This window comes from Nocardiopsis sp. TRM 82005 (genome assembly GCF_056312425.1).
In genome coordinates, this window is sequence record NZ_JBWDTQ010000005.1 from 1 (window position 1) to 115343 (window position 115343).

Consider the following 115343-nt stretch of genomic DNA (forward strand, 5'->3'; position numbering starts at 1 on the left):
GGCGCCGCCACGGCTCTCGCCGGCGTAGGCGACCACGTCCAGGGTGGACATGACCAGGCCCGCACCGTTGCCGATGACGCCGACCTCGCCGTCGAGCCTGACGTAGTTCAGGCCCTTCTCCCTGGCACGCAGCTCACGCTCGTCGGCGCCCGCGCCGTTGGCGAAGGGGATGCGCTCGGGGTGCCGGAAGGCCGCGTTGTCGTCCAGGGTGACCTTGCCGTCCAGGGCGACCACGCGGTCGTCCCGGGTACGCACCAGCGGGTTGACCTCGACCAGGGTGGCGTCCTCGCCGACGGCGACCCGCCACAGGCCCGTGACGACCGTCGCCGCGCGGTCCCGGATCCCCTCCGGAAGGCGGGCGGCGCGGCAGATCTCCAGCGCCGCCTCACGGTCCACTCCCCGGGGCCCGACGGGGACGCGCACGACCGCGTCGGGGCTGGTGGCGGCGACCTCCTCGATCTCCACACCGCCCTCGGCGGAGCAGATCGACAGGAAGGTGCGGTTCGCACGGTCCAGAAGGAAGGAGAAGTAGTACTCCTCCGCGATCTCGGAGGCCTCCTCGACCAGGACACGGTGCACCGTGTGGCCCTTGATGTCCATACCGAGGATCTGCTCGGCCTTGGCCTGGGCGTCCTCAGGACCATCGGCGACCTTCACACCACCGGCCTTGCCACGACCACCGGTCTTGACCTGCGCCTTGACGACGACTTTCCGTCCGACCCGGCCCGCGGCCAGCCGAACCTGCTCCGGGGTGTCCGCGATCTCGCCCTCGGCGAGGGGGACGCCGTGCTCACCGAAGATCTGTTTGGCCTCGTACTCGTAGAGATCCACCGCTCCTCCTCAGCCTGCTTCTCAGCCCCCTTTCAGTAATACGCCATACTGTATGCAGTATGCAATACCCATCCTCGATGACACTCGTGCCCCCACTTCTCTTCACAAGGCGCGACGTCCTTTGCATACTGCATACAAGGAGGTATCGCCATGCCCCAGGAGCCACCACGACACCGCGCCTCCACGGACGTCCGCGACTGGCGGGGCAGGCGGTACACCGTCGGGCCCACCGCCCGGGAACTGACCGGGCTGCCCCGGTCCGCCCTCCTCGTCCGCGCCCTCGTCGCCGTCGCGGCGGTCGGCGTGCTCCAGTTCGGCTACGGGGCCGCGGTACCCGCCCTGATCGAGGCGCACGGCTGGTCCCCCGCCCAGGCCCTCGCACCGTTCCTCGTCTGGGCCCTGGTCCAGGGCTCCCTCGCACCCGCACCGCAGTGGCTCAGGGCCAGGGGGCTGCTGGGGCCGGGCCCGGCGGTCTGCGCGGGGGCCCTGCTGTGCGGTGCCGCCCTGTTCTCGCTCGGCCACTCCGCGGACCCGGTCGCCGCCGTGCTGGGCTACGGCCTCCTCGGCGGCGCGGGGGCCGGGCTGGTCTACCACTCCTGCACGGATCTGGTCAGCGGGTGGTTCCCGGACCGGCACACCTTACGCCTCGGGGGCGTGGGCGGTGCCTTCGCCCTGGGCGCCGTGCCCCTGCTGCCCGCCATCGCGCTGGGGCCCTCCCCCGCCGCGCTGCCGTCGGCCTCCACCGCCCTCGCCCTGGCCGTGGTCGCTCTGGGCCTGGCGGGCGGCGCCGGCCAGCGCGGCGCCCCGGACCGGTGGTGGCCGCCGGAAAACGACCCGCGGACAACCGCGCTGCGCAGGCGCGCCGACCCTCCCGCGGCGGGGAACTACAGTGCGGGCCAGGCGTGGGCGAGCGGGCGCTCGCTACCCGCCTTGCACGCGGTGGTGGCACTGTCCGGCACGAGCGGCCTGTTCATGCTCTCCGCCCTTCCCGCGGTCCTGCTGGGCCTCGGCCGCGACCCCTCGGACGTCGCCGCCACGGTCACGGCCCTCGCCCTGGCCAGCGGACTGGGCAGACTCGCCGCGAGCGCCGCCGCGGAGCGGACGGGGAGGCGGAGGACCCTCACCCTGCTGATGGCCGCGACCGCCCTCGCGCAGGTCGCGCTGGCCGCCGCGGTCCCCGCGGGCCCGATCCAGCTGCTCGTCCTCCTGGCACTCGTGGTCGGCGCGGGCACCGGATCCTGCTATCCGCTCACCCTGGCGATCACCGAAGGGCACTTCGGGTCGGAGCGCGCTCCCGGGCTCCAGAGCCTCGTCCACGGGTCCAAGGCGGTCGGCGGGCTGCTGGGGGTGGGCGGGGCCGTCGCGGTCCTGTCCCTGGCTCCCACCGGAACCCATGCGGCGTTCCTGGCCGCGGCCGGCGCCCTGCCCGCGGTGGCGGCCGTCATCACGGCCCGGCTGCGCCGCCCCCTACCGGTCCGGACCGTTCCCCAGCAGGCCAGGGTCTGGACAGCGGCACCACGCCGTGCTCCAATGTGACGTACACGGTATACAGTATCCCACCAACAAAGACAGCACCGTATCCCGGAACCCGCACGAAAGGGGTCGTCGCACCGATGGCCGACAAGGCAAGCACCGAACCCAGCAGCGACGCGACCACGATCTCCGGCGGCCACCTGGTGGCCAAGGCGCTCAAGGCCGAAGGGGTCGACACCGTCTTCACGCTCTGCGGCGGACACATCATCGACATCTACGACGGCTGCGCGGACGAGGGCATCGACGTGATCGACGTCCGCCACGAGCAGGTCGCCGCGCACGCAGCGGACGGCTACGCCCGGCTCACCGGCAAACCCGGATGCGCGGTGGTGACCGCGGGCCCCGGGACCACGGACTCGGTCACCGGCATCGCCAACGCCTACCGTGCGGAGAGCCCGATGCTGGTCATCGGAGGGCAGGGCGCCCTCAGCCAGCACAAGATGGGCTCCCTCCAGGACCTGCCGCACGTCGACATGATCAACCCGATCTCCAAGTTCGCGGCCACCGTGCCGCACACAGAGCGGGTGGCCGACCTGGTCTCGATGGCCTTCCGCGAGGCCAACAGCGGCGCGCCCGGCCCGTCCTTCCTGGAGATCCCGCGCGACGTACTGGACGCCTCGGTACCGGTGGAGAAGGCGCGCGTCCCGGCCCCGGGCCGCTACCGCGCCAGCACCCGCCAGGCCGGCGACCCCGCCGACATCGAGCGGCTGGCCGAGCTGATCGTGCGCTCGGAGCGGCCCAGCATCCTGCTCGGCAACCAGGTGTGGACGACCCGGGCCACCGAGTCGGCCACCGACCTGGTCCGCGCCCTCAACATCCCCGCCTACATGAACGGCGCGGGCCGGGGCACCCTGCCGCCGGGCGACCCGCACCACTTCCAGCTCTCCCGGCGCTACGCCTTCACCAACTCCGACCTGATCATCATCGTCGGCACCCCCTTCGACTTCCGGATGGGCTACGGCAAACGCCTCTCACCAACGGCCACGGTGGTGCAGATCGACCTGTCCTACGCCACCGTCGGCAAGAACCGGGACATCGACCTCGGGATCGTCGGCGACGCCGACGTGATCCTGTCCTCGGCCCTCCAGGCCGTGTCGGGCTACGGCGACACCGGAGCACAGGGCCGCAAGGGCTGGCTGGAGGAGCTGCGCACCCAGGAGCAGGCGGCGCTCGACAAGCGCGCCCACCTGCTCACCTCCGACTCCACGCCCATCCACCCCTACCGCCTGGTCAGCGAGATCAACCAGTTCCTTACCGAGGACTCCATCTACGTCGGCGACGGCGGCGACATCGTCACCTTCTCCGGCCAGGTGGTCCAGCCCAGGTCGCCGGGCCACTGGATGGACCCCGGACCGCTCGGCACCCTCGGCGTCGGCGTCCCGTTCGTGATGGCCGCCAAGCACGCCCTGCCCGACAAGGAGGTCGTCGCCCTGTTCGGTGACGGCGCGTTCAGCCTGACCGGCTGGGACTTCGAGACTCTGGTCCGCTTCGACCTGCCCTTCATCGGGATCATCGGCAACAACTCCTCGATGAACCAGATCCGCTACGGCCAGATCGCCAAGTACGGCGCCGACCGCGGGGAGATCGGCAACACCCTGGGGGACGTGCGCTACTCGGAGTTCGCCAAGATGCTCGGCGGCTACGGGGAGGAGGTCCGGGAGCCGGACGGGATCGCCCCGGCCCTGCGCCGCGCCCGCGAGTCCGGCAAGCCCTCGCTGATCAACGTCTGGATCGACCCCGAGGTGTACGCCCCGGGGACCATGAACCAGACGATGTACAAGTAGCCCGGAAGGAGAGCCATGGGCAAGGCACTCGACGGAATCCGCGTCCTGGACATGACCCACGTCCAGTCGGGACCGTCCGCGACCCAGATCCTCGCTTGGATGGGCGCTGACGTCGTCAAGCTGGAGGCGCCCTCGGGGGACGTCACCCGGCGCCAGCTCCGGGACAGGCCGGACGTGGACAGCCTGTACTTCACGATGCTCAACTCCAACAAGCGCAGCGTCACCCTGAACACCAAGAGCACCGAGGGCAAGCGGATCTTCCTGGACCTGGTGCGCCGCAGCGACGTGCTGGTGGAGAACTTCGCACCCGGGGCGCTGGACCGGATGGGGTTCACCTGGGAGGTGCTGTCCGAGGTCAACCCCCGCCTCGTCTACGCCTCGATCAAGGGCTTCGGCCCGGGCGCCTACGCCGACTTCAAGGCCTACGAGGTGATCGCCCAGGCCATGGGCGGGTCGATGAGCACCACCGGGTTCGAGGACGGTCCCCCGGTGGCCACGGGCGCGCAGATCGGCGACTCGGGCACCGGGATACACACGGTGGCCGGCATCCTCGCCGCCCTGTACCAGCGCGTCAGCACCGGCCACGGCCAGCGCGTCCAGGTCGCCATGCAGGACTCGGTGCTCAACCTGTGCCGCGTCAAGCTGCGAGACCAGCAGCGGTTGACGCACGGACCCCTCTCGGAGTACCCGAACGAGGACTTCGGCGACGAGGTCCCCCGCTCGGGCAACGCCTCCGGCGGCGGTCAGCCCGGCTGGGCCGTGCGCACGGCCCCCGGCGGCCCGAACGACTACGTCTACGTCATCATCCAGCCCACCGGCTGGGCCCCCATCGCCCGGCTGATCGGCCGCCCCGAGCTGGTCGACGACCCCGGGTGGGCGACCCCCGAAGCACGGCTGGACAAGCTCGACAAGGCGTTCTCCCTGATCGAGGAGTGGTCCCGGGAACTGCCCAAGTGGGACGTCCTGGCCGCGCTGAACGAGCACAACATCCCCTGCGGGCCGATCATGTCCACCCGGGAGATCATCGAGGACTCCACCCTGCGCGAGAACGGGGTCGTCACCTCGGTCGAGCACCCCGAGCGCGGCACCTACCACACCGTGGCCTCCCCCATCCGCCTGTCGGACTCGGCGGTGGACGTCGTCCGCTCCCCCCTGCTCGGTGAGCACAACACCGATGTCTACGGCTCCGAGCTGGGCCTGTCCCCCGAGGAACTGGCCGAACTCGCATCGAACGGAGTGATCTGAAGGCATGGCCGTCTACACCCCCGAACGTTCCGACCGCGACCGGGCCTCGGTCCGCGAGGTACTCGACCGGGCCCGGTCCGAGGGCCGGACCGCGCTCACCGCCCCCGAGGGCCGTGTCCTCGCCGAGGCCTACGGCATTCCCGTCCCCGGTGAGGCGCTGACCCGCACCGCCGAGGAGGCCGCCGCCCTCGCGGGCGAGTTGGGCCTGCCCGTGGCCGCCAAGATCGTCTCCCCCGACATCCTGCACAAGACCGACGCCGGAGGCGTCGAGATCGGGCTGGACAGCGCGGACAAGGTCGCCGAAGCCTTCGAGCGCATCACCGCCAACGCCCGTGCCCACGACCCCGGCGCCCGGATCGACGGCGTCCAGATCCAGCAGATGGTCGGCGGCGGGGTGGAGGTGCTCGTCGGTGCCACGACCGATCCCACGTTCGGCAAGGTGGTGGTGTTCGGTCTCGGCGGGATCCTGGTGGAGGTCCTCGAGGACGTCGCCTTCCGGCTCGCGCCGGTCACCCGCGAGGACGCGTTCGCCCAGATCAGCGACATCAAGGCGGCCGAGGTGCTGTCCGGGGTGCGCGGAGGCGAGGCCGTGGACAGGGACGCCCTGGCCGACCTCCTCGTCAGCCTGTCCGAGCTGGTCTCGGACTTCCCCGAGATCGCCGAGGCGGACCTGAACCCCGTGTTCGCCTCCGCCTCCGGGGCGATCGCCGCCGACCTGCGCTTCGTCCTGGACTTCGAGCCCGCAGAGGGACCCCGCAAGTTCTCCAAGGAGGAGATCCTGGCCTCCATGGAGCGCATCTTCAAGCCGCGCTCCATCGCGATCGTGGGCGCCTCCAACGAGGCGGGCAAGATCGGCAACTCCGTCATCAAGAACATCGTGGACGGCGGGTACGGGGGTGAGGTCCACCCGGTCAACCCCAAGGCCGACGAGGTCTACGGGCGCGCCTCCCACGCGTCGATCGCCGACGTGCCCGGCGACGTGGACGTCGCGGTCTTCGCCATTCCCGCCAAGTTCGTGGCTGGCGCGCTGGAGGAAGCCGGGCGCAAGGGCGTGGCGGGCGCGATCCTCATCCCCTCCGGCTTCGCCGAGACCGGCGAGCAGGAGTTGCAGGACGAGGTGCTCGCCGTGGCCCGAAGGCACGGCGTCCGCCTGCTCGGACCCAACATCTACGGCTACTACTACACGCCGCAGAAGCTGTCGGCGACCTTCTGCACGCCCTACGACGTGGCGGGCGGGACCGCGCTCACGTCCCAGTCGGGCGGGATCGGCATGGCGATCCTGGGTTACAGCCGCAGTACCCGCACGGGCGTGTCCGCGATCGTGGGGGTGGGCAACAAGGCCGACATCGACGAGGACGACCTGCTCACCTTCTTCGGGCAGGACGAGAACACCAACGCGGTCGCGATGCACCTGGAGGACCTCAAGGACGGCCGCGCGTTCGTCGCCGCCGCCCGTGAGGTCGTGCCCAAGAAACCCGTGGTGGTGCTCAAGGCCGGGCGGACCTCCGCCGGGGCACGTGCGGCCGGATCGCACACCGGCGCGCTCGCGGGCGACGACAAGGTCTACGACGACATCCTGCGCCAGGCGGGCGTGGTCCGCGCGCCCGGACTGACCGAGCTGCTGGAGTACGGCCGCGCCCTGCCGGTCATGCCCGCACCGACCGGTGAGAACGTCGTCATCATCACCGGCGCGGGCGGCTCGGGCGTGCTGCTGTCGGACGCGGTGGTGGACAACGGCATGTCGCTGTACGGGATCCCGCCGGACCTCGACGAGGCCTTCCGCGCCTTCATCCCGCCCTTCGGCGCCGCCGGGAACCCGGTGGACATCACTGGTGGCGAGCCGCCCTCCACCTACGAGAAGACCATCCGGCTGGGCCTGGAGGACCCCCGGGTGCACTCCCTGGTCCTGGGCTACTGGCACACGATCGTCACCCCGCCGCTGGTCTTCGCCGACGTGGTGATCGACGTGGTGAGCAAGGCCCGGACCGCCGGGATCGACAAGCCCGTCGTCGCCTCGCTCTCGGGCGACACCGAGGTCGAGGCCGCCAGCCAGAAGCTCTTCGACCACGGGATCGTCGCCTACCCCTACACCACCGAGATGCCGGTGAAGGTCCTGGGCGCCAAGTACCGCTGGGCCCGCTCCGCCGGAATCCTCTGACCGGCCCCGTATCCTCTACGTCCTGGTGCGCGCGATGCCGCCGCCGCGCACCGGGACGTCCGACACCCGTGCCGGGAGCCGCCCCGGCACCGAAAGAGAGGAGGCCCGCGTCCCTGGGGGCTGATGGGGGCAGTGAAACACACATGCGACGAAGAACAAGGGAGTCCAACCCATGGCCCCGACCCCCGACCCCGCGGCCGAGGAACCCCGTCCCACCGCCTACGAGCCCCTCGACATCCCCGCTCAACGCTCCACCGAACCGGACCTGACCGGCGGATCGGACACCCCTCCCCCAGCCACCCCTCCAGCCACCGGCTCCGCCAAGACCATCCGCCTCGAAGCCCCGGGAACGGGCGTGCGCGACACCTGGCGCGCCATGGGCCCCGGTATCGCCGCGGCGATGACCGGCATCGGGGCCAGCCACATCATGCACGGGCCCACGGCCGGCGCGGAGTACGGCTACGCGCTCCTGTGGGTCATCCCCTTCGCCTACCTGCTCAAGTACTGCGCCTTCGAGTTCGCGCACCGCTACACCCTGGTGCGCGGCGAGAGCATCATGGAGGCCTACGAGCGGACCGGCCGCGGACGCGGCAACTGGCCGCTGTGGTACCTGGGCTTCCAGTCCCTCGCCAACACCTTCGGGATCGCGGGGCGCGCCCTGGGGTGCGCGGCCATGCTGTGGGCCGCCTTCCCCTTCCTGCCGTTGCAGGCGTGGGCGGTCCTGGTCCTGCTGTCCAGCGTCGCCGTCCTGTGGGCGGGCAAGTACAAGGCGCTGGAACTCGCCGTGAAGCTGGCCATCATCGTGTTCGCCGTATGCGTGATGCTGGCCTTCTTCCTCCAGAGCCCACCGCCCGGTGAGTACATGGCCCGGCTGGTGCCCACCCTGCCCCCGGTCGGCGCGCTCCTGCTCTTCGGCGCCATGTGGGGCTACTTCCCGACCACCGTCGAGGTCGCGCCCATGCAGTCCAACTGGGCCGTGGACAAGAAGAGCGGCATGGTCCGCGTCCGCGAGCTCCAGCGCGAGGGCTACACGGTCGACCTGGCCCCGAACTACCTGCGCAACCACCTGAAGCTGTTCAAGCGCGACATGAACATCTCCTACGTGGTCGCTCTGATCACGGGGATGGCTTTCCTCATCGTCGGCGCCGTCGTCCTCAACCCGATCGGCCTGGTCCCCGAGTCGAGCGAGATGGGCGCGACGATCGCCCACATCTACACCGAGACGTTCGGCGCGTGGATCTTCCCGATCATCATCTCCGGTGGCGTGGCGGCACTGTGGTCGACGGTCTTCACCTACTTCGACGGCCAGGCGCGCGTCTTCGAGGAGTGCTGCGTCCGGCTGCGCCGGGTCTGGGACACCCCGAGGATCCGCAAGCTCATCTACCGGGGGTTCCAGGTCCTGTGGGTAGTGGCGGGCACCGCGATCGTCTTCGGCCTGCCGGAGCCGATCCTCGTGGTGCAGATCGCCTCGTTCCTCGCCCTGCTGTTCTCCCCCATCATCTACTGGCTGAACATCAAGGCGATCAAGGACAACTTCACCGCCGAGGACAAGCCGTTCCTGCCCCCGAGGATCATGTTCGCGTGGGCGTGGACCGGCGTGGCGGGACTGACCCTGGTCAGCGGATACATCCTCTACCTACAGTTCCTCCAGCCGATGTTCACCTGACGGACGTGGCCAGGGCGGACCCGGCGGGCCCTCTCCGCCGGGTCCGCCCTGGCCACGGGCTCAGTGAAGGAGCTTGAGCCCGACGACACCGGCGATGATGAGCAGCAGGCACAGCGCCTTGGGCACGCTGAAGCCCTCGCCCAGGAAGAACATGCCCACCAGGGCGGTGCCGACCGCGCCGATCGATACCCAGATCGCGTAACCGGTCCCGACCGGGATGGTGCGCAACGCGTAGGCCAGACCGGCCATACTCAGCGCCAGGGTGACCCCGAAGGTCACCGACGGCCACAGGCGGGTGAACCCCTGGGAGGCGCTGAGCGCGGTCGCCCACGCGGTCTCCAGGAACCCCGAGATCACCAGAACAATCCAGGCCACGACCCGTACCTCCATGACGTGCGTATGAAAACGCGCCGTCTTGTCGTCACCGGGTACGGCGCACCTCGTCCGGGCCCCACGGACCACCGCCTCCCGCGACAGCGTCACGCGGACGGTGTGTGCGCAAGGTACAACGCCCCGCGCCGGGGGTACCTTCCGTGTGTGCCGGAGGCCTTCCCCACCGGCTCCGGCGGTACGGCTCCCCGCGCCGGGAGCGGCCCCGCCCACCAGCGCGGGAACCGCTCGGCGGCCGCTCATCGTACGAAACGACCGCTCGCCGCGCGCTGAGCGACCGTTCGACGCTGCTCCCCCGCGTTCGGCGCGCACAGGCACGCAGCCCCTCCCTGCTCTGGAGTGCCCCTCCTTACAGTGCCTGGTAACGCACGTCACATAGGCGAAACATCGTTTCACCGGCTGTCCGCCGATCCCCCCGGAGGTTTTCCCACCATGTCCACAGACAGGCCAACGAAGGATCCGTCACCGCCTCCCGGCGGCGACGGAGGCGGTGACGAACCCATCGCGACCGAGGCCTACGTCGCGATGCACGGCGACCCGCGCTTCATCGAGCTCAAGAAGCGCCTCTACACCTTCGTCTTCCCGATGAGCATCGCCTTCATGGCGTGGTACCTGCTCTACGTGCTCATGTCCGCGTTCGGACGCGACATCATGGGCGTCGAGCTCTTCGGCAGCGTCAACGTCGCGCTGGTCTTCGGTGTCCTACAGTTCCTCTCCACCTTCGGGATCGCCGTCCTGTACACGAACTACGCCCGCCGCAGGCTCGACGCGCAGGCGGTCGAGCTGCGCGACGAGCTCCACAACGGCGCGGCGGACAAGGAGGGCGGCCGATGATTCTCGCGCAGGAAGCGTCCGAGGCGGTCAGCGAAAGCAGCCGTATCGTCACCATCGTCCTCTTCGTCCTCATGATCGCGGCCACGCTCGGTGTCACCGTCTGGGCCAACCGCAACACCCGCTCCGCGACCGACTTCCACTCGGGCGGGCGCGGCTTCTCCCCGTTGCAGAACGGCCTGGCCATCGGCAGCGACTACATGTCGGCCGCGTCCTTCCTGGGCATCGCCGGCATGATCGCCCTGTTCGGCTACGACGGCTTCCTCTACTCCATCGGGTTCCTCGTCGCCTGGCTGGTCGCCCTCCTGCTCGTCGCCGAGCTGCTGCGCAACTCCGGCCGCTACACGATGGGCGACGTGCTGTCCTACCGGATGCAGCAGCGCCCGGTCCGGACCGCCGCCTCGGTCTCCACGATCGTGGTGTCGATCTTCTACCTGCTGGCGCAGATGGTCGGCGCGGGCGCGCTCATCGCCCTGCTGCTGGGCATCCAGCCCGGCGAGACCTTCCTCGGCATGGACGCCGCCACCGCCAAGATCGTCGGCATCGTGGTCGTCGGCCTGCTGATGACGATCTACGTGACCTTCGGCGGCATGAAGGGCACCACCTGGGTGCAGATCATCAAGGCCGTCATCCTCATGGCCGGTGCCGCCCTGCTCACCGTGCTGACCCTGTCCCTGTACGGGTTCAACCTCGGCGCCCTGATGACCGACGCGGCCAGTGCCAGCGGCCAGGAGGGCTTCCTGGAGCCCGGCCTGCGCTACGGCGTGGAGGTCGCGGGCGATCCGCTCCAGACCATGTGGAACAAGCTGGACCTGATCAGCCTGGGCCTGGCCCTGGTGCTGGGCACGGCCGGCCTGCCGCACATCCTCATCCGCTTCTACACCGTCCCCGACTCCCAGAGTGCCCGTAAGTCGGTCAACTGGGGCATCGGCCTCATCGGCGTCTTCTACCTGATGACCCTGGTGCTGGGCTTCGGCGCGGCGGCCATTGTCGGCCACGAGGCCATCAGCGCCCAGAACGCGGCGGGCAACACGGCGGCGCCACAGCTGGCCCAGGCGGTCGGTGAGTCCATCGGCGGCGGCATGGCCGGCGCGGTCCTGCTGGCGGTCATCTCCTCCGCGGCCTTCGCGGCCATCCTGTCCACCGTGGCGGGTCTGGTCATCGCCTCCTCGTCCTCCATCGCGCACGACTTCTACAACTCGGTCCTGCGCAAGGGCAAGGCCACGGGCAGCGAAGAGGTCAAGGTCGCCCGGATCGCCGCCCTGGGCGTCGGTACGGTCGCGGTCATCCTGGCCGTGTTCGCGCAGGACCTCAACGTGGCCTTCCTGGTCGCGCTGGCGTTCGCGATCGCGGCCTCGGCCAACCTGCCGACCCTGCTGCTCAGCCTGTTCTGGAAGCGGTTCAACACCTCCGGCGCGCTCTGGGGTATCTACGGCGGCCTGATCAGCGCCGTGGGCCTGGTGTTCTTCTCGCCGGTGGTCTCCGGGTCCGAGACCGCGCTCATCCCGAACGCGGACTTCGCCTGGTTCCCGCTGCCCAACCCGGCCCTGGTGTCGGTGCCGATCAGCCTCCTGTGCGCGGTCATCGGCACCCTGATGTCCAAGGAGCGCGACTTCGACAAGTTCGCGATGCTCCAGGTCCGCGCACTGACCGGCGCCGGTGCCGAGAAGGCGGCCAAGCACTGATCCGTGTGCTCGGGGCGGCCATCGGTGGCTCGCTCCGCTCGGGAAACCCACCCTGTTCCCGAAGCAGCCACCGCCCCGAGCCCCTTCCCGGGCCCGTCACCCCTCCCGGTGACGGGCCCGGCTTCTTGTCCGCCCGTTGCGCCCGCACCGGAAGGCGGACACTCCCACGTCACGATCCGAAAGGTGACCCCTAGCACGTGAGCGTCGACACAGCCTGCTGGGATAAGGTCGTTCCGTGTCATATCGGTGGCTGTCGCGGCTGTCCCCCTCCCGACGGCGCCCAACATCGTCGGAGCAACGGGCGAGCGTCGAGCTGATGCGCCAGGTCCACTCCCTGGGCGTCGACCTCCAGGACGGGTTGCACGGCAGGAAGGTGCCCTCGGCCGCCCGACGGCTGCACCAGATCCTGGCCGTGGACGGCGTCGTGCTCGCCGACCTGGACGGGCCGGTCGCCGCGCACGGCAGAAGCCCCGAACCACAGGAGGTCGAGGGGCTGCTCGCCCAGGTCTTCGAGTACGGGAGCAACGCGCGCAGCCGCCTGGCCGACGGAACCACGGTGTGCGCGGTCCCCCTGACCGTGGACGAGGAGCTGTTCGGCGCGCTGGTGGCGTCGGGCCACCCCGCCGAGGCCGACGTGGAGGCCGCCGCCGCACTGGTGTCGGACTGCCTGGACCACGCGGCGCTGCGCCGGGCCCGCGCGCGCATCGCCGCCGCCGACCTGCGCACACTCCGGGCCCAGATCTCCCCGCACTTCGTGCACAACGCCCTGGCGGTGATCGCCGCACTGGTGCGCACCGATCCGGACCGTGCCCGCCACCTGCTGTCGGACTTCGCCGACTACCTGCGTTACGGCTTCTCGGAGAAGGGCGACTACGCGACGCTCTCGGAGGAGCTGGAGGCCACGCAGACCTATCTCGAACTACAGAGGGCCCGTTTCCACGACCGGTTGGACATCACCGTGCGGATGGCGCCGGAGGTACTGCCGGTGGCCGTCCCCTTCCTGGTGGTGCAGCCGATCGTGGAGAACGCGATCCGGCACGGTCTGGAACGCAAGGAGGGCCGCGGCCACATCAGCGTCTCGGGCTTCGGCGAGGGGCCGCTGTGCGTCATCGAGATCGAGGACGACGGAGTCGGCATGCACCCCGATCTCGCCCGCTCCCTTCTGGCGGGCACCGGGCCGGAGTCGCGCAGCGTCGGGCTGGCCAACGTGGACCAGCGTCTGCGTGCGGTCTACGGTCCCGAGTACGGTCTGGTGATCGAGACCGCGCTCGGAGAGGGAACGAAGGTGACCGTGCGCGTACCCAGATTCACCAGGGGGGTGGTGGCGCAGTGAAGCCCGAGCTACGGGTACTGGTGGTCGAGGACGAGGCGTCCACCCGCCACGAGATGGCATCGCTGCTCAGCGACATGCCCGAGGTGGCGGAAGTCCTCGTGGCCGACAACGGCGCCACGGCCGTGCGGCTGCTGGGAACCACCACGATCGACGCCGCGTTCCTGGACATCCTCATGCCCGGTCTGAACGGCATGGACGTGGCGAGGGTGCTGAGCGTGCTGTCGGAGCCGCCGTCCATCGTGTTCGTGACCGCCTCCGAGACCCACGCCGTGGAGGCGTTCGGCATCGGTGCCGTGGACTACCTGCTCAAACCGATCCGCCCGGAGCGCCTGGCCGAGGCGGTGGGCCGCATCGCCCAGCTGCGCCGCCCCAGCGGCGAGGCCCCGCCCGCGGAGGACCTGCACGTGGTGCAGATCGACACGGGCAGGCGCACGGTGTTCGTCAAGCGCGACGACGTGCAGTTCGTGGAGGCCCAGGGCGACTACGTGCGCCTGTACACCGCGGACGGCAGCCATCTGATCCGTCTGTCGCTGTCCTACCTGGAGGAGGTGTGGGCCTCGGCCGGGTTCGTCCGGGTCCACCGGGGGTACCTCATCGCGATCCCCTGGGTGCGGGACCTGCGGGTGACCTCCTCCTCCGGCCTGGTGGCGGGCACCCCGGCCGGGGACGTGCCGGTGAGCCGCCGCCACGGCCGCCACCTGCGCACACAGCTGCTGGAGGCGGCCCGCCACGACCAGCTCGGCCGGTCCGCGAACGCTCAGGGCCCACCCGTCTCCCGGCCCCGGAACGGCGAGGACGAGCAGTCCCCGCGGCAGGCCCCATGAGCCCGCGCCGGGAGAAACTGACCAGCCCGCAGACCCGGATCGCGCTGGCCCGGGGCAACCGGCCCGTGCAGCACCTGCTACCGATACCGGAACCGGTGGACACCGAGGCGGCGCGCACGGTCTTTCACGCCCAGCGGCGGACGGCGGTGCGCACCGTGGCGCTGCTGTCGGTACTGCTGTTCGGGATGAGCGGCGCGTTCGCGGCCTTCCCCGTGCTCGGGGAGATCCGGCTGATCGGCGTCCCGCTGTCGTGGCTGCTGCTGATGGTGGCGATCTACCCGCTGCTGTTCGTGCTGGCGCTGTGGCACGTGCGCTCGGCCGAACGCATCGAGGAGCGGGCCGGGTCGGAGCGCCCACAGCCCGGGAGCGAGGAGCGGAGACGGTGACCTCGGTCCTGGCGATCGGGCTGGTCCTGGTCACCAGCCTGGTCATCGGCATCTACGGGGTACGGGCGGCCCGTTCGACCTCGGACTTCCTGGTGGCCTCGCGCCGGGTCTCCCCCAGCTGGAACGCGATGGCGATCGCCGGGGAGTACCTGTCGGCCGCCTCCGTGCTGGGGCTGGCCGGGCTCGTGCTCAAGAACGGCCTGGGCACCATGTGGTACGCGGTGGGGTTCGCCGCGGGCTACGTGGCGGTGGTGGCACTGGTGGCCGGGCCGATGCGCCGGTCGGGTGCGTTCACCGTGCCCGACTTCGCCGAGTACCGGCTGGGCGCACCGCGCCTGCGCAAGCTGTGCGGCTGCGTGGTGCTGGTGATCATGCTGCTGTACCTGGTGCCCCAGTTCAAGGGCGCCGGGGTGGTGCTGGCCCTGGTCAGCGGCACGCCGTACTGGGTGGGGGTCCTGCTCGCCGGACTGGTGGTGAGCGGGTCGATCGCCGCCGGGGGCATGCGGTCGGCGACCTACGTTCAGGCCTTCCACTACGTCGTCAAACTGGCCTTCCTCGCCATCCCCGCGATCTATCTGGTGGTGCACTCCACCGCGGACACCCGCGCTGAGGCGCTGAACCCGGAGTGGGGCACGCAATTTCCCGAGGAGACCCCGGTGGAGTTCACCGTGGGGACCCGGTTCAGCCTGGACGAGCCGGTGACGGTGACCACCCCGAGCGGCGGGGAGGTGGAGCTCTCCTCCGGTGAGCACACCGTGTCCGAGGGCACCGAGTACGTGTTCCCCGAGGGCGCGACCATCCCGCGCCCGGAAGGGCTGCCGGGGCTGGGCAGCGAGCGGTGGAACACGCCGCTGCTGGACGTGGGCGGCTATCCGCTGTTCGAGACGTGGTCCGCCCTGCTGGCGATCACGCTCGGCTGCATGGGCCTGCCTCACGTCATCATGCGCTTCCACACGAGTCCCACGGCGCGGACCGCGCGCAGGGTCGCGGTGGGGGTGATCGCCCTCTTGGGGCTGTTCTACCTGTTCCCGGTGGTGTACGGGCTGCTGGGCCGGGTGCTCACGCCCCACCTTGTACTGCTTCAGGGCACCGACACTGTGGCGGTGGTGCTGCCCGCGCAGGCGGTGTCGGGATCGGTGGGCACGGTGCTGACGGCGCTGGTGGCGGCTGGTGCGTTCGGCGCGTTCCTGTCCACCTCCTCCGGGCTGCTGCTGGCCCTGGCGGGCGGACTCTCGCACGACCTGTTCCAGGGGAGCGTGCCACGGCTGCGCCTGGCGGTGGTCGTGGGGGCGTGCGTGGCCGTGCTGCTGGCACTGCCCGCGCAGATGATCGACATCAACGTACTGGTGGTGTGGGCGTTCACGGTGGCGGCCTCCACGTTCTGTCCGCTGCTGGTGCTGGGGATCTGGTGGCGGCGGCTGACGCTGCCCGGCGCGGCCTCGGGGCTGATCGTGGGCGCGGTGACGGCGACCGGCGCGGTGGGGTGGTCGATACTGCTCCCCACCCCGCCCGGGTGGATATCGGTGCTGCTGGCCCAACCCGCCGCGTGGACCATCCCGCTGGCCTTCACGACGATGATGCTGGTCTCCCGGCTGACCCGCCCACCGGACTGGGCGGAGCACGCGGTGCTACGGCTCCACTCACCCTGAACCGGGGTTCGCCGACGCCGGCCTCCCCGCCCGGCCGGGGTGACGGTGGAGCGGCCCTCCACCACCGGCTCCGGATGTGGCGAAGACCGCGACCACGTAAGATCACCGTGCGATCCTGCCACATCACGAGGAGTAATATGCCCCCCTCCCGCCGAGCCCTTGCCGCCTTGCTGGCCGCGAGCACGCTCCTGGTCGCCCACGGATCCGCTCCCGCGTTGGCCCAGGAGACCGGTCCGGCGGTGGACACGGGTCCGTCGGTGGACACCGGTCCTGTCGTGGAGACCGGGCCGTCGGGATCGCGGGTCGATGACGGAGACACCCGGGTGGACGTGAACCCCGGCGGGGTCCGCGTGGACACCCAGGACACGCACGTCGACGTCCAACCCGAGTCACACGTCCTGGTATGCACCGACGGCACACGCGTACTCGTCCACACGGGCCGGGCCCCCGCCTGCCCGCCCGCCCCGGAGGCCCCGCCGCCCGTGCCCGAGGAACCGGACGCACCCCCGCCGCCCTCCGCCCGGCCGAGTGACACTCCCGGCACCCCCGCGCCGGAGCCCGGCCCCGAGGTGCCCTACGAGCCCGCCCCCGGGCCCGGGGCGCCGAACGAACCCGCTCCCGAGCCCGAGCCGCGGCCGGAGGCCGTGGCTCCCTCCCCGGCCCCGTCCGTGTCCCCGCCACCGCTACCGTCCCCGGAGCCATCGGCGTCCGCGCACGAGGCACTCCTGGTGGACACCTCCGTACCTTCGGAGACCCGGGCCGCCGGGGCGTTCACCCCCATGCGCACGATGGTGGTCGTCGTGATCGCCGCCGTCGGAGCGGCCGGTGGCGCGGGCCGTGCCGCGGCCGTCCGCGCCGCCGGCTGACCCGGCTCCCGCTCCCGTCCCGCCGGGGCCCGCCCCCCGCTGGCCCCGGCGGGACGGGAGCGGGAGGGGCCTACTGGACCCGCAACACCTGGTCGGTCCGGTCGAAGCCCGCCAGGGCGTCCTCCAGCCCACCCGCGTCGTTGGCCAGGACTCCGCTGTACGGGCTCCCGAGGGTGAACAACAGCACGATGGTGGCGAACACGAACGCCAGGTTCACCGACGCCCAGAAGTAGGCCACGGACGACCCGTTCTTGATCATCGCGAACGGCAGGACCGCGACGACCACGGCGGAGACCACCGCGATGGCGAGCAGGACCTCCGGGATCCGGTCCTCCGCCGCGTCGGCGCGCTGGGTGCGCGCGTCGCTGAGCTCGGTGATCTCCTGCCGGGCGGTCAGCTGGTCCAACCCGTCACCGGTGTCGGAGGCCGACACCACCCGCACGGACGCGGCCAGGTCGGCGAGTCCGGCGTCGCCCTCCGGGCTGAGCCCGTGCCCGCGCTCCATCAGCGGCCAGTCCTCCTCCACGACCGTGTCCAGGTAGGCGCGCAGCTGGTCACGCACGGCCTCACCCTCCTCCTGGGGGAAGGCCGTGCTGCTCCAGTACAGCGCCTGCGCCGCGCCCGCCTCGGCGATCATGTCGTCCTCGGCCGCCTTGTAGTCCTCCCAGCCGATCACCACGCCCATCGCCGCCGCCACGAGGTACAAGGAGAGCGCACAGGGCGCGATGACGACGCCGACCGCTCCCCCGGAGAAGTCGTCGGCGACCCGGAACCTCCAGGCGGCGAGTACGGCGCCGCCGACCATGGCGGCCAGGACGGCGAGGACGAAGAGCAGCGTCAACATGCGGTTCCCAAGCGAGGTCTCGACGGAGGTCGGTATATCCGTAACACGGAATCGACCGCCGTTTCCCGGGAAAGGGAAAACACCACCGGGAATCGCCCGAGCACAATTGCGGGCAAACCCTCCAGTGTCATGACCTGCTAGGACAGAGGCTCGGGACGACCGTTCCAGAGGAGCGGGGCGCGAAGGAAAACCGGCCGACGAACTCGGGACGGCGACTCCCGGATCCGTCGGCCGATCAGGTCGGCGCAGGCCGGCGTCAGCCCTCCACGAACACCGCGACCGTACGCGGCGGCACGGTCAGGGCACCCGTGCCCGAGTCGAAGGACGACCCGTGCACGACCTCGTCGGCGGACTCGGACTGCACCGGATGCAGGTCCACGTCACCGCCCGCCAGCGCGTCCACCCCCTGTTCAACGGTCTCCGGGGTCGCGTTGAACACCACCGTCACCGACGACCACTCGCCCTCCAGGCCGGTGGTGTCCACCCGCATCGTGATGACGCCGGGCAGCTCGTCGGCGCCGCTGGTCGGGAAGGACACCCGGTCCTGGACCTCCTCCGCGGTGCCCAGCGAGAACGCCGGGGTGGACTCGCGGATACGCATCATCTCGCCGAAGCGCTCCCGGCCGTCGTCGATGGCCGCGCAGTCCGCCACGAGTGCGTGGTCGGCCAGGAGGGGGCGGGCGTACTCCCACTTGTCCCCGTTGTCCCAGGCCGGGGGCAGTCCCACGCCGAAGTTGTTGCCGTCGGCACAGTCCCAGTTGAGCCGGTTGAACCAGTCCCCCGAGTCGTAGGAGTTGCGGTCCAGCGACTTCGAGCGCAGCCGCTCACTGCCCGCGTGCACGAACACCGTGCCCTGCCCGAACACGGCCGTGCCCAGGGACAGCGCCTGCATCCGCACCCGCTCGTCCATCGGGGTGCCCTGCGGCAGCTTGTAGGCGAGTGCGTCGTACAGGGTCTCGTTGTCGTGCGCTTCCACGTAGGTGACCGCCTCGCCCGGGGCGAGGTTGTACCCGGCCGGGGCCCCGTTGTAGTCCACGTCCCGACCCGTGGTCTCCTCGCCGGAGGAGGCCGTGAACCGGTAGTCGCGCAGGTTGCCCGCCAGCCCCACCTTGATCAGGTCCTGGTAGCTGAGCAGCCGCGCCCGCTGCTCCTCCTCGGTGCCGTTGGCGGGTGAGCCGTTCGGATCGGTGTACAGCCCGGAGCCGAAGCCCTGGACGCGGGGGTCCTCGTCGAAGGGCCCGCCGCCGCGCACGCCGTCACGGAGCCGGTCGTTGAACGTGCCGATGCCCGTTCCGGCCATGTTGGTCTGGGTGGCCTGCTCGAACCGGGCGTCGTCGGCGACCTCGCCGAAGTTCCAGCCCTCGCCGTAGAGCAGGATCGACGAGCCGTCGACCCCGTCCTCACCCGGCGTGAGCTCGTCCAGGGCGGCCCGCAGGTCGAGCATGTTCTGCTTGGGGTGGTGCCCCATCAGGTCGAAGCGGAAGCCGTCGACCTTGTAGTCGCGGGCCCAGGTGGTCACCGAGTCCACGACGAGCTTGCCCATCATGAGGTGCTCGGGGGCCGTGTTCGGGCAGCAGGTGGACGTGGCCACGCCACCGTCGGCCTCCAGGCGGTGGTAGTAGCCGGGGACGACGCGGTCGAGTACCGACTGCTCGTCCTGTCCGGCCTGGTGGGTGTGGTTGTACACCACGTCCATGACCACGCGCAGGCCGGCGTCGTTGAGGCCGCCGACCATCTGGCGGAACTCGTTGACGCGCGCCGCGCCGTCCGGGTCGGTGGAGTAGGAGCCCTCGGGCACCGTGTAGTGGTACGGGTCGTAGCCCCAGTTGAAGGCGTCCTCGCCGCGGGTCTGCGCGACACAGTCCTGCTGCTCCTCGGAGTCGGCGCCGAAGGCGTCCAGGTCGCAGGCGGGTTCGGCCCGGTCGTCGGGGTCCTCGGGCACCGATCCGATGTCGAAGGCGGGCAGCAGGTGGACGTAGTCCATGCCGTCCTCGGCCAGGGCCGCGAGTTCACGCATACCGGCGGAGTCGGAACGGGCGAAGGCCGCGAAGGTGCCGCGCAGCTCGGCGGGAACGGTGTCGTCGGAGACCGAGTGGTCGCGCACGTGCAACTCGTAGACCGAGGCGGCCTCCGAGGGGACGGCGGCGGGCTTGCCCTGGTCGGACCAGCCCTCGGGGGCCAGGTCCGGGTCGTTTAGGTCCACCAGGTGGGAGCGGGCGGAACCGGTGGACAGCGAGACGCTGTAGGGGTCGGTGACCCGGTTGTCCACGACGGCGCCCCGGCCCCCGTCCGCGTAGGGGGAGAACACCCTTACGTCGAAGGTGTAGAAGCTCCCGGACCAGTCCGCCCGGCCCCGGACCGACCACACGCCGGTTCGGTGGTCGCGGCGCATGGTCACGGTGCGCGGGGTGTCGGAGGAGGAGTCGTCGTACAGCTCCAGGCTCACGGACCGGGCGGTGGGCGCCCACAGGGAGATCGTGGGGCGCCCCTTGGCGTCCCATACGGCCCCCAGGTCGGCGTCGGCCGCGTCGGCGTACACGTCGTCGAGGACACCCGGGATCTGGACGCCCGTCGCGGCGGTGACCGTGCCGTCGCCGTCCCGCTCGACGACGGCGAGCTGGCCGGTGAGCGCCGTGCGCAGGCGCGGCCCGTTGACCCGGCCCACGTCCAGGACGGACAGGTCGGCGAGGTGGGGCCAGGCGGCGCGCTGGTCCTCGGAGAGGCCGTCGGGATCGACGGACAGGCCCATGGACTCGTAGGTGCCGCCGAGGTCGGCGTCGAGGTCGGCTTCGAGGTCGGCTTCGCCGGAGGCCACGAGGGTGTAGGTGTGCTCGGGATCGGGGTCGCCGGGCCAGAGCACGGTGGTCCGGTCGATCCAGTGGGCACGCTGCTCGGTGAGGTCCACTCCCACGGCTTGCCCCGTGGGCTCGGCGGGTACCGGGAGCGCGGCGGCGCTCGCGCCGAACAGGGGGAACGCGAGGGCCGTGGCGGCCAGTCCGGCGGTGACGGCACGGACGGCGCCGGGTCTGCGCCCGGGTGAGGGATGCTCAGGCCGGGTGTGCGGGGGCCTCATAGGGGATGCCGGTCCTCTCGGGGTCAGGAGGTGTTGACCGGCACGCTAATGAGGCCGCCGTCACTTCTGCAAGAGTTTCCATGCTTTTTCTGCAAGTTTGCGCTCATACGTCGACACGAATACGTCGAGAGCTAGGAGACCGGGAGCGGCCAGAGGCCGTGGCAAGCCACGGCCGGATATTCGCGGAGCTGAGGAGCGCCGCCCGCCGAAGGGGGTTGGTGGACGGCCTCTCCCGCACGTGGGCCAGCTTCGCCTTCGACGCCGAACCGCCCCAGGATCTGCGCGTACGCGGGCTCTGACCACCACACACGACGAGGGGGCGCGGGCACCGTCGTGCCCGCGCCCCTCGGCTGGTCCGTTGTGCGGCCGGATCGAAGACTCCTACTGGCCGAGGCGGTCCAGAAGGGCGTGGTACTCGTCCCAGAGCTCGCCGGGCAGGTGGTCGCCGAAGGTCTTGAAGAACTCGGGGACCAGTTCGGCCTCCTGCTTCCAGACGTCGGTGTCCACGTCCAGGACGAACTCCATGTCCTCGTCGGAGATGTCCAGGCCCTCGGTGTCGATGGCGTCGGCGGTCGGCACGTGGCCGATCGGGGTCTCGACCGCGGGGGCGCCCCCCTCCAGGCGCTCGACGATCCACTTGATGACGCGGCTGTTCTCGCCGAAACCGGGCCACACGATACGGCCGTCGGCGTCCTTCTTGAACCAGTTGACGTAGAAGACCCGGGGCAGCTTGGACCTGTCGGCCCCCTGGCCCAGCTTCACCCAGTGAGCGAAGTAGTCGCCCATGTTGTAACCGCAGAACGGCAGCATGGCGAAGGGGTCGCGGCGCAGCTCGCCGACGGATCCCTCGGCGGCGGCGGTCTTCTCCGAGGAGACGTTGGCGCCCAGGTAGACGCCGTGCTGCCAGCTGAAGGACTCGGTGACCAGCGGCACGGCGGAGGCGCGACGGCCGCCGAACAGGATGGCCGAGATGGGCACGCCCGCCGGGTCCTCCCACTCGTCGGCGATGGTCGGCGCCTGGCCCGCCGGGGTGGTGAAGCGGGAGTTCGGGTGGGCCGCGGGCTCACCGGACTCCGGGGTCCAGGGACGGCCCTTCCAGTCGGTGAGGTTGGCGGGCGGCTCCTCGGTCAGGCCCTCCCACCACACGTCACCGTCGTCGGTCAGGGCGACGTTGGTGAAGATGCTGTTGCCCCACAGGGTCTTCACGGCGTTGGCGTTGGTCTTCTCGCCGGTGCCGGGCGCGACGCCGAAGAACCCGGCCTCGGGGTTGATGGCGCGCAGCTGGCCCTGGTCGTCGAAACGCATCCAGGCGATGTCGTCGCCGACGGTCTCGACCTTCCAGCCGGGGACGGTCGGCTGGAGCATGGCGAGGTTGGTCTTGCCGCAGGCGCTCGGGAAGGCGGCGGCGACGTAGTGCGGCCGCCCCTTGGGCGGGGTGACCTTGAGGATGAGCATGTGCTCGGCCAGCCAGCCCTCGTCGCGGGCCATCACCGAGGCGATGCGCAGCGCGTAGCACTTCTTGCCGAGCAGGGCGTTGCCGCCGTAACCGGAGCCGTAGGACCAGATTTCGCGGGTCTCGGGGAAGTGCGAGATGTACTTGGTGGGATTGCACGGCCAGGGGACGTCCTGCTGGCCGGGCTCCAGCGGGGCGCCCACGGAGTGGACGGCCTTGACGAAGTCGCCGCGCTCCTCGATCAGACGCAGGGCGGCGGTCCCCATACGGGCCATGATGCGCATGGACACCACGACGTACGGGGAGTCGGTGATCTCGACGCCGAGCTGCGAGATGTCGCCGCCCAGCGGGCCCATGCAGAAGGGCACGATGTACATGGTGCGGCCGCGCATGGCGCCCCGGAAGACCTCGCCGAAGGTGGCGCGCATCTCGTCCGGCGCGATCCAGTTGTTGGTCGGCCCCGCGTCCTGCTCGCGCTCAGAGCAGATGAAGGTGCGGTCCTCGACGCGGGCGACGTCGCCCGGGTCGGATTTGCAGTAGAAGCTGTTGGGGCGTTTGTCCGAATTCAGACGGATGAAGGTCCCTTGCTCGACCAGCTGGTCGGTCAGGCGTGTCCACTCCTCGTCCGAACCGTCACACCACACGATCTCGTCCGGCTGGGTGAGCTCCGCGACCTCGCGCACCCAGGAGATGAGTTCTTCGTGCTCGGTCGGTGCGGCGCCCACTTCGATACCCACGGCAGTCACAGCGGCTCCTTCTCAAGATCGAGATCTCTCGCATCATGAACGACGAGACCCCACAGTGACCAATTGGTATAGGCCAGTGGTCTACAGGTGTCACGCGCGACGAGCGGTTTCGACTGCACAGCAAGGGAATCGAGTGGTCTACCGCCGGGTACGGGAGTGCACTTCCGAGGGGTGCTCCAGCACTGTTCGGGACCGCTTTCCCTGGCCACCGGGGTGATCCTCCGGCAGCAAGCGACACACCGTGCTGTTTGTCACACCATGGGCGTCAGCTGCGGGAAGGCGAGCTAGACCTGTGCGGAGACCACGGGCGGATCCGCCCACGTGGGCGGGCACGGGGCCGGTCCGGAAGGGCGCGACCGGTGCCGGTCCGGTCAGCGCAGTATCGCGACGGGGCCCTTGGCTCCGTGCAGGACGGAGTGGCTCACCGAGCCGAGCAGCAGCCCGCGAAAGCCCCCGCGGCCGCGCGAGCCGACCACGATGAGGTCGGCGGGGGTGGCCTCCTCCAGCAGGGCGACCACCGGGTGGGCGCGCACCACCCGGGTGCGTACGGCGACCTCGGGATGGCTCAGGCGCGGATCGGCCAGCTCGTCCTCCATCGCCTGCCGGGCGGCCTCGGCGGCGGTCTCGTCGTCGAACAGCTCAGGCGGGATGGGGCCCGTCGCGGCGGCGAAGGCCACCAGGGGCTGCCATGCGCTCACGGCGACCAGTTCGGTGTCGGCGAAGTCGGCCTGCGCGAAGGCGAAGTCCACGGCCCGCCTGCTGGGGTCGGATCCGTCGATGCCCACGATCACGCGGCCCCGAACGCCGTGCGCCGACGCGTGTTCGCGGGGCAGCACGATCACGGGAACGGGTGCGCGGGCGGCCAGTTCGATACCGACGGAGCCGACGAACGCGGCCACGACCCCGCTCAGCCCGCGTGATCCGATCACCACGGCGACGGCGCCCTCCGCGGCGGCTTCGGCGAGCAGCGCCTCCACCGGGCGGGCGTAGGACAGGCGTGTCTCCACCCGCAGTTCGGGGAAGAGCCGGGACACCCAGTCGCTCGCGTACTCCAGCAGGCGCTCGGCCCCCTGGGTGTCGGCCTCGTCCGGGGGCACGACCGTGTCGGCCTGAGTGAGTCCCGCGAACACACCGACGGAGGCCAGTGGCCCGGCAGCCGCGACGATCCGCACCCCGAGCCCGCGCACCATCGCCTGGTGCGCCGACCACTCCAGCGCGTGACGGCTGGAGTCGGTTCCGTCGACCCCCACGATCACCCATCGCGTCGTGGATGCGCCGTCCATGCGTGCGCCCTTCCCGTCCGTCGTCCCCTTAACCGCGTCTTCGCCGGTTTCCCCCGATGATGCCGTGTGAACACGCACCGGTGGGTAACGGTGCCGCCGCGAGTTGGGTGACGCGGGGACACGGAAAGCGTAAGGTCCCAGAACAACGGTGGATTCGACAACGCCACCGCTGGGACCGTCCCGGGTCTGGGGACATCCGTGGAACAGGGGGCACGATGCCACACTCCGCACAGCTGCACTGGGACTACCGGGACGGGAAGGTCGCGGCGGTGGCGGCCGCGATCGTGTACAGCCTGTGGGTCGTGGACGTCATCCTGCCGGGAGGCGGTGCCATCCACGGCGCCCTGGCCGACCAGGACTCGGGCTTCAGCAGGTTCCTGGAGAGCGCGCACCGTATCGGGGCCGTCCTGGTGGTGCTCGCCGCCGGCCTGGGGCTCTCCCTGGGCGAGAAGGAGACCAGCCACTGGCTGGCGGTGTCGTGGTGGTCCATGGTCGTGTTCGGCGCGGCGTCCCTGGTCGCCACGCTGTTCCCCGGGCCGTGCGTGGTGGCCACGGACGTCGTCTGCACCGCGGAGACGCTGGAGGAGGGGCTCCCCGGAGCCACCACCGCCCAGGCGCTGGTCGCGGTGGTCGCGATCCTGGCCGCGCTGGTGGCCGTGCTCGCTCTGACGGTGAACCGGTATCGGCACAACGACCGCGCGTGGCTGCTGTTGGCGGTTCTGTCCGTGATCCAGCTGGCGGCGGCCGCCGCCATGCTGATCATGGCGGTGCGGGCCTACACGGCCGCGGGCAGCGGCGGACCGGGGATCGGGTTCGGTGCGCTGCAACGCGCCCACCTGGTGACGGTGGCCCTGTGGCTACTCGCGGCGGGCCTGCTGCCCGGACCCTGGAGGCGGGCCCGGACCACGCACCGCACAGGGGTCAACCACTGAGGCGGAGGGCCTCTGGCAGGGGACGCTCGTGGACGACGTGCAGCGTGCTGACCGAGCGGGTGAGCACCACGTAGAGCCGGTTGGCGCCACGGTCCTCGGCCTCGGCGATGGCGACCGGCTCAGCCACCACGACCGCGTCGAACTCCAGCCCCTTGGCGAGGCTGGCGGGCACCGCGACCAGGCGGCCCGCGTCCAGCCCGGTGCCCGCCTCGCCGAGCAGCGGCGTGGGCAGTCCTCCGGCTTCGAGCGCCCCGCGCAGAGCGGGCAGGTCGGTGTCGGCGGCGATGAGCCCGACGGACCCCTCCCCCCTGAGCGCGGTGCGGCAGGCGTCCACCACGGACGCGGCGAGGCCGTCGGCGGCCGGGGTGACACGGAGCGCCCCTGGCGCGCGCCGCACGGCGACCGGCGCGCCGAGCCCCGGGGCGATGGAGGGCAGGAGACGTGCGGCGAAGTCGATGATCTGGGCGGGGACCCGGTACCCGCGGTTCAGGACGCTCAGGTGACCGGTGGGCTTGCCGAGGTGTTCCAGGAGCGTGGACCAGTCGGCGGCCGCCGACGGGCTGGTGCCCTGGGCGATGTCACCGAGCACGGTGAGCGAACCGGACACGCAGCGGCGGCCGATGGCCCGGCACTGCATGGGGCTCAGGTCCTGGGCCTCGTCCACCACGATGTGGCCGAATCCGGCGGAGCGCTCGATCAGCGCGACGGCCTCGTCGACGAGTGCGAGGTCCTCCTCCGACCAGCGGGCCGACTTCGGACCGCGGGGCCTGCCGGGCAGCAGGACGGCGGCCTGTTCCTCGGGGGCCAGCAGCCCCTCGGCGGCACGGGCGAGGCGGTCCGGATCGGTGAGCAGGCCGAGGACCAGCTTGAGCGGGTCGACCTTGGGCCACATGGCGGTGACCGCCGACCGCACGGCCGGATCGCGGCGCACCTGCTCGTGGGTGCGGTCGTCGCACGCCTCCCCCTGGCTCTCCATGAGGGACAGGACGGCGTGGGCGATGCGGTGGGAGAGGAGTTCGCGCCCGGAGCCGTAGGCGACGCCGCGCCCGGCCAGCTCGTCGAGGAGGGGACGCAGGTCCTCGGGGTACAGGCGCCAGCGGCGCGACCCCCGACGGACCATGACCGCCTCCTCGGGGGTGCGCAGGTGCGACCACAGGTCGCGTCGCAGCACCTCGGCCATACGGACCTGGCCCTTGATCCGGGCGGCGGCGGGCTCCTCCACCCGGCGCACCCACCCGGCGGCGGGGCGTGCGCGCTCGGGCAGCCCGGCGGTGAGCGTCTCGGTGACGGTGGCCTGGCGGACGTCGACCTCGCCGAGGGCGGGCAGGACGTCGCGGATGTAGGAGAGGAAGGAGCGGTTGGGCCCCACGATCACGACGCCGGAGCGGGAGAGGCGTTCGCGCTCGGTGTAGAGGAGGAAGGCGATGCGGTGCAGGCCGACTGCGGTCTTGCCGGTACCGGGCGCGCCCTGCACGCACAGGGTGGTGCTGAGCGGGGCGCGGACGAGGTCGTCCTGTTCGGGCTGGATGGTGGCGACGATGTCGCGCATGGGCCCGGTACGGGGGCGCTCGATCTCGGCGCTGAGGAGTTCGTCGGCGCGCTGGTCGGCCTCGTCCCGGGTGACGGTGAGCGGTTCGTCCTCGAAGGCGGTGAGCACCACCTCGGGATCGGCGTTCGGGCCGTGGTCGAAGGTGGTGAAACCGTAGCGGCGGCGCGTGCGCACACCCATCCGGTCGCTGGGCGAGGCCCGGTAGTAGGCGACGCAGACGGGTGCGCGCCAGTCCAGGACCATGGGAAGTCCGGCGGAGTCGTGGACGTGGCGGCGGCCGATGTGTACCCGGTCCGGTTCGGACCCGGGCCCGGTGGGTCCTGACACGGCGGCTCCGGGAGCGGAGCCGACGGCGTCGGGCGCGGGGCCGTCGTCCAGGAAGACGGTCCCGGGTTCGAAGTCGAGGCGGCCGAAGAAGAGCGGGGCGCCCGGAACGTCGGCCAGGGCGGCGAGGCGGCGCTCGCGTCCGCGGCGCAGTGCGGCGTTGGTGACCTTGTCGTTGACGACGTCGCCCAGCACGAGTTCGCTGGACTCGACCTCCTCCCGCATACGGCGCAGGGCTTCGCCCGCGGCGGCGAGGTGGTCGCGTTCGGCCTGGAGTTCCGGACTCACGGGCACGGAGGAGGAATCGGTCGTGGACATGGCGGCCTCGGAGGGATCGGCGGGACGGTGGCGCGGCTGCGCGCGTGCGCTGGTCCCGCCCCGGTCGCCGCGGGGGTCCGGTTCGTTCCGATTCCTGAGAGCGCACGACACCCGTGAGGGGCGCGGCCGAAAAGAGAGATCACTCTATCCCGCGGCGCGGCCTCCGCCAAACCGCCCGCCCCGGCCGCGGGACCACTCAGGTCTTGCGCAGCCGGACCCTGCTGACCCGGTGGTCGTCGCCCTTGTGCAGCACCAGCGTGGCGCGGCCCCGGGTGGGGCGAATGTTCTCCACGAGGTTGACCTCGTTGATGGTGCGCCAGGTGTTGGCGGCGAACTCCAGCGCCTCCTCCTCACCGATGCTGGTGGCCATGTGGTGGAAGTAGGAGCGCGGGTCGGAGAAGGCGGTGCGTCGCAGCTCGCGGAAGCGGTCGAGGTACCAGCCGCGGATGTTCTCGACCTTGGCGTCCACGTAGATGGAGAAGTCGAAGAAGTCGGCCACCGCCAGGCGCCCGGCCGTGGCGGGCTGGAGGACGTTGATGCCCTCCACGATGAGGATGTCGGGGCGGCGCACGGTCTGCCGTTCGCCCGGCACGATGTCGTAGTCCAGGTGGGAGTAGACGGGGATGTCGATGCGGTCGGCACCGGCCTTCATCTCCGACACGAAGCGCACCAGGGCCCTGCGGTCGTAGCTCTCCGGGAAGCCCTTCCGGCGCATCAGCCCCCGCGACTCCAGGGACGCGTTGGGATGGAGGAAGTTGTCGGTGCTGACCAGTTCCACGTTCGGATGGTTGGGCCACTGTGCGAGCAGGGAGCGCAGCAGCCGCGCCGTGGTGGACTTGCCCACCGCGACGCTGCCCGCGACACCGATGATGAACGGCGACGGACGGTCGGACTCGCCCAGGAAGGCGCGTACCGCGGCGTGCCGCTGCTGGGTGGCGCCCACGTACAGGTTGAGCAGGCGCGACAGCGGCAGGTAGACGTCCCGCACGTCCTCCAGGGAGGTGGGGTCGGTGGTACCACGGAGCTCGGCGAGGTCCGCCTCGGTCAGGGAAAGGGGCGTGGAGGCCCGGAGCTCGGCCCAGGCCGTCCGGTCCATTTCCACATACGGCGTGGAGAAGCCGTTTTTCGTCGCGTGAGACACGAATGACCACCCTAGGGCATGCCCCGCGGGCGCATACCTTGCGGTACGGGCCCCAGCCCTGCTCGCACCGCGTTCCCGGCCGCTCGCACCGGGCGGCCGCCCCCGTTTCGGGGCCCGGCCGTGCACGTGCTCGAAACCACACGTTCACGACATGCCCGGCGAAAAAGTTTTACTTCCGGAACCGGAGGGGTGGAATCGGTCCCACTCCGCGCCCCGCCATGTCCCCCACCTGCGCGGTCTACCCGCATACACCAAATGGTCTATACCGTTACCTGCAAAAACGACTAGTGGTATGGGGCTCTGGTTGGTCGATTCGCCGTCCTTCTTCGCTTACGCTGGCGCTCATGTGTGGAATCGTTGGCTACGTCGGGCCGCAATCGGCGCTTCAGGTCGTCGTGGACGGCCTCGCAAGGTTGGAGTACCGCGGATACGACTCCGCGGGTGTGGCGGTGCTGGATGACGGCACCCTGCGCGCCGACAAGCGTGCGGGCAAGCTCGCGAATCTGCGCCAGGCTCTGGAGGAGCGGCCGATCAGCGGCGACGGCGCAGGTATCGGCCACACGCGCTGGGCCACCCACGGTGCCCCGAACGACGTCAATGCCCACCCCCACGTGGACAACGACCGCCGCGTCGCCGTCGTCCACAACGGCATCATCGAGAACTTCGCCGCGCTGCGCCTGGAGCTGGAGGAACAGGGCTGCAAGTTCCTCTCCGAGACCGACACCGAGGTAACCGCGCACCTGCTCAGCACCGAACTGGCCGCGCGGGGCGACCTCGCCTCCGCCATGCGCGCGATGTGCGTGCGGCTCGAGGGCGCGTTCACCCTCGTGGCGACCTCCGTGGACGACCCCGGACTGGTCGTCGCCGCCCGCCGCAACTCGCCGCTGGTCGTCGGCCGGGGCCAGGGGGAGAACTTCCTGGCCAGCGACGTGTCCGCGTTCATCGCGCACACCCGGGATGCGGTCGAGCTGGGCCAGGACCAGGTCGTGGAGCTGCGCGCCGACTCCGTGACCGTCACCGACTACGACGGCAACCCCGTCGAGGTGAACGAGTACCACGTGGACTGGGACGCCTCCGCCGCCGAGAAGGGCGGCTACGACTACTTCATGCTCAAGGAGATCGTCGAGCAGCCGCGCGCGGTGGCCGACACCCTCCTCGGGCGCGTGTCGACCGACGGCCAGCTCACCCTGGACGAGATGCGCCTGTCCCCGCATGACCTGCGCTCCGTCGAGAAGATCGTCATCATCGCCTGCGGCACCTCCTATCACGCGGGCCTGATCGCCAAGTACGCGATCGAGCACTGGTGCCGCGTCCCGTGCGAGGTCGAGGTCGCCAGCGAGTTCCGCTACCGGGACCCGATCCTGGACCAGCAGACCCTGGTCATCGCCATCTCCCAGTCCGGTGAGAGCATGGACACCCTGATGGCGGTCCGCTACGCCCGCGAGCAGCGCGCCAGGGTGCTGGCCATCTGCAACGTCAACGGGTCGACCATCCCGCGCGAGTCCGACGGCGTGCTGTACACGCACGCGGGACCCGAGGTCGGTGTGGCCGCCACCAAGACCTTCCTCACCCAGCTGGCCGCCTGCTATCTGATCGGCCTGTACCTGGCCCAGGTGCGCGGGCTGAAGTTCGGCGACGAGATCAACACCGTGATCTCCCAGCTGGCCACCATGCCCGACCAGGTGGAGCGGGTCCTGGACACGGTGGAGCCGGTCCGCAAGCTGGCCCGGTCGCTGGCCGACGCCGACACGGTGCTGTTCCTGGGCCGCCACGTGGGCTACCCGGTGGCGATGGAGGGCGCGCTCAAGCTCAAGGAGCTGGCGTACATGCACGCCGAGGCCTTCGCGGCCGGCGAGCTCAAGCACGGACCGATCGCGCTCATCGAGGACGATCTGCCGGTCGTCGTCGTGGTGCCCTCTCCCCGTGGCCGCAGCGTGCTGCACGACAAGATCGTGTCCAACATCCAGGAGGTGCGCGCCCGCGGCGCCCGCACCATCGTGATCGCAGAGGAGGGAGACGAGTCGGTGCGCCCGTACTCGGACGTCCTCATCGAGATCCCGGCGGTGCCGACCCTGCTACAGCCGATCGTGTCCACGATCCCGATGCAGGTGTTCGCGTGCGAGCTGGCCCTGGCCAAGGGCAACGACGTGGACCAGCCGCGCAACCTGGCCAAGAGCGTCACGGTCGAATAGTTCCACGACGGGGGCGTGTCCGGCGGCCGGCGCCGGGCGCGCCCTCTCGCGCGCCCCGGCCCGGACGGGTCCGGGTCAGTGCGCGGCCCCGTGGCCGGCCGCGTCGTGGACGGCCACGGCCGCGGTGACGTCGGCGTGGGTCGGCAGGACGTCGGCCAGCTCCAGGACGTCGAGGATCCGGGACAGCTGGCGGGGCGGGCAGGCCAGGAGGAGATGGTGTCGGGCCTTCGTGGCGGCGCGTAGCGCGCGGACGAGGGCATTGACGCCGGAGGCGTCGATGAACTCCACCGCGGACAGGTCAACGACCACGCAGCTGCCCGCCGTCGCGGTCGTGATCCGGGTGAACGCCTCCTCAGCGGTGGCGATGTCGATCTCGCCGCCCAGTTCGACGACGGTGGTCCCGCCGCATACGAACTGGTCCTGTTCCGTGTCCAGCACGGCCACGCCTCGCTCCCGGGATGGGGTGTAGGAAACTCTGCTCAGGACGCGATCGGTCAAATGCCGACATGCGTTGACAGCCTACTCTTCCCAGGAGCCACATCGATGACGTCCACAACCCTGAGGCGTCCGTTGTCGGACACTCACAAGGAGTGGATCAGCCTTCACCGCCGCAAACCGCCCAGACAATCTTGCCGCGGCCCCTGACCGGCTCCCATCCCCATTCCCGGCTGAACGCGGAAACGAGACCGAGGCCACGGCCCGACTCGGCGAAATGGTGGGCGTCCACTCTGACCGGTGCTTTTCCGCTGGGATCGGCCACCATGCACACCACGCCCCCCAGTTCGTCAAGGTGGCGCAGCTGGACCACGACCCGGCCGTACCCGGGCCGGCCGTTCTCGGGCCGAGCGTGGCGGCAGGCGTTCCCCACGAGCTCGGAGACGATCAGGCGGACGTCCTCCGCCGCGTCAGCGAGTCCCCACTCCTCCAGGTTCCGGACGGCGAACTCACGCGCCTGGCGGACCGACCCCGGGACCGGTTCGAAAGCCCTGGCCGCGGCGTCCCGTGTTCGTGCGCCCTCACCGACGGCCAAGCGGCCGAGCGGGTCGTCCCACCAGCCGCCCAGGAGGGCGTTGGACGCCTCGGCGAAGGAGGTGCGGCTCCAGGATGCCTCGGAGTCCAACTCCGAGAACACCAGCTCTGCGTTCATCACGGTCCTCACGAGTGTGATGTCGGGTGACCCTGTCCGCGGGGCCATCGTGGCTTACATCTGTAAGACACAGATGCACGTGCAGACCAACGTCCGGCCTAGACTATAGGACGAAGTGCTCTTATTGGTAGATCCCTTGCCAAGAATTCACAGACGGGCATCCGTGTTTACACTGCGCACGAAGACATCTCATAGGACATGACTCAATCCTTAAACGCCCCTGTCCGTAACCAGACCCGCTGGGTATACTGAGCGGTCGTTCGCGCCAAAGCCGCTACACAGGAGGCGATGTGGTCGCCGATCACGCCCAGAATCTCCAGGTCACCCAGGATTTCCTGGCCAATTCCAGCGGCGGACCCACCGTCCTGCGCATTCTCCTGGGAACCCAGCTCCGGCGGTTGCGGCAGGCCAAGGACATTTCCCGGCACGACGCCGGATACGCCATCCGCGCCTCCCACGCCAAGATCAGCCGAATGGAGCTGGGCCAGGTCAGCTTCAAGCGCCGCGACGTGGACGACCTGCTCAAGCTCTACGGCGTGAACGACGCCGACCAGCGCGAGGCCCTTCTCGGCCTGATCTCCAGCGCCAACGCCCAGGGGTGGTGGCACAAGTACGGCGACGTGCTGCCGAACTGGTTCGGCGTGTACGTGGGCCTGGAGGAGGCCGCGTCGGTCATCCGCACCTTCGAGGTCCAGTTCGTCCCCGGGCTGCTCCAGAGCGAGGACTACGCGCGCTCGGTCATGCGGCTGTCCCGGACGGCCACCTCCGAGGAGGACATCGACAGCCGGCTGCGGATGCGCATGCACCGCCAGCGCAGATTCGTCGAGCCTGAGGCGCCCCGCCTGTGGGCCGTCATCGACGAGGCCGTGCTGCACCGCCCCTACGGCGACACCGAGGTGATGCGCGGGCAGGTCGAGCACCTCATCGAGATGGCCCGCCGCCCCAACGTCACCATCCAGATCGCCACCTTCTCGATGGGAGGCCACCCCGCCGCGGGCGGCCCGTTCAGCATCCTGCGCTTCCCCACCCCGCAGCTGCCCGACGTGGTCTACCTGGAACAGCTGAACAGCGCCCTGTACTTCGACAAGTACGACGACACCCACCGCTACGCGCAGACGATGGACCACCTCGCCACCCAGGCGCCGCCGCCCAGCGCCACGGAGGGGATCCTCCGCGGCTTCCTGGAGCGCTACTCCTGATCCCGCGCCGCCCCCGCACCGGACTCCCCCGCCGCCGGTTCCCGAGCCCCTGAAAGGGGTCCCCGCTTCGGGACCCGCCCGGCCTCCCCACTGCTCCACCCTCTCCACGCCTGGTCGCCCTCAGCGCCCGGGCGTTCGCTTTGGGTACGCCATCGGGACACCCCCATGGCCACTTCGGCCACGACTAGGGAACGATCTTCACGGGCCGAACCGCCCCCGACCCCCACCGCGTTAGGCGTGACGTGCGGTTCCGGATTCTTATCACCCCCAGTTCTTGCATAGGTGCTTACCGCCGTAAGTACGGATGCACGTGCATAAGCTACGCTTTGGCTCGCGCCGGGGACGAAACAACCCGTCGTGGGACAGGTCACCCATATCCGGGACCAACTCCCACTGACGGCCCGGTGGTTCGACACGACGGGCGCGGCGGTCCGAACGGCCGCGTGTGGACACACCCCGCTCATGAGTCCCCCCGAAGTTCCAGGAGGTTGAGATGTATCCGATCTACAACGGCGTTCCCGCGAACCGCCTGCCGAAGGTCGTCTGGACCAAGAGCAGCTGGAGCAACCCGGACGGGAACTGTGTGGAGGTCGCCACCCTCCCGGACGGGGATATCGCCGTGCGAAACTCACGGGACCCCCAGGGACCGGCACTCGTCTACACCCTCGCGGAGATCGACGCCTTCGTTCGCGGTGCCAAGACCGGCGACTTCGACGCGCTCCTCAGATAAGCAGGACCTCGCGAACAGGCGAGGGCATCCGGCCCCGGGCGCCCCGGCCCCCTGGACCCCCGCCTCAGACCATCCCGGAAACCGTCCGCGTCGATGGCCGCCGTGACCACCCCGATTCGCCCGGCGGCCTTTCCGTCCACGACGCGGACGCGAGCGGAGCCCGGCACCGTCTCGGTGCCGGGCTCCGCGGTGTCCGGGCCATGGAGGCGCCCGGGGTCCCGGGCGCGACACGCGTGCACGGGAGGGGTCCGGCTCCGCCTGCGCCGTGGGCCCGCCCCAGGGACGCTCCAATTCCCCTGGGACGGGACCACGGGCCTACGGGCCGGATGAGGAGCTACAGGCGGGTGGGGTCCACCAGCCCGTCGGTGCCGCCGGCCGGCGGCACCTCCCACGGGAGGTGGGTGGCTCCCAGCGCGGGCTTGAGGTCGAACAGCCACGCGGCCTTCTCGTCGTACTGTGCGAAGAAGGGCCTGCCGACCAGCTCCGGGTCGCGCGCCTGGATGAAGTGCAGGACGAACACCTTCTCGCCCGCCACCTCCGTGACGCCGTCGATGCACACCTTGCCCGGCGTCGCCGACATCGAGGGACCGCGCACCGTGCGGGCCAGGCCGGAGACCTTCTGGTAGGCACCGCGGAAGATGTCGTAGGCCTCGGCGAGCGGCACCGCGAAGTAGTCCTGCGGGCCGGTGTCGCGCTCGACGAACATGTAGTACGGGACCATGCCGTGACGCACGTGGGTGCGCCACATGCTCTCCCACACGGCCGGGTCGTCGTTGATCGTGCGGATCAGCGGCGCCTGCGTGCGGATGACGGCCCCGGTCGAGCGGACGCGGCGCACCGCCTCCTGTACGAGCTCGGGCCTCATCTCGTTGGGGTGGGAGAAGTGGGCCATGAACGCGAGGTTCTTGCCCGAGGCGACGACCTTCTCGAACAGGCGAAGGGTGTCGTCGGCGTCCGGGTCGGTGACGAAGCGCTGCGGCCAGTAGGACAGCGCCTTCGTACCGATACGGATGGCCTCCAGGTGCTCGATCTCCAGCAGCGGCTCGATGTACTTGGAGATCACCCCCTCACCCATGATCATCGGGTCGCCACCGGTGAACAGGACACTGGTGACCTCGGGGTGCGAGCGGACGTACTCGACGAGCTGGTCGATCTCGCTGGAGGCGAACTTCAGGTCCGCGTCACCCACGAACTGGGCCCAGCGGAAGCAGTACGTGCAGTACGCGTGACATGTCTGCCCCTGCTTGGGGAAGAAGAGCACGGTCTCCTGGTACTTGTGCTGGACGCCGGGGATGGGCTCCTCGTTGCCCGCCTTGGGCACGTTGAGGTCCATCTGGCCCGCGGGGTGCGGGTTCAGGCGCGCCCGGACCTTGTTGGCGTCCTCGTTCAGCTCCTTGCGCGATGCGCCAGAGCGCAGCAGGTCGGCGATCCTGGACACGTCGTCCTTGGGCAGCATGTCAGCCTGCGGGAAGACCAGGCGGTAGATCGGATCGTCGGGAGCGGCGTCCCAGTCGATCAGCTCGTCGACGACGTAGCTGTTGACCCGGAACGGCAGCACGGTGGCCACCGCCTGCACCGCGAGCCGCTCGTCGGCTGCGAGACCGGCTCGCTTGGTGAGCTCGTCGAGGTGTTTCGTCGTGTAGGCACGGAACCGACGTCCGGCGGACGGAGACTGTGTCGCGTCTGGCGTAACGCTCACGCCTCTCCTCTCTGCGTGTGGGCAGGGCCGCCCGGGTTGAATCGGGCAGCCCTAGTCCGGCGGTCCCGGTGTACGGGTGCACTGGTGGGCCGCCGGAAGGGATTCGATGTGGTTGTCACCTGACCCCGGAGCGTGATGCACCCCCAGGCCAGCGAGCGGGTATACCCCGTTTGGGGTCTTTTACCCATCATGCAGAAAGCCCAGGACTGACCTGGACATACGGGAAGTATCCTCGCATGAGTACACGAAACAGTCTCACCGCGTCATCTCCGCGTGACCCGGTACCGTGTCACCACATCTCCCGTACGGCCCCGGCCGGAGCCTGTCCCCGCCGTGTCATGGCGGCGCCCGCGCGTACGGAGTGCGGAACGCGCACCCGCATCCGCCCACCACACCCGTGAGGGAACAGTTGACTGGTACACCCGACGCGGAGGCCCTCGCCGTGGAGGCGCCCGCCGCGCACCGAACGTCCCCTCCGATCATCGCCGTGGACGCGATGGGCGGGGACAACGCCCCCGCCGAGATCGTGCGGGGCGCCGTACTCGCCGTTCGCGAGCTCGGCCTGCGCGTGCTTCTCGTGGGACGCCGGACCGAGATCGCCGCGCTGCTCGCGGAGGAGGGCGCGCTGCGTGACATCCCCGTGGTTCACGCCGAGGACAACCTGGCGATGCACGAGGGCGCCCTGGCCAGCTGGCGGCGGCCCCGCTCCAGCGCGGCCGTCGCCTGCCGGATGATCCGCCGGGGCGACGCCGACGCCCTGGTCTCGGCCGGGTCCACCGGCGGGATCGTGGCCACCTCCACTGTGCGGCTGCGCACACAGCCGGGGGTACTGCGCCCGGCCCTGGCGGTGACCCTGCCGACCGGTGAGACACCGACGATCCTGGTGGACGCCGGCGCCAACGCCGACGCCAAGCCGGAGATGCTGGTGCAGTTCGCGCACCTGGGCTGTGCCTACGCGCAGACGGCCTTCGGGGTACGGCGCCCGCGGGTGGGGGTGCTGACCATCGGTTCGGAGCCGGGCAAGGGCAACAAGCTCGTGCGCAGGGCGACGGAGCTGCTGGCGACCACCGCCGAGGAGGGCCAGGGGATGGACTTCCGGGGCAACATCGAGGGCCACGACCTGCTGGCGCGCAAGGTGGACGTGGTGGTGACCGACGGCCACACCGGGAACGTGGCACTGAAGTCGGTGGAGGGCACGGCGGCGTTCGCGATGGAGGCCTTCCGTACGGCACTCACCTCCTCCGTCGCCGCCAAGGCCGGCGCGCTGCTCCAGCGCGGGGCCCTGCGGGACCTGCGCGAGCGGCTGGACAGCGAGACCTACGGCGGTGCCGCGCTGTTGGGCCTGAACGGGACCGTGGTGATCGCGCACGGCGACAGCCACGCCAAGGGCGTGGCCCGTGCCTGCCAGTTGGCGCACGACCTGGCGGGCGGCCGGATAGGCGAGCAGATCAGGCGACGGGTACACACCCGCCCGCCCAACTGGCTGCACCGCCTGGCCCAGTCCGATTCGCCCGGGCAGAGGAACGGTGACCAGGCCGGGGGAACTGACCGGTAGCGCCCTGCGGTCCCCCTTCCCCGCGCCGTCGCCCTCCACCGCCTCCAACGGACACCCTCGGCGCGGTCTCCCCGGCGCGACCCCGGCACGGGCCGGGGAGGGGGCTCTGATCGGTACGCTGGAGTACATGGCCGACCCGCAGGAAGTACTCTCGCGACGGGTCCAGTCCGCCCTCGGCGCCGCCTTCGGCCCCGAGTTCGCCGACACCGACCCCGTCATCCGCCCGTCCCAGTTCGCCGACTACCAGGCGAACGCCGCGCTCGCGCTCGCCAAGCGGCTGGGCCGAAAGCCGCGCGAGGTGTCCGCGGCGATCATGGAGCACCTGGACGTGACCGACGTCTGCCGCGACGTCGAGGTCAGCGGGCCGGGCTTCATCAACCTGACCCTGCGCGAGGACTGGATCGCCGACCAGGCCCGTCTGCTCCTCGACGACCCGCGCCTGGGTGTTCCGACCCAGAGCAGCCAGAACATCCCGCTGGACTACTCCGCGCCCAACGTGGCCAAGGAGATGCACGTCGGGCACCTGCGCACCACCGTGGTCGGCGACTCCCTGGCCCGGACCCTGGAGTTCCTGGGGCACAACGTCATCCGGCAGAACCACATCGGTGACTGGGGCACCCCCTTCGGCATGCTCATCGAGTACCTGCTGGAGGTGGGCGAGGAGTCCCCCGAGGCGGAGCTGCTCACCACCGACCCCAACGCCTTCTACCAGGCGGCCCGCGCCGGGTTCGACGCCTCCGGCCCCGGCCCGGACGGCTTCGCCGCGCGCGCCCGCCGCCGCGTGGTCTCCCTCCAGGGCGGCGACGAGGAGACACTGCGCCTGTGGCGCAAGCTCGTCGGCCTGTCGAAGGTCTACTTCAACAAGGTCTACACCAAGCTCGGCGTGACCCTCACCGACGACGACCTCGCCGGTGAGAGCACCTACAACGACATGCTCGCCGACGTGTGCGACGAGCTGGAGGCCAAGGGCATCGCCGAGGTCAGCGACGGCGCGCTGTGCGTCTTCCTCGACGGCTTCACCGGCCGTGAGAACAAGCCCGTCCCACTGATCGTGCGCAAGGGCGACGGCGGATACGGCTACGCCACCACCGACCTGGCCACCGTCCGCTACCGCGTGGACAGCCTCAAGGCCGACCGCATCCTGTACGTGGTCGGCACCCCGCAGGCCATGCACTTCAAGATGGTGTGGGCCGCGGCACGCGAGGCCGGATGGCTGCCGGAGGAGGTCGAGACCGTCCACGTGCAGATCGGCAACGTGCTCGGCAGCGACGGCAAGATCCTGCGCACCCGCAGCGGCGTCCCGGTACGTCTGGTGGCGCTGCTGGACGAGGCGATCGAGCGCGCCGCGGCGGTCGTCGCGCAGAACCGCCCCGACCTGGACGCCGAGGGCCAGGCGGTGATCGCGCGCCAGGTGGGTATCGGCGCGGTGAAGTACGCCGACCTGTCGGTGGCGCACGACACCGAGTACACCTTCGACTTCGACCGGATGCTGGCGCTGACCGGCAACACCGGCCCGTACCTGCAATACGCGCAGGCCCGGATCCGCTCCATCTTCCGCAAGGGCGGCCTGGAGCTGTCCGAGGCCAGGGGCGAGATCAGCGTCTCCGAGGGCGCCGAGCGCGACCTGGCGCTCAAACTGCTGGAGTTCGGCGCCGTGGTGGCGCAGGTCGGCGACCTGCTCCAGCCGCACCGCCTGTCCACGTACCTGTTCGAGCTGGCCCAGTCCCTGACCGCGTTCTACGAGCACTGCCCGGTGCTGGCCGCCGACACGCAGGCCGCGCGCGAGTCGCGCCTGGCGCTCGTCTCGGTGGCGTTCCGGGTCCTGGTCCAGGGCCTGGACCTGCTGGGCGTGGAGGCTCCCGAGCACATGTAGCGGGCGGGCGAGCGGTACGGAGCGCGCACGCGTTCACCGGAGGCCGGGGCGGCACCGCCCCGGCCTCCTTTACCCCTCCGTCAACCCCACTCCGTACCCGGCCTGTCGCACAGCGTTTTCACACGGGGCTCCCGATGACCGGCCCCCTCAGGCCCCGGGGCCTGAGGGATCACGCGCGCGAGGACGTTCCACCTGGTCACGGAGGACGGCGCCCTTCCCGGAAAGCGAGTCGAAGATCTCGTACCCGGTCGCTTCAGAATCACGAGTTCCGGAGGAATGTCAGACCTAGGGTGTTGACAAAAGACCCGAAAGAGACAAAAGGGAGAAATCGGTTATGGCATCCACCCTCGCGGAGGTCGGCCCCAGACCCGGTACCTGGCACCTCGACCCGCTGCACTCCAGCCTGATCTTCGTCGCCCGCTACCTGCACTTCGGGCGGGTGCAGGGCACCTTCGGACGTGCCCGGGGCCAGGTGCTCGTCGGGAGGGAGCCGGCGGAGACCGGGGTGGAGGTGGTCCTCGACGCCGCGAGCGTCAACACGGGCGTGGAGGCGCGCGACGCCCACCTGCGCTCCCCCGATTTCCTGGACGTGGACCACCACCCCGAGATCCGCTTCGCCTCCACCGGCATGGAGCCGGGCGGACGCGGCCGGGACGCCTTCCACCTGTACGGCGACCTGACCATCCACGGCACGACCGTGTCCACCGTCCTCGACGCCCACTGGGTGGGCGAGGCGCCCGACTACGTGTCCCCGGAGGACACCTACGGCCACTTCTTCTCCGCCACCACCCGGATCAGCCTCGCGGACTTCGGCGTGGGCGACGGCGGAGCGCTGCCCTGGGGAGGCCGGATGGTCGGCGACACGGTCGACATCGTGCTTGAGGTCCGCGTCCAGGACCAGGACCCCGCACCGTTCCTCAAGCAGATCGGGCACACGCCCTGAGGAGCGTGTGTCCGAGTGGTCCCGGACCGGGGCCGCCGCGGGAAGAGCCCGCGAGACCACGGAGGCGACGAGGACACGGAAGCGGTGGCGGAACTCAGCCGCCGAGCAGTGCCTCGACCTCGTCCCGGGCGGCCATCGACGAACTGGCCCCGTGCCGCTGGACCGAGAGCGCGGACGCCGCCGCGGCGAACCGCATCGCCTCCTCGGGGCCGCGGCCCTCCGCCCGGGCGACCGCGAACGAGCCGCAGAAGGTGTCGCCCGCCGCCGTGGTGTCCACCGCCTCCACCCGACGCGCGACGACGTGTGTCGTTCCGGCGCCGCGACGGCCGTGGAGCGAGCCGCCCTCTCCCAGGGTCAGCAGTACCTCCGGGACCAGCTCCAGCAGCGCCGACAGCGCCTCGTGCGGGTCGGTGCGGCCGGTGATCGCCGCAGCCTCGTGCTGGTTGGGCACCAGGACGTCCACGGACTCCAGGAGTTCGACGGGCAGCTCACGCGCGGGGGCCGGGGTCAGGTAGACCGGGACGCCCAGCTCACGGCCGGTGCGCGCGGCCGAGACCACCGCCTCCATGGGCAGTTCGAGCTGGAGTAGCAGCGCGGCGCTGCCCTCGATGACCGGGGCGTCGCCGCCGACCACACCGGTGACCTCGCCGTTGGCACCGGGGACGACGATGATCGAGTTGCCGCCCGAGCCGTCCACGACGATGTGCGCCACCCCCGAGACCCCGGGTACGGTGCGCAGCCCGGACACGTCGATACCGCAGTCGACGAGGTTGGCGCGCAGCTCCTCGCCGAAGGCGTCGTCGCCCACCGCGCCGAGGAAGGCCACGTCGGCCCCCGCCCGAGCGGCCGCGACGGCCTGGTTGGCGCCCTTGCCGCCGGGTACCTGGCGAAAGGCCGCTCCGGTGACCGTCTCACCGCTGGCGGGCACCTGGTCGACGTAGGCGACCAGGTCCATGTTCACGCTGCCGAAGACCGCGACGCGCGGCGCCGCCGCACTCATGAGGCCACCTGCTTCGGCTTGGCCTCGCCGCTGTCGCCGTCCAGTCCCACGATGACCGGGGCGTGGTCGGAGGCACCCTTGCCCTTGCGCTCCTCGCGGTCGATGCCCGCTCCGCTCACGCGGTCCCTGAGCGCCGGGGAGGCGAGCACGAAGTCGATGCGCATGCCCTTGCGCTTGGGGAAGGACAGAGCCTTGTAGTCCCAGTAGGTGTACACGCCGGGGCCCGGGGCGTAGTTGCGCACGACGTCATCGAACCCAGCGCCGACCAGCTTGTCGAAGGCGGCGCGCTCCGGCTCGGTGACATGGGTGCTGCCCTCGAACTCGGCCATGTCCCACACGTCGTCGTCCTTGGGGGCGATGTTGAAGTCGCCCGTGTAGGCGATCTGCGCGTCGGGGTCGGCGGCCAGCCTGGCGGTACCCGCCTCGCGCAGCGCCTCCAACCAGCGCAGTTTGTAGAGGTAGTGGGGGTGGTCGACCTCGCGCCCGTTGGGCACGTACAGGCTCCACACCTGCACGCCCGCGCAGGTGGCGCCGATGGCACGGGCCTCGGCCTCCTCGGGGTCGCCGTAGCCGGGCTGGCCGGGGAAACCGATCCGGACGTCATCCAGGCCGACGCGGGAGGCGATCGCGACCCCGTTCCACTGGGACAGGCCGTGGTGGGCCACCTCGTAGCCTCGGTCGGTGAAGACCGACTCGGGGAACTGGTGCTCCCGGGCCTTGGTCTCCTGGATGGCGAGGACGTCGACGTCGCTCCGGTCCAGCCAGGCGCCGATCCGCTCGGCCCTGGCCCGGGCACTGTTCACATTCCATGTCGCGATACGCACAGCAAAAGGCTAGGCCATCGCGATGACGGTGCGGTGCTGACGAAGGCGGGAGAACCAGCCCTGTGGACAACCGGGGGAAGGCGGTTCCGGGCGGGGAGAATCAGGAGCGGGGGCACCGCCGACGGATCCGCCCTCGGGGCGGGGACACGGCGGTGACGCGAAAGAGCCCCGGTGCGGCCGTCCTCCGCACCGGGGCGTCGCGACTCCCAGCACATGCTCGTTGGTTTCCGTCGCGCCCTGTTGGACGGTCGACCCCCTCCGGAGGTTCGCATTGGGTCAAAGGTTTTTGACCCCGCTCCGCACGCGGAGAGCAAACCACCCATGGGTAGGAGCCATACCGGCGGGTAGTCGTGTGACGGATACCACATCGGATTCCTCCCTCGATGAGGTGAGAGCACGCATGTCAACGGTCGAACCCGACACCAACGCCACTCCCGAGGTCGACGAGCGGCGGGCCCGGGCCGTGGCGGAACAGGCCAGGGAGAGCGGGTGGCGTCAGCCCAGCTTCGCCAAGGAGCTGTACCTGGGGAGATTTCGCCTGGACCTGGTCCACCCCCTGACCAGACCCGACGAGGACGCACGGCGCCGGGGCGGGGACTTCCTGGACGCCCTGCGCTCCTTCTGCGAGGGCATCGACTCCCAGCGCGTCGAACGCGAGGAGCGCATCCCCGACGAGGTCATCAACGGCCTGCGCGAACTGGGCGCCTTCGGCATGAAGATCCCCGCCGAGTACGGCGGGCTCGGGCTCAGCCAGGTCTACTACAACCGCGCCCTGACCCTGGTCGGCTCGGCGTCCCCGGCGATCGGCGCGCTGCTCTCCGCGCACCAGTCCATCGGCGTGCCGCAGCCCGTCTCCATGTTCGGCACCGAGGAGCAAAAGCGCAGGTTCCTGCCCCGCTGCGCGCGAGGGGACATCAGCGCCTTCCTGCTCACCGAACCCGACGTGGGCAGCGACCCGGCGCGGCTGCACGCCACCGCCACGCCCGCCGAGGACGGGGACGGGGACGGGTACGTGTTGGACGGCGTGAAGCTGTGGACCACCAACGGGGTGGTCGCCGACCTGCTCGTGGTCATGGCCAGGGTGCCCGAGAGCCCCGGCCACCGGGGCGGCGTCACCGCGTTCGTCGTCGAGGGCGGCTCTCCCGGGATCACCGTGGAGCGGCGCAACCGGTTCATGGGCCTGCGCGGCCTGGAGAACGGCGTCACCCGGTTGCACCGGGTACGGGTTCCGGCGGACAACCGGATCGGCAAGGAGGGGCACGGGCTACGGATCGCGCTGTCCACCCTCAACACCGGACGGCTCTCCCTGCCCGCCATGTGCGTGGGCGCGGGCAAGTGGGCGACCAAGGCCTCCCGCGAGTGGTCCCGCGAGCGCGTCCAGTGGGGCCGTCCCGTGGGCAGGCACGAGGAGGTCGCCAAGAAGATCTCCTACATCGCCGCCACCACCTACGCCATGGAGGCCATGCTGGATCTGGCCAGCCAGATGGCCGACGACAAGCGCAACGACATCCGCATCGAGGCGGCCATCGCCAAGTTGTGGGCATCAGAGCACGCATACGTCATCGCCGACGAGCTCGTGCAGATCCGCGGCGGGCGCGGCTTCGAGACCGCCGGTTCGCTGGCCGCCCGCGGCGAACGCGGCGTCCCCGCCGAGCAGGTGCTGCGCGACCTGCGCATAAACCGGATCTTCGAGGGCAGCACCGAGATCATGCACCTGTTGATCGCCCGAGAGGCGGTGGACGCGCACCTGTCGGTGGCCGGGGACCTCATCGACCCCGAGGCCGACCGCGCCGACCGCGCCAGGGCCTTCGCCAGGGCCAGCGGGTTCTACGCGAAGTGGCTGCCCGCACTGGCCGTCGGACAGGGCCGGGTGCCGTCGGCGTTCACCGGGTTCGGGCCGCTCGCCGCCCATCTGCGCTACGTGGAGCGCACCTGCCGCAGGCTCGCCCGGTCGACGTTCTACGGGATGTCGCGCTGGCAGGGGAGGATGGAGGTCAAACAGGGTTTCCTCGCCCGGATCGTGGACATCGGCGCGGAGCTGTTCGCGATGAGCGCGGTGGTCGTGCGCGCCCGCGACGACGTCGAGACCCGTCCCGAGCGCGGCAGCGGTCCGTTCGAACTGGCCGACGTGTTCTGCCGCCAGTCGCGGCTGCGGATCGACACCCTCTTCGAGGGGCTGTGGTCCAACACCGACACCGTGGACGGCAAGCTGTCCCGGCGCCTGATGGACGACGCCTACACGTGGCTGGAGGAGGGCGTCGTCGACCCCTCCCTGCCCGGACCGCTGATATCCCCGACCGTTCCCGGACCGTCGAAGGAGGAGAACCAGCACCGGCGCATGGGCTGATCCCGGCGGCTCCGGACTGTCGGGGTCGGGGGCTACGGTGGCAGGATGGCTGAACCGCACCCCCGCCGCGACGCGGACCTCTCCCTCTCCCAGGCACGTCGGATCGCGCTCGCCGCCCAAGGTTTCGACGATCCCAGGCCCCGGGGCAAGCCGACCCTCGCCCACCTGGCACGGGTGATGCGGCGGGTGGGCCTCCTACAGATCGACAGCGTGAACGTGCTCGCGCGCAGCCAGTACCTGCCGGTCTTCGCACGCATGGGCGCCTACGACACCGCGCTGCTGGACCGGGCCGCCACCACCGCTGCCGGTTCCGGTGCGGCCCGACTGGTGGAGTGCTGGGCGCACGAGGCCAGCCTGGTACCGCCGTCCACCCGCCAGCTGATGCGCTACCGGATGGACCGCAACCGCGCTCAGACCCGGGTGGGGTGGATGAACGGTATCCGGGAGGAGAGGCCGGAGCTGATCAAGGCGGCCTACGAGGAGGTGGCGCGGATCGGCCCGGCCACCTCCCGCGAGGTGGAGGCGGCCCTGTCACACGACCTGCCGCGCGTGAAGGACCACTGGGGCTGGAACTGGTCCGAGGTCAAGAAGTGCCTGGAGTACCTGTTCTGGATCGGCGACCTGGCCTCCAACGGGCGCAACGTCCAGTTCGAGCGCCTCTACGACCTGACCGAGCGTGTACTGCCGCCGGAGGCGCGGGCCACACCGCAGCCCGCGCCGGAGGAGGCGCACCGGGAGCTGGTCTCGATCGCGGCCCGCACCCACGGGGTGGCCACCGAGGCGTGCCTGCGCGACTACTTCCGCCTGAGGCCCGCCGAGTCCAGGGCGGCCGTCACCGATCTGGTGGACTCCGGTGAGCTGGTTCCGGTGCGGGTGCGGGGCTGGGAGCGCACCGCCTACCTGCACAGGGACGCCAGGGTTCCGCGGAGGACGCGGGCGCGGGCGCTGCTGAGCCCGTTCGACTCGCTGGTGTGGACGCGCGGCCGCACGGAGGAGCTTTTCGGTTTCCGCTACCGGCTGGAGATCTACGTGCCCGCCGCCAAGCGCGTGCACGGTTACTACGTGCTGCCGTTCCTGCTGGGCGAGGACCTGGTGGCGCGGGTGGACCTCAAGGCGGACCGCAGGTCCCAGACCCTGCTGGTACAGCGGGTCACCCTGGAGGAGGACGCACCCGCCGCGACCATGTCCGAGCTGGCCGAGCAGCTGGAGGAGATGGCCGGCTGGCTGGGCCTGGCGAACGGCGTCGGCGGCCCGGCGTTCGGTCCCCGCTCGGTGGGATGAGTCCGCTCCGGGGGCGGTTCGGGACGGCGGGCCTACGGCGTTCGGCGCCTCGGCGCGGCCCTGGGGAGGGCACCTCCTCCGCGTTGCGCCCCGGCCGTACCCTGCGACCGATTTCGGAGACGGCACTGGCTGACCTGCGGTCCGGCTTCTCGGGTGCGGTGCTCTCCCCCGACGACGACGGCTACGAGGAAGCGACCGTCCTCTTCAACTCGATGATCAACCTGCGTCCCGGCGCGGTCGCCCAGTACGCGACCGTGGACGACGTGCGGCGCGCCGTCCTCTGCGCGCGGGAGGAGGACGCGGAGATCGCGGTGCGCGGCGGAGGGCACAGCGTGGCGGGCATGTCGCTGACCGACGGTGGGATGGTCGTCGACCTGCGCGGGATGAACGGCGTGACCGTCGACCCCGAGGCGATGGAGGTCAGGGGCGGCGGCGGCGCTCTGATGGGCGACATGGACGCGGCCACGGAACCCTTCGGCCTGGTGACCGCCGGGGGCCGGGTGTCCACCACCGGGGTGAGCGGCTTCACGCCCGGCGGCGGCTCGGGCTGGCTGGAGCGTAGGTTCGGTCTGGCCTGCGACAACCTCCTGGGCGTCGACATGGTCACCGCGGACGGGGAACCGCTGCACACGTCCGCCGAGGAGGATCCGGAGCTGTTCTGGGCGCTGCACGGTGGTGGCGGAAACTTCGGCGCGGCCACGGAGTTGAGCTTCCGGCTGCGTCCCCTGCCGGAGTTCTCCCTGGGCCTGCTGGTGTTCCAGCCGCGGAGGGCCCCGAGGTGGCCCGCGCCTGGCGTGACCTCATGGAGACGGCCCCGGACGAAGCCGTGGGCGTGTTCTGCGCCCAGTCGGAGGGCATCCTCGTCCCCTCGCCGACGACGCACATCCTCTTCCCCTTCGGTGGGGCGATGGCGCGGACCAAGGTCGACTACCCGGTCCCCTGGCGCTTCTCCGGATGGGGTGTCCACCCCCTGGCCATGTGGGAGGACCCCGCCGACGACGCCCGCGCCCGCGCGTGGGTGAGGGGGATCCGAGAGGACATGCGCCCCTGGGCGACGGGGGACGTGTACCTGAACTTCACCGCCGACGAAGGACACGAGCGCGTCGTCTCCGGCCTGGGCTCGGACAACTACCAGCGGCTCAGCGCGGTCAAGACGAGGCTCGACCCGGAGAACGTGTTCCACCGCAACCACAACATCCATCCGGCGATGGCGATGCCCTCCGCATCGGCTCCACGACCCAGGAGGGGCTGACCCGGAGCGGGGCGAAGCCCCCACCGCGACGGAGGAAAGCCCATGTGCCCGCACGCGAGCACATGGGCAACAGTCCGGTCGAGCTAGACGCGCTCGATGATGGTGGTGTTGGCCTGGCCGCCTCCCTCGCACATGGTCTGGAGACCGTAACGGCCACCGGTGCGGTGCAGCTCGTTGACCAGCTTGGTCATGAGGACGGTGCCGGTGGCGCCCAGCGGGTGGCCCAGGGCGATGGCACCGCCGTTGGGGTTGACCTTGTCGGGGTCGGCGCCCAGCTCCTGGATCCAGGACATCGGCACCGGGGCGAACGCCTCGTTGATCTCGGTGACGTCGATGTCGCCGATGCCCAGGCCGGCCTTCTCCAGAGCGATCCTCGTCGCCGGGATGGGGGCGGTGAGCATGTACACGGGGTCGTCGCCGACCAGCGACAACTGCACGACCCTGGCCAGCGGGGTCAGGCCGTGCTGCTTGACGGCCCGCTCGGAGGCGATGAGCACCGCGCTCGCACCGACCGAGACCTGGCTGGCGACGGCCGCGGTGAGCTCCCAGTCCTCGCGCAGCGGCTTCAGGCCCGCCATCTTCTCCAGGGTGGTGTCGGGGCGCACGCCCTCGTCGCGCTCGACCCCGGCCAGGGGGGCGACCTGGTCGTCGAAGTAGCCCGCCTCCAGGGCCCTGGCTGCGCGCTGGTGGCTCTCCAGCGCGAACTCCTCCAGCTGCTCGCGCTTGAAGCCCCACTTCTCGCACATGAGCTGTGCGCCGCGGAACTGGGAGATCTCCTGGAGACCGTAGCGCTCGACCCAGCCGTCGCCGTACAGGCCGAGACCGTTGTCGATGGCGTACTGGACGTTGGCGCCCATGGGGACCATGCCCATGTTCTCCACGCCGGAGGCCACGACCAGGTCCTGGGTACCGGACATGACGCCCTGGGCGGCGAAGTGCACGGCCTGCTGCGAGGAGCCGCACTGGCGGTCGATGGTGACACCGGGAACGGACTCGGGAAGGCCCGCGGAGAGCCAGGCGGTCCGGGCGAGGTCGAGCGCCTGCGGTCCGACCTGGCTGACGCAGCCCATGATGACGTCCTCGACCGCGGCCGGGTCGACCCCGGTGCGGGTGACGAGCTCCTTGAGCACGTGCGCTCCCAGGTCCGCCGAATGCACGGCGGCCAAGGCGCCCTTCCTGGTACCGACCGGGGTACGTACTGCGTCGACGATGTATGCCTCAGCCACGGGATCCTCCAAAGGCCTGGGTGACGGTCATGAACCGAACTGTATTCGGTTTCCTCGATACGGCAAGACCCCGCCCCCGGGAGAACACGGGTGCGCCGGTCGTCCACAGGCCGAAGGCCCCCGTGGCGGCGCGTGGCGCGGAGTGCGAACCTGAGTAGAAAGGCTGGGAAGGGGGACCTCGCTCCCCTCCCCTCGGCCTGCCCTCACGTGCGGTGGGGCCCGCCCTCCAGCCGCGCGGCGTCGCCCTCGTCGCCCAGGATCTGGGTGGTGATCCGTTCCAGGGCGGCCACCACCTCGGGGTGCTCCTCGGGCCCGTAGTCGGCCAACAGCGAGCGCAGCGCGGTGCGCTGGGCCTCGAACACCGTCCGTGCGGCGTACGCACCGCGTCGGTTCAGCGTCCAGGGCTCCCCCTCGCCGGTGAGGTAGTCCGCTTCGAGAAGCTCCTGGTGCACCGGCTCCCAGTAATCCTCGGACAACCCGGACATCTCCACCAGCTCAGCACACGTCAGCGGCCCGGTCACGCCCAGATGGCTGAGCACCCAGCACGCGCGGGGCGAGACCTCCAGGCCCGCCGCCTCGCGCAGGCGCCCGTACATCTCGTCGGCGCCCTCCTGGCCGCAGGCCCGGAACACCTCCTTCTCCACGTGCGCGATGGCGCTGCGGCTCCCCGCGGCCACCGGCGGGATGGACTCGTCCAGGTCCGGGGAGTCGATGGTGGTACGCAGCGGGACCTGCCGCAGGAACAGCGCCAGCACGAACCCGGACAGGGCGACCGGCACCGCCCACAGGAACACGGTGTCCACGGCGTCCGCGTAGGCCTGGAGAAACGACGCCTGCGCCTCCGGTGGCAGCTGGTCCAGGCTGCGCGGATCCCTCTCCAGCGCGGACGGGTCCACGCCGGGCGGCAGCTGGATCCGTCCGGCCCGCGCGGCCAGGTTGGCGCTCAGCTGTCCGGCGAAGATCGCTCCGAACACAGCCGTGCCGAACGATCCGCCGATGGACCGGAAGAACGTCGCCGACGATGTGGCCACCCCCAGGTTGGCGTAGCTGGCGGCGTTCTGCACCACCACGACCACCACCTGCATCACCAGGCCCAGGCCCACGCCGAGGACGAAGAAGTACAGCCCCATCTCCGTCTGGGAGCTCTGCGGCCCCATGCGGGAGAGCAGGAACAGGCCGAGGGAGGTCACCGCCATCCCCGCCACCGGGTAGATCTTGTAGTGGCCGGTCCGGGTGACCAGGCGTCCGCTGGTGATCGAGGTCAGGAACAGGCCCAGCACCATCGGCAGCAGATGCAGCCCCGAGGCCGTGGGCGACATGCCGTGCACGATCTGGAGGAACAGCGGCAGGAACGCCATCGACCCCATCATCGCGAAGCCCACGCAGAGACCGATCGCCATGGCCACCACGATGGTCGGATCCCGGAACAGGCTCAGCGGCATGACCGGGTCCGGCGCCCGTCTCGCGGACAGCCACCAGCCCGTGCCGAGCACCGCGGCCGCGACCATCAGCCCGCTGACCTGGGGCGACGACCACGGGTAGATGCTGCCGCCCCACGAGGCGACCAGGGTCAGGCAGATCGCGGTGGCGGCCAGCAGCACGATCCCGAAGTAGTCGATGCTCTGTCGGCCGGTCGGCTGGCGGCGCGGCAGTACCGCGAACACCGTCGCGAAGGCCAGGATCCCCAGCGGCAGGTTGACGTAGAACACCCACCGCCAGGACAGGTGGTCGACGAACAGTCCGCCGAGCAGCGGACCGGCCACGCTGGAGATCCCGAACACCGCACCGAACAGCCCCTGGTACTTGCCGCGTTCCCTGGGCGAGACCACGTCGCCGATGATGGCGGAGGCGAGCACCATGAGCCCTCCGCCGCCGATGCCCTGAAGACCTCGGAAGAGAATGAGCTGGAGCATGTCCTGGGCGGTCCCGCACAGAGCCGAGCCGGCCACGAAGACGGCGATACAGGCCAGGAAGAGCGGTTTGCGGCCGAACTGGTCGCCGAGCTTGCCCCACAGCGGCGTGACGGCGGTTACCGCGAGCAGGTAGGCGGTGATCACCCACGACAGGTGGTTGAGACCGCCGAGGTCGGACACGATCGTCGGCAGCGCGGTGGACACGATCGTCTGGTCCAGGGCCGCCAGCAACACGGTGAGCATGAGCGCGGCCATGATGACCGCGATCCTGCTGCCTTGGTGCTCCCGGCGCTCCCGGCGCTCGGACTCGTGCTGAACCATCGTCCTCCCTCCCGGAGCGGACCGGCCCGCGAACCCTCCGGCCACGATCTGCCGGCTCCGGTCCCGACGCCACCACCCGCCACCCTAGGAAGCCACCGCGACGGCACCCGTGGGGAACCGCCGGGCGGGCCCCACGGGCACGGGAACTTTGCCCCGGCTTGGAGCGCCCCCTTCAAAACCGAATGCGATTCGGTTACTGTGGCCGCATCCAGTGATCCACGACACCCCGGAGCAGAGCATGAAGCGGGAACTCTTCGACACCGACCACGACCTCTTCCGCGAATCGGTGGCCGAGTTCCTCAAGCGCGAGGTCGTGCCCTTCCACGCGCGGTGGGAGGAGGACGGGATCGTCCCCCGCGGGGTGTGGGCCAAGGCGGGCGAGGTGGGGCTGCTCGGCCACGGCGTGCCCGAGGAGTACGGCGGCACCGGGATGAACGACTACCGCTACAACACCGTCGTCAACGAGGAGATCTGCCGCGCCCACGCCAGCGGCCTCGGCATCACCCTCCAGAACGACATCATGGCCCCGTACATGGTCGGCCTGACCGACGACGAGCAGAAGAAGCGCTGGCTGCCGGGGTTCGCCGGCGGCGAGCTGATCACGGCCATCGCCATGACCGAGCCCGGTGCGGGCAGCGACCTCCAGGGCATCACCACCTCGGCTGTGCGCGACGGCGACGAGTACGTCATCAACGGGTCCAAGACCTTCATCACCAACGGCGTCAACGCCGACCTGGTGATCGTGGTCGCCCAGACCGACCCCGAGGCGGGCGCGCAGGGCTTCTCCCTGATCGCGGTGGAGCGCGGCGCCCCCGGCTTCGAACGTGGCCGCAACCTCGACAAGATCGGGATGAAGGCGCAGGACACCGCCGAGTTGTTCTTCGACGACGTGCGCGTTCCGACGGCCAACCTCATCGGTCAGGAGGGCGGCGGGTTCGTCCACCTGATGGACAACCTGCCGCAGGAACGGCTGTCCATCGCCACCTGCGCGGTGGCCTCCGCCGAGTCCGTGCTCCAGCACACCATCGAGTACTGCCGAGAGCGCACCGCCTTCGGCCGTACGATTGGGCGCTTCCAGAACACCCGTTTTGTCCTGGCCGAGTTGGCCACTGAGGTGGACATCGCCCGAACGTACGTGGACCGGGGCATCGGCCTGCTCAACCGCGGTGAGCTCACCGTGGAGGACGCCGCCATGGCCAAGTGGTGGACCACCGAACTGTGCAACAAGGTGGTGGACCGTTGCCTCCAGCTTCACGGCGGGTACGGGTACATGATGGAATACCCCGTGGCACGGGCCTGGCAGGACACCCGCATCCAGACGATCTACGGCGGCACCACCGAGATCATGAAGGAGATCGTGGGGCGCGGCCTGGGACTGTGACCGCGAGATCCCCTGTTCTGGAAGGGTCGGAGCTGTCATGAGCGGTGCGTGGGACGGCCTCATCGTCATGGGCCTGCTGGCCGTGCTGCTCGTGATCGGCGTGCGCAAGCTCCGACCCAAGGTCCACATCCCGTGGACGACCGGCGGGATCGTGGTCTTCTTCGTCTTCGTGTGCCTGCTGCTGTGGGCCTGGTCCTGGCGCTAGCGCTGCGCCCAAGGACCTTCACCGGATGATCTTGCCTCCAGTGGCACTGTCGGCGGTCGAGAATGCCACCGGGGGCAAGATCATCGCTGTCGAGCGCCCTCACGGGGGCTGAGGGGTTACTCCCCGTCGTCCTTCTCGGCTTCCCCGGCCTCGTCGTCGGAGTGCATGGGCATCTCGAACCAGACCGCCTTGCCGTCCGGGGTCGGGCGCGACCCCCACCGGCTGGCCAGCTGCTCGACCAGGTACAGGCCCCGTCCGCCCTCGTCGTCGGCGGCCGCGCTGCGGATCCGGGGCAGCCGCAGGTCGTTGTCGAAGACCTCCACCCACACCGCGGACGCCCCGCGCCGCAACCGGAGCAGGAACTCCTTGTCCTCGGCGTTCTCGGCGGGCCCGTCCTCCTCCGACACGGCCTCCAGCAGGTCCGTCCAGTCCTCGTCGAACTCGTCGGCCATCCCCCCGGCGCCGGGCGCGAGCTCCGAGTCCATCACTCCGGCACCGGTGAACTCGCGATGCACCGGGTGCGGGGTGGCGTGGATGACGACGTTGGTGACGATCTCCGAGACCAGCAGACAGGCCAACTCGGCCTGGTCGCGGTCCATCCCCCACTCGTCGAAGGTGCTGGCCGCCAGATGGCGTGCCTCGCCCACGGTGGAGGCCTCCGAACGGAACCAGCCCTCGCGCAGCGCGAGGGCCTCGGAGTGGGTACGCACGACCAGCAGCGCGGTGTCGTCGTCCAGCTCGCCGGGAACGCTGTGTACGGCCGCCTCGGCGATCTGGTCCACGTCCTTGTCAGCGACCTCGGACACCCGCTCGGCCAACCATTCCAGCGCTCGCTCGGGGTCGGCTCTGCCGCCCACCGGCCGCCGGTCCATGAGGCCGTCGGTATAGAGCACCAGGGTGGCGCCGGTGGGCAGGCGCAGGTCGGCCTGGTGGTAGACCACGTCCTCGCCCGATCCGCCCTTGGCGCGCACGCCCAGCATGCGGTCGGTGACCTCCAGGTCGAGCTTCTCCACCGACTCGGAGGTGACCAACAGCGGCGGGGCGTGCCCGGCGTTGGCGTAGGACAGCTCGCGCGACCAGGCGTCGTAGACCATATACAGGCAGCTGACGCTGGGGATCCAGGTGCCGCCGTCCTCCTCGTCCTCCTGACCGAGCTGGCGGACCCATTCGTCGAGTTCGCGCAGGATGTCGGCGGGCTCGCGGTCGGCCTGGGCGAAGGCGCGCAGCGCGGCGCGCAGCTGGCCCATGACGGCGGCGGCGTGTGGGCCCCGGCCCTCGACGTCGCCGATGACCAGGCCGACGCGCCCGGCCGAGAGCGGAATGGCGTCGTAGAAGTCGCCGCCCACCTGGGTCTGGACACCGTGCCCGTGCGCCTGGAGCGGCCCGGCGGGCAGGTAGCGGTGGGCGACGGTCAACCCGTCCAGGGAGGGCAGGTTGCTGGGCAGCAGACTGCGTTGGAAGGCGAGCGCGGTGCTGCGCTCCTCCTCGAACAGGCGGGCGTTGTCGATGGCCAGGGCCACCCGGGAGGCGACGGCGCCGACGAGGTCGCGGTCGAACCCGCCATAGGTGTTCTTCTGTCGCGGGGAGAGGCCGGAGAGGGCCAGGGTGAGCACCCCGAGCACCTCGCCGCGGGCCCGCAGCGGTGCGGCGATGGCGGAGGTGACGCCGACCTGGCGGGAGACGTGGTCGGACCGGGTGCTGGGCGAGCTTTCCAGCAGGTACTCGCTGCTGACCACCGTCTCCAGCCGGCGCAGTGCCTGGGTGACGAAGTGGCGTTCGGGGTAGCGGACCTCGTCTCCGACCTCGAACCACGTTCGTGCCGGGGGCGTCCACCCCTCGGCGTGCATCGACACCTGTCTGATCAGGTGGTCGTGGTCGTAGAGGTCGATGAAGCAGTGGTCGGCGAACTGGGGGACGAGGATACCGGCCACGCCCCTGACCGTGGAGTCGAACTCCAGCGAACTCGCCAGGTGGCTGCCGATCCGCTCCAGCAGGCCGTACTGCTCCTCCACCCGGCCGCTGCGCAGTGCCTCTCGGGCGATGAGGGTGATGCCGTCCACCTCGCCGGACTCACCGCGCATGGGTACGGCCTGGGCACGCACGTGGATCCACGTGGAGTCGCCCTTGAGCACGGCGAAGGTACCCTCCCACGGCTCGCCGCGCAGGACCCGGCGGGCCAGCTGGGAGGCATGCTCGCGGTCCGACTCGTGGACACCGATGTCGAGCAGGGAGAGTCCGACGTAGTCGCGGCCGTCCACGAAGCCGAAGAGTTCGCGCGCGAACGGGTTCCAGTAGCGCAGCAGGCTGAAACGGTCGATGACGACGATGGCGATCTGCGCCTGGTCCACCACTGCGGCCGTCGCGAGCGCGTCGCTCTCCCGGAAGGGCTCACCCCACCGTGTCATCTAGCCGCCACCTCGCCGTCATGAGCTGCACACATGCCCGCTCCGGGTACCCCGAACGACCGCACCTTGGGGCGAGCGTAGCAACACCGTCAACGTTCCCGCAGCGCAATGTGACAATCCTGATGAGCAACCAATCAACGTGTCCGTATGGTTCACGGCTTGGCGACGAAGATGTGCCCGGCGACGAGCGCCGAGAGTTCGGTCCCCCCGGATTCCTCGTCGATCACGCGTACCCCGTCGTCAGAGGCGCGCAACACCACTTCCTGCCCCGGTTGTACCCCGGATTCGCGCAAGGTGAGCATGATGTCGGCGTCTGACTGGATCTGTTCACTGATGCGACGCACCGTGGCGGTGGTCTCGCTGTTGCCCGCGACGTCGATCATCGGAACGATGGAGTCGTCGGTGAAGGGCTCGGGAGCGTAGTCCTCCAGGCCCAGCTCGTCCAGGCCCGGGATCGGGTTGCCGTGCGGGCACACCGAGGGCGCGTTGAGCAGTGTCACCAGCCGCTCCTCCACCGCCTCGGAGATGACGTGCTCCCAGCGGCAGGCCTCGATGTGCACGTCCTCCCAGGGAAGGCCGATGACATCGACGAGCAGGCGCTCGGCGAGCCGGTGCTTGCGCATGACGTGGGTGGCCAGGCGCCGTCCCTCGGCGGTCATGACGAGGTGCCTGTCGTTCTCGACCCGCAGCAGGCCGTCGCGTTCCATGCGGGCCACGGTCTGGCTCACCGTGGGACCGCTCTGGTGCAGGCGTTCGGCGATACGGGCACGAAGCGGGACGATCCCTTCCTCTTCGAGCTCGAAGACCGTACGGAGGTACATCTCCGTGGTGTCGATCAGCCCGTGTGCGGTCAAGTCTCCCCTCCCAAGGCTCTGTGCCCGGCGCGCGGTCACGACGGGCACGGCGGGTCTCTCTCAACACAGGCCGGGGCGACGTGATTCCCAGGGGCCGAGTGGGGACCGGGGCGTCCGCAAGACCGCGGGAGCGACCACCGATACGACAAGCATATCGCGGCTCGGAGAGCCCGCATTTCCGTACTGCTCCGTAATGCCTCACGATGCGGCCACGTTCTTCCCCTCACGCAAGAGGCATTGGTCCCCGACCTGCCCGGACCCTTCCGGGGCAGAGCCGTGCACTCCGCGTTCCAACAGGGAATCCGCCCGAGAAAGCCGGGTGAGGACCACTCCAGCGCCCCCGGATCAGGGCGCGAGGCGGTCGATCCCCCAGGTGCCGTCTTCGCCCCGAAGGTAGCGGAACCGGTCATGCATGCGGTCAGCGCCACCCTGCCAGAACTCCACCTCGCTGGGCACCAGTCGGAACCCGCCCCAGTAGGCGGGCCGAGGGATCTCCTCCTCGGCAGTCCACACCGTATCGAACTCCCGGTAGAGCCGGTCGAGGTCAGCGCGGTCGGCCACCGGCTGCGACTGGCGCTCGCTGGCCCAGGCCCCCAGTTGCGAGCCGCGCGGGCGCGAGGCGAAGTAGCGGTCGTTCTCCTCGTCGCTGAGGCGCTCCGCGCGCCCCGCCACCAGAACCTGCCGCCGGATCGCGTGCCAGGGAAAGACGACGCTGGCCCGGGGGTCGGCCTCCAGGGCCTGCCCCTTGCGCGAGGTGTAGTTGGTGAAGAATCGCAGGCCGGTACTGTCGTAGCCCTTCATCAGCACGGTGCGGGCGCGGGGCATGCCCGAGGGCTCCACGGAGGCCAGCACCATGGCGTTGGGCTCGGCCAGTCCGGAGCCGTAGGCCTCCTCGAACCACAGATGGAACTGTGCCATGGGGTGTTCAGCGAGGGAGGAACGTCTCAAGGGGTCACCCATGTACGGTTTCCGCAGTTCGGCGGGGTCTCGGTGGTCCACACGGGACATCCTCTCGTGCCGGATGTTCCTCACGCCACCCGAACCCTTCCGTGTGCGCCACACATGCCCGGGGTGCGCGGGAGGAGGAACTGTGACGAAGCGCCCTGGACTTCACACCCTTTCACGTGACTAATTCCAGGCCTGACCGGCGGCGTCGACACCGCCACCACTACCCTGGGGACCGTGACCGACGAGATTCAGATCCCCGCGAACCTGTTGCCCTCCGACGGCCGTTTCGGCAGTGGCCCGTCCAAAGTCCGCCCCGCGCAACTCGACGCGCTGGCTTCCTCCGGTTCCCACTACATGGGTACCTCCCACCGACAGAAGCCGGTCAAGTCCCTGGTCTCCCGGGTGCGCGTCGGTGTGAGCGACCTCTTCTCCCTGCCCGAAGGGTACGAGGTGGTCCTCGGCAACGGCGGAACCACCGCCTTCTGGGACATCGCCGCGCACGGCCTGCTGCGCAGCAAGTCCCAGCACCTGGCCTTCGGTGAGTTCTCCAGCAAGTTCGCGAAGGTCGCCAAGGGCGCCCCGTGGCTGGAGGAGCCCACCGTCATCAGCACCGATCCCGGCAGCCACGGCGAGGCCGTCGCCGAAGCCGGTGTGGACGTGTACGCCCTCACCCACAACGAGACGTCCACCGGTGTGGCCGCGCCCATCAGGCGGGTGTCGGGCGCCGACGACGACGCGCTCGTCATCGTGGACGCCACCAGCGGCGCGGGCGGCCTGCCCGTCGACATCACCGAGACCGACGTCTACTACTTCGCGCCGCAGAAGAGCTTCGCCTCCGACGGCGGCCTGTGGCTGGCCGTCATGTCGCCCAGGGCCCTGGCCCGCGTGGAGGAGATCGCCGCCAGCGGCCGGTACGTCCCGGAGTTCCTCTCGTTGGCCACCGCGGTGGCCAACTCCCGCAAGGACCAGACCTACAACACCCCGGCCGTGGCCACGCTGCTGCTGCTCGCCGAGCAGCTGGAGTGGATGAACGGCCAGGGCGGCCTGGAGTGGACGGTGGCGCGCACCGCCGAGTCCTCCTCGATCCTCTACGGGTGGGCGGAGAAGTCCCCGGTCGCGACGCCGTTCGTCACCGACCCGGCCAAGCGCTCCCAGGTGGTCGGCACCATCGACCTCAGCGACGACGTGGACGCCGCCGCCGTGGCCAGGGTGCTGCGCGCCAACGGCGTGGTCGACACCGAGCCCTACCGCAAGCTGGGCCGCAACCAGCTGCGCGTGGCCATGTTCCCGGCGGTCGAGCCGGAGGACGTGCGGGCGCTCACCGAGTGCGTGGACCACGTGCTCACCAAGCTGTCCTGAGCCGTTCGCACCACGTTGCACAATGGTGGCCGACCCGTATCCCCGGGTCGGCCACCACTTTTCTCGGCTTCTCGCTTACCAGGACGGTTCGGCTGTGCGCAGGAACAAGAAGGAACCCCCCATCAAGATCATTTCGCACCGCGGTGCGTCGGGGCACCGGCCCGAGCACACCCTGGCCTCCTACGAGCTGGGGGCCAGGCACGGCGGCGACTTCATCGAGATGGACCTGGTCGCGACCCGGGACGGAAGGCTGGTCTGCCGCCACGAACAGGAGATCGGCGGGACCACGGACGTGGCCGAGCGCCCCGAGTTCGCCGACCGGCGCACCACCCGGACCATCGACGGACGCGAGGTGACCGGGTTCTTCGCCCAGGACTTCACCCTGGAGGAGATCCGGTCCCTGCACGCGGTGGAGCGTCTACGGGACGTGCGCGAGATGAACGCCATGATGGACGGGTCCTACGGGATCCCGACCCTGGAGGAGGTCATCGATCTGGCGCTGGCGCTCACCGAGGAGCTGGGCCGCCCGGTCGGGATCTACCCCGAGACCAAGCACCCCGCCTACCACGCGGCGCAGGGCCTGGAGCTGGAGCCGGTGCTGACCGCGGCCCTGCGGGAGGCCGGGCTGGCCGGCCCCGAGCCGCGGGTGCCGGTGTTCCTACAGTCCTTCGAGGCCGAGAGCCTGCGCAAGCTGGCCGGGACGGAGCTGCCGCTGGTGTACCTGATGGGCACCGAGGAGCGCTGGCTGCACTACACCACCCCGGACGGCCTGGCGGAGGTGGCCTCCTTCGCGCACGCGATCGGCCCGGCCAAGAGCCTGGTCGTCCCCACCGACGAGAACGGATCGCTGGGCGAGCCCACCGGCCTGGTGGAGAACGCGCACGAGGCCGGGCTCCTGGTGCACCCGTACACCTTCCGCAGCGAGAACCACTTCCTGCCCGTGGGGCTGCGCTCGGACGGCGAGCCGGGCGACTACGGCGCCTTCGCCTCCGAGTACGAGGCGTTCTTCGAGGCCGGGGTGGACGGCGTGTTCACCGACTTCTCCCGGCACGCCTTCCTGGTGCGCGAGCACTTCCTGGACCCGCAGCCCGTGGAGTAACGGCCGACGGCACGGGGCACGGACGCGGGGTCCCGTGTCCGTGCCCTACTGCACGTCGAACTCGTTGCCCTCGGGGTCGCGCATGGTGACGTGCGAGGACCCGGGCTCCTCCACGGTCGCGACGACGGAGGCACCCAGCCCCTCCAGCCGTTCGACGGTCCTGTCACGGTGCTCGGGGCCCGCGCGCAGGTCGATGTGCAGGCGGTTCTTCACGCTCTTGGGCTCGGGCACGGCCTTGAAGAGCACGCGCCGCCCCATGCCGGCACCGCTGGGGCCGTCCACGGGGTCGTCGGGGTGGCGGATGGCGGCGGCCCCGATCCACGCCTTGCGCCCGTCCACCTCCGTGTAGTCGTCCTTCCCCGCCAGCCCGGCGGCGACGACGCGCTCGATGAGCGCGCTGTTGTCCTCAGGCTCGTACTCCAGCGCCGCGGCCCAGAAGCGGGCGAGGGAGATCGGTTCGGCGCAGTCCACGACGAGCTGCCATTCCACGGCCATCGCTGGCCTCCCCACTGTTCGCGCGGGATCCGCCGGACACGGCCCCGCAGGTGATTCCAGTTATAATGGTTACATGACGTGGAACACAACCGGCCTGCCCATGACCCCGCGGCACGGATCCCCCTACGTCTTCGACCCCGGGGCGCTGTGCCTGGAACTGCTCGTCACGGGAGGCCCCGGCGCGTACGCGGTCCACGAGAGCCTCCACGAGCCCCGCGACCTCGTCGGCTGGCTCGCGCTGTGCCGCCTGCGTCTGGACCCGGAGCTGGTCACCGTGACCGAGGCGGAGCTCACCGCCGCCAGGGGCCTGCGCGACGCGCTCTGGCGCACGGTCCTGGCACACGTCGGCGACGGCCCCCTGCCCCCGGATGACGTCGCCGAGGTCAACCGGGCCGCCGCCCGGCCACCGCTGGCACCGGAGATGGGCACGGGGCGTGAGCGCACCTGGGCGCTGCCCGCCAACGCCACCGCGGTGCTGTCCGCCATCGCCCGCGACGCGGTCGAGCTGTTCACCGGCCCCTTCGCCGAGCGTGTCCGCGAGTGCGGCTCGCACGACTGCCGGCTGGTCTTCGTGGACACCTCACGCCCCGGGCGCCGCCGCTGGTGCTCCATGGGCCGCTGCGGCAACCGCGCCAAGGTCCGGGCACTGCGCGCCCGCAGGGAGTCCGGGGAGCCGTCGTGACGGGGCGCCTCAGCCCCGGCGGGCCAGTACGACGATCCCGGTGATGACCAACGCGGCCACCGCGGCCCCGCCCACGATGAACGGCAGCGCTTTCCTGGCTTCCGGCCCGGCCGTGCCGCCCTCCTCCTCGGCGGACGGCTCCTCCTCCGCGACCTCCTCCACCGTCTCCTCGGCCAGGTACACGTCCTCCAGCGGGACCCTCCAGACCGACGCGTTCAGCCCTTCGCTCCCGGCCATGATCGCGGTCCCGTCGGGGGTGAAGGCGAGGGACTCTCCCTGGTCGGACTCGGGCAGGTCGAAGGAGCCGAGCGCGGGTCCGGGCACGCCGTCCGTGGAGTCGTAGACCGTGGCGCCCCAGTAGGTGCGGATCGCGTAGCGGGTACCGTCCGGGCTGAACGCGGCGTCGGTGGCGAACAGCGGCGCCGAGTCGATCCGCTCCAGCACGTTCTCGGCCTCGGTGCCCAGGGTCTCGGGCGCCGCGTACAGCCCGCCGGAGAACTCCTTGGAGACCACGTACAGCCGCCCGTCGCGGGGGTCGATCATCATCGACTCCGCGTCGCGTCCGCCGTCCTCGTAGGTGAGGGTGAACGTCGCGGGGTCGATCAACGAGTCGGTGAGCACCTCGGGCTCGGCGAACCGGTACACCCGCAAGCTGGGCCAGCTGCCGCCGAAGTTGTCGCCGATGTCGCCCACGAAGACCGACGGCGTCCCGTCGGGGCCCTCCACGACGGAGACCGCCTCCCAGTCGCGCCGTTCCAGTCCGAGGGTGATGGTGGCGAGCGTGCGCCCCTCCCCGTCGATCGCGTACACCTCGCTGGGGTGGTCGCCGCTGTCGTTGTGCGTCCACCACACGCCCTCATGGCGCAGAGAGGGCGCGATCCCGCTGGACTCGGAGATCCGGGGATCCTGGAACTCGAACGCGATCTCCGAGCCCTCGGGGCCCCGCCCTCCACGGGGGTAGTCGGCACCGTCCGTGTCGGAGGCGCTCGGCTCCTTCGGGAAGGCCGGGGCCGGGGCGGCCGGAAGCACCGCGCAGAGCGCGGCCGCGGCAAGAACGAGCGGAGTTCTCATGACCGACATCCTGCCAGGGAACCGCTCGGAGGGCTTGCACTCGGGCGGTAACGGGCACATTGGGCTTACGGAGCGCCGTAAGGAGGGCCCTCATGAGGATCGTCGCCTGCCTGAACGGGGACCGCCGTCCCGGAGCGCACCCCGCCCTGCCCGTGTCCGTGGACCAGGTGGTGACGGACGCCCACTCGGTGGTGGCGGCGGGCGCGACCGAGATCCACGTGCACCCGCGCGACCCCAGCGGCGCCGAGTCGTTGGAGCCGCAGGTGGTCGCCCCGCTGATGGAACAGTTGCGCGCCGAGGGGCCGCGGGTACCGGTGTCGTTGACCACGTCGTTGTCGGCGGAGTCCGATCCCTGGCGGCGCTATGACATGGTGCAGCGGTGGGCGGCCTCGGCACTGCCGGACTCGGTGACGGTGAACCTGCACGAGGCGGGGTCGATGGACCTGGCGCGCCTGCTGGAGGACCGCCGGATCGCGGTGGAGGCCGGGGTGTGGACGGTGGAGTCCGCGCGCATCCTCATCGCCACCGGACTGGAGCCCGCCGCGGTACTGGTGGAACCCACCCAGGTCGCGGTGGAGGACGCCCAGCGCAACGCGAACGCGATCCTGTCCCTGCTGGACCGGGCCAAGGTGAGGCGGCCACGGATGCTGCACGGGGCCGACGCCACGGCCTGGCCGGTTCTGGAGACGGCGGTCTCCGCGGGATACGACATCAGGATGGGGCTGGAGGACACCATGCGCCTGCCCGACGGAGAGGAGGCGCACGACAACGCGGCCCTGATCGCCCACGCGGTGAGCCTGGCCTCCGCCTCCGCCTGAGCCGCGCCGACCTCCGCTCATCCGGCGGGCGACCCCGGCGGCGGGATCAGTGCCTCCGAGGCCGGGTGATGCTTCCTGGGGACCGTGTCAGCCGGACTCCCCGCCCGCTCGGGCACCGTGCAGGTGCCGCTCCAGCTGGTCGCGTGTACGGGCGAGGGCGTCGATCCGTTCCCGTACCGACTGGAGCCTCTGCTCATAGAGGGCGCGGGCCTCGGCGCACTCGGGCTCGTTGGCCAGGTCCAGAGCCAGGCACCCACGCAGCTCCCGGATATCGTCCGAGGTGAGCCCGGAGGCCAGAAGCAGCCGGATGCCGCGCACCCGGTCCACCGCCTCGGGCACGTACTCCCGGTAACCGTTGGCGGCGCGCTCGGAGCTGAGCAGACCGCACTGCTCGTAGTACCTCAGTGCACGCGTGCTGACCCCGGTACGCTCGGCCAGCTCACCGATCCGCATCCCGCCTCCCGTCGACGCCTTCCTCCAGGGTAAGAGCGGGCACCGCGGAGTCCCCGCCCGTGGGAAACAGGTACACGGAGACGGCCATGACCGCGAGCGCGGCCAGTCCGGTGCCGGTGGCCGCGAACGCCACCCCGGCCCCGCCGTACCCGGAGAGCGCGGCTCCTCCGAGGGCGCCCGCCGCGGCGACGCCGGCGTAGAGCCCGCTGGTGTTGAGCGCCACCGCCTCGGTTCCCGCGTCCCCCGCCAGCCCGAGGATCCGCGCGTTCATCGGCGCGGCGAAGCCCCATGCCGAGAATCCCCACAGGGCCAGGACCGATGCGAGCAGCCACACGGGTACGGACCCCCCGCCGAGGACGCTGAGGGCGGCCAGGAGGCCGTTGGCCGCGACCAGTCCGGTGAAGGTGGCCAGCAGCATGCGGTCCGCGCCCCACCGGTCGGTGGCGCGCCCGCACAGGAGGGTGCCGACCGCTCCGCTGACTCCCGCGACGGCGATGAGCGGGGCCAGGGGCGTGCCGCCCGCACCCGTCAGATCGCGGGTGAGGGGCGTGACGTAGGTGTAGGCCATGTATCCGCAGCCCGCGCCGGTCACCGTCCCGGCGACGCAGGCCAGCACCGCCGGCCTGCCGAGCTGGCGCAGCTGCTGGCCGACGCCGGCCTGCCCGGCCCCCGGCAGGCCGGGCAGCAGGAGGGCGGAGGCGGCGAGCACCGCGAGGGAGAACAGGGCGACGAAGACGAAGGCGGAGCGCCAGCCGAACGCCGAGCCGAGAAGGGTGCCGACCGGCACGCCGATGAACAGCGAGGCCGTGAGCCCCGCGACCACCGCGCCCATGGCGCGACCGGTCCGCTCGGGCGCGGAGAGCCTGGCCGCCATGGAGAAGGCCGCCGGGGTGACTGTGGCGGCGACGAGCGCGGTGAACACGCGCAGGGCCATCAGGACGGGGTAGGAGGGCGCCAGAGCGGTGGCCAGGTTGGCCGCCGCGAAGACCGCCAGTCCACCGAGGACGAGGGGCCTGCGCGGCAACCGCGCGGTCGCCACGGCCAGCGGCGGCGCGGCCACGGCGTAGGTGAGGGAGAAGACCGTCACCAGCTGCCCTGCCGCGGGGAGGCCGACGTCCAGGCCGCGGGCGATGTCGGGCAGGAGCCCGGCGATGACGAGGTCGTCGGTGCCGATGGCGAAGGTGGTCAGCATGAGGCACACGAGCCATCCGGAGCCCCGTGCGCGACCGGTCCCGGTCATGGAGGAGATCATGGCGGCACGCTAGAACCCTGACGCTGGCGTCAAGGTCAAGCGCGCGCGGGAAGAGGGGTGCCCGGCGGCCGGGATCAGCCGAGGAGGGAGCCCAGGACCACGAGGAGCATGATGGAGCCCAGTACCACAGGCAGCAGCCAGCGCTGCTTGCGGTTGTTGGTGAGCATGCTCATGACGTGCTCCGCTCCGGAAGGTGTGGCGGGATCCGTTTCCTAGCTTAATGCCCAGGTCCGCACGGTTCGGTAGCGGTCCGCCTTCCCGGGACGGCTCTCCACCAGGTGCACCTCGTCCGCCCGCCACCTGCGGCTGCGCAGGGCTCCGAGGGCCTGGACGGTATCGGCGAGGTCGCGCGCGGGGCGGCTGCGGGCGACCGTGATGTGCGGCACGTAGGCGCGGTCGTCCACGGGCACACCGGTCTCGGCCGCGGCGGTGCGCAGCCCGTCGGCGAGCGCGCCCAGGGCTTCGGTGTCTCCGTCGAGCCCGGCCCAGAGCACGGAGGCGCGGCGTCCGTCGCGGGGGAAGGTGCCCCAGCCGTGGGCGGCGAGGTGGAACGGCTGGTGGGCGCGGGCCTCGCCGCCGAGGACCTCGGTGAGCCCGGGCAGGCGGTCCTCGCCGATCTCGCCGAGGAAGACCAGGGTGAGGTGCCAGTCCCGGGGACCGGACCACCGCAGGCCGGGGTCCCGGCGGCGCCCCCGGCCGACGGCCTCGCTCAGCTCGTCCAACACGTCGGGAGGCGGGTCCAGTGCGACGAACAGTCTCATGTCCCCATCCTGCCCCGCGCGAACCGAGGGGCCACCCCGTCTTCCCCGGAGAGTTCGCGGCGGCGCCCGCCGCTGCCGCTGCCTCTGCTACCCGGTCGTGCCCCGAGGACGGCGGGGCACGACCGGAGTCTCATGTGCGGGTGGCCGGGGCCGCCCGCGGCCCGGTGTCGGTCCCGGGGTCCGGTTCGGTCTCCTCCGGGCCGGCGGCCGCCTCGCCCCGTTCTCCGCGGCGTCCCGGGAGCAGGTCGCGCACCCGTACGCCCCTGACCCGGAGGAGCAGGAAGGACAGGGCCGAGACCACCACGAGCGTCACCGAGCCGCCGATCATGAAGCTGGCCCGCGGGCCGAACGTGTCGGCGAGCAGGCCCACCACGGGCGCTCCGATGGGCGCCACACCCATGAACACCAGCAGGAACATGCTCATGACCCGGCCGCGCATCCTCGGGTCCACACTGAGCTGGAAGGTGGCGTTGAGGGTGGTCACGTAGGTCATGAAGGCGATGCCCATGGGCACCAGCACCACGATGAACGGCACGTAGCCGGGCATGAGCCCGGCGACCACCTGGAGTGCGCCGAAGGCCATCGACCCGATGAGCACCAGCCGCAGCCGGGGCCGCTCGCGGCGGGCGGCCAGCAGGGCGCCCGCCAGTGCGCCGACCGCCAGGAACGCCGCGGCCACGCCGAACGCGTCGGCCCCCGCCTCGAACACGTTGTTGACCACCAGAGCGATCTGGTTCTGGCTGTTGGCCCCGAAGAACTGGGTCGACGCGGCCAGGGCCAGGAGCAGGACGAGGTCGCGTCTGCCGCCGATGTAGCGCAGGCCCTCGCGGATCTGCCCCTTGCCCCGGGGCATGGGCTCGGTGGGGTTGAGCTCGGCGGTGCGGATCATCACCAGGGCGATGATGGTGAAACCGAACGAGGCGCCGTTGATGAGGAAGACCGGTCCGCTGCCGATGACCGCGATGAGCAGGCCGGCCACGGCCGGTCCGGTGACCCGGCCCAACTGGAAGCTGGCGCTGTTGAGCGCGATGGCGTTGGACAGGTGGTCGCGGCCGACCATCTCCGGAACGAAGGCCTGCCGCCCGGGGTTGTCGAGCACGGTGACCATGCCGAGCCCGAGGGCGAACAGGTACACGTGCCAGACCTGCGCGACCCCGGCCGTGGCCAGGATGCCGAGGCAGACGGCGAGCACGCCCATGGCGGTCTGGGTGCGGATCAGGAGCTTGCGCTTGTCCAGCCGGTCGACCAGGGCGCCGCCCCACAGTCCCAGGAAGAGCATGGGCAGGAACTGCAAGGCGGTGGTCATACCGAGTGCGATGCCGCTGCCGCCGCTGAGCTGGAGGACCAGCCAGTCCTGTGCGATGCGCTGCATCCACGTGCCCGGGTTGGACAGCAGCTGGCCGAGGGCGTACAGCCGGTAGTTGCGGACGGACAGTGAGCGGAACATGGCGATACGCCGCATCAGTCCCTCCCCGCGATTCGGTGGGGAGGGACTGATGCGGCCACTGGCCGATCGTGGCGACATTCCAGACAAGGCGAACAAAGAAGTAAACGGCGTTGACTCATCATTGGAGTCAACGCCGTTCATCACCTCGGGAATTCCCGCCCGGCGGACGGGAACGGGGGTCAGCCGATCAGGGCGCTGATCGGCGCCTCCGCGAAGTGGATCAGGAACACCAGCGAGATCAGCCACAGCAGCGGGTGGACCTGGCGGCCCTTGCCCGTGACGAGGCTGACGAAGGCGTACGTCAGCAGGCCGAACCCGATGCCGTTGGCGATCGAGTAGGTGAAGGGCATCATGATGATCGCCATGAAGGAGCCCAGGCCCAGGGCCGGGTCCGTGAAGTCGATGTTGACGATCTGGGTCATCATCATGAAGCCCACGATCACCAGCACCGGAGTCGCGGCCTCGAAGGGCACCAGGTTCACCAGCGGGGTGAGCAGGGTGGCCAGCATCATCAGGGCGCCGGTGACGATCGGCGCGATGCCGGTCCGGGCACCCTCACCGACGCCCGCGGCGGACTCGGCGTAGATGGTGGCCACCGAGGCCGAGCCCAGACCGCCGAGGATCGTGCCGAAGGAGTCGGCGGCCAGGACCTCGCGGCTGCCGGGGATGTTGCCGTTCTCGTCGGCCAGGCCGCCCTGGTGGGCGACGCCGACCATGGTGCCCATGGTGTCGAAGAAGTCGGCCAGCAGCAGCGTGAAGATCAGCATGATCACGGTGGCGAGGCCGATGTCGGACCAGCGCGCGAACACGTTGAAGCCGTCGTCGGCGAACATGCCGATGAGCGAGAAGTCGGGGACCGCCACCAGGCTGCCCCCGCCGGCGGGCAGGGCCGGGACGGTCAGGCTCCAGCCGAGCTCGTTGTCTCCGCCGCCGAGGCCCGCCTCGACCAGCAGGGCGACGAGGGTGGAGATGATGATGCCCAGCAGCATCGCGCCCGGCACCTTGCGCACGTACAGGGCGACGGTGATCAACAGGCCGATGACGAAGATCAGGATGGGCCAGCCCTGGAGGCCGCCGTTGCCGAGCTGCACCGGGGTGCCCTCGCCCGCCTGCACGAACCCGGCGTTGACCAGGCCGACCAAGGCGAGGAAGAGGCCGACGCCCACGGCGATGGCGACCTTGATGCCGGGCGGGATCGCGGCGAAGACCGCGGTGCGGAACCCGGTGATCACCAGGATCAGCAGGATGATGCCCTCGACCACGATCAGCAGGAAGACGTCGGACCAGGGCATGACCGGTGCGATGCCGTATGCGACGACGGCGTTGAGCCCCATGCCCGCGGCGATGGCGAACGGGTAGCGGCTGACCACTCCCATGAGCAGACAGGAGATCGCGGCGACCAGTGCGGTGACGGCGGCCACCTGGGGGATGCCCAGGGTGTCGCCGTTGACGTCCTCGGCCGTGCCGATGATCAGCGGGTTGAGGACGACGATGTAGGCCATGGCGAAGAAGGTCGCCAGGCCGCCTCGGATCTCGGTGCCGAGGGTGGAACCGCGCTCGGTGATACGGAAGTAGCGGTCAACGGGGCCCGACGGGCGCTTGTCGGTACCGCTGGGGGATGGACTAGAAGATTTCACGTCGACAGCCTGACCTGGTCGTGTTACTGGACAACAAGGATTCTGCGCCAGGTTAGTTGCATCTTCGTACAACCCCAGACACTTGTTTCACACAGGTTCCAGAGAAATCACCATATGGCCGGATGATCACCTCCTGGGATGTGACGAACTCACCCCTGGCCAGCGCGGTGTTTCCGCGCACACACTCTTACCCGTTGGCGAACGGATAGCCTGGGAAGCGTGCGCAAACCTCGCCGACCCGACCCGGATGTTCACGAGAGCGACTACCGCGTGCCCGCCGCGATCGGCACCCTGGCGTGGACGGTGGCGCTCGCCGTCCTCCTCGCCATGGGCGACGGCCTGCCCGCGTCCGAGCGCTGGTGGATCGGGGTCTGCGTGACCGGGATCGCACTGGGCGTCTTCGGGTTCCTCTACATCCCGCGGCTGTTCCGCAAACACGCCACAGCCGCCGAGCGCGCGGACGAGCGCCGCTCCGGCACCCCCTGATCTGCGGTTACCGCCGACCAACGGAGCACAGTGCTTCTGCCCGATAATGGGCGGGTGTCTGAGACGAAATTCCCGCGCGGTCTGGCCGAGCGACTCCGCGGCATCCTCATCGACGCCGACTACACGGTGTCCGGCGTCCGTGACCGACTCGGCGACGCCGCCGCACGGGCGCTGGCCCGTGAAGAGCTGGTACCCGCGCTGCGCGCCACTGGCGGCGAGGAACGGCTCGGACTGCTGCTGCGCCTGTGGTGGCTCCAGTCGCCCATCCCCGCCAGGGCCGCGCGCTCCATCCTGCCCGTGGACGAGTTGGCGGAGGCCGGCCTGGTCACCGTGGAGGAGTGCGCGGACGGACCCGTCGTGCGCGCCCTCGTGCACCTTGGCCCCTGGGACCTGGAGGACGGCAGGCCCGGCTTCGTGGTCTCCGATCCCAAGGTGCGCCCCGGCGGTGGTGCCGCGCCCCGCCACGACCACGTGGTGGGCGCGGGCGGCGCCTCGTCCACCCTCTCCCAGCTGATCGTGGACGGACCGGTCGATCGCGCCCTGGACGTGGGCACCGGCTCCGGCGTACAGGCCCTGCACCTGGCCTCCCGGGCGCGCGAGGTCGTGGCCACCGACCTCAACCCGCGCGCGGTGCACCTGGCCGGGATCAGCCTCGCGCTGTCCGGCGTGGCCGACGCACGCCTGGAACAGGGCTCGCTGTACGAGCCGGTCCGGGGTGAGCGGTTCGACCTGATCGTGTCCAACCCGCCGTTCGTGATCACCCCCGACTCCTCCCGGTACACCTACCGGGAGTCGGACCTGCCCGGCGACACCGTGTGCGCCGAGCTGGTGCGGCAGGCTCCGGCGCACCTCACCGACGGCGGCTGGTGCCAGATCCTTGCGAACTGGGTCCACAGCGACAGCGACGACTGGGAGGACCGGGTCGGCGGCTGGGTGACCGGGACCGGGTGCTCGGGCTGGGTGGTCCAGCGCGACGTGCAGGACCCGGCCGAGTACGTGGAGCTGTGGCTGCGCGACTCCTGCGAGCACGGCACCCCCGAGTACACGCGCCGCTACGACGCCTGGCTGGACTACTTCGAGCGCAAGGGCATCAAGGGCATCGGGTTCGGATGGATCAGCCTGCGCAACGACGTCGCCCAGGACGCGACCGTGCGCGTGGAGGAGATGCGGCACGAGATCGAGCAGCCCGTGGGCCCGTACCTGCCGGACGTGGTGGACGGCGCGATGACCGCGCTGCGCCTGCCCGACGCCGCGCTGCTCTCCGCGCACGTGGCGCTCGCGCCGGGCGTGGTGGAGGAGCGGGTGGCGCGCCCCGGCGCGCCGGATCCGGAGAAGATCGTGTTGCGCCAGCGCGACGGCCTTCGGCGGGTCGCACGGGTGGGCACGGTGGAGGCCGCGCTGGCCGGGGTGTGCGACGGCACCATGCCGGTGGGCCCGCTGCTGGACGTGATCGCCGAGCTCATCGGAGAGGATCCGGTGGCGGTGCGGGAGCGCGCGCCCGAGGCGCTGCGCACCCTCATCTCGGAGGGGTTCTTCCGGGTGGCCCGCTGACCCGGAGGGGCCGGCGGGCCCCACGGCATCAGGACTCCGGCGCGGGTTCGGCCTCCGGGTCCGCGGTGTAGGCGGCCACGGTGCGCTCGGCGGCGGCAGCGGCCTCCTCCTGGCCGACCCCCGCGGCGGCGTGCGCCTCTCCCCAGAGACGTCCGCTCAGCTCCATGAACCGGCGGGCCTCCTCGGACCCGGCCCACTCCGCGGCCTCCACCGGGGCGCCGGCTCCCGAGGACATGTGCAGGAACAGGCCCATGAGCCCCAGTTCCCAGCCGATACCGGTGGCGCCCGGTCCGAACTGCTCCCAGTGGTCGTCGAGCGGTGCGACGTGGGACAGCGTGAAGCGTGTGCGGGTGTCCGAGAGCTCGGTCAGGCGCACCTCCACCTCGCTGCTCTGTCCGCCGAACTCCCAGGTGAGGCGGAAGGAGTGCGGCGGGTCGCAGCTGAGCACCCGTCCCCCGGCGTTGCCCTCCAGCTGGTAGGTACCGCCCTCCCGCAGGTCGCCCGTGACCGGGAGGAACCACCGGGGGAGGCGCTCGGCGCTGGTGCAGGCGTCCCACAGGTCCCCGACCGGTGAGTCGTAGTCCTGCGCCAGAGTGACGGTGGTCTCGTTCCCGGAGCCGCTGATCTCCACGGACCGGTCGATCGCGTCGATCCGCTGCTGGATGTCCATCATGTGCTCCCCTTGCTCATCGGTCCTCGTCGGCGGACCGCCGACGTTCACGCCCGCCCCGGGCGAGCTCCGTCTCCAGTGCCATCAGGTGCGGTTCCCAGCGGGCGGCGAAGCGCCGCAGCCAGGCGTCGACGTCGCGCAACGGGGAGGGGTCGACCGCGTACAGCCTGCGGGCGCCCTCCCTGTGCACGGTGGCGAACCCGTTCTCCCGGAGCACGCGCAGGTGCTGGGAGACGGCGGGCTGGGAGATGCCGAACTCGGCCCGTACGGCCTCGGTCAGCTCACCGGAGGAGCGCTCGCCGTCGTTGAGCAGCTCCAGCAGGCGGCGTCGGACGGGATCCCCGAGGACGTCGAAGGCGTGCATGGCTCCATCTTATAAGCAAGGGCTTATATAAGCTAGTTCTGATACAGAGGGATCACCGCTCCTCGCCGGTGAAGACCACCTCTCCGGATCCGTGCTCGTCGCCGCCGTCCAGCAGTGTGAGTCCGGGGGCGTCCACGTGCACGGTGACCTCCGTGTCGCACTCCAGGCCGATGAGATGGTTCTCCCCGGGTGGGAACTCGCGCAGCTCCACCGGCAGCCGGGCGGTGCACCCGACCGTCTGGTCCTGGTGCTCGAACCGGACGGTGGAGCGGTACCCGGAGAAGAACGGGGTCGTGCGGCCGCCGTCGCCGCTGGCGTACATGGTCAGGTCCACGGTGATCTGCCCGCCCGGATCGTAGACGTGCTCGGTGACGGGTCCTCCCGTGGAGGCGGCGTCCTCGGGCGGTGCGCCGGAGCCGCCGCCGTGGCAGCCGGTCACGGTGAGTAGGACGGCCAGGGCGAGAGGGGATGCGCGCATAGGGATCCTGTTGGTTTCGGGGATGACGAGGGTACCCACGTGGAGGCGCGCCACGGACCGCGGCGGGTTTCCGGGGCCGAAAGCGGCTCCCCGCCCCGTGGGGCCCTTCCAGGGCGGTAGCGTCTGTCCATGGCCCGAATCGCGGAACTCCTCCACTACCCGGTCAAGGGGTGCGCGGGCACGTCCGTGCGCACCGCCGTGATGACCCCGGCCGGTATCACCCACGACCGCACGTTCATGGTGGTCGACGACCGCGGGAACTTCCGCAGCCAGCGCACCGACCCCCGCATGGCGCTCGTGGGCGCCGGCGTCAGCGCCGACGGCGCGCGCCTGCGTCTGGGCACCGACGGGTTCGGACCCCTCGACGTCGTGGCCGCCCCGGAGGGGCCGCGCCTGGACGTGACGATGCACGGGAAGCGGTTCACGGGCGTGGACCAGGGCGCCGAGGCCGCTGGTTGGCTGTCGGAGGTACTGGGCGCGCCGAGCCGCCTGGTACGGGTACCCGAGGACCACGACCGCCGGGTGGGCGGGATGACCCCGGGCACCAGTGCGTTCGCCGACAGCACGGCCGTGCTGGTGGCGTCGCTGGCCTCACTGGACCTGCTCAACGAGCGCGTCCTCGCGCGCGGCGGCGAAGCCGTACCGATGGACCGGTTCCGTCCCAACATCGTGGTGTCGGGCTGGACCGGACCGCACACCGAGGACCGTGTCCGCGCCATGCGCCTGGGCACCGCGGAGCTGGGCTACGCCAAGGTGTGCATCCGCTGCGCGGTGACCACGGTGGACCAGGAGCGGGGGGTCAGGAACGGCCCCGAGCCCCTGCGCACGCTGGCGGACTACCGCCGCGCCGACACGGGCGGGGTGTCCTTCGGCGCCAAGTTCGCCGTCACCCGTCCGGGAACGCTGTCGGTCGGCGACGAGGTGGAGGCCACCGCCTGGGACGAGCCCGAGGAGGGTCTCGGCGGGCGCCTGGCGGCCGCCCTGGCCTGAGGCCCCCGCTCAGTCGTCCAGGTCGGCCTCGGCCAGGAGACGCGCCGCGGCGGAGGGGTCGCGCAGCGCGGCCGCCAGCAGGTGCCGCCGCGGCCACTGGCCGGCGCGCCAGCACAGGGCACGGGCCAGCCCGTCGGTGGTGGAGGCGTGCGCCGAGCCGTCGCCGACGTACCACTCCAGCTCCACACCGTCCACGGTGAGCGTCTGGTGGTGCAGGTAGGTACGGTCGGGCTCCCCGTCGGGGTCGAGGAAGAGGTCGGCCTCGTCCGGCACCGGACGGATACGTCCGGCCGGGCTGACCCTGCCGGTCACCGACTCGCTCGCCAGGTCCAGGTCGAGCACGTCCGCCAGGGCCTCGGCGCCCTCCGCCGGGGCCAGCACCAGGGCGCGGTCCTCCAGCAGCGGCAGCAGGTCCGGTGAGTCCACCACGACGGCGTAGTCCGCGTCGGCCACCACGATCGCGCCGCCGCGCACCGCCCGCACCCTGGTCGGCGGGGTGACCAGGTCGGCCTCCACCCCGGCGAGCGCGGCCCACACACGGCGCAGCGCCGTGCGGTCCACGTGCCGGGCCGGATCAGCCAGGCGGGCGAGCAGGTCGTCCGGGCCTTCGGGGTCGGCCAGCAGGTCGGCCAGGGTGGTGCGCACGCCCAGGGCCCGGGCGAACTCCGGGTCGATGCTGGCGGACACCTCGTCGTACAGGCCGGTCAGAGCGGATTCGGCGTCGGCTGTACGCAGTGCGACCGGCGCGCTGCCGTCCAGCAGGGCCCGGGTGCGCAGCCACCACGCGGTGTAGGAGGGCACGTCCACCACGCGGCCGTCGGGCAGCAGTACCCGGGCGGGGGCGGTGACCGCCTCGCGCAGCGGCCCCCTGGCGAGCATGGCCAGGGCCCGGGGCCACTGGTCGTCGGCGATGCAGTCGAGGTCGGCCACGCACACCAGCTCGGGCACGACCGGCGGCAGCTCCGGGTCGCCGACGCGTTCGAGGACATCGTCGGCCCAGTCCTCCAGGCCGTCCGGCCCCTCCTCCCCGGCCGCGCCGTCGAAGACCGAGGCCAGGTCCTCCCCCAGCGCGACCTCCTCGGCGCGGACCGCGGTCATCTCCCACAGGGCCCCGACCGCGCGCAGCGCGTCGGTCCCGTGCCGCTCCACGAGGTCGGGGTGCACGGTCCCGAAGGGTGCGTCGTCCATGAGCAGGTCGGCCAGGGGCGCGCCGGGAACAAGGAGTTCGGCGGCCACCGAGTAGCCGTCCTCGTCGTCCCGCAGGGCCAGTTCGGCCAGCCAGGGCGCCTCGGCGACGGTGGTCCCCGACGCGGAGACGAGGTCCAGGACGGCTTCGGCGACGGGGTCGGGGTCCTCGGCCTCCAGGGAGTCGCGGACGGCGGCCTCAGTGCGCTGGTCGGCCAGGACGGTGGCGGCACTGGCCTCCACCGCGCCCAGACGGCTCAGGAGCGGGTGGACGGCGTCGGGGTGGACCACACGCACGCCCAGGGTCGCCAGGGCGTCCGGGGAGACCCGGTTGCCGTGGACGTCGCTGACCTCGGTCCAGTCCTCACCCGGCACGAGCAGGGAGCGGGGGCCGCGCACGAGCCGCCCGTCGGCGAGCGGGACCGGCAGGGCGCCGAGTTCGTTCAGGTCGGCGCCGCCGCTCCCGGCGCTGGCGAAGGCGGCGTAGAGGGCGGCCCACCAGTGCGGCGGCCGGTCGGTGTCGGCGAGCAGGTCGGCGACGTCGGCCAGGCCGATGCGGTGGACACGCAGGGAGACCAGCGCCGGATGGCGGGGGTTCCAGGTACCGGGCAGCAGCTGGGGGACGAATTCGGACAGGACCGCGGCGAGGTCGGCGGCTCCGGCGGACCCGCCGGTGTCGAGCAGCACGGCTTCGCGCGGGGCGAGCGGCGCACCGGCCGCGGTGACCAGGAACGAGGTGTCCTGGAGGGGTTCGGCGACGCGGGCGCGGAAGGCGGCGTCGACGGCACCGCCGCCCACCCGGGTGCCGGGCACCAGGTTCAGGGCGGCTCGGGCGTCGAAGCGGCGCAGCATCGCGCAGTAGGCGTCAGCGGCCTCCGCGAGCATCAGGTCGGTGGCGTCCCCGGGCTGGACGGCGCGCCGGTCGCTGCCGAGCGGGAAGGAGCCGATGAGGACGGCCGGCAGGTCGAGCTCGGTGTCGGTGGGCGTGGGCGCGTGGACCACGGCGTCGACGTCGGCGGGCAGGGTGGCGACCGCGCCGTCCTCGTCCACGGGAACCGCCCAGGTCAGCGACCAGGCGGTGCGGTCGCGCTCCTCGGTGGGCCGGTCGGCGAGCAGGTCGGGGTCGAAGACACCGGACCGGCTCAGGACGCGCCACAGGGTGGTACGGGTGCCCTCGGCGTCCCGGTGGCTGGTGACCAGGTCGGCCGTTCCGGTGACCTCCTCCCGGGTGAGGACGCGCTCGGCGCCCTCCACGTCCACGCGGACCTCGGCGAGGCCGGGCAGGGCCAGCATGAGCGCCTCCCCGGTGCGGTCCAGGAGTTCGCGCACCCGGTCACGGGCGGAGTCGTCGCGCAGCAAGAGGGTGACGACGGTGTCGTAGTCCTCCGCGGAGGTGCTCTCAGCGGCGGCGCTCCCGGCTGGGGCGCCGTCGGCGGCACTCTCCGCGGGGAAGGGCAGGCGCAGCATGGGCACGTGCCCGGAGCGGCGCTCCACCTCCTCCGCGAGGCCGCCGTGGGTGTCCTCCTCGGTGAGCAGGCCGGCGACGGCCGCGCGGGCGGCCTCGGCGCTGAAGCGGACGGCCACGCCGCCGGAGTCGACGGTGACGTCGTCGCTGAGCGCCGCCACCGCGGAGAATCCCACACCGAAGCGTCCGGCGGAACCGTGCTCGTCGCGCTTGGTGGAGGCCCGCAGCGTGGCCAGTGACTCCACGCCCCCGGAGGTCAGCGGGGCACCGGTGTTCGAGGCGGTCAGCCGGTGGCCGGCCAGCGCCAGGCGCAGCCGTCCCGGCGCGCCCGCGCGGCGGGCGGCGTCGGCGGCGTTCTGGGCCAGCTCGACCACGACCCGGTCACGGTAGCCGCCGAGCGCGAAGTCCTCCTCCGCGTTGGCGTCCTCACGAAACCGGGCGGGCGCGTCGGCCCACGCCGCGAGTACGCGTCGGCGCAGTTCAGCGGTGTTGTAGGGGTCGGCCACCGAAGCGGTCAACGGCTCGGCCATAGCGGTTTCCTCCTGCGCTGCGGGCACGGCCCGGCACGGTGCACCCGGGGCGGAAGCGGATGCGGTAAACCGACCCTAGCCCACGATGATGGGAGGGCCGGAGTCTGTTCGTGCGGCGTGGCGGCGCACCGGATCGGAGTGCTCAGGAGTCGGAGGAGACCAGTTCCAGTTCGGCCGTGTCGTCGAAGACGACGTGGTCGTAGCCCATCTCGTCGACGACCGGGCCGGCGGGCTCGCTGCGCGCCTCGGGCCGGCGCACCTCGGAGTGGGCACCGCAGCCGTGGTCCATCGAGACCACCTTGCCGTCGTCGGGGGCGTACTCGTTGGTGCAAACGCCGAACATCTGGCGCAGCTCACCGGCGAGGGGCGTCATGAAACCGCAGGTCAGGCAACGGGCGGGCGCGGACGTAGCGATCGGGCTGCGCGGCCCGGAATCGCCGTTGTACCAGCGCTCGGCGGCTCGCTCACGGCCCGTCTCCGAGAGCACCTGGCGTCGTCCCAGGCCCAGCTCCCACACCATCTGCCGGTCCACGCCCTCGTCGTCCAGCTCGCTGCCGGGCACCTGGGCGTATCCGGGGACGAGGCGTTCGTCGTCCTCGTCGGTGGGCAGCAGGTCGCCCACGCCGAGGTCGCCGGGGCGCAGCCGTTCCTTCCAGGGAACCCATTCGGGTGCGACGATGGCGCCCTCGCCGGGTAGCAGAACGACCTCGTTGACCGTGACCTTCTTGGCGCGCGACGCGCGGACCACGGTAACGGCGTAGTTCCACCCCGGATAGGCGGGGTCCAGGCAGGTGAAGTAGTGGGTGATCAGGCGCGTGTCCTCGACCTGGGGGGTGAGGTGTTCACCCACCCATTCGGGTTGCCCGACCTCGGCGGCCACCGAGCGGGCTAGATCCACCGCCTCGATACATGCCTTGTCTGGTGCAGGAGAACGTCGAGAAGGGCTCACGTTCCCCATTCTCACTGATCGTGGGCACCGATTTGACCATAACGCGGGTCAAGGTTCGACCGATACACCCTCTTGATGTGGTCACGCGTCGGGCACCGCATGGCCGCGGCCACCGGCCCGGAGGACCGGCGGCCGCTCAGGCTTCCAGGTCATCGGCGACCGCCCGCAGCACGGAGGCGATCTTGGCAGCCTCCCGATGTTCCGGGTGGCGCCCTCGACGGTAGCCGTTGGACAGGCCCTCCAACAGTTTGATGAGGTCCTCTGTGATGACCACCATCTCGTCGGGCTTCTTGCGCCGTGCCTTGACGACCGAGTGCTGGGCGTCCAGGAGCTGGACCTGGAGCGCCTGCGCGCCCTTGCGCCCCTCGGCCACGCCGAACTCGACTCTCTGACCGGGACGCAGCGACGCGGTGCCTGCGGGGAGCGAGGTGGAGTGCACGAACACCTCACCGCCGTCGTCGCGGGTGAGGAAGCCGAAACCCTTTTCGCCGTCGTACCACTTGACCTTGCCAGTGGGCACCTGATGACCTCATGCTTTCAGTGACGTGCGCCCGGAGCGGAGGGCGCGTCGGGGGTCCGCGCCGTACGCCCGTTCCCTGAGCGCCCCTGGTTTCCATGGGTGTCCCCAAGGTAATGCCCGGAGGCTCGCGGGCGCGAGGGCATATTCGCCTCCCCGTGTCGTGGCCGGGCGGCTTGGCCGGACATGGAACGAGGCCCGGATACGGATCATCCGGGCCTCGCGGCGTCGACGACGGCCCCTCACCGCTGGGTGCGGAGCGTGGGACGGGACTCGGCGGAGACATGGGCCGCCTCGACTGGAGTGGTGACCGGACTGGACGCCGGGCCACCGGCACTGACACGACCGCCGCCAAGTGAATGAAGCGGTGTACTGACACGATTACCCGGATCCGGGTGTTCGGACGCACGGTAACGGGCCGACAGGAAAAGGATATTCCCCAGCGTTTGCCAAGCAGTGACCGGTACGCGCGGCCGCTGCCCGGGAAGGACCCGCGCCGGGGCGCGAGCGCTCAGCGCCCCGTGGTCCCCTCCGCGGCCCGCGCCGAGCGCAGGGCCCTCGGGTAGAGGTAGACCGCGCACACCAGGGAGGCCGCGCTGAGCCCGATGACACCGGTGGCGGCCAGGGACTCCTGGATGTACTGGTCGACGAACTTGGCGTCTCCGGTCCACATGGCCATCCCGGCCAAGCAGGACAGCAGGGGCAGGCCCACGCCGATCCACTTGTCCCTGGCCGCCCACACCTGGCTGAGGAGGATCAGGGCCGCGCCGAGCACCCACAGGAACGACAGGTTCCACCACCAGGGCACCGTCAGCAGCAGCAGGAGCAGGGCCGTGGCCTCGGCCGGGGTGCGGCGCACCACCGCCGCGAGGCCGCGCAGGAGCCCCGGCCCCCGGTCACCGCGGTGGGTCCGGGGCGTGCTTCGGCCCTCGGGACGCGTGCCCGTCTGCCCGGAGCCCTCCAGCATGGACATCAGGCCGTGGCCGGGCCCGCCCCGCCACGGCGGCGGCGGCCGGTCCGCGTGACGCGGTCTGGGCGGGATCAGCTCGTCGTCCTCGATGTCGAGGTCGCGACCGCCGACCTCGCGCTCCACCAGGTCGCGCGGGGTGCCAAAGCCCCTGAGGATCCCCCGGACGGTGTCCATGTCGTCTTTTTCCGCAGCGGCGCGGCGCGCGTCGATACGCGAGCGCACATCCGTGAGGTAGGCGGTACGTTCTCTCGCGGTCATGCGACCGTGCAGCACCAGACCGACCTCGGACAGATAATCGAGTACCAATTGCTCCGAGTGCTGGGTCATGCCCCCATATTGGCCTACGTTGACCTGCCTTTTAAGCCCTTCCTCCGAATATCGGACCTCGATTCACCTTCGGATACGGCCCGCGATCGCGCAACGGCGGAGGGCCGGGAGGACGCGGCGGCTCACGCCACCATCGGGGCGGGCATCGCTTAGCGTTGACATGATGACCGACAACGCACAGTCCGACGAGCACGAACCAGGCACGGGGAGCGACGGACCCCCCGCGCCGGGCCGTCCTCCCACGTTCACCTCATGGCTGCGCGGCCGGTCGGACGCCGAGCTCGCCTACCTGTTGCGCGGCCGCCCCGACCTGGCCCAGCCGGTCCCGGCCGACCTTGGCGCGCTCGCCTCCCGCGCGACCGCCCGCAACACCGTCCTGAGGGTCCTGGAGCGTCTGGACCGGTTCACCCTCCAAGTGCTGGAGTCGGTGGTCGCGCTCGGTGACGACCGGATGTCCGAGCCGGTGGGGGTGCCCGTCGCCGAGCTGGCCGCGGCGCTCGGGCTGGCTCCGGGGCCCGACCCGGCGGACGACCCGCTCTCCCGCGCGCTGGACACCCTGACGGGGCTGGCGCTGGTCTGGCCCGACCGCGGGCGGCTGCGTCCCGTGCAGGTGCTGCGTGACCTGCTCCCCCAGCCCGCGCAGCTCGGTCCGCCCTCGCGCGTGCTGCTGGCCGCGCTACCGCACGACGCCGTCAGGAGGCTGGCCGACGACCTCGCGCCCGGCAGCTCCGCGAGCACCCCCGTGGAGGCGGTCGCCACGCTCCTGGCCAACCCCGGCCGGGTGGCGGCGCTGGTGGGCCAGGTGAGCGACGGCCCGCAGGCCCGCAGGCTCCTGGACAGCATGGCCTGGGGGCCGCCCAACGGAACCGTCTCAGAGGCCCGCCGCGAGGTCACCCTGGCCACCGCCTCCTCACCGGTCGACGCGCTCATCGCCCGCGCCCTGCTGCTGCCCAGCGGGGACGACACCCTCACGCTGCCGCGCGAGGTGGGGCTGCACTTGCGTTCGGGGCTGCTGTTTCGCGAGGTCACCACCGGTCCGCCGCCGTTCTCGGGCACGGAGCACCCCGCCGACGCCGTCACCCGCGCGGCAGCCGGACAGGCGTTCACGGTGCTGCGGTCCGTGGAGGAGCTGCTGGAGCGCTGGTCCCAGGACCCGGCCGCGATGCTGCGCAACGGCGGACTGGGCGTACGCGACCTGCGCCGCGCCACCCGCGCGATGGAAACCGACGAGTCCACCGCGGCCCTGTTCCTGGAGGTCGTGCACGCGGCCGGATTGCTCGCCACCGACGACCGGATCGAGGGCGAGTGGCTGCCCACACGCGAGTACGACCTGTGGCGGGAGGCCCCGCCCGAGCGCCGGTGGCTGCGCCTGGCCTCGGCGTGGTTGGCATCGGACCGGGTGGCGACACTGACGGGTACGCGCGACTCGGGCGGCCGGGTGCGCAACGTGCTCGGTCCGGGCCTGGCCCGACCGGCCGCTCCGCAGGCCCGCCGCGACCTGCTAGGGGAGCTGGGCACCGCGGAGCCCGGGTTCGCTCCGCTGCCGGACTCGCTGTCCGCCCGCCTGGCCTGGCGCCGCCCGCGCCGCCAGTCCCCGGTCCACGCCGAGCTGGTGGAGGCCGCCTCGGTCGAGGCGGCGGCGCTCGGGCTGACCGGGCGCGGAGCGCTGGCCGACCACGTCCGTCCGCTGTTGGAGGGCGACGAGGACGCCGCCGCGCGGATCCTGGCCGAGGAGCTGCCCAGGCCGCTGGACTACGTGCTGGTCCAGGGTGACCTGACCGCGGTCGCGCCGGGGCCGCTGGTGACCGGGCTGGCCCGTGAGCTGGCGCTGATCGCCGACGTGGAGTCCACCGGCGGAGCCACCGTGTACCGGTTCACCGAGGAGTCGGTGCGCCGGGCGCTGGACGCCGGGCGCGGTGCCGCCGACATCACCGCCACACTCGAACGCCACTCACGCACCCCGCTCCCCCAGGCCTTGCGGTACTTGGTCTCGGACGTGGGGCGGCGGCACGGACGGCTGCGCGCGGGTACGGCGTCGAGCTACCTGCGGTGCGATGAGCCCGCGTTGTTGGACGAGCTGGTCAGCGACCGCCGGTCCGAGGACCTGGGGCTGCTGCGGCTGGCCCCGACCGTGGTGGCGAGCCGGTCGACCCGGTCGGCGTTGGTGGACCGGCTGCGGCAGCTGGGTTACCACCCGGTGCCCGAGGGCGGGGACGGGTCGATGCGCCTGAGCCGCCCCGAGGTGCGGCGGGCCGACCCGGTGGACGTGTCGCCCGCGCCGGGCGAGAGGGGTTCGCCCCGGGAGCTGGCGGACGCGGCGGTGCGCGCTCTGCGGGCCGGGGACGAGGCTGCCACGGCGGCGCGCATACCGGTCCCGCTGCCCGAGGACGGCCCGCCGGGGGCGCGTTCGGCGGCGGTGTTGGAGGTGCTCACACGTGCGGCCCGGGAGGGGTGGCGCGTGTGGATCGGCTACACCGACACCGACGGGCGCCAGGTGAGCCGGATCGTGGAGCCGTCGAGCGTGGACGGCGGCTTCCTGACCGCCTACGACGCCACGCGCGCCGCGGTACACCGGTTCGCGGTGCACCGGGTGACCGCCGTGGCCGAGCTGGAGCAGGAGGCGGAGCGGCGGTAGGGGCCTCTCGGGCCCCGGCCGCCAGGGGTCCGGCCGCCAGGGGCCCGGCGCCACCGGTCGCCACGGTGCCGGGGCGGGGCTGGCGCCCGTGGGACGGGCCCGGCCTACGGGCGAGGGCCGGGGAGCACGCCCTAAGGTGGAGGCGAGTTGGTCGCCCACCGACAGCGAGAGAACCCCATGAGCAACGCATCGCTGCCCCCCGGGGCATCGTCCCCCCGTGACCACGGACGTGACGACGACCGCGGGAGCGGGAACGGGAGGACCCGGGATCCCGAGCGCGGCCGCGACGAGGACCACGGGAGCGACCGTGGGGACGACCGCGGGAAGCGTCAGGTGTCGGGTGGGGCCAACAGCTCCACGATGGCCCTGATCCTGCACGGCCTGACCTTCGTGTGCTGCGCGAACTGGCTGTTCGGCATCGCCGGGATCGTGTTCGCGGTGCGCGCCGCGCACGCGCGCGACCGGGGGCGCCCCGACCAGGCCGAGACCCTCACCCGCTACTCCTGGTACTGCCTGGGTGCGGCGGGGGTGATGCTCTTCGTGATGCTGGTGTTGACGTTCGTGCTGTTCACCCAGGCGGGGTCGTGGATCGAGGGGATCGTCCCGGTCACCAACTACTGACTACTGGCCGGGTTTGGCGAACCGACCCCTTGGGCAGCGCGTCTGAACGGGGTGGGAACGTTATGCGCCGGTGCGCGACGGCGGGGAGGCGGCACGAGCGGTGATGAGCGGCAGGGGCGATCCGAGGTCCTTCTGGGAGAAGGGGCACGGCTCCCCCCTCGGGCCTGCGTCACCCGGAGGCGGGTCGCCGACGGGGCCGCCCGGGCTGTCCGCGACCCCTCCGGCCGACCCGTCGTATCCCCTGGGGACGCCTCCTCCGTCCGCCCCTCCCGCCCGTGTGGGCGGCGCCGCGGCGGCACTGGTGGTGGCGGTCCTGAGCGTGGCGGGGCCGGTCCTGATGATGTACCTGGGCTTCTGGTTCTTCCTGCTGGTGGTGAACGTCCCCGGCATCGGCTTCGGGATCGCGACGCTGACCAAGCTCCCCGACCCGGTCGAGGTGGAGCGGTACATCCGGTACACCTGGGCGTGCACCTTCGCCTACGCCGCCCTGTTCGTGCTGTTCACGATCCCGGTCGCGGTCCTGTTCATGATGATGCTCCTCCTGACCCACTGACCCGGTTCCCACACCCCCGGTGCCCCAGGCACCCGAACACGGAGAAACACGACATTGAGCGAGAACTGGCCGTCCGGGCCCCCTCCCGGCGGTGACCCCCGCGACAGCCACGGTCAGTACGGCGGATACGGCGCGCACAGCGCCTACGAGGACCCGGCCGGCTGGCCCGCACCGACCGGCGGCGCCCCCGCCCCCCAGGCCGGGACCGGCTACGGCATGGCGCAGTATCCCCCGGCCCCCTACCCCGGCCTCCCCCACCCGGCGGCTCCCCACCCGGGCTTCCTCCCGCAGGGGGAGCCTCCGAACCGGACCAGCGCGATCGTGGCCCTGTCGCTGTCCGTCGTCATGGTCATGACGTGCTGCGGTGTCCTGGGCATCGTCGGAACCGTCTTCTCCGCGCTGGCGATCTCGGAGAGGACCGACCACGAGAAGGCCCGGCGCTACACCCGCAACGCCTGGATCGCCAACGGCGTCGTCCTGGGCCTACTGCTCGTCCTCGTCACGTTCCTCGTGGTCTCCATGCTCTCCTCCGGGGCCTGAACCGCCGGCCGCCCGGGTGGCAGCCGACGACGACGGCGTCCGTCACGGGGCCGCGGTCTCCGGGCATGATCGGGGGCCCACATGCGTTGCACCTGAGGCCGCCCCCGTCCCATGAGATTGAAGGTCCGTGTGTCCTGCCTGATCGTCCAGTCCGACAAGACGCTCCTGCTCGAAGTCGACCACGAGCTCGCCGGCGAGTGCCGCCAGGCCATCGCGCCCTTCGCGGAGCTGGAGCGCGCACCCGAACACATGCACACCTACCGGATCACGCCGCTCGCGCTGTGGAACTCCCGTGCCGCCGGGCACGACGCCGAGCAGGTCGTGGACGCGCTGGTCCGCTTCTCCAAGTTCCCGGTGCCGCACTCGCTGCTGGTGGACATCGCCGAGACGATGGACCGCTACGGACGGCTCCGGATCGTCGGCGACCCGGTGCACGGGCTGGTCCTGGAGTCCTCGGACCGGGCCGTGCTGGAGGAGGTCGTACGTGCCAGGAAGCTCAAGGGGATGCTGGGCGATCGGCTGGACGAGGACTCGGTCGCCGTGCACCCGAGCGAGCGCGGCAACCTCAAGCAGGCGCTGCTGAAGATCGGCTGGCCCGCCGAGGACCTGGCCGGGTACGTGGACGGCGAGGCGCACCGGATCGAGCTGAGCCAGGACGACTGGGAACTGCGCGGCTACCAGAGGGAGGCCGCGGAGGGCTTCCACGCGGGCGGATCCGGTGTGGTGGTGCTGCCGTGCGGCGCGGGCAAGACCGTGGTCGGCGCGGCGGCGATGGCCCTGACCGGCGCGACCACGCTCATCCTGGTGACCAACACCTTGTCGGTGCACCAGTGGAAGACGGAGCTGCTGCGGCGCACCTCGCTGACGGAGGACGAGATCGGCGAGTACTCGGGCACCCGCAAGGAGATCCGCCCGGTCACGATCGCGACGTACCAGGTGATGGCGGCCAAGCGTAAGGGCGCGTACACGCACCTGGAGCTGTTCGACGCCCGTGACTGGGGGCTCGTGATCTACGACGAGGTGCACCTGCTGCCCGCGCCGATCTTCCGGATGACCGCCGGCCTCCAGGCGCGGCGCCGCCTGGGCCTGACCGCGACCCTGGTGCGCGAGGACGGCCGCGAGGGCGACGTGTTCTCGCTGATCGGCCCCAAGCGCTACGACGCCCCGTGGAAGGACATGGAGAACCAGGGGTGGATCGCGCCCGCGGACTGCGTGGAGGTCCGGGTGGACCTGTCACACTCCGAACGGCTGGCGTACGCGACCGCCGAGCCGGAGGACCGCTACCGGTTCTGCGCCTCCTCCGAGACCAAGACCTCCGTGATCCGGGAGATCGTGGAGCGCCACCCCGAGGAGCAGGTGCTGGTGATCGGCTCCTACATCGACCAGCTGGATGATCTGGGAGAATCGCTGGGCGCACCCGTGATCAAGGGCGAGACCCGCAACAAGGAGCGCGAGCGGCTCTTCGACGCCTTCCGCTCCGGTGAACTGCGGACACTGGTGGTGTCCAGGGTCGCGAACTTCTCCATCGACCTTCCCGAGGCCGGTGTCGCGGTGCAGGTGTCGGGCTCCTTCGGGTCCCGACAGGAGGAGGCTCAGCGGCTGGGCCGGGTGCTGCGCCCCAAGACCGACGGCCGCGCCGCCCGCTTCTACGCCGTGGTGGCCCGGGACACCCTCGACCAGGACTACGCCGCGCACCGGCAGCGGTTCCTGGCCGAGCAGGGCTACGCCTACCGGATCACCGACGCCGCGGACCTGCTGTCGGGCGAGGAGATCTGAGCGGTTCCGGCGCGGCCGGAGGGCGGTCGCCCGCCACCGCCCGGTGGCGGCCGCCCCGAGCGGGGAGGACGGGGGCGCGGCCGGCGCCCCGCCCCTTCCGTCAGACGGAGGGCAGACCGCCCATGACGTAGGTGCCCGCCGCGATCGCCCAGGCCACCAGGGAGTAGCTGAGGGTGAGGGTGCGCAGGAACCGGTCGCCCCGGACGGACGGCGCGGTGAAGGCGGCCACGAGGAGCGCCAGGCCGAGCAGCGCGGGGATGGCGGAGGCCAGCGCGAAGAGCTGGGTCTGGGCGGCGCACGCGGTGTAGCCGGAAGTTCCGGGATCACCACAGAACACGTCGTCCCCCGATCGTTCGGTGCGGGCGGTACTCCCTGACCGTACCGTTTCGGCGGAGGCGGATCGCCAGCGGCACCGGCCGGACCCCGGCTTGGCCGCCCCGGTCCCGACCGGTCCGCCCCGGCCACGGCAGCCGTACCCCATTCCGGTAGAACCGAGTTCGGTTTTCTGGTGGCGGACAACGCGGCCGCCCTTTACACGAGGACCTTCCGTGTCCAATCATGAGGGCACACCAGCTTCTCAGGAGGTCCTCCCATGCCCGGCTCCCCCGCCCCCGAGTCCCCCGCCCCCGACGCCTCGGACTCCCCCGCCGACAGCTCCCCCGCGCCGGCCCCCGACGGTCGGCGCGCCGGTTTCCACTCCCTCCGGGACGGTGGCCTGAACTGGGAGTCCCTGCCCCTCAGGCTCTTCGCCAAGGGCAACGCCAAGTTCTGGGACCCGGCGGACATCGACCTGGACCAGGACGTGGAGGACTGGAAGGGGCTGGGCGAGGGGGCCCGCGAGCGCGTCCTGCGGCTGTGCGCGTTCTTCGTGGCGGGCGAGGAGGCGGTCACCGAGGACATCCAGCCCTTCATCCGGGCGATGGCCGCAGAGGGCCGGCTGGGTGACGAGATGTACCTGGCCCAGTTCGCGTTCGAGGAGGCCAAGCACGTCCAGGCGTTCCGTCTGTGGCTGGACGCGGTCGGGGTCCGCGAGGACCTGCACGGATACGTCGACGCCAACCCGGGCTACCGCGCGCTGTTCCACGAGGAGCTGCCCCGGTCGCTGGAGAGCCTGCTGGAGGACCCGAGCCCCCAGAACCAGGTGCGCGCCTCGGTGACCTACAACCACGTCATCGAGGGGTCGCTGGCGCTGACCGGGTACTACGCGTGGAACCACGTGTGCACGGTGCGGAACATCTTTCCGGGCATGCGGCGGATCGTGCGGCGGATCGGTGACGACGAGCGTCGCCACATGGCGTGGGGAACCTTCACGTGCCGACGCCACGTCGCGGCCGACGACGCCAACTGGGACACGGTGCGCGAACGCCTGGACGAGCTGCTGCCGCACGTGATGTCCACGGTCGAGCGCGGCGAGGAGCCGTCGGACGACCCCGACACGCAGCGCTACGAGCTGCCTCCCGGCGAACTGGTCAGGTACGCGGGCGACCGGGCGCTGCGGCGCCTGGGCGCGATCGAGTCCGCGCGCGGAGTGCCCGTGTCCCGGATCGACCTGGACGCCGCCCCCGAGGACCTGGAGGAGAGGTTCGGCGAGGAGGACCGGGAGGCCATGCGCGAGGCGGTCGCCCGGGACTGACGGTCGAGGCGCGCGGCGGCGGCCGCCCCAGGCCCGCCGGGAGGGGCGGGGAGCCGTACGGGGTCCGGCGAAGGGGCCGGTCGGGGCGGTGACCGGCCGGCCGCGGCCACCGGTCCTCGGGCAGCGCCCCGAAGCCCTCACCCCGTGCCGTACGGCACGGGTTCGCCCCCGTGCCACAGTTCACGGCGCCCCTGCTCGGCCTCCAGGGCGATCCGGCCGAACGGCTCGGTCCTCCAGTCGCCGTCCTCCTGGTGGTTGGCGTAGAGCACCTCGCCGTCCCGGGAGAGTACGTAGAGCGAGTCCACCATCCGGTGGGTCTCCAGGAACTCCACCGTGTTGGGCACTCCCAGGTAGAAACGGTCGTGGTGGAGCTCGGATATCCATCTGCCGAAACCCTGGTGAGCACGGGCCCGCGCGTGACGGTCGGCGATGGCGAACCGGCTGTTGGAGGCGTGGGTGGCCACGAGGGCGACCTCCACCCGGTACCCGGCGTCACTGAACCCCTCCACCCAGGACGCCGCCCAGTCGGCGCGGCCGAGGGGGTGGCTGCACACCACGTCCACGCGGCCCGCGCGCAGGTGCTCCATGGCGAGTCCGTGCAGTCCGCCGACCTGCCGGGCCAGGGAGGAGGACGCGACGCGGTCGTCGGCGGCCATCGCCCACTCGTAGTCGGGCGCCAGGCGCAGCAGGTCGTCGCCGTCGTAACTGACGGTGCCCTCGGGCAGGACGGGCGGAAGGAGGCGCTGCACCGTGGATTTGCCCGAGCCGGGCTGGCCGCCGAGAAGCAGGAGCCGGGGCCGCTCACGGGCCGCGCCGGTGAGCCGCTCGCGGAGCGCGACGTCGAACAGGGCGGCCAGTTCCGCCTCCGACAGGACCCTGCGCGGGTCCCCCGGTGTGGCGCCGTCACGGACGCGCACAGGGGTCGACCGCAGGTCGGTGACCACGCCGGGCAGCTCGCGGTTGACCCGGTCGGTCTCGTCGGAGGTGAGGAAGGGCAGCCGGGCCTCCTCGGCGAGGAGCTCGGCGGCGCGTTCCCTGAGCCCGGGACGTGCGTCGGCCCGGCTCAGGCAGGCCCCGACGGCGGCGCTGTACAGGTTGTAGGCCTGCTCACGGGCCTCCCGCTGGGCCCTGGTCTGCGGTGGGACGCCGCCGCAGGAACTGTCCGCCAGGAGTGGCCTGGGGGACCGCTCCGCCGTGTGTGGAACCGCCATGCTGTCCAACCCTTCCCAGACTTCGAAGCGGCCGGTCCGGCCTCGGAAGGGGCCGGGGCCGGCTGGTCACCGCCGCTGACACCGGGGATGCTAGTGCGTCGATCCGCCGAAGGTGCGGGGTTCCGCGGCGATGGCCGGAGGCGGCCAGGAAGGGATGGGGCGGAGGGGGAGGTGAGGGGTGGGGGAAGCGGGGCGGGACGGAGACCGTCCCGCCCCGCTACGCGTCCGGGACCGTCAGGCCGCGGAGCACGTCACGTCCGGCACTCCGTTGGTGCCGCCGTGGGTTCCGGTGAGCCCGAAATCGGTGCTGCCGCCGGCGTTGAGGGCGCCGTTCCACCCCAGGTCGGTCGCGGTGACCTGCGCCCCGCTCGCGGAGATGTCGGCGTTCCATCCCTGGCTGAACCGCTGGCCGTCGGTGTAGGTCCACGTCACGGTCCAACCGGTGAGGGCGGAGTCGGCGGTGACCGTCACCGTCGCCTGGAAGCCGTTCTCCCAGTCGCTGTCGACCCTGTACTCGGCCGTGCAGTCGCCGGAGGGATCGGTGGGCTCCTCGCCGGGGTCGGTCGGATCCCCGCCCGGGTCGGTGGGCTCGTCCGGGGGCTCGGGGGCGTTCACCGCCATGTCGTAGGCGGCCTGCGGCACGAACTGTCCGGCGGGTGCGATGCAGCCGTCGGCCTCACCCGGCAGCTTGGTCCAGATGAAGGCGTCGACCAGCGGGTTGCCGGTGCTGGTGGTACTGGGACGGCCGATCATCCGCCCGGGCGGGTCGCACCACTCGCCCTCGGGGTCGGGCCCGTTGCCGTTGCGACTGGTGTCGACGACGGCCCCGAGCCCGGAGACGCCGGTCGCGCTGATGACGGCCTCGGCGAAGGCGACCTCGTCATCGGTCCAGTTGTAGTTGGAGGTGTTGGTGGCCACCCCGTGGGCGCTGTTGGCGATGTCCGCGCCGTTGAGCAGGTCGGCGGCCTCCTGGGGGTCCAGCCAGGCCGAGTGCCCGATGTCGAAGTACACCCGCGCCTCGGAGGAGCCCGCCATGAGCGCCTTGCCCGCGTGGGCCATCGAGTCCAGGAGTTCGGCCGGGTCGCTGCAACCGCTCACCAGCGGCAGGGCGTCGGGCTCCAGGACGATGGTGGCGGGGCGGCCCTCCAGCCCGGACGCCAGCTCGTCCGCCCAGGAGCGGTAGGCGTCGTGGCTGGGCGCCCCGCCGTCGCTGTGGTTTCCGCAGTCGCGCCCGGGGATGTTGTAGACCACGAGGATGGGGATCTGGCCCTGGGCGTCGGCGGCGCTGACCACCGCGTCCACGTCGTCGCGGATCTCGCCGGGGTTGTACTGGGTGAACCAGGTGGCCTGTGCGACCGAGGCGATGCGGTCACGGATGACGTCGGCCCGGGGGTCGCCGGGGTTCTCCTGGACCCAGGCGGCCGCCGATGTGTCGGGGTTGACGTAGAACTCGGACGCTTTGGCCGAGACGGGCGACATGCTGAGCAGCGCCGCTCCCGTGGCCAGTGCCGAGATGGAGCCTATTGCGGCTCCGATGGCTGTGCGTGTGCGGGACATGAGCCTTTCCTTCGTTGAGTCGGTCCCCGTCGTGATCCCCGTATCCCCCGCGGGTTTGGCGGCCCCCAATGTGTGGGAGCGCTCCCAAGCGCCGTCAGACTACCCTGTGGGGTCCTTCAGTCCCAGGGGGGTAACGGGCTGCTTTTTCCGGAGGTGCCCCCCGCTCTGGCATAGGGTGATCCCATGTCGCTCACCCCGTCCTCCCCTCCCGCCGTCATCGACGCCCTGGCCTGGGTCCATGTACGCGAGGGGCGCCTGCTGTGCGTCCGCACCGAGGGGGTCGACCTGTTCTACCTTCCAGGGGGCAAGCGTGAACCCGGGGAGAGCGACGAGGCCGCTGTGACCCGGGAGGCCCGGGAGGAGGTCAGCGTGCGCCTGCGGCCGGGCACGTTTCGGCGGATCGTGGTGATCGAGGAGGCGGCCCACGCACAGGCCCCGGGCACACGGGTGCGGCTGTCGTGCCACACCGCCGAGCACGACGGTGAGATCTCGGTGGACAACGAGATCGCCGACCTGGCGTGGGTCGGTTTCGCCGGCCGGGAGCGCTGCGCCCCGGCCGTGCGCCGCCTCATCGAGCTGCTGCACGCCGAGGGCACCATCCGCTGACGGCCCCGGAACGCCCCGTGCGCTGACTCGGCCCGGGGGCGGTGCCGGGACGTGGAGGGCATGGACGCGGTACTCGTCGACGGCCCCACGGGCCGGACCGTGCGCCTGCGCGACCTGCCCCGCGCGAGGGTGCGCCGCCGCGTCCTGGTGGCGACCAACGACGCGCACCTGTTCTCCGGGACGCTGCGCGACGAACTGTCCCCGGACCTCGGCGTCTCCGACGAGCGCCTCGCCGAGGTCGTGCGCACCGCGCACGCCGACGACGTGGTGCGCCAGTCCGCCGCCGGCCTGGACGCGCTGCTCACCGAGCGCGGACGCGAGTACTCCGGCGGCCAGCAACAGCGCCTGCGGCTGGCCCGCGCCCTGGCCCTGGACCCGGAGATCCTGCTGCTCGTGGAACCCGCCTCCGCCGTGGACGCCCACTCCGAGGCCGCCATCGCCGCGCGGCTGCCCTCCGAACGCGCGGAGCGCACGACCGGGCTGGTCACCACCAGCCCCCTGCTGCTCGACCACGCTGACCGCGTGCAGTTCGTCGACGGGGGCCGCCTCGCCGCCGAGGGCACGCACCGGGAGCTCCTGGCCGCCTTTCCCCGCTACGCCGCCACCGTCCTGCGCACAGCACCCGTGGAGGGGACGCCGTGACCCAGACCTCTGACCGCCCCGAGACCCCCGGCCTGTCCGAGGCGCCGCGGGAACACCACGCGGCGGGGCTGCCGGTCGCCTCGGGCCCCGAGGTGTGGAGGCGGCTGCGCCGCGCCGGACGGGAGCACGGACACCTGCTCGCCGCCGTGGTGGGGCTGTACGGGCTGGCGGCACTCAGCGCGCTGGCCGCGCCGTGGATCCTCGGCACCGTCATCGACACCGTGCGCGCGCGGGGGGCCTCCTCGCGTGTGGACCTGCTGGCGGTGCTGATCGTCGTGTCGCTGGTGCTGCACGCCGGGTTCACACTGGTGTCGGTGGCGGCCTCGGTCCGCTTCGGTGAGACCCTGCTCGCGCAGCTGCGGGAGGAGTTCGTGCGCGCGGTGCTCCGGCTGCCGCTGGGCGTGGTGGAGCGTGCCGGGACGGGTGACCTGGTCGCGCGCACCAGCCGCGACATCGGCCATCTGAGCCACACCGTGCGCGTCTCGGTGCCGGTGCTGGCGGTGAGCGTGGTGACCCTGGTGGTCATCGTCACGGCGCTGTCCGTTCTGCACCCCGCGCTGCTCCTGGCGTGGGTGCCCTCGGTGTTCCTGCTGTGGGTGTCGACGCGCTGGTACGCCAGGAGGGCGCCGGACGGGTACGTGCGTGAGCTGGGCACCTACTCGGAGCTGACGCAGAGCGTGACCGACACGGTGGAGGGCGCGCACACGATCGAGGCGCTGGGACGGCAGAGCCGACGGATCGCGCTCAACGACCAACGGGTGAGCCGTGCCTACCTGGCGGAGAGGTACACACTGTGGCTGCGGTGCCTCTGGTACCCGCCGCTGGAGTTCGGATACCTGTTCCCGGTCGCCCTGACCTGCCTGGCGGCGGGCCTTCTGCACGCGAACGGCTCCCTGACCGTGGGCGGGATCGCCACGGCGGTCTTCCTCAGCAGGCAGATGGGAGAGCCGGTGGATCAGCTGCTGGAGCAGGTGGACAGCCTGATGATGGGCTTCACCAGCATGCGCAGGCTGCTGGGCGTGGAGTTGGCCGGGGAGGACCCCTCGGAGGCGGACACGCCCTCTTCCGGGAGGTCAGGCGAGGTCCGCCTGGACGACGTGCGGTTCGGCTACACCGACGAGGAGGTGCTGCACGGTGTGGGCCTCCTGCTCGAGCCCGGGGAGCGCCTGGCCGTGGTGGGGCCGAGCGGCGCGGGCAAGTCGACCCTGGGCAAGCTGATAGCGGGCGTGCACCCGCCAACGTCGGGAGGCGTCCGTGTCAGCGGGGTGTCCATGACCGGTCTGTCCCCCGGGGGAACGGCGCGGACGGGCGGCCATGCTCAGCCAGGAGAGCCACATGTTCCATGGCACGATCGCGGAGAACCTGGCGCTGGCGCTGGACCTGCCCGAGGACGCGGGGGAAGTGGGCCGGGAACCCCTGTGGGAGGCGCTGGCCGCGGTGGACGCGGACGTCTGGGTGCGTTCGCTGCCGGACGGGCTGGACACCAGGGTGGGATCGGGCAACGTCCCGCTGGACCCGGCCCACGTACAGCAGCTCGCCCTGGCCCGCGTGGTGCTGGCCGATCCCGACGTGCTGGTCCTGGACGAGGCCACCTCCCTGATGGACCCGCGCTCGGCCCGCCATCTGGAGCGATCCCTGGCCGGGGTGCTGTCGGGCCGCACGGTGGTGGCCATCGCACACCGGCTGCACACCGCGCACGACGCGGACCGGATCGCGGTGGTGGAGGACGGCCGGATCAGCGAACTGGGCGACCACGACGCACTGCTCGCCCACGGAGGCTCCTACGCCGGCCTGTGGCGCGCCTGGCACGGCCAGGACTGACACGCGCGAGGGCCGGGCGCGTCACCGCGAACGGCCGGCGGGCCACTGGCCAGGGCCCGGAAACAGCTGAACCGGGCGGCTCCGAGGAGCCGCCCGGTCGTCGCGGGCGAGGTCGCGTATCCGGACCTCGAACACCTGCGGGCCCGAGGGCCCGAGGCCGCACGGACCTGCTAGAAGTCCATGCCGCCCATGCCACCGGTCGGGTCGCCGGCGGGAGCGGCGGCCTTCTCCGGCTTCTCGGCGATGACGGCCTCGGTGGTCAGGAACAGACCAGCGATGGAAGCCGCGTTCTGCAGAGCGGAGCGGGTGACCTTGGTCGGGTCGATGACGCCGTCCTTGAACAGGTCGGTGTACTCGCCGGTGGCGGCGTTCAGGCCGAACCCGGGCTCCAGGTTCTTGACCCTCTCCGCCACGACGCCGCCCTCAAGGCCGGCGTTGACCGCGATCTGCTTGAGCGGCTCGGCGATGGCGCGACGGACGATGTCGGCGCCGATGGCCTCGTCGCCCTCCGTCTCCAGCTTCTCGAACGCCGGGACACTGGCCTGGAGCAGCGCGACACCGCCACCGGGCAGGATGCCCTCCTCGACCGCGGCCTTGGCGTTGCGGACGGCGTCCTCGATGCGGTGCTTGCGCTCCTTGAGCTCCACCTCGGTCGCGGCACCGGCCTTGATGACGGCCACGCCGCCGGCCAGGCGCGCCAGGCGCTCCTGGAGCTTCTCGCGGTCGTAGTCGGAGTCGGTGCGCTCGATCTCGTTGCGGATCTCGTTCACGCGGCCGGCGATCGAGGTGGCGTCACCGGAACCGTCCACGATGGTGGTCTCGTCCTTGGTGACGACGACCTTGCGGGCGCGGCCGAGCATGTCCAGCTCGGTGCTCTCCAGCTTGAGGCCGACCTCCTCGGTGATGACCTGGCCGCCGGTCAGCACGGCGATGTCGCCGAGCTGGGCCTTGCGGCGGTCACCGAAGCCCGGAGCCTTGACGGCGACGGACTTGAAGGTGCCGCGGATCTTGTTGACGACCAGCGTCTGGAGGGCGCCGCCCTCCAGGTCCTCGGCGATGACCATCAGCGGACGGCCGGCCTGGAGGACCTTCTCGACGACCGGCAGGAACTCGTTGTTGTTCGAGATCTTGGAGTTGACGATGAGGATGTAGGGGTCCTCGAGGACCGTCTCCATGCGCTCGAGGTCGGTGGCGAAGTAGGGCGAGATGTAGCCCTTGTCGAAGCGCATACCCTCGGCGAGCTCGAGCTCCAGCCCGAAGGTCTGGCCCTCCTCGACGGTGATGACGCCTTCCTTGCCGACCTTGTCCATGGCCTCGGCGATGGTCTCGCCGATCTGGGCGTCGCCGGCGGAGATCGAGGCGGTGGAGGCGATCTGCTCCTTCGTCTCGATGTCCTGGGAGATGTTGCCGAGCTCCTCGTTGATGCGAGCCACGGCGGTCTCGATGCCGCGCTTGAGACCGACCGGGTTGGCCCCGGCGGCGACGTTGCGCAGACCCTCGCGGACGAGCGCCTGGGCGAGCACGGTGGCGGTGGTGGTGCCGTCACCCGCGACGTCGTCGGTCTTCTTGGCGACCTCCTTGACCAGCTCGGCCCCGATCTTCTCCCAGGGGTCCTCGAGCTCGATCTCCTTGGCGATGGAGACACCGTCGTTGGTGATGGTGGGGGCGCCCCACTTCTTCTCCAGAACGACGTTGCGGCCCTTGGGGCCGAGCGTGACCTTGACGGCGTCGGCGAGCTGGTTCATGCCGCGCTCAAGGCCGCGACGGGCCTCCTCGTCGAACGCGATCAGTTTGGATGCCATTGAGTTCTTGTCCTCCCGTAACCGGGCTGATACGCGATGGGACGAGGCATGCGCCCGCGACGGACGACCGTGGAACTCCCGACAACCCTGCTGACGGGTACCGCGGTCTCGCAGCCTCGCTCCGATTAGCACTCAGTGAAGGCGAGTGCTAACCAGAACCAGTTTTAGCACTCGCCCACTGAGAGTGCAAACGATGTGGTCACGATTTCTCTCGGCCACAACCCAGTACTTACCTGCGATGACACCACATAGAACGCAGGTTTTCCGCGCTCAGCGGACAGCTCCGTGAAGGATCCGGCGCGGGACCGCCGGGCTCCCGACGGCGGTCCGCGCCGCGCCGCGCCCCGCCGAGTCAGGAGCTGAGACGGCGCATCGCCCGCGAGCCCACCGCCAGCGCCGCGGCGGCCAGCACGACCGCCACGCCCCAGCCGATCCCGACCGACGCGCCCCAGTCACCGGCGAACAGCGCCCGTTCGGCGTCCACCACGTACGCCACCGGGTTGGCACGCGAGAGCGCGTACAGCCACGACGGCGCCAGCTCCATCGGCAGCAGCACGCCGGACAGCAGCATCAGCGGCATGATCACCGTTTGCAGCACCGGCGCGAACACGTGCGCGTGTTTGACCGCCATGGCCGTCAGGTACGACAGCGTGGCCAGGCCGGCCCCCAGGACCGCGAGCAGAAGCAGCCCCACGACCGCGCCCGCCACGGAGACGCGGAGCCCGAACGGGACCACGAGCACGATGATGAGCACCATCTGCGCCAGCAGGGTCGCCACGTCCCGCAGCACACGGCCGAGCAGCAGCGACACCCGGCTCACCGGGGTGGCCAGCAGTCGCTCGTGCGCTCCGGAGGCCATCTCCGGCAGCAGTCCGAAACCGGAGAACCCGGCCGTGAACAGGGCCAGCATGACCAGTAGGCCGGGGACGAACCACTGCCACGGATTCTCTCCCTCGGCGCCGGTCAGCCCCGTCAGCAGGGGCGCGAACAGCACCAGGTACAGCACCGGCTGCAGCATCCCGAAGCACAGCATCAGCGGCCGGTGCAGGAGCGGACGCATCTGTCGGGCGAAGACGGTCGCGGTGTCGCGCAGCGGGCCCGACCCCCGTCCGGCCCGGCCCTCCCCCTCCACGGACCCTTCCGCCTCCTCTGTCCTCTCGCGCACGCTCACGCCTTCTCCTCCCGCAGGCTGCGGCCGGTCAGGGTCAGGAACACGTCGTCCAGGGTGGGCCGCTGCACCCGGACCGTGAGCAGGGGGACCCCGGACGCGTCCAGCTCGCGCAACAACTCGGGCAGCACCGCGTCGCCGCGCTCCACGCGCAGGCGTACCTCGGGGTCGCGCCCCGTCTCCGTGACGACCTCCGCGTCCCCGGCGGACGACATCCGCCCGGCGATCCCGGCACCGGTACGCGCGTGCTCCTCGTCCGGCACGGTGAAGGTGACCAGGTCCCCGGAGACCCTGCCCTTGAGTTCGCTGGCGGTGCCGTCGGCGATGACCCCGCCGTGGTCGATGACCACGACCCGCTCGGCCATGTCGTCGGCCTCGTCCAGGTAGTGGGTGGTGAGCACGACCGTGGTCCCGAGCCGCTCGCGCAGACCGGTGATGTGCTCCCACAGGTTGGCGCGACTGTGCGGGTCGAGCCCGGTGGAGGGCTCGTCCAGGAACAGGAGCCCGGGTTCGTGGATGAGCCCCATCGCGATGTCGAGCCGTCGGCGCTGGCCGCCGGAGAGCTTGGTGACCTCGCGCCCCGCGGCGGCGCCCAACTCCAGCAGGTCGATCAGCTCGGCCGAGCGGCGGCGCGCGGTACGCCGGTCGAGTCCGTACAGCAGTCCCTGCGTGTACAGCTCCTCCCCTGCCCGCTGGTCGTCCCCGGCACCGTGTCCCTGACCGACGAATCCGATCCCCCGGCGCACCTTCGCGGGCTCGGACCGGACGTCGTGCCCGGCGACCACGGCCGTGCCCGAGGTGGGCTCCAGCAGCGTCGTGAGCATGCGCAGCGTGGTGGTCTTCCCCGCACCGTTGGGCCCGAGCAGGGCGACGAGCTCGCCCTCGGCGATGTCGATGTCAACGCCGCGGACGGCCTCGACGACCTCTTTGCCGACCCGGAAGTTCCGAGTCAGTCCACGCGTGTGGATCATCCAGCCCTCTCCCTGTCCAAAATTGGTCACCCTGCGTATGCGAGTATGCACGACGGAAACCGGTTATTCAAATTTGAATAAGAGCTCGTACCACCGCCCGGACCGCACCCGCCGCACCCGCCGCGCCCAGCGGGCCCGGACGGTTCCGTCGGCCCTCAGCCGGCGGCGGCTCCGGGGCGGGGCGGCAGGCCGAAGGCGTCGGGGCTCTCGTCGGCCATGGTGTACTTCCCGGCTCTCAGGGAGACGATGAGCTCACGCGTCCACTGGACGTCGGCCCCGACCGTTCCCCTCCACAGGCCGAACAGCTCCCGCACGTGCTCGGGCTCGCCCCATTCCTCGGGGAGGGCGAGTTCGCCGCCGACCTCCTCCAGCAGCTCCAGCCGCTGGCGCAGCAGGTCGACGACCTCGGCGCGCGGCAACGAGGTCATCAGGATGATCGCGGCGAACAGCATCGCCGGATCGTCCCTGCGTGTCAGGCCTCGGCGCAGGAGGCGGTGGATCTCGGCCACACCGTCCTCGGTGATCTCGTAGGAGGTGCGGTCGACCACGTCGTCACCCTCGGCGACGAACTCCCGCAGCTTGCCCTCCCGGGAGAGCTTGCGCAGCGCGTGGTAGAGGGAGCCCCACTTGACGTTGGCCCACTCCCCGGCCCCCCACGACAGGAGTTCACGCCCAACCCGGTACCCATGGGCCTGCCCGTGCATGCGCACCGCACCCAGCACCAACAGCCGCGTCGCCGACATCTCCACCCTCGCTCGACCGCAAATATCCCCAGCCTATGAGGAGCGGTGTCCTGGGGCGTGTTCGGCGGACACGTGCCCTGCCGCGCGGGCGCCCCCGGCGCGGCTCTCGCCGCGCTCACGGGCGGGGGCGGCCCCCGGCGCCCCCTCCGGGGGCCGGAGCCGTCCCCGCCCGAGGCCCGTCGGCGGGGTCAGCAGCCCCCGGCGACCGCAGGGATGATGGAGACCTGGGCGCCGTCGGCGACCTCGGTCTGCAAGCCCTTGTCGAAGCGCACGTCCTCGTCGCCGACGTAGACGTTGACGAAGCGGCGCACCTTGCCGTTGTCGTCGAGGATGCGTGCCTGGATGCCGGGGTGGTTGGCCTCGAGGTCGTCGAGGACCTCGGCGAGGGTGCCGCCCTTGGCGGTCACCTCGGCGGCGTCGTCGGTGTAGGTGCGCAGGATGGTGGGCACGCGGACGCTGGCGCTCATGGCGGACTTCCTTCTGGTGGTAGACGGTGGGCTGTTCGGGTGCCGGCGGGGTTCTGGAGGATTCGTAGGTGTGGCTGCGAGGAACGAGCCGTCACACCGGAGGATCCGAAGGTTCCCGCCTTTCGGGCGCCCGGACACGGGGTGAAGCGAAGCGGAGCCCCGAAGAGATACTGCGGAGCCCCGGAGGGGACACGCCCTAGGCGAGGCCTGCGTCGGTGAAGGCGCTCAGGGACGGCTTGATCGTGGCGGTCACACCGGCGTCGACGGCGTTCAGGGTCTTGAGCCCGTCGCCGGTGTTGAGCACGACGGTCTCGGCCTTGGGGTCGAGCCTGCCCTCGCGGACCAGCTTGCGCAGGACACCGGTGGTGACGCCGCCCGCGGTCTCGGCGAAGATGCCCTCGGTGCGGGCGAGGAGCTTGATGGAGTCGACGATCTCGGCGTCGTCCACGTGCTCCACCGAACCGCCCGTGCGCTGGGCGATGTCCAGCACGTACGGCCCGTCGGCCGGGTTGCCGATGGCCAGCGACTTGGCGATGGTGTCGGGCTTGACCGGCTGGATGACGTCGATGCCCTTGTCCCAGGCCTGTGCGACCGGGGAGCAGCCCGTGGCCTGGGCACCGAAGATCCGGTAGGGGCGGTCCTCCACCAGGCCGAGCTTGATGAGCTCCTTGAAGCCCTTGTCGATCTTGGTGAGCTGGGAGCCGGACGCGATCGGGATGACGATCTGCTCGGGCAGGCGCCAGCCGAGCTGCTCGGCGATCTCGTAGGCCAGCGTCTTGGAGCCCTCGCCGTAGTAGGGGCGCAGGTTCACGTTGACGAAGCCCCAGTCCTCACCGATCGAGTCGCCGATGAGCTCGGAGCAGAAGCGGTTGACGTCGTCGTAGTTGCCGTCGATGGCCACGACCTTGCCGCCGTAGACGGCGGCCATGACCACCTTGGCCTCCTCCAGCCCGGCGGGGATGAACACGCAGGACTCGAACCCGGCGCGCGCGGCGGCGGCGCCGACCGCACCGGCCAGGTTGCCGGTGGAGGAGCAGGACAGGGTGGTGAACCCGAAGGTGCGCGCGGCCTCGACGGCGATGGCGACCACGCGGTCCTTGAAGGAGTGCGTGGGGTTGCCGGAGTCGTCCTTGATGTGGAGGGAGTCGAGGCCCAGTTCGGCGGCGAGGCGGTCCGCCCGCACCAGCGGGGTCAGGCCGGGGGCCATGTTGGGCAGCTCCGCGACGTCGGCCGGGACGGGCAGCAGGGAGCGGTAGCGCCAGATGCTGTTGGGGCCGCTCTCGATGTCGGCGCGGGTCACGTCCCCGAAGTCGTAGGCGATCTCCAGGGGGCCGAAGCAGAACTCGCACGCGAACCGGGGGGTGAGCTCGTAGCGCTCGCCGCACTCTCGACAGGAGAGCGCGGTACCGGGGCCGAAGGCGCGGACGGCGGTGGATTCGGTGGCGGCAATCGCCATAGCGAGGCGTCTCCCCTCATCTTCCCTGGCGAACACCTTGTTCCCAGGCCGGAGTTGGCACCTGCCCCAGCCGCCTCGCGGGTTCGCGAGCATCGCGTGCTGGGATGGTTGCCGGGGCTTCGCAGGGCCGGTCCCTCCACCCCTCTGGATGAGCAATATGAAGTTTTGGCGGGTCCCGTGTGATCCGCACCGTCACTGTAACGGACTCGTCAGCCGGTTTTCCATGCCTCGTGATCCGCGTAACACGAACGGGCTCACATGGTGAGACGGCACCGGTCAGGGCGCCCCGATCGCACGTGCGGTGTTTCGCGCTTGTGACGTGCGCCCCCGTTGGCCTGGAACGGGTTTGGGGCGGTCGTCGGCAGGCGAGACATAGGGTGCGCCCTCGCGTTGGCGCGCGATCCGCCCGGCTCCAGTCGCATCATTCGAGAGGACGACCACGTGGACAAGGCACAGATCCTCATCGCCTCCAACAGGGGGCCCGTGTCCTTCTCGATCGCCGACGACGGCTCACTGGAGCACCGGCGCGGCGGAGGCGGACTGGTGTCGGGGATGATGTCGGTGGCCACCGAGATCGACAGCATCTGGGTGTGCGCCGCGTTGTCGGACGCCGACCGGCGGGCCGCGGCGGAGGCACCGGAGGCGCGACTGGACCGCTCCCACGACCTGGACGGCATGCGGGTCCACATGTTGGACATGCCGCGGCAGACCTTCGAGGGCGCCTACACCGGGGTGGCCAACTCGACCCTGTGGTTCGTGCAGCACATGCTGTACGACATCCCCAACAAGCCGTCCTTCGGCTCGCACTTTCGGCGGCTGTGGGAGGACTACACCGCCTACAACAACGCGTTCGCCGAGGCACTGGTGGCCGGTGCCGCCGACGGCGCCCGCGTGGCCGTGCAGGACTACCACCTGGCGCTGGTGCCGCGCATCCTGCGCGCCCGCCGCCCCGACCTGCGGATCGCGCACTTCTCGCACACCCCGTGGGCGCCCCCGGAGTACTTCCGGATGCTGCCCGAGCAGGTCTCACGCGACCTGTTGGAGGGCATGCTCGGCGCGGACCGGCTGGGCTTCCTCAGCCCGCGGTGGGCGGAGGCGTTCCTGCGCTGCTGCGCGGAGCTCCTGCGCGCGGACGTGGACTTCCAGCGCCGCACCGTGGAGTACGGCGGCCGGGTGGTCGAGGTGGGCGTGCACGCCCTGGGCGCGGACGGGGAGGGGCTGCGCGAGAGCGCCTCCGACCCGGCCGTGGCGGCGCGCCGAAGCACCCTGAAGGAGGTCGTCGGCGACACCAGGCTCATCGTGCGGGTGGACCGCACGGAGCTGTCCAAGAACATCGTGCGCGGCCTGGAGGCGTACCGGGAGCTGCTGACCACCCATCCGGAGTGGCGGGGCCGGGTGACGCACCTGGCGTTCGCCTATCCGAGCCGGGGCGACGTGCCGGAGTACCGCGAGTACACCGACGCGGTGCTGCGGACCGCCAAGGAGATCAACGCGGAGTTCGCGACCGCCGAGTGGACGCCGCTCGTGCTGGAGGTCAACGACGACTACCCGCGTTCACTGGCGACGTTCCAGATGGCCGACGTGCTGCTGGTGAACCCGATCCGTGACGGCATGAACCTGGTGGCCAAGGAGGGCCCGGTCCTGTCGGAGCGGGACTCGGTGCTGGTGCTCTCGCGTGAGGCGGGTGCCGCGGACGAGCTGGGTGAGCACGCGCTGCTGGTCAACCCCTACGACACCGTGGAGACGGCGGAGGCGCTGCACAAGGCGCTGTCGATGCCGGAGGAGGAGCGGCGCGTGCGTAGGCGGCACCTGGCGGAGGCCGCGGTGGCGCTGCCACCGCGGCGGTGGTTCCAGGAACAGCTGCGCTCGCTGGGCTGAGCCCGGATCCGGGTCCTCGCACTGGTGGGGGGCGCCCACCTGTCTCGGGGGACGGTACGCGCACCGGCCCCCGCGTGGGTCAACCGGTGGTGGTGCCCCCTCCGTCCGCCTCGGCCAGGAGCTGTTTCACGATGCCGGACTTGGCGTCGGCGTAGTCCTGGATGCTGTCCCAGGTGCGTTCGGCCAGTTCCCGTTTGACCGCGGTATAGCGTTCGCGCGCGTCAGCGTCGGCGGCGAGGAGGTCGCGGAAGCGGCACATCCGCTCCGCCTCCTCGCAGCCCTCGCTGAACACGTGCAGGTTGAGGTTGACGTCGGCGCCCTTGAACACCCGGTGCTCGTACCAGTCGGGCTCCCTGAGCGCCAGGGAGTACCCGGCGGCTTCGAGGTCGGGCAGGTAGGCGGGCTCGTCCGAGGAGTCCGCGACCACCAGCAGCAGGTCGACGCAGGGCTTGGCGACGAGGCCGGGCACCGAGGTGGAGCCCACGTGCTCGAAGAGCAGGACCCGCTCCCCGAGGGCGGCACGGACCTTCCCGGCCTCCCGCTCGAAGAGGTAGGGCCACTTGGCGTCGTACTCGGAGAGGTGTACGCGTCCGTCGATGAGGTTGCGGAACTCGGGGGCCCCGGTCCGCGGCGCACCTCGCGAGGGCAGGGAAGACGCTTCGAGGGATGACATTCTCCAAAGCCTTGCCTCCCTCGTGTGCCCGCGTCAAGGCCGTCCGCCGTTCCTTACATATGCACGTGCGTTCGCAACATCACCGTTCGTCGGGCGCCCATGACGTGCGGTGACCACGCACCGTGTCCGGTCACGGGCCGGCCGGGGGTCGAGGCCACCAGGACCGGGGAGCCCTCCAGGACGGGCAGCTCGCTCGGGTGCCCGAAGCGGCGGTGCTCTCGGGCCCGGCCCGGGCGGGGCCGGCTTCACCCGCCGGGTTCACCCGCCGCGTACTCTGCGGCGGCGCCCGCCCTTCTTCCGGCGGTTGGCGGGCGGAGCCTCGGCGGCGCGCTCGGCGGCGATCTCCTCGTCCGACTCCCGGCGCTCGGCCTCCACGCCGTAGGGGTCGGATGTGGAGCGGCGCACCCACATGACCACCAGGAGGATGCCCAGGATCAGAACGGCGCCGACGGCGGCGAACCACGCCCACATCGGCACGGCCCCCGCCTGATCGCCCTCGTCGGCCAGGTCCTCGATGGGCGGGAGGTCGTCGACCGTGCCCACCGCGTTGCCTTGCGCGGTGGGCAGGTGCAGGGCCGGCAGGCCCCCGGGGCCGGGTTGGGCTCCCTGGACGAGGGCTTCGCGGATCTGCTCGGGGCGCAGCTGCGGGTGGTCGGAGCGCAGCAGGGCGGCGGCCCCGGCGGCCATGGCGGCGGCGTAGGGGGCACCGGTCACCTCGGTCTGCCCCAGCCCCGCGTCCGCGGTCGTCAGGTCCGCGCCGGGGGCTGTCAGCGCGATCGACCCGGCCTCGGGCGAGTCCGGGACGAGCTCACCGTTCTCGTCCGTTCCAGCGACGGTGAGCACGCTGGGGTCTTCCTGGGCCTTCGCGGGGCCGACGACCAGAGCGCCGTCGCCGACCGCGTCCTGGGTGGCGCCGGTCAGATCGGTGCCCTCGCCGGTCTCGGGCAGCAGGATGACCTGGGCACCCTCCCGCGCGGCGAAGCGCACGGCGCTGGCCAACTGGTTCTCGGTGGGCAGTACGAGCAGGGTGGAGTCGGGCGCCACCCCGAGTACGCCGCCGTCGGCGTCCATGCCGTGTCCGTGGGCCGCGGCCAGGGCGGCCACGGCGTTGCCCGTCCCGATGTCGCCGCTGTTGTCGCCGAACTCCGTGTCCAGCCGGACGTTGTCGACCAGGTCCGGGTGCTCCTCGTTGACGGAGGCACCGGGAAGCGCGATCGTGACGCCCTGGCCCCGGGTCTCCCCCCACACCTCCTGGGCGGCGATGGACTGTAGTCCCCACTGCTCGGGCCGGAAGTCGGGGATCCCGTCGGCCGAGGCCGGAGCCGCCGAGGGGCCGAGGAGTAGGGCGGTGGCGGTGGTAACGGCCGCACAGGCCGTGGCGGTCCCTCCACGGGCGTGGCGTGTCTGTGTCCTGTTGCGGCTGTTGCCCCCGAGCACGTCAGGCTCCCTCGAACTATGCGGTCGACGTTCCACGCGGCCCCCAGGACCCCCGCGATTCTGTCATGAGCCCAGGATCCAGGCGTGGACAAGTGGCCTGAGGGGTAGGAAACGTAACTGTATCCCTGGTGCTAGTCCTGCGCTTTCGGCTCCGCATCCGGCATGTCGAGTCGCTAGCATGTGTCGGGCCGATCCGGACAAACCAATTTCCCGCCCAGGGGGTGTCCCATGCCGAATATCGGTCCGACCGAGGACGGTCAGTCGGCCCTCGCCGAACGCGAACAGCGCATCCTCGCCTTCGAACGCCAGTGGTGGAAGTTCGAGGGGTCCAAGGAACAGGCGATCCGTGACGAGTTCGGATTCTCCGCGACCCGCTACTACCAACTGTTGAACGGGCTGGTGGAGCGCCCCGAGGCGCTCGCCTTCGACCCGATGACCGTCAAGCGCCTGCGCCGCCTGCGCGCCGACCGCCGCCGCCAACGCAACGCACGCCAGCTGGGTATCCAGCTCTGAGTCCCCCTCTTTTCCACTCCTCCCGGCTATTAGTACCCAACATCCGCCGGGTGACGCCGTCATCCGCGTATTCCCCGCTCCCACCGGCGTGTCGCCCGGGCCGACCAGCCGACCGGGCCGATCCGCCGGCTCAGTCGGCGGTGGTCGGCCAAGCGGAGAACACCGCACGGCCGTCCGGTGAAACACGGGCCACGGGTGTGGGTAGAGGATCCTCCCGGGCGGGAGCACGTCGGTATTCTGGCGGTCCCGCCCGGTCCGCACCAGCGGCCCCACCGGAAAGGTCCTCCATGTCCCTGCCCCAACCCAGCACGGACGCCGGGCGCACGGCGCTCGACGCCTTCCTGGCCGCACCCGAGCGGGCGCTGGCCGCCTTCGACTTCGACGGCACACTCGCACCCATCGTCGACGACCCGCGCACGTCCGCCCCCTATCCGGGGGTCGTGGACGGGCTCGCCGGCCTGGCCGGACTGGTCGGGTCGGTGGCGGTGGTCACCGGCCGCCCGGCCGGGACGGCGGTGCGTCTGGGTGGCCTGGACCGGGTTCCGGGCATCATCGTGCTGGGCCACTACGGTGCCGAGCGCTGGGCCGACGGCCGTGTGGTCGCCACCCCCGCACCGCCCGGGGTGGAGTTGGTACGGGACGAACTGCCCGGCCTGCTCGACGGGCTGAACGCGCCGGAGGGCACCTGGATCGAGGACAAGGGCCGGTCCCTGGCGGTGCACACCCGTCGCACCTCCGACCCCGACGGCGCCCTCACCCTGCTCACCCCGGCTCTGAGCGAACTGGCCAGGAGGGCGGAGTTGCAGGTGGAGCCGGGGCGGATGGTCGTCGAACTCCGTCCACAGGGTGTGGACAAGGGCGCGGCGCTCACCTCGCTCGTCGCCGAGACCAGCCCCCGCACCCTGCTCTACGCCGGTGACGACCTGGGCGACCTGCCCGCGTTCAACGCCGTGACGGCACTGCGCGCCCAGGGCGTCGAGGGCCTGACCGTGTGCTCGTCCTCCGACGAGGTCACCGCCGTGGCCGAGGCCGCCGACCTGGTCGTCGCCGGCCCCGCCGGGCTGGCCGACCTCCTGCACCGGCTCGCGGACGCGGTCCGCGACACCTCCGGCGGATGAGACCGGCTCCCCCGGTCCTCCTGTTCAGGACGAGGACTCGTGTGCCTGGGGCGTGAGCGCGGACCGCGCCGCCGACCGCAGATCCACCAGGCCGGTCCGGTCGCGCCCGTAGTGCACGGCGTTGGTGAGCACCCCCACGTACCGTCCGCTCTCGGGGTGCATGAACAGGCTCGTCCCGGTGTAGCCGTTGTGGTAGACCACCCCCTCCGGGGTGACCAGCCAACCCAGGCCCCGCCAGAGCCGGGCGCACGCGTCCACGTACGGCTGCCAGCTCATGCGCACGTAGGAGGAGGGCACCGGCCCCCGCCCGCCGTCGTGCAACCGCAGCATCTCCCGGGCGAACGCGCCGAGGTCGATGGCGGTGGTGAACGCACCGGCGTGTCCGGCCACGCCGCCCATCAGCGCGGCCGCCTCGTCGTGCACCACCCCCCAGGCCGGGGCGGCACCGGGGAGGCGGCGCTCGGTGGGCGCGACCCAGGGTGAGCGCGCCAGCGGGCCGAAGGTCGTGGACCGCAGGCCCAGCCCCTCCCACAGGTCGTGGGCCAATCGGTCCAGTCCGGTGCCGTAGAGGCGCTCCAGGAGCAGCCCGAGCAGGATGAACCCCCGATCGATGTAGCGGTAGCCGGGCTCCTCCAGCGGATCGGCGAGGATCGCCTCGGCCAGATGCTGCTCGGTGCCCGCGTACCTCTCCAACCAGGTCACCGGGTTGAGTCTGCTGGTGTGGGTGAGGATCTGCCGGGTGGTCACCCCGGCGCCGGGCAGGTGCCCCACATCCAGGTATTCGGACATCGGGGCGTCCAGGTCCATCATCCCCTCGGCGACCGCCTGACCGACCAGCGGCCAGGTCGCCATCACCTTCGTCAGACTCGCCACGTCGTAGGCCACGTCCGGAGCGGTGTCGTTCTCCGCGTCGACATGGCCGACCGCGACGAACTCCCACATGCCGCCGGTGCCGACGACGGCCGTGCCACCGGGCAGCCATCCGGCGTCCACCATCACTTTCAGGACGCCACGAATCTGCGCCCCTGTCTCCGTGAGCCAGTCACCATCACGCACAACACGCCTCCCCCCGGATGGTCTTCGTCACCTCGGCGGATACCCGTTATCAGGCCGTTGTCACACGGGTCCTCCATGTGCACAGGGCGAAACCCTCGCAGGTCGTAGCCGTAATAAGAGGCCGAACGCCCTTCGGAGTAGTCTGGCTCCCGAGAACCCCCGAGGGAGGACGATGAGCAGCCAGACCCCCGTGCCCGCCGGTTTCCGCGGTGTGGCCGGAAACATTGGGATCAAGGATCCGAAGGACGACTTCTTCTCGGTGGTGTCCGAGGCCCCCGCGTACGTGTCCGCCGTGTTCACGCAGTCCCGGTTCGCCGGGCCCAGTGTGCTGCTCAGCCGCAGCGCGGCTGCGGACGGCCGCGCGCGAGGGGTCGCGGTGATCTCCCGCAACGCCAACGTGGCCACCGGCCGGATCGGCGACGACCACGCCCGCGTGCTACAGGAGCGCGTGGCCCGGGCGGCGGGCGTGCCGCCCAATGAGCTGCTGGTCGCCTCCACCGGTGTGATCGGCCGCCCGTACCCGATGGACAAGGTGCGCGCCTATCTGGACGCGCTGCCCGACGGGTTTCCCCCGGCCGACCTGGACCGCGCGGCAGCGGCGATGATGACGACCGACACCCGGCCCAAGACCGCCTCGGCGAAGGTCGGCGGTGCGACGGTGACGGGCGTCGCCAAGGGCGTCGGCATGGTCGAGCCGAACATGGCGACCATGTTGGCCTGGTTCTTCACCGACGCCGATGTGGAGCAGCCGGAACTGGACGAGGTGTTCCGCCGGGTGGTGGACCGCACGTTCAACGCGCTGAGTATCGACACCGACACCTCCACCAGCGACTCGGCGGCGGTGTTCGCCAACGGGCTGGCCGGGCCGGTGGACGTGGCCGCGTTCGAGGCGGCACTGAACGAGGTGGCCCTGAAGCTGGTGCGGATGATCGCCTCCGACGGCGAGGGCGCCAGCAAGCTGATCGAGGTGCGCATGACCGGCGCCCGCGACGACGCCCAGGCCAAGCGGGTCGCCAAGGCCGTGGTGAACTCACCGCTGGTGAAGACGGCCGTGCACGGCGCGGACCCGAACTGGGGCCGGGTGACGATGGCGATCGGCAAGTGCGAGGAGGAGACCGACATCCTGCCGCGGAACGTGCGGATCTCCTTCGGCGACGTGGAGACCTACCCCGCGGAGGCCACGGACGAGGTACTGGAGCGCGCCGCCCAGCACCTGAAGGGCGGCGAGGTGGTGATCAGCGTCGACCTGGGCATCGCCGAGGGCGCCTTCACGGTCTACGGCTGCGACCTGACCGAGGGCTACATCCGGATCAACGCCGACTACACGACCTGAGCGGCCCCGGACCGACCGGGCGTCGTGACGGCGGCCTGACCGGCCGCTCGCGACGAAGGCGGCACCACCCCGGTCCACGGGGGGCGGTGCCGCCTTCTCCTGCGCGGTTTGCTGGATACACGGAGGCCGGGGTTCACATCGGTGTCGGCGCGCCCTCCCGTTACCCCCCGTACCTGGCCTCTCAGGTCAGTGCGTCTAGACGTGCACGACGGGCTCGCCGCCGTCGGGCTTGCCCCCGCGCATGAACAGCGACAGCACCGCGGCCAGCAGCATCAGCGCCGCCGCGATCCCGAAGGCCCACTGCAACCCGTCGATGAAGGCCAGGTTGCTGGCCTCGGTGACCGCGCGCGCCACGTCGGCGGTGGCTCCCTCGGGCACCACGGCTCCGCCCTGGGCGATGACGCTCTGCATGTCCGTCAGCTCGTCCGCCGCAGGCTCGGCCAGCCCCGCGGCGGCGAAGTGGCCGGGCAGGGTGGTGATGATGGTCGCCGACATGACCGCACCCAGCACAGCCGTGCCCAGTGAACCGCCCAGCTGCATGGCGGCCTGCTGGACGGCGGAGGCCACGCCCGCGAAGCGCACCGGGGCGTTGCCGACGATGGCCGCGGTGGATCCCGTCATCACCAGGCTCAGGCCCATGCCGAGCAGGACGAAGGCCACCGACAGGTAGGTGACGCCGGTGCCGGTGTCCAGCCGGGACAGCAGGAACATACCCGTGCCCGCCAGCAGCAGGCCCACAGTGGTGGGCAGACGGGCGCCCACGCGGTCCAGGACGCGGCCCGCGATCGGCGAGGTGATCGCCATCATCGCGGTCATCGGCAGCAACTGCATGCCGGTCTGCGTCGGGGTCATCCCCATCACGCCTTGCAGGTAGAAGGCGATGAAGAACAGCGACCCCATCAGGCTCACCGCCATCAGCACCATGAGCACGACGCCGATGGAGATGGAGGGGTTGGCGAAGAGCCCGAGCGGGATCAGCGGCTCCTGCGGACGGCGCTCCCACAGTACGAAGGCCACGCCGAAGGCCAGGGCGACGGCGAGGGAGACCAGGGTGACCGGGTCCCCCCAGCCCGCGGTGGGCGCCTCGACCAGGGCCCACACGAGGGCGAAGATCGCGATGCTGATCAAGGCGATGCCGGGCACGTCCATGCGCGACCCGGCGTCGGTCGCCCGGTTCGGGGCGAGCAGCCACAGGCCCAGGGCGATGGCGGCCGCACCGACGGGGACGTTGATGAAGAACACGGCTTCCCAGCCGAACGTGCCCACCAGGACGCCGCCGACGATCGGGCCTCCCGCGGTCGCCGCGCCGAGGATGCTGCCGAAGACCCCGAAGGCGCGGCCGAGCTTGTGCGGCGGGAAGCTGGCCCGCAGCAGGCCCATGGCGGCGGGCATCAGCAGCGCGCCGAAAACCCCTTGCAGCACCCGGAAGGCGATGAGCATGATGACACCCGCGGACAGCGCGATCGCCACGGAGGAGAGCACGAAGCCCGCCACGCCCACGAGGTAGGTGTTGCGGTAGCCGAAGCGGTCGCCGAGCTTGCCCGCGGTGATCAGGAATACCGCCAGGCCCAGCAGGTAGCCGTGGGTGACCCACTGCAACTCGGCCAGCGAGGCACCCAGGCTCATGCCGATGGCGGGGTTGGCGACGGCCACGATGGTGCCGTCCAGGGCGACCATCATCACGCCGAACGCGATGGCCACCAGGGTCGCCCACGGATTGCCCCGGATCCCTCCCCGTTCCGCCCGTGTGGTCTGTGGAACGGTCTGTGCGGTCATGGTCCCCCCTGCGTGCCGGTATCGTCTCCGGCAATTATGTCAACGGCTGACTCTTTGCATCAACTGTGTTTTGTCAGCCACTGACGTAATCTATTTCACGCGGTATCCTCTTGTGGACAGAGCCAACACCTGGGAGGCACGTCCATGGGCGCGACGAGCACCGAACCGGAGGAAGGGGAACAGGTCGGGCTCCGCGAGCGCAAGAAGGCCCAGCTGCGCGAGGGCCTGATGGAGTCGGCGCTACGCCTGTTCCACGAGCGCGGCTACGACCGGACCACCACGGAGGAGATCGCCTCCTGCACCGGGGTCTCACAGCGCACGTTCTTCCGCTACTTCGCCTCCAAGGAGGATGTCGCCCTGGAGGCGGTCGAGGACGTCGACGAGCACCTGCTCGGCTCGCTGATCGCCCGCCCCGCCGACGAACCGCCCTTCACGGCGCTGCGCAACGCGATGCTCGACCACTGGGAGTACCTGAGGCACGACTCGTTCTCCCTCCGGGGCAGCGCGACGGGGATGGTCGTCGACAGCCCCGAACTGATCGAGGTCAACATGCGCTACTGCCACCGCAGGCAGGACCGGTTGGCCCGGGCCGTCGGCGAGCGCACCGGCGTGGACCCGGCCACCGACCCGCGCCCGGGCATCCTGGCAGCGGTGTTCCTCTCCGCCATGACCACGGGCCACCAGGCGTGGTGCGCGTCCGGCTCCTGCGACAGGGACGCGCTGCTCAAGTCCTTCCTCGACCGGCTCGACCTGGTTCCCGAGGTGGTCGGCGGTTCCTGGGGGACCCCTGACGCCTCCGCCGGCTGAACGGCCGGGCCTTCCCGTACCGCGCGGCCACCTACGCGCCCCGGAGCGGATCGAGCGCTTCTTCGACGGACTGGAACCGTTGGAGCCCGGCGTCGTGTCGTTACCCCTCCGGCGCCCCGTACAGGCCGAGGTGGGGCACACCGCGCATCGTTATAACCAATGTCCCGAAACAGACATGAAGCGCCATACCCCTTGATATAAAAACATATTCCATAACCAATCGATATCGAGGGCACCGGTTCGGCGGATATCAACTCGGTTTCGAGTGCGGCGAACGGACATCATCTCTTCTGATACTGCGTACCGTCGGACGCAACCCGCTATGTCCCCCACGGTGTGCCCGCTCCTACCGTGGCCCCCAGGCTAGGAGTCCCCCCATGAACAGGACCAGCTGGATCGCCGTCGCCGTCAGCGCCGCGGTGGCGCTGCTTGTCGGCTTCGGTGCCGGATGGCTCGGCAATCAGGCCTACCTCCGGGCCTCGCTCAACGCCGCGTTCGAGGACGTCGAGTCGGACCTGGAGGACGCCGGCGTCACCGAGGACGCGGACGCGACGGAGGAAGAGGAAAACGGGGAGGACACCGACGAGGTCGCCGAGGAGGTCCCCGACGCGGTACCGATGGGGGAAACCGCGACAGACGGCATTTGGGACATCACGGTCACCGCGGTGGAGCGCACCGACCAGGTGAACGGCTCCTATTCCAACGCGGTGGCTTCGGACGGACAGGAATTCGTCATCCTCGACGCGGAGATGACGAACGCGTCGGACGGGCCGCAGACCCCCGATATCGAAAACTCCGAGGTGGTGGACACCGACGGCAACCAGTACGGACACCACTCGGACGCCGTCTTCGCCCTGGACGAGGACGACGCCCTGTACACCGAGGTCAACCCCGGCGGCGCGACCACGGTGCGGATCCCCTTCGAGATGGCGGCGGGCACGGATCTGGACATGGCACTGCTGACCGGCACGTGGGACGACACGGGACAGATCGCGGCGGTCCGGATCGAGGAGTAGGCGTCGACACGCGGCGCTCCGCCACGACACGTGGCGGAGCCCGGTGTTCGCCGCCCTCCCCCGGCCGGCGGGCGTCTCCGGCCCGGGGAGGGCACACGCCGCACCCGGCCTACGTCGTCAACCGGCGACTTCCGGGTGCACGGCGGCCTTCACCGCCTCCCTCGCCTGCTCGGCACTGGATGCCGCCACCGCCAGCTCCGACAGTCTCCGGCACTCGTCGTGGGTGTGCAGGGCCAGCGCATGGCGCACGGCGGGCAGCGCGGGCGCCGACATCGACAGGCTGGTCGAACCGAGTCCCACCAGCACCAGGGCCAGCAGCGGGTCGGCCGCGGCCTCTCCGCACACCCCCACGGAGCGGCCCGACCGCTCCCCCGCGTCACCGACGGTCCCCACCAGCTGCGACAGCGCGGGCTGCCAGGGGTCGAGCAGGTCGGGCAGCGCGCCGAGGGTCCGGTCGGCGGCCATCGTGTACTGCGCCAGGTCGTTGGTGCCGATCGACACGAAATCCACCCGGTGCAGCAACCGGTCGGCGAGCAGCGCCGCGCCGGGCACCTCGATCATCACCCCGACCTCGCCGATACCGGCACGGCGCGCCAGGGCGGCGAACTCGGCGGCCTCGTCGGGCGTGGACACCATCGGCGCCATCACCCGCACCCGCGCGGACGTCTCCCGGGAGGCGGCGGCGATCGCCGCGAGCTGCTCGGAGAGGAGCCCGGGATGCACGCGCGAGGTTCGAAAGCCCCGCATACCGAGCGCGGGGTTGTCCTCCTGACCGGTCTCCACGAAGGCCAGCGGCTTGTCCGAACCCGCGTCCAGGGTGCGCACCGTGACGACGCGCCCGGCGAACGCCTCGAACAGGGAGGCGTAGGCGGCGGTCTGCTCCCCGGCCGTCGGCGGCTCCGCCCGGTCCAGGAACAGGAACTCGGTGCGCAGCAGCCCGACGCCTTCGCTGTCGTGGGCACCCGCCTTGCGGGGATCCCCCTCGCCCACGTTGAGCAGCAACGCGACCGGCACGCCGTCGGCGGTCCGGCCGGGTCCGGTGGCATCGGCGAGCAGCGCGCGCCGCCGTTCGGCGCGCCGGCGAATCTGGGCGACGCGTGCCTCGCCGGGGTCGGCCTCGACCGTCCCCGCGTCGCCGTCCACCGCCACCGTGGTCTCATCCCGAAGGTCCCCGACTCCCTCGCAGCCCACGACGGCTGGGATCCCGAGCGCCCGGGCCAGGATGACCGTGTGGCTGGTGGGACCGCCGTGACGGGTGACGATGGCGAGCACCCGCTCGGTATCGAGACGGACGGTGTCGGCGGGCGCGAGGTCGTCGGCGACCAGGACATGCGGGACTCCGGGGTCGGGTAGTCCGGGCATCGGCAGGTCCAGGAGCAGGGCCATCGCGCGGTCCCGGATGTCGGCGAGGTCGGCTGCACGCTCGGCCAGGTAGCCCCCGGCCGCTTGGAGCATTTCCTGGTAGGCCCCGCAAGCGGCGTGGACCGCCCACGCCGCCGGGTCCCCCTCCTCGGTGCGCTCCCCGACGCAGCGCGCGAGTTCGGGGTCGCGGGCCATGAGCGCCTGGGCACCGAGCACCGCCGCCGCGTCGCCCTCCAGGCCGGCGGCCTGCCGGTCGAGCAGGTCGGCCACCCGTCTCAGGGATCGCCACGCCCGGTCGGCTTCGTCGCCGGGGTCGTCGGTGGACGGCCTCTGTGTGGGCAGGGACGGCGGGGGCGCCATCCGCGCCACCGGTCCGACAGCGGCACCGGGGCTGGCGGGGATGCCCGGGAGCCGGGTGGCACCGTCTGCGGTGGGGGGAGGGTCGGTCTGCGCCATAGTCGCTCCGTAGGTCGGAAATGGCCGTGATGTGGTGGTGTGGGCCGAGGGTGGTCCGAAGTCTTCCTGCCCCGGAAAGGCCCTGGGAAGTCGTCCCGACCGTCCTTCGGAAAAGCCGTCCCTGCCCCGGAGCGCCCGGACACGCCGGAGACCACCGGGAATCTCGGGCAGGACCCCGCCCACGGTGGACGCGGTCACCGGAACCGTCCGCGAGATCCTGGTTCGGAAGGGACGGTTCCGCCCCGGTGACACCCGGGGGACACGGTGCGATACTCGTTGGCCCGGGCACACCTTGGTGGGCGCGCGGTCCCGGACCCGCACGCGCAACACGGTGGGCGTGGGCGGCCGCGCCCTCGCCGGGTTCCTGGGCGCGGGCGGCCTCCCCGTCGAGCGACCGTGGCACACCTGGCACGGGAACGGCCGCGGTGATCCCGCCCGGGACCACCACCCCTCCCCCGACGACGTGGCCACCGACGCGATCGCGGTGGTGGCCGACCACCGGCCCGCGCTGGTCGGTCGACAAGCTCTGACACGGTCCGGAAGAACCCGGTCCGCCCGACGACCCCCGAGGACTGACATGCCCCAACGCACCGTGGCCATCGCCTCCCAGCTCGGCCTGCACGCCCGTCCCGCCGCCCTGTTCGTCCAGGCCGTCAACGAGTCCGGCCTGCCCGTGACGGTCTCCCGCGAAGGCCACAAGACGGTGGACGCGCGCAGCGTGCTCGCGGTGATGGCGATGGGCGCCAAGCATGGCGAGACAGTGACCCTGACCTGCGAGGAGTCCGAGAACGCCGACAAGGTCCTGGACGAGCTGGTGGAGATGCTGTCCAAGGAGTTGGACACATGAGCCGAGCCGGGGTCCGCGGGCCGTCTCGTCCCGCGGACCCCGGGGGCCGTCCCGCGAGGCGGCCCCCCGGCTCTCTGAGCACGCACTCTGGCTATACCCGTGCGCCACGGCTACCGTGCTGCCATGGACACCTCACGGGACGACACCGTCATCAGCCCCTCGGGGATTTGCAGACGGGGCCAGCACGACTGGAAACACGACCCGCCCGGGGCGAAGCGGCAGATCTGCACCAGGTGCCGGTCCATGTCCACGACGAACTACTGCGACTGCGCCGATTGCGCCTCCGGCGGCTCCAGCGCATCGGAGGGCTGAATCAGCCCTGCTTACGGCTCGGCCTACTCCCGCGTGACGCGGTGGACCTTGTGCTGGGCGGCCTGCGCGCGCGGGCGCACCACCAGCAGGTCGATGTTCACGTGCGGGGGCCGGGTGACCGCCCACACGATGGTGTCCGCGACGTCCTCGGCGGTCAGCGGGTCGGGGACACCGGCGTAGACGGCCTCAGCTGCTTCGGTGTCGCCGCGCAGGCGGTTGAGCGAGAACTCCTCGGTCCTGACCATGCCGGGCGCGACCTCCAGCACGCGCACGGGTTCCCCGCACAACTCCAGGCGCAGCGTGGCCGCGAGGGTGTGCGCGCCGTGCTTGGCGGCCACGTAACCGCCGCCGCCCTCGTAGACGACGTGCCCGGCCACGGAGGAGACGACCAGTACCGTGCCGTCGCCGCTGGCGATCAGCTTGGGCAGCAGGGACTGGGTCATGTTGAGTACGCCGATGACGTTGACCTCGTACATGGCACGCCAGTCGGCGGGGTCGCCGGTGGCGACGGTCTCCGTGCCGATGGCCCCGCCCGCGTTGTTGACCAGCACGTCACAGGCGGTCAGGGAGTCGGCGAAGGAGTCGACGGCGGCCCGGTCGGTAACGTCGAGGACGTGGGCGCGGGCGCTGTGGCCCTCCTTGGCCAGTTCGTCCGCCAGTGCCTCGATCCGGTCGGACCGGCGGGCGACGAGCACCACCTCGTAACCCCGCTCCGCGAGTCCGCGTGCGGTGGCTGCCCCGATCCCGCTGCTGGCTCCGGTGACGACCGCGGTCGCTGTCATGGTGGCTCCTCCTGGGAATCGCTGTCGCGCAGAGCGTATCCGGTGGCCCGGCGGGCATCTCGGGGGCACCGCACCCGCTTCCGGGGGGGTAGGCGGCGGACGGTGGAGAAGGCCGTCCGACGGTCGAGCGGAGCGCGGGGAATCCGTCTCCGCCGCGCTCGCACCGCGCCGGTCACAGTGCGTCGGTGGCGGGGCGGGTCCGGCCCTGCCGCCCGGCGCCCGGCCCGAACGGGGCGGGACTCGCCCGGGCCGGGAGGCGGACGAAGCGGATCAGCGGTCCTCGTGCTTCTATGAGGGTTGCTTGCCGACTCCAGCACGTGCTCGGGGCGGCGGACGGCACGGCGACGGACACGAGTAAGGGGCGGGCCGGTTGCGGGGAATCGAGATCCGGGAGCTGGAGTGCTTCCTCGTCCTGGCCGAGGAGCTGCACCCCGGCCGCGCGGGTGAACGGCTGGACGTGTCGGCGGACACGGTGGACCAGCTGATGCGCTCGCTGGAGGCCCGGGTCGGCGCCCCGCTGGTGGACCCCGCCAGCCGCCGTTTCAGCCTCACCCGCTTCGGTGAGGAGTTCCTCGACTCCCTGAGGCCCGCCTACCAGAACCTGGCCGCGGTGGTGGACGGCGCTCGCGAGCGCGCCTGGGGCGGACGGCTGCGGGTGCGCCTGGGCTTCCAGGGCACGGTGCACGGGCCCGTGGCCGAGGCGGTCCACGCGTTCGAGGCGCGCGAGCCCGGCGCACGGGTGGAGATCGTGGAGATCAAGCTCTCGGATCCGTTCGGCCCGCTGCGTGAGGGCGAGGTGGACGCCGCCGTCGTCCTGCTGCCGGTCCGCGAGCGCGACCTGGTCGTGGGACCGGTCTTCTCCCGACAGCCGCAGCGGCTCGCGCTGCCCGCCGAACACCCGCTGGCCTCGCGCACCGTCACCGGGGTGGAGGACATGGCCCGGGTCCCGCTCATCCCGGTCCGCCGGGCGCCCGACTACTGGCTGCGCGTCCACTCCCCCACCGTCACCCCGCTGGGCAGGACCATCCATCACGAGCAGGGCGTGGACACCCTGCGGGAGGGGTTGTCCCAGGTCGCCGCGGGGCGGGGCGCCATGCTGCTGTGCGGGGACACCGCCGACCACGGGGACCGGGACGGCGTCGTCCTGGTTCCGGTCAGCGGCCTGCCGGAGTCCTCGCTCGGCCTGGTGTGGCCGCGCGGGGACATGAACCCCGGGGTGCCGGTCCTGGCCGCCGCCCTCGCCGAGGCCCTGGCGTAGGGCGCGTCGCCCCGCCGCCGGGTGACGGGGGCTCGTACGGGTGAGGGCGGCCCGGCGCCCGGGGCGGCGGGAAAAACCGTGGCCGCCGAAAAACGCGCGTGCTAGCGTGGTCGGAATTTCCGCCCGGACCCGCGTATTTACCCCGACAGGGAAAGCACGCCCATGGCAGCGAAGCAATTACGGGAATCCTCACTGCTCGCCCGATACACCTCTTTCACCCTTCTCGGCGCGACGGCCGATTTCCTTTTCGGAGCCGTTTTCGTCACGGTCCTGCTGGGGCGTGGGGCCGAGCCGTGGGTGCTGGGCCTGATGCTCGGCTCCGCGAACCTGGTGTCCCTGTTGGTCGAGGCGCCCAGCGGGGCGCTCGGAGACCGGTACGGGCACCGCAGGCTCCTGGCGGCGGGGCTGGCCGTGTGGGGCGCGGGCTTCCTGCTGATGGGGTACGCGGACGGGCTCGCGCTGACGCTCGCGGGCATGTGCCTGTGGGCGATCGGCTTCCACCTGCACTCGGGAACGCTGACCGCGCTCGTGCTCAACCGGATCGGCGGCCGCGACCGCTCGGCGCGGATCGCGCGCACGGTGTGGTTCGGCCAGGTGTCGGGGCACGGCGGCGCGGTGCTGGGCGCGGCCTCCGTCATGGTGGCGGGCACCTGGTTGCCCGCCGACGCCCTGGTGCTGGCGGGCGGCGCGGTACTGGTCGCTCTGGGGGCTCTGGTGCCCGTGTGCTTCCCCCGGTCACCGGGGCAGCCGGGGCGCCCGGTCATCCGGATCGTCCGGGAGTCGGTCGTGCTGGTGGCGGGCAGGCGCTTCGTGCCCCTGGTG

At 71.3% G+C, this 115343-nt stretch carries 96 protein-coding genes, 2 pseudogenes and 2 riboswitches (1 of these 100 running past the window's edge); of the genes and pseudogenes, 51 read left to right on the plus strand and 47 right to left on the minus strand.

Going from position 1 to position 115343, the window contains the following annotated elements; translation table 11 throughout:
• Nucleotides 1-831, minus strand: an 831-nt coding sequence (locus AC0T5L_RS02510) for an ATP-grasp domain-containing protein (RefSeq protein ID WP_476163692.1), incomplete at its 3' end; no start/stop codon positions are given.
• 150 nt (nt 832-981) lie between these two features.
• On the opposite strand from AC0T5L_RS02510, the gene AC0T5L_RS02515 reads away from it, so the two are divergent.
• The 5 genes from AC0T5L_RS02515 (at nt 982) to AC0T5L_RS02535 (ending at nt 9217) form a co-directional block, all read left to right on the plus strand.
• Nucleotides 982-2367 carry an MFS transporter gene (locus tag AC0T5L_RS02515; RefSeq protein WP_476163693.1) on the plus strand — a complete coding sequence of 462 codons (1386 nt, stop codon included), beginning with the start codon at nt 982-984 and terminating at the stop codon, nt 2365-2367.
• Between the two features lie 77 nt (nt 2368-2444).
• Nucleotides 2445-4148 carry a thiamine pyrophosphate-binding protein gene (locus AC0T5L_RS02520; protein WP_476163694.1) on the plus strand — a complete coding sequence of 568 codons (1704 nt, stop codon included), beginning with the start codon at nt 2445-2447 and terminating at the stop codon, nt 4146-4148.
• Between the two features lie 15 nt (nt 4149-4163).
• Nucleotides 4164-5393, plus strand: a complete 1230-nt coding sequence (frc, locus tag AC0T5L_RS02525; protein WP_476163695.1) for a formyl-CoA transferase — start codon at nt 4164-4166, stop codon at nt 5391-5393.
• Nucleotides 5394-5397: 4 nt separating this feature from the next.
• Nucleotides 5398-7551 (plus strand): acetate--CoA ligase family protein, encoded by a 2154-nt coding sequence (locus AC0T5L_RS02530; protein ID WP_476163696.1) that lies wholly within the window; start codon nt 5398-5400, stop codon nt 7549-7551.
• Nucleotides 7552-7723: 172 nt separating this feature from the next.
• Nucleotides 7724-9217 carry an Nramp family divalent metal transporter gene (locus tag AC0T5L_RS02535; RefSeq protein ID WP_476163697.1) on the plus strand — a complete coding sequence of 498 codons (1494 nt, stop codon included), beginning with the start codon at nt 7724-7726 and terminating at the stop codon, nt 9215-9217.
• A 60-nt stretch (nt 9218-9277) separates the two neighbouring features.
• Here the strand turns inward: AC0T5L_RS02535 and AC0T5L_RS02540 are convergent, their stop codons facing one another.
• The gene (locus AC0T5L_RS02540; protein WP_476163698.1) at nt 9278-9592 is read right to left on the minus strand and encodes a DMT family transporter; all 315 of its coding nucleotides are present in this window, start codon (nt 9590-9592) and stop codon (nt 9278-9280) included.
• Nucleotides 9593-9621: 29 nt separating this feature from the next.
• Nucleotides 9622-9680, minus strand: a riboswitch (guanidine-III (ykkC-III) riboswitch).
• Between the two features lie 359 nt (nt 9681-10039).
• On the opposite strand from AC0T5L_RS02540, the gene AC0T5L_RS02545 reads away from it, so the two are divergent.
• The 7 genes from AC0T5L_RS02545 to AC0T5L_RS02575 all read left to right on the plus strand — a co-directional run bounded on the left by AC0T5L_RS02545 (nt 10040) and on the right by AC0T5L_RS02575 (nt 17181).
• A complete protein-coding gene (locus AC0T5L_RS02545; RefSeq protein ID WP_476163699.1) occupies nt 10040-10441 on the plus strand; it encodes a DUF485 domain-containing protein in 402 nt (133 codons plus the stop codon).
• Complete coding sequence (locus tag AC0T5L_RS02550; protein ID WP_476163700.1) at nt 10438-12123, plus strand: solute symporter family protein; 1686 nt, start codon at nt 10438-10440, stop codon at nt 12121-12123. Before AC0T5L_RS02545 ends, AC0T5L_RS02550 begins: the two co-directional genes overlap by 4 nt.
• 316 nt (nt 12124-12439) lie before the next feature.
• A complete protein-coding gene (locus AC0T5L_RS02555; protein WP_476163701.1) occupies nt 12440-13456 on the plus strand; it encodes a sensor histidine kinase in 1017 nt (338 codons plus the stop codon).
• The gene (locus AC0T5L_RS02560; protein WP_476163702.1) at nt 13453-14280 is read left to right on the plus strand and encodes a LytR/AlgR family response regulator transcription factor; all 828 of its coding nucleotides are present in this window, start codon (nt 13453-13455) and stop codon (nt 14278-14280) included. Before AC0T5L_RS02555 ends, AC0T5L_RS02560 begins: the two co-directional genes overlap by 4 nt.
• Complete coding sequence (locus tag AC0T5L_RS02565) at nt 14277-14666, plus strand: hypothetical protein (RefSeq protein WP_476163703.1); 390 nt, start codon at nt 14277-14279, stop codon at nt 14664-14666. The genes AC0T5L_RS02560 and AC0T5L_RS02565 overlap by 4 nt, the downstream gene beginning before the upstream one ends.
• Complete coding sequence (locus AC0T5L_RS02570) at nt 14663-16315, plus strand: sodium/solute symporter (protein WP_476163704.1); 1653 nt, start codon at nt 14663-14665, stop codon at nt 16313-16315. Before AC0T5L_RS02565 ends, AC0T5L_RS02570 begins: the two co-directional genes overlap by 4 nt.
• Nucleotides 16316-16452: 137 nt before the next feature.
• Complete coding sequence (locus AC0T5L_RS02575) at nt 16453-17181, plus strand: hypothetical protein (protein ID WP_476163705.1); 729 nt, start codon at nt 16453-16455, stop codon at nt 17179-17181.
• 70 nt (nt 17182-17251) lie between these two features.
• Here AC0T5L_RS02575 and AC0T5L_RS02580 read toward each other — a convergent pair whose 3' ends face one another.
• Entirely contained in the window at nt 17252-18025 is a 774-nt protein-coding gene (locus AC0T5L_RS02580; RefSeq protein WP_476163706.1) for a bestrophin-like domain, read from the minus strand.
• 256 nt (nt 18026-18281) lie between these two features.
• Nucleotides 18282-21098: a pullulanase-type alpha-1,6-glucosidase gene (gene pulA, locus AC0T5L_RS02585; protein WP_476163707.1), complete on the minus strand. Its 2817-nt coding sequence runs from the start codon at nt 21096-21098 to the stop codon at nt 18282-18284.
• Between the two features lie 158 nt (nt 21099-21256).
• Here pulA and AC0T5L_RS02590 point away from each other — a divergent pair, with 158 nt between their 5' ends.
• Nucleotides 21257-21397: a hypothetical protein gene (locus tag AC0T5L_RS02590; protein ID WP_476163708.1), complete on the plus strand. Its 141-nt coding sequence runs from the start codon at nt 21257-21259 to the stop codon at nt 21395-21397.
• Between the two features lie 82 nt (nt 21398-21479).
• Here the strand turns inward: AC0T5L_RS02590 and AC0T5L_RS02595 are convergent, their stop codons facing one another.
• On the minus strand, nt 21480-23288 hold the full coding sequence (locus AC0T5L_RS02595; protein ID WP_476164079.1) for a phosphoenolpyruvate carboxykinase (GTP): 1809 nt from the start codon (nt 23286-23288) through the stop codon (nt 21480-21482).
• 380 nt (nt 23289-23668) lie between these two features.
• Nucleotides 23669-24580, minus strand: coding sequence for a universal stress protein (locus AC0T5L_RS02600; RefSeq protein WP_476163709.1), 912 nt, complete (start codon nt 24578-24580; stop codon nt 23669-23671).
• 215 nt (nt 24581-24795) lie between these two features.
• On the opposite strand from AC0T5L_RS02600, the gene AC0T5L_RS02605 reads away from it, so the two are divergent.
• Nucleotides 24796-25512: a DUF998 domain-containing protein gene (locus tag AC0T5L_RS02605; RefSeq protein ID WP_476163710.1), complete on the plus strand. Its 717-nt coding sequence runs from the start codon at nt 24796-24798 to the stop codon at nt 25510-25512.
• Here the strand turns inward: AC0T5L_RS02605 and AC0T5L_RS02610 are convergent.
• Nucleotides 25502-27703 (minus strand): HelD family protein, encoded by a 2202-nt coding sequence (locus AC0T5L_RS02610; protein WP_476163711.1) that lies wholly within the window; start codon nt 27701-27703, stop codon nt 25502-25504. The genes AC0T5L_RS02605 and AC0T5L_RS02610 overlap by 11 nt on opposite strands.
• Nucleotides 27704-27899: 196 nt before the next feature.
• Nucleotides 27900-28805, minus strand: coding sequence for a type I pantothenate kinase (gene coaA / locus AC0T5L_RS02615; protein WP_476164080.1), 906 nt, complete (start codon nt 28803-28805; stop codon nt 27900-27902).
• Between the two features lie 383 nt (nt 28806-29188).
• On the opposite strand from coaA, the gene glmS reads away from it, so the two are divergent.
• Nucleotides 29189-31036, plus strand: coding sequence for a glutamine--fructose-6-phosphate transaminase (isomerizing) (gene glmS, locus AC0T5L_RS02620; RefSeq protein WP_476163712.1), 1848 nt, complete (start codon nt 29189-29191; stop codon nt 31034-31036).
• Between the two features lie 75 nt (nt 31037-31111).
• Here glmS and AC0T5L_RS02625 read toward each other — a convergent pair whose 3' ends face one another.
• Together AC0T5L_RS02625 and AC0T5L_RS02630 are read right to left on the minus strand one after the other, a co-directional pair.
• On the minus strand, nt 31112-31480 hold the full coding sequence (locus AC0T5L_RS02625) for an STAS domain-containing protein (RefSeq protein WP_476163713.1): 369 nt from the start codon (nt 31478-31480) through the stop codon (nt 31112-31114).
• A 151-nt stretch (nt 31481-31631) separates the two neighbouring features.
• Nucleotides 31632-32183: an ATP-binding protein gene (locus tag AC0T5L_RS02630; RefSeq protein WP_476163714.1), complete on the minus strand. Its 552-nt coding sequence runs from the start codon at nt 32181-32183 to the stop codon at nt 31632-31634.
• A gap of 290 nt (nt 32184-32473) precedes the next feature.
• Here AC0T5L_RS02630 and AC0T5L_RS02635 point away from each other — a divergent pair, with 290 nt between their 5' ends.
• Nucleotides 32474-33382 carry a helix-turn-helix domain-containing protein gene (locus tag AC0T5L_RS02635; protein ID WP_476163715.1) on the plus strand — a complete coding sequence of 303 codons (909 nt, stop codon included), beginning with the start codon at nt 32474-32476 and terminating at the stop codon, nt 33380-33382.
• 493 nt (nt 33383-33875) lie between these two features.
• Complete coding sequence (locus AC0T5L_RS02640) at nt 33876-34112, plus strand: DUF397 domain-containing protein (RefSeq protein ID WP_476163716.1); 237 nt, start codon at nt 33876-33878, stop codon at nt 34110-34112.
• A gap of 334 nt (nt 34113-34446) precedes the next feature.
• On the opposite strand, the gene AC0T5L_RS02645 is transcribed toward AC0T5L_RS02640, so the two are convergent.
• Complete coding sequence (locus tag AC0T5L_RS02645; RefSeq protein ID WP_476164081.1) at nt 34447-35688, minus strand: KamA family radical SAM protein; 1242 nt, start codon at nt 35686-35688, stop codon at nt 34447-34449.
• Nucleotides 35689-36220: 532 nt separating this feature from the next.
• Between AC0T5L_RS02645 and plsX the strand changes: the two genes are divergently transcribed.
• The 3 genes from plsX (at nt 36221) to AC0T5L_RS02660 (ending at nt 40182) form a co-directional block, all read left to right on the plus strand.
• Nucleotides 36221-37366 carry a phosphate acyltransferase PlsX gene (gene plsX / locus AC0T5L_RS02650; protein WP_476163717.1) on the plus strand — a complete coding sequence of 382 codons (1146 nt, stop codon included), beginning with the start codon at nt 36221-36223 and terminating at the stop codon, nt 37364-37366.
• A gap of 127 nt (nt 37367-37493) precedes the next feature.
• Nucleotides 37494-39239 carry an arginine--tRNA ligase gene (argS, locus tag AC0T5L_RS02655; RefSeq protein WP_476164082.1) on the plus strand — a complete coding sequence of 582 codons (1746 nt, stop codon included), beginning with the start codon at nt 37494-37496 and terminating at the stop codon, nt 39237-39239.
• Between the two features lie 334 nt (nt 39240-39573).
• Nucleotides 39574-40182: a YceI family protein gene (locus AC0T5L_RS02660; protein ID WP_476163718.1), complete on the plus strand. Its 609-nt coding sequence runs from the start codon at nt 39574-39576 to the stop codon at nt 40180-40182.
• A 94-nt stretch (nt 40183-40276) separates the two neighbouring features.
• Here AC0T5L_RS02660 and AC0T5L_RS02665 read toward each other — a convergent pair whose 3' ends face one another.
• Nucleotides 40277-41182, minus strand: coding sequence for a ribokinase (locus AC0T5L_RS02665; protein WP_476163719.1), 906 nt, complete (start codon nt 41180-41182; stop codon nt 40277-40279).
• Complete coding sequence (locus tag AC0T5L_RS02670) at nt 41179-42006, minus strand: exodeoxyribonuclease III (protein WP_476163720.1); 828 nt, start codon at nt 42004-42006, stop codon at nt 41179-41181. The genes AC0T5L_RS02665 and AC0T5L_RS02670 overlap by 4 nt, the downstream gene beginning before the upstream one ends.
• 400 nt (nt 42007-42406) lie before the next feature.
• Between AC0T5L_RS02670 and AC0T5L_RS02675 the strand changes: the two genes are divergently transcribed.
• From AC0T5L_RS02675 to AC0T5L_RS02690, 4 genes are read left to right on the plus strand one after another with little or no spacing between them, the layout of a single operon-like run.
• A complete protein-coding gene (locus tag AC0T5L_RS02675; RefSeq protein ID WP_476163721.1) occupies nt 42407-44353 on the plus strand; it encodes an acyl-CoA dehydrogenase family protein in 1947 nt (648 codons plus the stop codon).
• Nucleotides 44354-44398: 45 nt separating this feature from the next.
• On the plus strand, nt 44399-45634 hold the full coding sequence (locus tag AC0T5L_RS02680) for a winged helix-turn-helix domain-containing protein (protein WP_476163722.1): 1236 nt from the start codon (nt 44399-44401) through the stop codon (nt 45632-45634).
• Nucleotides 45631-46656, plus strand: a complete 1026-nt coding sequence (locus AC0T5L_RS02685; protein WP_476163723.1) for an FAD-binding oxidoreductase — start codon at nt 45631-45633, stop codon at nt 46654-46656. Before AC0T5L_RS02680 ends, AC0T5L_RS02685 begins: the two co-directional genes overlap by 4 nt.
• 17 nt (nt 46657-46673) lie before the next feature.
• Nucleotides 46674-46886 (plus strand): BBE domain-containing protein, encoded by a 213-nt coding sequence (locus AC0T5L_RS02690; protein WP_476163724.1) that lies wholly within the window; start codon nt 46674-46676, stop codon nt 46884-46886.
• Between the two features lie 83 nt (nt 46887-46969).
• Here AC0T5L_RS02690 and AC0T5L_RS02695 read toward each other — a convergent pair whose 3' ends face one another.
• Together AC0T5L_RS02695 and AC0T5L_RS02700 are read right to left on the minus strand one after the other, a co-directional pair.
• A complete protein-coding gene (locus tag AC0T5L_RS02695; protein ID WP_476163725.1) occupies nt 46970-48112 on the minus strand; it encodes an acetyl-CoA C-acetyltransferase in 1143 nt (380 codons plus the stop codon).
• A gap of 203 nt (nt 48113-48315) precedes the next feature.
• Nucleotides 48316-50346 (minus strand): MDR family MFS transporter, encoded by a 2031-nt coding sequence (locus AC0T5L_RS02700; protein WP_476163726.1) that lies wholly within the window; start codon nt 50344-50346, stop codon nt 48316-48318.
• A 238-nt stretch (nt 50347-50584) separates the two neighbouring features.
• Here AC0T5L_RS02700 and AC0T5L_RS02705 point away from each other — a divergent pair, with 238 nt between their 5' ends.
• Together AC0T5L_RS02705 and AC0T5L_RS02710 are read left to right on the plus strand one after the other, a co-directional pair.
• Nucleotides 50585-51727 carry an acyl-CoA dehydrogenase family protein gene (locus AC0T5L_RS02705; RefSeq protein ID WP_476163727.1) on the plus strand — a complete coding sequence of 381 codons (1143 nt, stop codon included), beginning with the start codon at nt 50585-50587 and terminating at the stop codon, nt 51725-51727.
• Nucleotides 51728-51764: 37 nt separating this feature from the next.
• A complete protein-coding gene (locus AC0T5L_RS02710; protein ID WP_476163728.1) occupies nt 51765-51932 on the plus strand; it encodes a hypothetical protein in 168 nt (55 codons plus the stop codon).
• Nucleotides 51933-52048: 116 nt separating this feature from the next.
• Here the strand turns inward: AC0T5L_RS02710 and AC0T5L_RS02715 are convergent, their stop codons facing one another.
• The 3 genes from AC0T5L_RS02715 to pdxH form a co-directional block, all read right to left on the minus strand.
• Entirely contained in the window at nt 52049-54337 is a 2289-nt protein-coding gene (locus AC0T5L_RS02715; RefSeq protein WP_476163729.1) for a SpoIIE family protein phosphatase, read from the minus strand.
• 152 nt (nt 54338-54489) lie between these two features.
• Nucleotides 54490-55191, minus strand: a complete 702-nt coding sequence (locus AC0T5L_RS02720) for an iron-dependent transcriptional repressor DtxR (RefSeq protein ID WP_476163730.1) — start codon at nt 55189-55191, stop codon at nt 54490-54492.
• Nucleotides 55192-55536: 345 nt separating this feature from the next.
• Entirely contained in the window at nt 55537-56190 is a 654-nt protein-coding gene (pdxH, locus tag AC0T5L_RS02725; protein ID WP_476163731.1) for a pyridoxamine 5'-phosphate oxidase, read from the minus strand.
• A 183-nt stretch (nt 56191-56373) separates the two neighbouring features.
• Between pdxH and serC the strand changes: the two genes are divergently transcribed.
• Both serC and AC0T5L_RS02735 read left to right on the plus strand, forming a co-directional pair.
• Complete coding sequence (gene serC, locus AC0T5L_RS02730; protein WP_476163732.1) at nt 56374-57498, plus strand: phosphoserine transaminase; 1125 nt, start codon at nt 56374-56376, stop codon at nt 57496-57498.
• 94 nt (nt 57499-57592) lie between these two features.
• Nucleotides 57593-58597 (plus strand): glycerophosphodiester phosphodiesterase family protein, encoded by a 1005-nt coding sequence (locus tag AC0T5L_RS02735; protein ID WP_476163733.1) that lies wholly within the window; start codon nt 57593-57595, stop codon nt 58595-58597.
• Between the two features lie 45 nt (nt 58598-58642).
• Here AC0T5L_RS02735 and AC0T5L_RS02740 read toward each other — a convergent pair whose 3' ends face one another.
• Nucleotides 58643-59092: a VOC family protein gene (locus tag AC0T5L_RS02740; protein ID WP_476163734.1), complete on the minus strand. Its 450-nt coding sequence runs from the start codon at nt 59090-59092 to the stop codon at nt 58643-58645.
• Nucleotides 59093-59165: 73 nt separating this feature from the next.
• Between AC0T5L_RS02740 and AC0T5L_RS02745 the strand changes: the two genes are divergently transcribed.
• On the plus strand, nt 59166-59774 hold the full coding sequence (locus AC0T5L_RS02745) for a CGNR zinc finger domain-containing protein (protein WP_476163735.1): 609 nt from the start codon (nt 59166-59168) through the stop codon (nt 59772-59774).
• Between the two features lie 9 nt (nt 59775-59783).
• Here AC0T5L_RS02745 and AC0T5L_RS02750 read toward each other — a convergent pair whose 3' ends face one another.
• Nucleotides 59784-60845, minus strand: coding sequence for a hypothetical protein (locus AC0T5L_RS02750; RefSeq protein ID WP_476163736.1), 1062 nt, complete (start codon nt 60843-60845; stop codon nt 59784-59786).
• A 92-nt stretch (nt 60846-60937) separates the two neighbouring features.
• On the opposite strand from AC0T5L_RS02750, the gene AC0T5L_RS02755 reads away from it, so the two are divergent.
• Nucleotides 60938-61663, plus strand: coding sequence for a 3-keto-5-aminohexanoate cleavage protein (locus AC0T5L_RS02755; protein WP_476163737.1), 726 nt, complete (start codon nt 60938-60940; stop codon nt 61661-61663).
• 87 nt (nt 61664-61750) lie between these two features.
• Here the strand turns inward: AC0T5L_RS02755 and AC0T5L_RS02760 are convergent, their stop codons facing one another.
• From AC0T5L_RS02760 to AC0T5L_RS02780, 5 genes are all read right to left on the minus strand, one after another.
• Nucleotides 61751-62116 (minus strand): MerR family transcriptional regulator, encoded by a 366-nt coding sequence (locus AC0T5L_RS02760; protein ID WP_476163738.1) that lies wholly within the window; start codon nt 62114-62116, stop codon nt 61751-61753.
• Complete coding sequence (locus AC0T5L_RS02765) at nt 62103-63368, minus strand: MFS transporter (RefSeq protein WP_476163739.1); 1266 nt, start codon at nt 63366-63368, stop codon at nt 62103-62105. The genes AC0T5L_RS02760 and AC0T5L_RS02765 overlap by 14 nt, the downstream gene beginning before the upstream one ends.
• A 212-nt stretch (nt 63369-63580) precedes the next feature.
• Entirely contained in the window at nt 63581-64129 is a 549-nt protein-coding gene (thpR, locus tag AC0T5L_RS02770; protein ID WP_476163740.1) for an RNA 2',3'-cyclic phosphodiesterase, read from the minus strand.
• Between the two features lie 130 nt (nt 64130-64259).
• Complete coding sequence (locus AC0T5L_RS02775; protein ID WP_476163741.1) at nt 64260-65591, minus strand: MFS transporter; 1332 nt, start codon at nt 65589-65591, stop codon at nt 64260-64262.
• Nucleotides 65592-65755: 164 nt separating this feature from the next.
• Nucleotides 65756-67213 (minus strand): NCS2 family permease, encoded by a 1458-nt coding sequence (locus tag AC0T5L_RS02780; RefSeq protein WP_476163742.1) that lies wholly within the window; start codon nt 67211-67213, stop codon nt 65756-65758.
• Between the two features lie 219 nt (nt 67214-67432).
• Here AC0T5L_RS02780 and AC0T5L_RS02785 point away from each other — a divergent pair, with 219 nt between their 5' ends.
• On the plus strand, nt 67433-67699 hold the full coding sequence (locus tag AC0T5L_RS02785; RefSeq protein WP_476163743.1) for a DUF2530 domain-containing protein: 267 nt from the start codon (nt 67433-67435) through the stop codon (nt 67697-67699).
• A 54-nt stretch (nt 67700-67753) separates the two neighbouring features.
• The gene (locus AC0T5L_RS02790) at nt 67754-69250 is read left to right on the plus strand and encodes a DUF7059 domain-containing protein (protein ID WP_476163744.1); all 1497 of its coding nucleotides are present in this window, start codon (nt 67754-67756) and stop codon (nt 69248-69250) included.
• Nucleotides 69251-69278: 28 nt separating this feature from the next.
• On the opposite strand, the gene AC0T5L_RS02795 is transcribed toward AC0T5L_RS02790, so the two are convergent.
• The 3 genes from AC0T5L_RS02795 to AC0T5L_RS02805 are packed head-to-tail and all read right to left on the minus strand — an operon-like array spanning nt 69279 to nt 70762.
• Nucleotides 69279-69923 (minus strand): SRPBCC family protein, encoded by a 645-nt coding sequence (locus AC0T5L_RS02795; protein ID WP_476163745.1) that lies wholly within the window; start codon nt 69921-69923, stop codon nt 69279-69281.
• A gap of 13 nt (nt 69924-69936) precedes the next feature.
• Nucleotides 69937-70284, minus strand: a complete 348-nt coding sequence (locus AC0T5L_RS02800; protein ID WP_476163746.1) for an ArsR/SmtB family transcription factor — start codon at nt 70282-70284, stop codon at nt 69937-69939.
• Nucleotides 70285-70336: 52 nt separating this feature from the next.
• Complete coding sequence (locus AC0T5L_RS02805) at nt 70337-70762, minus strand: hypothetical protein (RefSeq protein WP_476163747.1); 426 nt, start codon at nt 70760-70762, stop codon at nt 70337-70339.
• A gap of 129 nt (nt 70763-70891) precedes the next feature.
• Here AC0T5L_RS02805 and AC0T5L_RS02810 point away from each other — a divergent pair, with 129 nt between their 5' ends.
• Nucleotides 70892-71752, plus strand: coding sequence for an MOSC domain-containing protein (locus AC0T5L_RS02810; RefSeq protein ID WP_476163748.1), 861 nt, complete (start codon nt 70892-70894; stop codon nt 71750-71752).
• A gap of 9 nt (nt 71753-71761) precedes the next feature.
• Here the strand turns inward: AC0T5L_RS02810 and AC0T5L_RS02815 are convergent, their stop codons facing one another.
• The 4 genes from AC0T5L_RS02815 to AC0T5L_RS02830 form a co-directional block, all read right to left on the minus strand.
• Entirely contained in the window at nt 71762-74932 is a 3171-nt protein-coding gene (locus AC0T5L_RS02815) for a sacsin N-terminal ATP-binding-like domain-containing protein (RefSeq protein WP_476163749.1), read from the minus strand.
• A 142-nt stretch (nt 74933-75074) separates the two neighbouring features.
• Entirely contained in the window at nt 75075-75830 is a 756-nt protein-coding gene (locus AC0T5L_RS02820) for a DUF3027 domain-containing protein (RefSeq protein WP_476163750.1), read from the minus strand.
• 187 nt (nt 75831-76017) lie between these two features.
• On the minus strand, nt 76018-76401 hold the full coding sequence (locus tag AC0T5L_RS02825; RefSeq protein ID WP_476163751.1) for a cold-shock protein: 384 nt from the start codon (nt 76399-76401) through the stop codon (nt 76018-76020).
• A 508-nt stretch (nt 76402-76909) separates the two neighbouring features.
• A complete protein-coding gene (locus tag AC0T5L_RS02830) occupies nt 76910-77695 on the minus strand; it encodes a hypothetical protein (RefSeq protein ID WP_476163752.1) in 786 nt (261 codons plus the stop codon).
• Between the two features lie 163 nt (nt 77696-77858).
• On the opposite strand from AC0T5L_RS02830, the gene AC0T5L_RS02835 reads away from it, so the two are divergent.
• The 5 genes from AC0T5L_RS02835 to AC0T5L_RS02855 all read left to right on the plus strand — a co-directional run bounded on the left by AC0T5L_RS02835 (nt 77859) and on the right by AC0T5L_RS02855 (nt 83820).
• Nucleotides 77859-80330: a helicase-associated domain-containing protein gene (locus AC0T5L_RS02835; RefSeq protein WP_476163753.1), complete on the plus strand. Its 2472-nt coding sequence runs from the start codon at nt 77859-77861 to the stop codon at nt 80328-80330.
• Nucleotides 80331-80507: 177 nt separating this feature from the next.
• A complete protein-coding gene (locus AC0T5L_RS02840) occupies nt 80508-80951 on the plus strand; it encodes a CD225/dispanin family protein (RefSeq protein WP_476163754.1) in 444 nt (147 codons plus the stop codon).
• 277 nt (nt 80952-81228) lie between these two features.
• Complete coding sequence (locus tag AC0T5L_RS02845; protein ID WP_476163755.1) at nt 81229-81504, plus strand: hypothetical protein; 276 nt, start codon at nt 81229-81231, stop codon at nt 81502-81504.
• A 54-nt stretch (nt 81505-81558) separates the two neighbouring features.
• Complete coding sequence (locus AC0T5L_RS02850; protein ID WP_476163756.1) at nt 81559-82044, plus strand: hypothetical protein; 486 nt, start codon at nt 81559-81561, stop codon at nt 82042-82044.
• Nucleotides 82045-82173: 129 nt separating this feature from the next.
• Nucleotides 82174-83820 (plus strand): DNA repair helicase XPB, encoded by a 1647-nt coding sequence (locus tag AC0T5L_RS02855; protein ID WP_476164083.1) that lies wholly within the window; start codon nt 82174-82176, stop codon nt 83818-83820.
• 100 nt (nt 83821-83920) lie between these two features.
• Here the strand turns inward: AC0T5L_RS02855 and AC0T5L_RS02860 are convergent, their stop codons facing one another.
• Nucleotides 83921-84157 (minus strand): hypothetical protein, encoded by a 237-nt coding sequence (locus AC0T5L_RS02860; protein WP_476163757.1) that lies wholly within the window; start codon nt 84155-84157, stop codon nt 83921-83923.
• A 255-nt stretch (nt 84158-84412) separates the two neighbouring features.
• On the opposite strand from AC0T5L_RS02860, the gene AC0T5L_RS02865 reads away from it, so the two are divergent.
• Nucleotides 84413-85453: a R2-like ligand-binding oxidase gene (locus tag AC0T5L_RS02865; protein ID WP_476163758.1), complete on the plus strand. Its 1041-nt coding sequence runs from the start codon at nt 84413-84415 to the stop codon at nt 85451-85453.
• 137 nt (nt 85454-85590) lie between these two features.
• On the opposite strand, the gene AC0T5L_RS02870 is transcribed toward AC0T5L_RS02865, so the two are convergent.
• Entirely contained in the window at nt 85591-86664 is a 1074-nt protein-coding gene (locus AC0T5L_RS02870; protein ID WP_476163759.1) for a zeta toxin family protein, read from the minus strand.
• A gap of 234 nt (nt 86665-86898) precedes the next feature.
• A complete protein-coding gene (locus tag AC0T5L_RS02875; protein ID WP_476163760.1) occupies nt 86899-88221 on the minus strand; it encodes a glycoside hydrolase family 6 protein in 1323 nt (440 codons plus the stop codon).
• A 183-nt stretch (nt 88222-88404) separates the two neighbouring features.
• Between AC0T5L_RS02875 and AC0T5L_RS02880 the strand changes: the two genes are divergently transcribed.
• From AC0T5L_RS02880 to AC0T5L_RS02890, 3 genes and pseudogenes are all read left to right on the plus strand, one after another.
• Entirely contained in the window at nt 88405-88827 is a 423-nt protein-coding gene (locus tag AC0T5L_RS02880; RefSeq protein WP_476163761.1) for an NUDIX hydrolase, read from the plus strand.
• Nucleotides 88828-88863: 36 nt separating this feature from the next.
• Nucleotides 88864-89469, plus strand: a pseudogene (locus AC0T5L_RS02885) (ATP-binding cassette domain-containing protein); the annotation flags it as partial.
• Nucleotides 89466-91290, plus strand: a pseudogene (locus AC0T5L_RS02890) (ABC transporter ATP-binding protein). The pseudogenes AC0T5L_RS02885 and AC0T5L_RS02890, both read left to right, overlap by 4 nt.
• Before the next feature lie 170 nt (nt 91291-91460).
• Here AC0T5L_RS02890 and groL read toward each other — a convergent pair.
• The 6 genes from groL to thrC all read right to left on the minus strand — a co-directional run bounded on the left by groL (nt 91461) and on the right by thrC (nt 97897).
• The gene (gene groL, locus AC0T5L_RS02895; protein WP_476163762.1) at nt 91461-93092 is read right to left on the minus strand and encodes a chaperonin GroEL; all 1632 of its coding nucleotides are present in this window, start codon (nt 93090-93092) and stop codon (nt 91461-91463) included.
• 352 nt (nt 93093-93444) lie between these two features.
• Nucleotides 93445-94224, minus strand: a complete 780-nt coding sequence (locus AC0T5L_RS02900; RefSeq protein ID WP_476164084.1) for an ABC transporter permease — start codon at nt 94222-94224, stop codon at nt 93445-93447.
• 35 nt (nt 94225-94259) lie between these two features.
• Entirely contained in the window at nt 94260-95231 is a 972-nt protein-coding gene (locus AC0T5L_RS02905) for an ATP-binding cassette domain-containing protein (protein WP_476163763.1), read from the minus strand.
• 155 nt (nt 95232-95386) lie between these two features.
• A complete protein-coding gene (locus AC0T5L_RS02910; RefSeq protein WP_476163764.1) occupies nt 95387-95974 on the minus strand; it encodes a PadR family transcriptional regulator in 588 nt (195 codons plus the stop codon).
• Nucleotides 95975-96162: 188 nt separating this feature from the next.
• Nucleotides 96163-96441, minus strand: coding sequence for a ubiquitin-like small modifier protein 1 (locus AC0T5L_RS02915; protein ID WP_476163765.1), 279 nt, complete (start codon nt 96439-96441; stop codon nt 96163-96165).
• Nucleotides 96442-96637: 196 nt separating this feature from the next.
• Complete coding sequence (gene thrC, locus AC0T5L_RS02920) at nt 96638-97897, minus strand: threonine synthase (RefSeq protein ID WP_476163766.1); 1260 nt, start codon at nt 97895-97897, stop codon at nt 96638-96640.
• Nucleotides 97898-97910: 13 nt separating this feature from the next.
• Nucleotides 97911-98052: riboswitch (SAM riboswitch) on the minus strand.
• Nucleotides 98053-98338: 286 nt separating this feature from the next.
• Here thrC and AC0T5L_RS02925 point away from each other — a divergent pair.
• Complete coding sequence (locus AC0T5L_RS02925) at nt 98339-99775, plus strand: alpha,alpha-trehalose-phosphate synthase (UDP-forming) (protein ID WP_476163767.1); 1437 nt, start codon at nt 98339-98341, stop codon at nt 99773-99775.
• 79 nt (nt 99776-99854) lie between these two features.
• Here AC0T5L_RS02925 and AC0T5L_RS02930 read toward each other — a convergent pair whose 3' ends face one another.
• Both AC0T5L_RS02930 and AC0T5L_RS02935 read right to left on the minus strand, forming a co-directional pair.
• Nucleotides 99855-100448: a GrpB family protein gene (locus AC0T5L_RS02930; protein WP_476163768.1), complete on the minus strand. Its 594-nt coding sequence runs from the start codon at nt 100446-100448 to the stop codon at nt 99855-99857.
• A 258-nt stretch (nt 100449-100706) separates the two neighbouring features.
• The gene (locus tag AC0T5L_RS02935) at nt 100707-101885 is read right to left on the minus strand and encodes a S8 family serine peptidase (protein ID WP_476163769.1); all 1179 of its coding nucleotides are present in this window, start codon (nt 101883-101885) and stop codon (nt 100707-100709) included.
• Nucleotides 101886-102113: 228 nt separating this feature from the next.
• Between AC0T5L_RS02935 and AC0T5L_RS02940 the strand changes: the two genes are divergently transcribed.
• Together AC0T5L_RS02940 and otsB are read left to right on the plus strand one after the other, a co-directional pair.
• Nucleotides 102114-102398 (plus strand): DUF3263 domain-containing protein, encoded by a 285-nt coding sequence (locus AC0T5L_RS02940; RefSeq protein ID WP_013155209.1) that lies wholly within the window; start codon nt 102114-102116, stop codon nt 102396-102398.
• A gap of 287 nt (nt 102399-102685) precedes the next feature.
• On the plus strand, nt 102686-103516 hold the full coding sequence (otsB, locus tag AC0T5L_RS02945; RefSeq protein ID WP_476163770.1) for a trehalose-phosphatase: 831 nt from the start codon (nt 102686-102688) through the stop codon (nt 103514-103516).
• A gap of 24 nt (nt 103517-103540) precedes the next feature.
• On the opposite strand, the gene AC0T5L_RS02950 is transcribed toward otsB, so the two are convergent.
• Nucleotides 103541-104572, minus strand: a complete 1032-nt coding sequence (locus AC0T5L_RS02950) for a serine hydrolase domain-containing protein (protein WP_476163771.1) — start codon at nt 104570-104572, stop codon at nt 103541-103543.
• 172 nt (nt 104573-104744) lie between these two features.
• Between AC0T5L_RS02950 and argJ the strand changes: the two genes are divergently transcribed.
• Entirely contained in the window at nt 104745-105905 is a 1161-nt protein-coding gene (gene argJ / locus AC0T5L_RS02955; protein ID WP_476163772.1) for a bifunctional glutamate N-acetyltransferase/amino-acid acetyltransferase ArgJ, read from the plus strand.
• A 195-nt stretch (nt 105906-106100) separates the two neighbouring features.
• Here argJ and AC0T5L_RS02960 read toward each other — a convergent pair whose 3' ends face one another.
• Entirely contained in the window at nt 106101-107681 is a 1581-nt protein-coding gene (locus tag AC0T5L_RS02960; protein ID WP_476163773.1) for an MFS transporter, read from the minus strand.
• A gap of 144 nt (nt 107682-107825) precedes the next feature.
• Here AC0T5L_RS02960 and AC0T5L_RS02965 point away from each other — a divergent pair, with 144 nt between their 5' ends.
• Nucleotides 107826-108488 (plus strand): TetR/AcrR family transcriptional regulator, encoded by a 663-nt coding sequence (locus AC0T5L_RS02965; protein WP_476163774.1) that lies wholly within the window; start codon nt 107826-107828, stop codon nt 108486-108488.
• 377 nt (nt 108489-108865) lie between these two features.
• A complete protein-coding gene (locus AC0T5L_RS02970; RefSeq protein ID WP_476163775.1) occupies nt 108866-109504 on the plus strand; it encodes a DUF4352 domain-containing protein in 639 nt (212 codons plus the stop codon).
• A 117-nt stretch (nt 109505-109621) separates the two neighbouring features.
• Here the strand turns inward: AC0T5L_RS02970 and ptsP are convergent, their stop codons facing one another.
• A complete protein-coding gene (ptsP, locus tag AC0T5L_RS02975) occupies nt 109622-111322 on the minus strand; it encodes a phosphoenolpyruvate--protein phosphotransferase (protein WP_476163776.1) in 1701 nt (566 codons plus the stop codon).
• A 577-nt stretch (nt 111323-111899) separates the two neighbouring features.
• Here ptsP and AC0T5L_RS02980 point away from each other — a divergent pair.
• On the plus strand, nt 111900-112169 hold the full coding sequence (locus tag AC0T5L_RS02980; protein WP_476164085.1) for an HPr family phosphocarrier protein: 270 nt from the start codon (nt 111900-111902) through the stop codon (nt 112167-112169).
• A 335-nt stretch (nt 112170-112504) separates the two neighbouring features.
• On the opposite strand, the gene AC0T5L_RS02985 is transcribed toward AC0T5L_RS02980, so the two are convergent.
• Nucleotides 112505-113263, minus strand: a complete 759-nt coding sequence (locus AC0T5L_RS02985) for an SDR family NAD(P)-dependent oxidoreductase (RefSeq protein WP_476163777.1) — start codon at nt 113261-113263, stop codon at nt 112505-112507.
• Nucleotides 113264-113633: 370 nt separating this feature from the next.
• On the opposite strand from AC0T5L_RS02985, the gene AC0T5L_RS02990 reads away from it, so the two are divergent.
• Nucleotides 113634-114521: a LysR family transcriptional regulator gene (locus AC0T5L_RS02990; protein ID WP_476163778.1), complete on the plus strand. Its 888-nt coding sequence runs from the start codon at nt 113634-113636 to the stop codon at nt 114519-114521.
• Between the two features lie 162 nt (nt 114522-114683).
• A protein-coding gene (locus AC0T5L_RS02995; RefSeq protein ID WP_476163779.1) for an MFS transporter crosses the window boundary here: on the plus strand, nt 114684-115343 show its 5' portion. 576 nt of this gene lie beyond the right edge of the window; 660 of the gene's 1236 nt are visible here — the first part of the coding sequence; its start codon is at nt 114684-114686; its stop codon lies off the right edge, out of view.

Bases quoted from the DNA above. Each gene is read 5' to 3' on its own strand.
- groL (WP_476163762.1), bottom strand. From the start codon at position 93,092: ATGGCATCCAAACTGATCGCGTTCGACGAGGAGGCCCGTCGCGGCCTT.
- AC0T5L_RS02660 (WP_476163718.1), top strand. From the start codon at position 39,574: ATGGCATCCACCCTCGCGGAGGTCGGCCCCAGACCCGGTACCTGGCAC.
- AC0T5L_RS02760 (WP_476163738.1), bottom strand. From the start codon at position 62,116: ATGCGGATCGGTGAGCTGGCCGAGCGTACCGGGGTCAGCACGCGTGCA.
- thpR (WP_476163740.1), bottom strand. From the start codon at position 64,129: ATGAGACTGTTCGTCGCACTGGACCCGCCTCCCGACGTGTTGGACGAG.
- AC0T5L_RS02565 (WP_476163703.1), top strand. From the start codon at position 14,277: ATGAGCCCGCGCCGGGAGAAACTGACCAGCCCGCAGACCCGGATCGCG.
- AC0T5L_RS02840 (WP_476163754.1), top strand. From the start codon at position 80,508: ATGAGCAACGCATCGCTGCCCCCCGGGGCATCGTCCCCCCGTGACCAC.
- AC0T5L_RS02630 (WP_476163714.1), bottom strand. From the start codon at position 32,183: ATGAACGCAGAGCTGGTGTTCTCGGAGTTGGACTCCGAGGCATCCTGG.
- AC0T5L_RS02970 (WP_476163775.1), top strand. From the start codon at position 108,866: ATGAACAGGACCAGCTGGATCGCCGTCGCCGTCAGCGCCGCGGTGGCG.
- AC0T5L_RS02910 (WP_476163764.1), bottom strand. From the start codon at position 95,974: ATGTCGGCGACGCGGCTGTTGGTGCTGGGTGCGGTGCGCATGCACGGG.
- AC0T5L_RS02870 (WP_476163759.1), bottom strand. From the start codon at position 86,664: ATGGCGGTTCCACACACGGCGGAGCGGTCCCCCAGGCCACTCCTGGCG.
- AC0T5L_RS02580 (WP_476163706.1), bottom strand. From the start codon at position 18,025: ATGTTGACGCTGCTCTTCGTCCTCGCCGTCCTGGCCGCCATGGTCGGC.
- AC0T5L_RS02980 (WP_476164085.1), top strand. From the start codon at position 111,900: ATGCCCCAACGCACCGTGGCCATCGCCTCCCAGCTCGGCCTGCACGCC.
- glmS (WP_476163712.1), top strand. From the start codon at position 29,189: ATGTGTGGAATCGTTGGCTACGTCGGGCCGCAATCGGCGCTTCAGGTC.
- AC0T5L_RS02905 (WP_476163763.1), bottom strand. From the start codon at position 95,231: ATGATCCACACGCGTGGACTGACTCGGAACTTCCGGGTCGGCAAAGAG.
- AC0T5L_RS02640 (WP_476163716.1), top strand. From the start codon at position 33,876: ATGTATCCGATCTACAACGGCGTTCCCGCGAACCGCCTGCCGAAGGTC.
- AC0T5L_RS02575 (WP_476163705.1), top strand. From the start codon at position 16,453: ATGCCCCCCTCCCGCCGAGCCCTTGCCGCCTTGCTGGCCGCGAGCACG.
- pulA (WP_476163707.1), bottom strand. From the start codon at position 21,098: ATGAGGCCCCCGCACACCCGGCCTGAGCATCCCTCACCCGGGCGCAGA.
- AC0T5L_RS02745 (WP_476163735.1), top strand. From the start codon at position 59,166: ATGACGTGGAACACAACCGGCCTGCCCATGACCCCGCGGCACGGATCC.
- AC0T5L_RS02805 (WP_476163747.1), bottom strand. From the start codon at position 70,762: ATGCGCGCATCCCCTCTCGCCCTGGCCGTCCTACTCACCGTGACCGGC.
- AC0T5L_RS02685 (WP_476163723.1), top strand. From the start codon at position 45,631: ATGAGTCCGCTCCGGGGGCGGTTCGGGACGGCGGGCCTACGGCGTTCG.
- AC0T5L_RS02535 (WP_476163697.1), top strand. From the start codon at position 7,724: ATGGCCCCGACCCCCGACCCCGCGGCCGAGGAACCCCGTCCCACCGCC.
- AC0T5L_RS02960 (WP_476163773.1), bottom strand. From the start codon at position 107,681: ATGACCGCACAGACCGTTCCACAGACCACACGGGCGGAACGGGGAGGG.
- AC0T5L_RS02965 (WP_476163774.1), top strand. From the start codon at position 107,826: ATGGGCGCGACGAGCACCGAACCGGAGGAAGGGGAACAGGTCGGGCTC.
- AC0T5L_RS02765 (WP_476163739.1), bottom strand. From the start codon at position 63,368: ATGATCTCCTCCATGACCGGGACCGGTCGCGCACGGGGCTCCGGATGG.
- AC0T5L_RS02755 (WP_476163737.1), top strand. From the start codon at position 60,938: ATGAGGATCGTCGCCTGCCTGAACGGGGACCGCCGTCCCGGAGCGCAC.
- AC0T5L_RS02880 (WP_476163761.1), top strand. From the start codon at position 88,405: ATGTCGCTCACCCCGTCCTCCCCTCCCGCCGTCATCGACGCCCTGGCC.
- AC0T5L_RS02530 (WP_476163696.1), top strand. From the start codon at position 5,398: ATGGCCGTCTACACCCCCGAACGTTCCGACCGCGACCGGGCCTCGGTC.
- argJ (WP_476163772.1), top strand. From the start codon at position 104,745: ATGAGCAGCCAGACCCCCGTGCCCGCCGGTTTCCGCGGTGTGGCCGGA.
- AC0T5L_RS02875 (WP_476163760.1), bottom strand. From the start codon at position 88,221: ATGTCCCGCACACGCACAGCCATCGGAGCCGCAATAGGCTCCATCTCG.
- argS (WP_476164082.1), top strand. From the start codon at position 37,494: ATGGCCGACCCGCAGGAAGTACTCTCGCGACGGGTCCAGTCCGCCCTC.
- frc (WP_476163695.1), top strand. From the start codon at position 4,164: ATGGGCAAGGCACTCGACGGAATCCGCGTCCTGGACATGACCCACGTC.
- AC0T5L_RS02830 (WP_476163752.1), bottom strand. From the start codon at position 77,695: ATGACCCAGCACTCGGAGCAATTGGTACTCGATTATCTGTCCGAGGTC.
- AC0T5L_RS02600 (WP_476163709.1), bottom strand. From the start codon at position 24,580: ATGGACGGCGCATCCACGACGCGATGGGTGATCGTGGGGGTCGACGGA.
- AC0T5L_RS02610 (WP_476163711.1), bottom strand. From the start codon at position 27,703: ATGTCCACGACCGATTCCTCCTCCGTGCCCGTGAGTCCGGAACTCCAG.
- ptsP (WP_476163776.1), bottom strand. From the start codon at position 111,322: ATGGCGCAGACCGACCCTCCCCCCACCGCAGACGGTGCCACCCGGCTC.
- AC0T5L_RS02775 (WP_476163741.1), bottom strand. From the start codon at position 65,591: ATGCGGCGTATCGCCATGTTCCGCTCACTGTCCGTCCGCAACTACCGG.
- AC0T5L_RS02810 (WP_476163748.1), top strand. From the start codon at position 70,892: ATGGCCCGAATCGCGGAACTCCTCCACTACCCGGTCAAGGGGTGCGCG.
- AC0T5L_RS02915 (WP_476163765.1), bottom strand. From the start codon at position 96,441: ATGAGCGCCAGCGTCCGCGTGCCCACCATCCTGCGCACCTACACCGAC.
- AC0T5L_RS02690 (WP_476163724.1), top strand. From the start codon at position 46,674: ATGCGCCCCTGGGCGACGGGGGACGTGTACCTGAACTTCACCGCCGAC.
- AC0T5L_RS02555 (WP_476163701.1), top strand. From the start codon at position 12,440: ATGCGCCAGGTCCACTCCCTGGGCGTCGACCTCCAGGACGGGTTGCAC.
- AC0T5L_RS02715 (WP_476163729.1), bottom strand. From the start codon at position 54,337: ATGACACGGTGGGGTGAGCCCTTCCGGGAGAGCGACGCGCTCGCGACG.
- thrC (WP_476163766.1), bottom strand. From the start codon at position 97,897: ATGGCGATTGCCGCCACCGAATCCACCGCCGTCCGCGCCTTCGGCCCC.
- AC0T5L_RS02515 (WP_476163693.1), top strand. From the start codon at position 982: ATGCCCCAGGAGCCACCACGACACCGCGCCTCCACGGACGTCCGCGAC.
- otsB (WP_476163770.1), top strand. From the start codon at position 102,686: ATGTCCCTGCCCCAACCCAGCACGGACGCCGGGCGCACGGCGCTCGAC.
- AC0T5L_RS02665 (WP_476163719.1), bottom strand. From the start codon at position 41,182: ATGAGTGCGGCGGCGCCGCGCGTCGCGGTCTTCGGCAGCGTGAACATG.
- AC0T5L_RS02550 (WP_476163700.1), top strand. From the start codon at position 10,438: ATGATTCTCGCGCAGGAAGCGTCCGAGGCGGTCAGCGAAAGCAGCCGT.
- AC0T5L_RS02985 (WP_476163777.1), bottom strand. From the start codon at position 113,263: ATGACAGCGACCGCGGTCGTCACCGGAGCCAGCAGCGGGATCGGGGCA.
- AC0T5L_RS02700 (WP_476163726.1), bottom strand. From the start codon at position 50,346: ATGGTTCAGCACGAGTCCGAGCGCCGGGAGCGCCGGGAGCACCAAGGC.
- AC0T5L_RS02710 (WP_476163728.1), top strand. From the start codon at position 51,765: ATGAGCGGTGCGTGGGACGGCCTCATCGTCATGGGCCTGCTGGCCGTG.
- AC0T5L_RS02815 (WP_476163749.1), bottom strand. From the start codon at position 74,932: ATGGCCGAGCCGTTGACCGCTTCGGTGGCCGACCCCTACAACACCGCT.
- AC0T5L_RS02705 (WP_476163727.1), top strand. From the start codon at position 50,585: ATGAAGCGGGAACTCTTCGACACCGACCACGACCTCTTCCGCGAATCG.
- AC0T5L_RS02605 (WP_476163710.1), top strand. From the start codon at position 24,796: ATGCCACACTCCGCACAGCTGCACTGGGACTACCGGGACGGGAAGGTC.
- AC0T5L_RS02520 (WP_476163694.1), top strand. From the start codon at position 2,445: ATGGCCGACAAGGCAAGCACCGAACCCAGCAGCGACGCGACCACGATC.
- AC0T5L_RS02940 (WP_013155209.1), top strand. From the start codon at position 102,114: ATGCCGAATATCGGTCCGACCGAGGACGGTCAGTCGGCCCTCGCCGAA.
- AC0T5L_RS02835 (WP_476163753.1), top strand. From the start codon at position 77,859: ATGACCGACAACGCACAGTCCGACGAGCACGAACCAGGCACGGGGAGC.
- AC0T5L_RS02930 (WP_476163768.1), bottom strand. From the start codon at position 100,448: ATGTCATCCCTCGAAGCGTCTTCCCTGCCCTCGCGAGGTGCGCCGCGG.
- AC0T5L_RS02740 (WP_476163734.1), bottom strand. From the start codon at position 59,092: ATGGCCGTGGAATGGCAGCTCGTCGTGGACTGCGCCGAACCGATCTCC.
- AC0T5L_RS02795 (WP_476163745.1), bottom strand. From the start codon at position 69,923: ATGATGGACATCCAGCAGCGGATCGACGCGATCGACCGGTCCGTGGAG.
- AC0T5L_RS02675 (WP_476163721.1), top strand. From the start codon at position 42,407: ATGTCAACGGTCGAACCCGACACCAACGCCACTCCCGAGGTCGACGAG.
- AC0T5L_RS02545 (WP_476163699.1), top strand. From the start codon at position 10,040: ATGTCCACAGACAGGCCAACGAAGGATCCGTCACCGCCTCCCGGCGGC.
- AC0T5L_RS02750 (WP_476163736.1), bottom strand. From the start codon at position 60,845: ATGAGAACTCCGCTCGTTCTTGCCGCGGCCGCGCTCTGCGCGGTGCTT.
- AC0T5L_RS02680 (WP_476163722.1), top strand. From the start codon at position 44,399: ATGGCTGAACCGCACCCCCGCCGCGACGCGGACCTCTCCCTCTCCCAG.
- AC0T5L_RS02865 (WP_476163758.1), top strand. From the start codon at position 84,413: ATGCCCGGCTCCCCCGCCCCCGAGTCCCCCGCCCCCGACGCCTCGGAC.
- AC0T5L_RS02800 (WP_476163746.1), bottom strand. From the start codon at position 70,284: ATGCACGCCTTCGACGTCCTCGGGGATCCCGTCCGACGCCGCCTGCTG.